Raw genomic sequence first — 113,407 nt, 5'->3', positions numbered from 1 at the left:
GGGCCTTGAGCTGCATCAGCGCTTGATCTTTGCCAGGATGCGATCCGCCTCGATGCGCCAATCGGCGCTGCGGGCGAACTCCCTCGTGCCCTTCGTTCCGAACAGGCCTTCATCGGCGAGATCGGCCACCCACGCCTGCCGCTCGGCGGTGCCCTGCGCCGACCACGGCGTCAGCCCCGCCTCGCGCACGGTCTCGGCAACCTCACGCACCTCCTCGGCACGCCGGCGGCCGTGCTCGATCACACGCTGGAAGAAATAGGCACCCTGCTTCTCCCAGTCGATCGCGGGAAACGTCTCCGTAAGCGAGGCCAGCACCGCATCCTCGACGCCATAGGCGCGCGCGGTGGTGAAGCTCTCGATCACCATGGCCTCCAGGCCCTTGATCATGATGCTGCGGCACATCTTGACCGCCGAGGACACGCCGAGCTTGTCGCTCGCGACCTTCGCGGCGAAGCCGATCGCGTTCAGCAGCGGCTCCAGCTCCTTCGCGCCCGGACCGCCGAGCAGCAGCGGCACCTTGATGCGATAAGGCGGCACCGAGGTCATCACCGCACCTTCGACATAGCGCCCGGCGGCGCCGTCGATCAGCGCGGCGGCGCGCTGCTTGGCGCCGGGCGAAGCCGAATTGAAATCGAGGAACCAGGTGCCCTGATTGATCGCGGCCGCGCAGGCTTTTGCTACTGGTACGGCCTGACTCGCCGTGACCGCGGAGATGATGAAATCGGATTTCGCAGTCAGCTCGGCGTGAGACGCCGCAAGCACAACGCCGAACTTCGCCGCATGCTCCTTCAGCGCAGCGCCCTGCTCGCCATCGAGCTTGATGTCATAGGCAGCGACCCTGATGTCCTGCTGGCGCAAATCCTCGGCCAAAATCCTGCCGACCTCGCCGTAGCCAACCAACCCGATCTGCCATCGCCGCGGATTCGACATCAGTTCAGTCCCCGTGTCGTCTCGTCGAAGAGCTCCTCGACCGCATAGCGGCGCGGGATCAGCGCCTGCTGGAATGCGTAGTCGACGATCAGCTCCAACGGTTTTCTGTTGGCCTCGATCCCGAACGGCACGAGGTCGGGCGTAGCCACGTGCCCGATCTGCTCTTTGTTCCGCTTGAGGAGATCATAGACGCCGGAAACCACGTCAGGGCGCGATTTCGCCAGTTGCTCGGTCACGACCACGAGATGATTGACCGGGACGACGCCGCGCCGCGCATACCATTTGCCCGCTTCCGCGGCGGGATCAGGGAATAGCGGCTTCAGCCCGGGATCGTTTGAGGTCTCGCCGAGGACGGCGTCGAGCTCGCCGTCGAGCAGCATCTGCAGGACCTTCTTGTCTTTGGGTGCGCGCTCAGTGGTATCGACATATTCGGCGACGTGCGGATCCTCGAACGTCACCCATTTGATCTTGTCGAGATCGACACCGTAATCGTTGGCGAGGATGCCCCTGATCCAGGCGCCCGTCGTCGTTGTGAAGGACCGGATACCGACGCGCTTGCCCTCGAGATCGGACGGCCCCAGCGTTCCACGCGCGGGATTGTACAGCGCATAGGAATGCTGGAAGCGACCGAGCATGGTCGCAGGCAGCAGCACCAGCGGCTTGCCGTGCGCCTTCGCCATCAGATAGGTGACGATCGCCATCTCGCAGACGTCAAAGGCCTGCTCGCGCACCATGGGCTTGAACGCGGTGTTGGTCGGCGTGTACTCGATGAAGTCGAGGTCGAAGCGGTCGGAGCGCAGCTCGCCGCTCTTCACCGCCTGGACATGGGGGTGACTGCCGAGTACGGCCTTCAGCTTCAGACGATCCATCCACTCGCTCCGCTGATTGCTTCAGACGTCCTCGGGATTGTCGACGTAGACGAGCCCGGCCTTCGCCAGCGCCTCGCGCATGCTGTACATGTCGAGGCCGAGCTCGCCCGAAGCCAGCCGCTTGCGCTTGCCGCCCTCGTCCGCGTTGCGTTTCTTCGCCTTCTCGGCGACCTCGGCCGCATAGCGCTTCGGCACCACCACGACGCCGTCGTCATCGGCGACGATGATGTCGCCGGGATCGACATTGACGCCGGCACAGACCACGGGGACGTTGACCGAGCCGAGCGTGGCCTTGACCGTGCCCTTGGCCGAGACGGCGCGCGACCACACCGGAAAATTCATCTCGTGCAGCGCTTTGACGTCGCGGCAGCCGGCATCGATGATCAGCCCCTGCACGCCGCGCGCCTGCAGCGAGGTCGCGAGCAGCTCGCCGAACATGCCGTCGGTGTTGTCAGTGGTGCAGCCGACGACGAGGATGTCGCCCTTCCTGCACTGCTCGACCGCGACATGGATCATCCAGTTATCGCCGGGCTGCGCCAGCACGGTGACGGCGGGGCCGGCAATCGAAGCCCCCGCCCAAACCGGGCGCAGATACGGCTTCATCAGGCCGATGCGCCCGTAGGCCTCATGCACGGTCGAGACGCCGTAGTCAGCCATCCCGGCGGGATCGGCACGCTTGATGTTGCGAACGACGACCGGCTTCATGCCAGCTCCTCCGCAACCGTCGGGAACAGGCGCTGATAGGCCTCGCCATAAGTCATGGGCACACCGGTGTTGCGGCTGCCCTGGATGCCGCGGTTGAGCGCAACGCGCTCGTAATAGCCCCAAAGATGCTTCTGCGCGGCCAGGATCTGGAACGCCTCGTACTTCTCCTTCCAAACCTCGTCGATCTTCAGGAGGAGGTCCGGCTTGTAATTGCACTGCTCGGGCTGGTGCGGCTCGAACAGAAACACCGGGGGCGCCGAATATTTGTACTGCGCGCCGGGCTTGTGGCCCATGGCCTGTGCGACGACGCGGGTCTCCTGTGCGAAGTGCGCGGCGTTCGGATGGTCGAAATTATAGGGATCTTCCAGCGCATGCGTCAGCACGAAGCTCGGATTGAGCTCGCGGTAGATGTCGACCATGCGGTCGAAATGCGCCTCGGTCAGCTTCAGCGGATAATCGCCGCAATCGAAGAACTCGATCTCGGCTCCTAACAGCTTCGCCGCCCGCTCCGCCTCGTCCTTGCGGCCGGCCTTGACCGATTCCAGCGTCGCGCCCTTTTCCTTCCAGGCGAACTGGCTCTCGCCGCGCTCGCCAAAGGACATGCACACGATCTTCATGCGATAGCCCTTCTTCGCATGCAGCGCGATGGCGCCGCCGGCGCGCCAGACGAAATCGCCGGGATGGGCGGTGATCACGAGACCTGTTTTCATGGGACTACTCCCCTCTTTCGTTCGTCAACATCATAGGCCGCCGGCCTCACACCGGCAGCAATTTCATCAGGCGGCGGCCGCTTATTCCTCGCCGTCGAGCACGCGCTTCAAGCGCTCGCTATCGAGCGCGCCTTCCCATTTGGCAATCGCGATGGTCGCGACCGCGTTCCCGATCAGATTGGTCGGCGTCAGCCCCTGCGACATCAGGCGGTGAATGCCGAGCACCAGCGCGACGCTCGTCACCGGAATGGAGCCCGTGGCCGACAGCGTCGCCGCCAGCACGACGAAGGCAGCGCCCGCGATCCCGGCCGCGCCCTTGGAGGTCACGAGCAGGATCAGGAGCAGCTCGATCTGCTCGGCGAGCCCGAACGGCGTGTTGGTTGCCTGCGCCAAGAACACCGAGGCAGCCGCGAGATACAGACAGGTGCCGTCGAGATTGAAGGAATAGCCGGTCGGAATCACCAGCCCGACCACGCTCTTCTCGCAGCCCGCCTTCTCCAGCTTGGTCAGCATCCGCGGCAGCACCGTCTCGGACGACGTGGTGGCGATGCAGATCAGCAGCTCTTCCCAGATGTAGCGGATCAGCTTGAGCAGCGAGAAGCCGCAGAGCCGCGCCACCGGCCCCAGCGCTACGATGATGAAGATCAAGCAGGTCAGATAAAAGCCGCCGAGGAGCTTGCCGAGCGAAGCCAGCGAGCCCACGCCGAACTTGCCGACCGTAAAGGCGATCGCCCCGAACGCGCCGATCGGCGCCGCCCACATCACGAAGCCGACGACCGCGAACACCATCTTGGCGGCGATGTCGATCAGATGGACCAGCGGCGCGGCCCGTTCGCCGAGCTGCACCAGCGCAAAGCCGCACAGCACCGAGATGAACAGCACCTGGAGGATGTTGCCTTCCGCAAAGGCGCCGATGAAGGTCGCCGGCACGATGTTCATCAGGAACGGCACGAACCCGATGGCGCCGGTCTGCTTGACATAAGGCTCGATCGCGCTGGCATTGATGCTGGCGGGATCGATGTTCATGCCGACGCCGGGCTTGAGCAAATTCACCGCGATGAGACCGATGATCAGCGCGATCGTCGTCATGATCTCGAAATAGACGATCGCCTTGACGGCGACACGCCCGACGCGCGCCATGTCGGCCATGTGCGCGATACCGTGCACGACGGTGCAGAAGATGATCGGCGCGATCAGCATCCGGATCGCCTTGATGAAGGCGTCGCCGAGCGGCTGCATCTTGGCGCCCGCCTCGGGGCTGGCGATCCCAAGCGCGATGCCGGCCGCCATGGCGATGAGCACCTGGATCCAGAGCTCCTTCCACCAGGCCCGCCCGCGCGGCTTGTCGATCGCGAGCGACGTCATTCGTCAAATCCAAACAGGCGCGCGGGATTGTCGACCAGGATCTGCTGCTGGAACTCCGGCTCCGGCGCGAACAGCGGGATCAGATCGACGAGGTCGCCGTCGTTCGGCATCACCTTGACGTTGGGATGCGGCCAGTCGGTGCCCCAGATGACGCGGTCGGGCGCGGTCTCGACGATCTTTCGCGCGAACGGCACGGCGTCCGTGAACGGCGGGCCGCTCGAGGAGACCCGCTCCGAGCCACAGATCTTGACCCAGCACTTCTCGTCGCGCTGCATCAGCTCGATCAGGATCTTGAACGGCAACTGGTCGAGCCCTTCGGCTGCCTTCACCCGCCCCATATGGTCGATCGTATAGCTCAGCGGCAGCTTGGCCAGCATGTCGGCATATTCAGGCAGGTCGATCGCATCGAAATGCAGGTCGATGTGCCAGCCGAGCGGCGCCGCCATCGCGATGACGCGGTTGAACACGCTTTTGTCGGGGACGCCGCCAAGATGGCGGACGAAATTGAAACGGCAGCCGCGGAAACCGCCGTCATGCAGCACCTGGAGCCCGCGCTCGGTGATGGTGTCGTCGATATTGGCGACCGCGCGATAAGCACCGTTGCTCTGCGCAATGGCGTCGAGCGCCACCGTGTTATCGGTGCCGTGGACGCTGGCATTGACGATGACAGCGCGCTCCACGCCGAGCTTGGCATGCAGCACGCGGAAATCCTCCAGCGGCGCATCAGGCGGCGTGTAGGAACGGTCCGGCGCGTAGGGGTATTTCGCACCGGGCCCGAAGATGTGGCAATGCGCATCGCAGGACAGTTTTGGCAGCTTGAACTTCGGCGTGCGCGTGTTCGGATCGGGCGGCGGAATGGTGGGCGTGTACATCATATTCATCAGTTGAACTTGAACAGGCGTGCCGGATTGTCGACCAGCAGCTTCTGCCGGACTTTCTCATCCGGCGCGTAGAGGGGAATGAGGTCGACGAGATTGCCGTCATTCGGCATGATCTTGACGTTGGGATGCGGCCAGTCGGTGCCCCAGATGACGCGGTCAGGCGCATTGTCGATCAGCGCCTTCGCGAACGGCACGGCGTCGTGGAACGGCTTGCCCGCGCTGGAAGCGCGTTCGAGGCCGGTGATCTTCACCCAGCACTTCTCGTCCTTCTTCTGAAGATCGAGCAGCGCGGTGAAACCGGGATCGTCGAGCCCCTTCCCGGCCTGCACCGTGCCCATGTGATCGATCACGTAAGGCGTCGGCAGCGCAGCGAGGATCGGCGCGAATTCGGGGATCGTATCAGGCTCGAAATAGACGTCGATATGCCAGCCGAGCTCGGCGACCCGGTGCACGATGCGCTGGAACTTGGTCATGTCGCCGACGCCGCCGAGGCGCTTGAGGAAGGCGAAGCGGCAGCCGCAGATGCCGCCCTTGTCGAGTGCGGCAAGCTCTTTCTCGCTCATCTCGTCACTGACGTTGGCGATGCCCTTGTAGGCGCCTTCGCTCTGGGCGATGGCATCGGTGACGACGCGGTTGTCGGTGCCGTGCACGGTCGCATTCACGATCACGCAGCGCTCGACGCCGATCTTTTCATGCAGGCTGCGAAACGTCTCCAGCGGCGCGTCGGCCGTGTTGTAGGGGCGCTTTTCCGAAAACGGATAGCGGGACGCCGGCCCGAAGATGTGGGTATGGCTGTCGCAGGATTTCGGCGGCAGCTTGAACGATGGCACCTTCGGATTTGGGTCCGGCGGCGCGATCGTCGGAATCGCCTTCGGATCAGTGCCTTGCGCGCGCACCTCGCTCGTGAGCGCGGCACCGGCCAATCCGGTCAAGAGATGCAAGCACTCCCGCCTGTTCATTTCCTAAAGCACCCTGTCACATGGTCCGCTTGCGAGCGGAAGCGCGAGGCCGCGCCTTCACTCGGGCGGTTTCTTTCAAGTCTTGCTGCTGACGACAGTCCGCCGCCGTGCCGGTGCGGCCTGATCGAGCGCCGGCGCCTGGAACGCGGCCACGGTGGCTTGCACGAGTTGCTCGATGGCGCTGGCGGCATCGCTGCCGTCGGCCTCGCCGCGCGACAGGCGCGAGACGCGATCCGGGGTCACCAGCGAATAATAGAGTGCGCCGAGCAGGAAGTGGCTGCGCCAGACGATGTCGGTGCGCGGAATGTGCGGCAGGCTCTCGTGGATCGCATCGATGAAGGCATGGCTGGTGTCGTCAAAGGTCTGCGCGATGATTTTTCGCGCGACCTCGTTGCCCTCCGCGGACATCACGGCGCGCAGCCGCGTGAAGCGCGCTCCTCCACCGGCAAGATCGCTGCCCGAGGTAAAGGCCGGCACCACATAGGCGCGCACGACGGCTTCCAGGCGATCCTGGAGATCGCGCACGCGCCTGGCTGCGGCGAGCAGCTCGGAGCGGCGCAGATTCATCGGCCCGCAATGGCGCCGGTAGATCTCCAGCAGCAGGCCGTCCTTGGTCTTGAAATGATAGGTCACGCTGCCGGGATTGGCGCCGGCGGCTTGCGCGATATCGCGGACCGAGACGGCGTTGAAGCCGTTGGTGGCGAACAGCTCTTCGGCCGCGGCGAGGATCGCCTCGCGCATGTTCGGCTTGCGGGCCGTTTCCTTGCTGGTGGGCTTGCGTACCATGTGATTTGTACTATCGTACAAAAGATCAGGTCTCGTCAACAAAAACCATGGGCGGCGCCCCGGAACGGCCTGGAGACCGCCGGCAGGGACGCGAACGCCATCAAGGAGTGCTGGGAATGCTGGGTTTGAACAAGACAATCGGCGGTTTGCTGCTCGGTGCCGGTCTGCTGCTGGCGGGAGGCGCCGCGCAGGCTGCCGACAATTATCCGAGCAAGCCGGTTCACATCCTCGTGCCCTATGCCGCCGGCGGCGCAGTCGACGTGCTCGCGCGCACCCTGGGCCAGGCGCTGGCGAAGTCCTGGGGCCAGCAGCCCGTGATCGACAACCGTCCCGGCGCGGGCGGCATCGTCGCCTCGCAGGCACTGACGCAGGCCGCACCCGACGGCTACACGCTGATCCTGGTCGCGAGCGGCCATCCGCTCAACCAGTTCATCTATCCGAGCGTGCCCTACGACACGTTCAAGGATTTTACCGCAATCACCGAAGTCGCCTCCTCGCCGCTCGCGATCGTCGTGGCCAAGGACAGCCCGTACAAGACGCTCGGCGATCTCCTTGCGGCTGCCAAGAAGGACCCGGACAAGCTCTCCTACGGCATGTCCGGCAACGGCACCTCGGCACATCTCGCCGGCGAGCTGTTGAAGCACATGTCAGGCACCAAGATCGTCGCGATCCCCTACAAGGGCGGCGCACCGGCGCTGACCGCGGTGATCGCAGGCGAGATCCCGCTCAGCATCAATCCGCTCGCGGAGGCGATCGGCCAGCTCGAAGGCGGTCCGGTGCGCGCGCTCGCCGTGACCTCGGCCGAGCGCTCGAAGGCGCTGCCGAACGTTCCGACCGTCGCGGAATCAGGCGTCCCCGGCTACGACGTCTCGGTCTGGTGGGGCGTCCTCGGCCCGGCAAAAATGCCGCCGGAGATCGTCGCAAAGCTCGAAACCGATCTGAAGGCGGCGCTGCAGGATCCGAACGTGCTGTCGACGCTCGGGAAGATCGGGGCTGCTCCGCTCGGATCATCCTCCAAGGATTTCGACGCCTATATGCGCGCAGAAGCGACCAAATGGGAGCCGGTGCTGAAGGCCGCCGACATCCGCGCGCAGTGAGGCTCTCCACATGAGCACATCATCCGGACGCCTTACGCGCACCGCCCTGCTCGCGGCCGCGATCATCAGCCTGCTCGGTGCGCCTGCGCGTGCCGACGGCGAAGCAAAACTGCTGGCGCCGAGCGGCACGTTGCGCGTCGGCATCTATCCGGGCAGTCCGACCTCGATGGTGACAGATGCGGCCGGCAAGCCGCACGGCCTCGCCTATGATCTCGGCGGCGAACTCGCAAAACGGCTCGGCGTCGGCATTGACTATGTCCGGTTTCAGCGCGTCGCCGACATCGTCACCGCGATCCATGACGGCCAGGTCGATTTCACCGTGACCAACGCCACGCCGGCCCGCGCCAATGATGTGAGCTTCAGCCAGCCGGTGCTGGCGATCGAGCTCGGCTTCCTGGTGCCGGCGAACTCGCCGATCGGCAAGGTCGAGGATATCGACAAGGCGGGCATCAGGATCGGCGTCACCAAGGGCTCGACCTCCGAGCGCACGCTGCCGGCAAAATTCAGGAATGCGACCATCGTTCCCGCCGAAAGCGTCAAGGTCGTCATTGCGATGTTCGGCCGCGGCGAGATCGATCTCTACGCGACCAACAAGCCGACGCTGTTCGAGATGTCCGACCAGATGCCGGGCGCGAAGATCCTCGACGGCAATTGGGGCGCCGAGCACATGGCCATCGCGATCCCCAAGGGCCGCGAGGACGCCCTTCCCCTGCTCAACCGGTTCGTCACCGAGGAGCAGTCCTCCGGCGCGCTGGACACGATCCAGCAGCAGGCGGGCCTTCGCGGCGCGACCAAGGCGACGCGGGAATAGCGCACCTCGCGTGCGACGGCATCAATTGCGCGCGCTCGCCCTCATCTTCTCGGGCGCGGTGGATCGGTGCAGGAATTCGGTGTCGTCGCCGCCGCCCTGCGGGATCAGGATCGCGCGCTCGCGCGGCAGGGCTTCCGGCATCTCGTCGCGGATGAAGGCGATCAGCTTCTCCCGCATCTCGCAGCGCAGGTCCCATGATTGCGGCGCATTCCGCGCGCTGACCAACGCACGCAGCTCGATGGTGCGCGAATCCGCGTCGATCACCTGGAGATTGACCACCGCGCCGTCCCACAGCTTGGAGTCCTTCACCGCCCCCTCCAGCCAGCGCCGGATGCGCGGTACATCGGCGCGATAATCGACATGGAGCGCGATCACGCCGATCAGCGACGCGGTGTCGCGCGTCCAGTTCTGGAACGGCTTTTCGATGAAGTAGGACAGCGGCACCACCATGCGCCGCCAGTCCCAGAGCCGGATCACGACATAGGTCGCGGCGATGTCCTCGACCCAGCCCCACTCGTTCTCGATGATGACGGCATCCTCGATGCGGATCGGCTGCGTGATCGCGATCTGCACGCCGGCAATCAGATTGCTGAGCAGCGGCCGCGCGGCGAGACCGACGATGATACCGGCGGCTCCGGCTGAGGCGAACAGGCTGACGCCGTATTGCCTGACCGAGTCGAACGTCATCAGCGCGGTCGACACCGTGATGATGACGATGATGATGTCGGTGACGCGCTTGAACACGCGCACCTGCGTGACGTGTTTTCGCGCGACGAAGTTTTCCGTGACATCACGAAAGTTCTGCAGATAGCGCGCGGCGCTCATGTCGACGATCCGGATCGAGATCCAGCCGATCAGCGCGATGAAGGCCACGACGAACAGGCTTGTCAGGGGATTGCGAAACGCATTGTCCAGCGGAGCGAGCGGCAGGATCAGCGCGACAGCGGCGAGACACACCGCCAGCTGGGCCGGGCCGGATGTGCGCTCGATGAACACGCTCAGAAGTGGAAGCCGGGTTCCGAAGGCGCGGTTGAGCAGCCAGACCGCGAGCCGATAGAGCGACAACGCAATCAGGATCGCCCCGGCGACGAGGCCGAGACCGATGACCCATGACGGTATCCACCCGAACATCGTCTCGATGTCGGCCATGACGGCCTGCCAATTCATTGAAGTCCCCGCATTTAATTCACGTCTTCGCTCAACGCGTTCCCGTCAGCTTCGCTCCCTCACCCGGTGCAATGCAGCATTCCGCTGGTGCAACCGTCGCCGAATTGCGCTAATTTGAGTCACCGATGACTCGACGTACCGGCAGCGCTGATCTTCCTCTCCACACCGGACGGGTGCCGCCGTGGCTTGCGAGCCGCATGGCCTCGCTGGGCGCGATCGTCACGCAAGCGATCGTGCATCACTATGGGCGCGATGCGTTCATGCAGCGGCTGTCGCACCCGTTCTGGTTCCAGTCGTTCGGCGCCGTGATGGGGATGGACTGGCACTCCTCGGGGATCACGACCTCCGTGATCGGCGCGCTGAAGCGTGGGCTGGGCCCGCTGCAGGACGAGCTCGGCGTCTATGTCTGCGGCGGACGCGGACAGCATTCGCGCAAGACGCCGGACGAGCTGTTGCGGCTCGGCGACCGCGTCGGCTTCGACGGCGCAAAGCTCACCCGCGCCAGCCGCCTCGTGGCAAAGGTCGACAGCGCCGCGGTCCAGGACGGGTTTGACCTTTACTTGCACGGCTTCTTCGTCACGGCCGACGGCAAGTGGACGGTGGTGCAGCAGGGCATGAACGGCGACAAGCGGCAGGCCCGCCGCTATCACTGGCATTCGGAGGCGCTGAAGAGTTTTGTCGATACGCCGCACAGCGCGATCGACGGGCCGCAGCAGGGCGAGATCGTCAATCTCACCGACCATCGCGCCGATGTCTCGCGCACCGCGCAGCTCGAGCTGCTCTCCGATCTCGGCCCCGATCGCATCCTCACCGAATTCGAGCGGCTCATCGCCCCCGCGCCCGAGCCGGCGCAGGCCATGCTGCCGCACCTGATCATGCCCGCGCATCACGACGTCCGCCCCAAGGACGTGTTCGCACGCCGCCTGCACGGCACGCTGGCTGCCGCAGCCGAGCGCGGCCCGGTCGACTTCCCGGAGCTGCTGCTGACGCCAGGTGTCGGCGCCCGTACCGTGCGCTCGCTGGCGATGGTCGCCGAGGTCGTGCATGGCGCGCCCTATCGCTTCAACGACCCCGCGCGCTTCTCGCTCGCCCATGGCGGCAAGGACCGGCATCCCTACCCCGTCCCAATCAAGGTCTACGACGAGACCATCCGCGTTCTCAAGGGCGCGATTCAGAACGCAAAACTGGGACGCGAGGAAGAGATGCAGGCGATCAAGCGCCTCGACGACCAGGCGCGGCGCCTGGAGCGCACCGCGCGCGGGCCCTCGGTCGAGGCCTACATCGCCGGCGAGCGTGCCGCCTCACCCGATCTCGATGGCCGCTCCGTGTTCGGCTGGGAGCGCGATGTCGTCGCGTCGAGGAAGGCGACGGGCTCCTGAGCGCGGCTAATCTTCGGCCTCCTCATCGTCGGTGAGCCGGTTGGCCGAATGGTCCTGATATTGTTCGGTCTGGATGAATTTGCTGTCCATGCCGCGGATGTCGGAATGCTGTGCCTTGTCGCGGTTCGACAGGATCATGTTATCGCCGATCTTGTCCTTGGGAATGTCAGTCAACGCTCCGTTGCCGGCGCCCTTACCGTGCGCGCCTGAACCGATATGCGTCTTGCCTCCGTGGGGCATGGATTGCTCCATCATTTGTTGTCCACCTCTGGCCAACGCCGGCACCGCGGAATTTGTTTCGCAGTTGCATGACGGGAACGACGAGGTTCCTCAACTTGCGAGCAACTGCTCCGTCTCGCCTGACTGCCGTCTCTCACCGGCATCGGCAATCACGGGCAGTTTCGCGATCATGCGAATCCCCGGCCGCTTGCGCCAGTGAATCTCCGAAGCATCGACCGCAAGACCAAGCCTCGGCCAGCGCGTGAGCAGCGCCTGAAGCGCGCAAGTCGCCTCGATCCGCGCGAGCTGATGTCCGAGGCAGAAATGAATTCCCGTGCCGAAGGACATATGGCGGTTGGGCTTGCGCTCGAGATCAAGCTTCCCGGGCTGATCATGCACCGCCGGATCCATGTTCGCCGCCGCGAGCATGACCATGACACGATCGCCCTTCTTCAGCCGCACGCCGTCCAGCTCGACATCCCGCCGCACATAGCGCGGTTTTGAAAACTGCACCGGCGAGACGAAACGCAGGAATTCCTCCACCGCGAGCGAGGCGCGGCTCCAGTCCTCTTCCAGCCAGTCACGCAAGCCGGGATTTTTCAGCAGTTCGTAGACCGAGCCGCTGATCAGATGCGTCGTCGTCTCCGAACCCGCCGCCAGCAACAGGAACACCATCGCCACCATCTCGTCCGGCGTGATCTGCCCGCCCTCGCGCTCGACCTGGACCAGCTCGGCGATCAGGCCCTCGCCGCCCTGCTCGCGTGCGATCTGCAACTGGCCTTCCAGATAGCGCCGCATCTTGCGAAGCGCGAACAGCAGGCGAATGACGCTGAAGACATTCGTCAGCGAGGACATCGCATTGGCCCAGGCGATGAATCTCGGGCGATCGGCCATGGGCAGACCGAGAAGCTCCGAGATGACCGACAGCGGCAGGATGCGCGCATAGCGCTCGACGAGATCGGCCGGGCTTCCGCTCACGAATAGTTTTTCGGCGAGATCATCGGCAAGCGCGCGGATGCGCGGCTCCATCGCAACAATGGCGCGGCGGCGGAAGGCTTCGTCCACGATGCTGCGCAACCGCGTGTGATCCGGCTCGTCCATCGTCAGCATGTTGTTGGCGATGGTGGTGATGAGCTTTGGCATCCACCAGCGCAGACCCGCGACGTCGCCATCCTCCTTGCGCAGCGTGAAGGTCGCGCCGTCCTTCAGGACCTGCGCCGTGGCATCATGCGTCGTCGTGATCCAGACGTCGCCGACCAGCGGAAAACGCGTCGCGACCACCGGGCCTTGCGCGCGGAGCGCGGCGATGGCCTTGGGCGGATCGCGAAAGAAGGCCTCGCTGGTGAAATCGAGGCGCGATGTCATGGGATCACCGGAGTGGTTGGGGGCGCCTCAACCAGATGGGATACGGGGAGCGCCGCGCAAGGGGGCCGGAACCGCCTCCCTCGAAACGCCCCTATCCGCGTTCCGGCGAGCGGTGGCCGGTCTTCCGCTGTTGCTGGTTGGTATAGGAGTCCCAGTGGCTCCAGCTACCATTGCTAAGGCTTTGCATGTCGGTGCCGAGCGGACGACGCGTCCGCTTGTCGTGATCTGCGATCGTGCGCTCGGACTGCGCGATCTTGCGCTTGAGCTCTGCAACCACCTTCTGGGTCTCGCCGTTCCGCTTCGAGGAGGCGATCTCGCCCATCGTGAAGCGCGCGGTCTCGAGCGCCTTCAACTCGGCGCGGTTCTTCTTCAACTGAACCCGGTGCCAGGCGATGTTGCTGTCGCTGTCCGCAACCATGTGGGAACTCCGCTGATTCGTTCCCCCATAGTATCGCGCGCCGAATCGGCGCCGCAACGGGCGCCAGGCGGCGAAAATACGGTCTTATTGGGCAGGAATTCCGAACCTACCGCTCGGCAAAGGCCTTTTCGACCACGAATTGGGCCGGCTCGCCATGATTGCCCTCGATGAAGCCCCGCTCGCCAAGGAGCACGCGGGTGTCCGCGACCAGCGCGGGGCTGCCGCAGATCATGACGCGGTCATGGGCGGCTTCCAGCATCGGCAGGCCGATATCGGCGAACAGCTTGCCCGAGGTGATGAGGTCGGTGATGCGGCCGCGGTTGCGGAAGGGATCGCGCGTCACGGTCGGATAGTAGATCAGCTGGTTGCTGATGTACTCGCCGATCAGCTCGTCCTTCGGCAGCGTCTCGGTGATCATCTCGCCATAGGCGAGCTCCTTCACGTGCCGGCAGCCATGCAGCAGCACGACCTTCTCGAACCGCTCGTAGGTCTCGGGGTCCTTGATCACGCTCAGGAACGGCGCGAGACCGGTGCCGGTGCCGATGAGGTAGAGGTTGCGCCCCTCCTCCAGATTGTCGATCACCAGCGTGCCGGTGGCCTTGCGGCTGACGATGATCTCGTCGCCTTCCTTGAGGTGCTGGAGGCGCGAGGTCAGCGGACCGTCAGGCACCTTGATCGAGAAGAACTCCAGCGTCTCCTCGTAATTGGCGCTGGCGACGCTGTAGGCACGCAGCAGCGGCTTCTCGCCGACCTTGAGCCCGATCATGGTGAACTCGCCGTTGCGGAAGCGGAAGGTCGGGCTGCGGGTGGTCTTGAAAGAGAACAGCGTGTCGGTCCAGTGGTGGACGCTCAAAACGCTTTCCTGATTGAAATTGCTCATCTCACCTTCCCTGTCGCTTCCAATGCGGTTCCGAGGCGGGCAGCTATGCGTCGTTTGTACACGATCATTCGTATACTAATGAATAATCCTGCTTGATCCCGCGGTCAAGGCTGCCCAAGATCGAAAGCGTTGCAGTTAGGAATAAGGAGCCCCTTCCATGGCGCATGACGCCCCCCAGGCCACCGGACCCTCGAAGCTGGTGATCCGGAATATCGGCCTGATCCTGTCCGGCGCTCTGGAAAAGCCGATCCTGGACGGCGACACCATCGTCGCCGAGAACGGCAAGATCACCGGCATCGGCCGCTTCAAGGACCTCAACACCGAAGCCGCGACCACCATCGTCGAGGCCAACGGCACCACGGTCGCACCGGGCCTGATCGACAGCCATGTCCACCCCGTTGCGGGCGACTGGACGCCGCGGCAGAACCAGATCGGCTGGATCGACAGCAATCTGCATGGCGGCGTCACCACCATGATCTCCGCCGGCGAAGTTCACATGCCCGGCCGCCCGCGCGACGTCGTCGGGCTGAAGGCGATGGCGATCTTCGCCCAGCGCGCCTTCTGGAATCTGCGCCCGGGCGGCGTGAAGGTTCACGCCGGCGCGCCGGTGATCGAATGCGAGATGGTCGAGGAGGACTTCAAGGAATTGGCCGCGGCCGGCGTCAAGCTGCTCGGCGAGGTCGGCCTCGGTGGCGTCAAGGACGGCCCGACGGCACGCAAGATGGTCGGCTGGGCGCGCAAATACGGCATCCAGAGCACGATCCACACCGGCGGCCCCTCGATCCCCGGCTCCGGCCTGATCGACAAGGACGTGGTGCTGGAGGCCGACACCGACGTGGTCGGCCACATCAACGGCGGCCATACCGCGCTGCCCGACGACCAGATCCGCTGCATTTGCGAGGGCTGCAAGCGCGGCCTCGAGATCGTGCACAACGGCAATGAGCGCTCGGCCTTGTTCACGCTGCGCATTGCGCGCGAGATGAACGACCTGCACCGTGTCATCCTCGGCACCGACGCGCCCGCCGGCTCCGGCGTGCAGCCGCTCGGCATCCTGCGCATGGTCTCGATGCTATCCTCGCTCGGCGAGTTGCCGGCCGAGCTCGCGTTCTGCCTTGCCACCGGCAACACTGCGCGGATGCGGCAGCTCGACTGCGGCCTGATCGAGGTCGGCCGCTCCGCCGATTTCGTCATCATGGACAAGGCGCAGCACTCGCCCGGTAAGACCATCCTGGAGAGCGTCCAGCTCGGCGACCTCCCCGGGATCGGCATGACCATCATCGACGGCATCGTGCGCACCCAGCGCAGCCGCAACACCCCGCCGGCCGGCAGGGTGCCGGAAGTGGTGGCGAAGTGACGCGGCCGGAGCGGCTTGCCGCTCCGCATCGGCCCTCGACAGCATTGAACAAGTCTGCCGCCTGCTGCGTCTAACGCAGGCAGCCCTCGGCGGCGGCAGTTCATTGCTGGACCATCGAGGCAGACATGAAGAGTTCGCTGCGGATTGCCGCCGGGATTGCCGGCGCGGTGGCAGGCTTCATCGGCACGATCGGGCTGCTCGAGCTGACCGGCTTTGGCAATCGCGCGGACCCGATCACGACGGGCCTGCTTGCAGTGTTCGTCATCGCGCCCTGCGGCGCGATTGCCGGCCTGGTGCTCGCGACCAAGCTGACGACACGCAAGGACGCCAATGCCGGCAGCCTCACCCGCAATAGCCTGAAGTCGCTCGGCATCGTCGCCCTCCTCTGCGTCGCCGGCGCCGTCACTTACCTTCTCTACGCCTATGCGACGGCCACGCCCTGGCTCAACCGGAACGGCAGCAATCCCCTGCTCGTGTTCGAAGTCCGCTTTCCGGCAGGAGTAACGGTGCCAACGTCAGCACAGGGCATCACCATCGAATTGCAGACCGACCTCAACACCATGCCGGGCGAAGTCACGCCGGCCGGCTTCTATCGCGATGGCGACCAGCCAGTCATCGCAGGCGAGGTCGAATTGGCGTTCCGCACCTCGCACCGGCAACTCGCCGTCAACATCCAGGGGCAGCCGAGCCGGATCTACCCGATCGATTTGACGGCCTGGGCGCCGCATACCCCGGAGTTCGGAACGTGGCGGCGGCTCGCCGACGGCAGCGAAATCCGCTACCGCGCCAAATGGCCGGGAAAGACGTAAGCGCAGAAGATCAGCGCGACTTTGCGATCTCACAACGAACATAGGCCTGCCGCTTGGCCTGCCCGACCGGACCATTGTCCATGATAAGCTTGCCGTCCGCCGCGATAGACACCCGGGGATTGGAGCGAAACTTCTCGCCCTCGCCTTCGCAAGCCAGCCGCATTTTCCAGCCGAGCCTCCCGTCAGCGGCGATCTCGCTGGCGCGGCACCGCGTCTCGTACCAATAGAGGCGATTGCCGCCTTCGATGCTCATCCGGTTGGCGCTATCCTGGTCGCGGCAATCCTTTTTGGTCGACGCCCAGAAGCCTTCGTAAGGCTGCGCCGCCCAAGCGGGAGCGCATTCGCCCGCGAGCGCGGCACCAAGACTCAAAACCATCGCAACCCGCGGCGCCGCTTTCATGCCGCAAAACCTCGATGAAATCTTCATCGAAGTTAGTCGCCCGATACTGCAGCATGTTCAACAGGTCTCGTAGGGTGGGCAAAGCGAAGCGTGCCCACCATTGCCCCTGCGGGAGGGTCAACGACGGTGGGCGGGGCGCAAACGCGCCTTTGCCCACCCTACGGCACCAACTTCACCGCAGCTTGTTCAACAGCGCCATCAGCATCTCGCGCTCCCGGGGCTCGAGCGGCGCCAGCGTCTCGCGGGTGATTGCGAGCGCATTCGGCGCGACCTTTTCCGCAAGCTGCTGACCAGCGCGCGTGAGGCTCACCAGCAGCCGCCGCCCGTCCTCGGGATCCTGGCTGGTCTCGGTCAACCCGCGCGCAGTCAGGCGGTCGATGACGCCCTTGATGGTCGCGACATCCATCGCCGTCAGTCGCCCGAGCTGGTTCTGCGAGCACGGCCCGGTCTCTGCGAGCTTCGACAATGCCGCCCATTGGGTCGGCGTCAGGTTGGTGCCGATATCGCGCGAGAAAATCGAGCTGTGGCGTTGCCAGACCTGGCGCAGGATAAAGCCGACCTGCTCATCGAGCACGTAGGACGGCTTGTAAGACGATTTCGCCAGCTTGACGCTTTTCTTGGCCGCGACGCTTCTCGCCATCCGCTCCCCGCCCCTCACAACGACAGATGCGCGTCGCGGATGTCCGGACGCGCGTCGAGCTCGGCCATGGTTCCGCCGAAGCAGATGCGGCCGCGCTCGATGATATAGGCGCGATCGGAGATCAGCCGCGCAAAGTGCAAATTCTGCTCGGAGACGACGATGCTGACGCCTTCCTGCTTCATGGTCAGGATGGCATCGACCATCTGCTCCACGATTTTTGGCGACAGGCCTTCCGACGGTTCATCGAGCAAAACCAGCGACGGATTGCCCATCAGCGTGCGGGCGATCGTCAGCATCTGCTGCTCGCCGCCGCTCATGCGGCCGCCCGGACGATTTTTCATCTCGCCCAGGTTTGGAAACAGCGCAAACAGCTTGTCGCGCGTCCAGTATGGCGCGTTCGGACGCTTCGGCTGGCGGCCGACTTCGAGATTCTCTTCCACCGTCAGATCGGTGAAGATGCGGCGCTCCTCCGGCACATAGCCGAGGCCTTCGCGCACGATCTCGTGCGTCGGGCGCACCGAGACGTCCTTGCCCTCGAACGTGATGCGGCCGGTTCGCTGCGCGACCAAGCCGACGATCGAGCGGAACGTCGTCGACTTGCCCGCGCCGTTGCGCCCGAGCAGCGCCACCACCTCGCCCTCGCCGACCTCGAAACCGATGTCGAACAGGATATGCGCCGGGCCGTAATGGCTGTTGAGCCCCTCGACGGTCAACTTCATGGCGAGGCTCCCTCGCGGTGGCGGGAATCGTAGACGAGGCCCTCGCCAAGATAGACCGCCTGCACCTGCGGGTTGCCGCGCACCTCGGCGGGCGAGCCCTCGGCGATCAATGTCCCTCGATTCAGCACGATGATACGGTCGGCATGCTCGAACACCACGTCCATGTCGTGCTCGGTGAAGAGCACGCCGATCGATTTTTCGCGCGCGATCTGCGCCGTCAGCCGCATCAGATCGACGCGCTCGCGCGGTGCCATGCCGGCGGTCGGCTCGTCCATCAGCAGCAGCCTTGGCTGGTTGGCGAGCGCAACCGCAAGCTCGAGCCGCTTGAGGTCGCCATAGGCAAGCTCGCCGCAGGGACGATCCGCATAGCCGCCCATGCCGACCAGCTCGAGCAGCCGGCCGGCCTCGCCGCGGTCGAACTTCGGCGCCGAGCCGAAGAGATTGAACAGCTGCTTCCCGTGCGAGATCAGCGCGACCTGCACGTTCTCGCGCACGGTCATGGTGGCGAAGGTCGCGGTGATCTGGAAGGTGCGCCCGACGCCGAGCCGCCAGATCTCGCGCGGCTTCTTGCCAGTGGTCTCTTCGCCCAGCAGGCGAACATGACCGTAGTCGGGCTTGTTCTGGCCATTGAGCATGTCGAAGCAGGTGCTCTTGCCCGCGCCGTTCGGACCGATCAGCGCCAGAATTTCGCCGGCGCGTAGCGAGAACGAGACGCCGCGCACGGCATGGATGCCGCCATAGGATTTGGTCAGGCCTTCGACCGCGAGAAGTGGGGGTGCGACGCTCATTCGGCTGACTCGATCGGCTTGGCAAGCAAGGAGGATCCCGGCGGTGATGCCTTCCTGCGGCGCTGCGCCAGCATCTCCAGCGTGCCGACGATGCCCTTGGGGAAAACGACCACGATCAGAACGATGAAGCCGCCGAGCACGAGCTTCGACAGGTCGGTCTGGCTGACCAGCCAGATGTTCAAGGCCTTGTAGACGATGGCGCCGATCACCGCGCCCGACACCGTCTCGACGCCGCCGAGCAGCACCATCACCAGCGCATCGACCGAGAGCGAGATGCCGAGATTGTCGGGGAAGACGCTGCCCTTGAGGTAGGCGAACAGCGCGCCGCCGATACCGGCCGTCGTGCCTGCGATCACGAAGGCGGTCCACTGGATGCGCTTGGCATTGATGCCGACCGCCTCGCTGCGCAGAAGCGAATCGCGCGTGGCCCTGAGTGCATAGCCGAACGGCGAGAACACCATGGCCCGCAGCGCGATCGTGACGAGCGCCGCAACGCCGAGCGCCAGCCAGTAGAAATGCGACGGGCTCGCCGCCCAGCTTGAAGGCCAGACGCCGAGTATGCCGTTGTCGCCGCCTGTCACGCTCACCCACTGGAACGCGATCGACCAGACGATCTGCGCAAAGGCGAGCGTCAGCATCGCGAAATAGACGCCGGAGAGCTGCACCGCGAAGAAGCCGAACACGGCGGCGCCCATGCAGCCCAGCAGCGGCCCGAGCAGCAGGCACACGATCATCGGCAGCCCCGCCATCTTGGCGAGGAAGGCGACACCGTAGGCGCCGAGACCGAAATAGGCGGCATGCCCGAAGGACGCGAGCCCGCCGACGGACATCAGGAAATGCAGGCTGACGGCGAAGATCACGAAGATCGCGATCTCCGAACCGACCGTGAGAACGTAGTTGCCGGCGAACAGCGGCAGTGTCGCCGCGATGACGAGCGCCGCTAGCGCCGCCAGCCGCTCGTTCGACGTCAGCGGCCGCCAGGGATTGACGGAGAGACCCGGCGTCTTGCGCGCGGCCGCCTCCGGCTTGCCGAACAGGCCCCAGGGCCGGACAATCAACACCACCGCCATCACCAGGAAGACCAGGATGATGGAAATCTTCGGGAAGATCAGGATGCCGAAGGCGTTGAGCTCGGAGACCAGCACCGCCGCGACGAAGGCGCCGACGATGCTGCCGAGGCCGCCGATCACGACGACGACGAAGACCTCCACGATGATGCGCAGATCCATGGCGTGGTGCACGGCATCGCGCGGAATCTGGAGTGCGCCGCCGAGTGCGGCCAGGAAGACACCGACCGCAAACACGGATGTGAACAGCCATTTCTGGTTGACGCCGAGCGCTGCGACCATGTCGCGGTCCTGCGTCGCCGCGCGTACAAGCACGCCCCAGCGCGTGCGCTGGAACAGCAGCCAGAGGATGCCGAGCACGACCGGTCCGAGCACGATCAGGAACAGATCGTAGCTCGGAATGTTCTGGCCGAAGAAATCGATGGCGCCCTTGAAGCCCGGCGCGCGACGGCCGACGAGATCGTCGGGGCCCCAGATCAGCACGACGAGGTCCTCGACCATCAAGGTCAGGCCGAAGGTCGCAAGCAGCTGGAACAGCTCGGGCGCGTGATAGATGCGGCGGAGCAGCACCATCTCGACGATCACGCCGATCAACGCCACGGCAAACGCGGCCATGACGATCGCGCCCCAGAAGCCGAGCGCACCCGAGAGACGCTCGGTGAGCGTGAAGGCGATGTAGGCGCCGATCATGTAGAAGGCGCCATGCGCGAAATTCACGATCCGCGTCACGCCAAAGATGATCGACAGGCCCGACGCCACCAGGAACAGCGACGCTGCGCTGGCGAGACCGGTCAGAAACTGTACGACATAAAAGGCCATCGGCGGTCCGGGTTAAACGTAAGTCTCAGTACGTGGCTTCATCCTTCGAGACGGCGCTACGCGCCTCCTCAGGATGAGGTCCGGGACCCTCATGGTGAGGAGCGCGGCGACGCCGCGCATCTCGAACCATGCAGGCCCCGGTCTCTCGATGCATCAATCCTTCGGACGCAGCTTATCGACTTCGGCGTCGCTGGGCAGATAGTCCGAGCCCTTCTTGTAGGTGGAATCCACCATCACGCCCTTGCCGTCCTTCTGCGCGGTCTTGCCGACATAGGCACCGAGCGTCGACTGGTGGTCGATCTTGCGGAAGGTGATCTCACCGAACGGCGACGGCATCGACAGCCCCTCCGTGGCGGCAATCAGCTTCTCCGGATCGGTCGAGCCGGCCTTGGCGAGGATCGCGGCGGCCGCCTTGATGGTCTGGTAGCCGACGATCGAGCCCAGGCGCGGATAATCGTTGTACTTGGCCTGGTAGGCCTTCAGGAACGCGTCATGCTCGGGCGTCTTGATCGAGTACCAGGGGTAGCCGGTGACGATCCAGCCCTCGGGCGTCTCGTCCTTGAGCGGATCGAGATATTCCGGCTCGCCGGTCAGGAACGAGACCACCTCGCGTCCCTTGAACAGGCCACGGGTGTTGCCTTCACGCACGAGCTTCACGAGGTCGGCGCCGAAGGTGACGTTGAGGATCGCTTCGGGATTGGCGGCGGCAACCGCCTGCACCACCGGGCCCGCGTCGATCTTGCCCTGCGGCGGCCATTGCTCGTCGACCCACTGGATGTCGGGGCGCTTCTCCGACATCAGCTTCTTGAACACCGCGACCGCGGACTGGCCATATTCATAGTTCGGCGCGATGGTCGCCCAGCGCTTGGCCGGCAGCTTGCTGGCGGCTTCCACCAGCATCGCAGCCTGCATGTAGTTCGAAGGCCGCAGGCGGAACGTGTATTTGTTGCCCTTCGACCAGGTGATGGCGTCCGTCAGCGGCTCGGCCGCGAGGAAGAACACCTTCTTCTGGTTGGCGAAGTCGCTGACGGCAAGGCCAATGTTCGACAGGAACGTGCCCGTCAGCATCGCCACGCCCTCGCTCGACACCAGCTCGTTGGCCGCGGTCTGCGCATCCGCCGGCTTGCCGCCGTCGTCCTTGGAGATGACGACGAGCTTCTTGCCGTTGATGCCGCCGGCCGCGTTGATCTCCTCGACCGCGAGCTGCCAGCCCTTGCGATAGGGCTCGGTGAACGCCGGCAACAGCGAATAGCTGTTGATCTCGCCGATCTTGATGTCCTGCGCCATGGCCGAATGAGCCATGCCGCCCGCCAGAAGCGCGAAGGCCGCGCCGACGAAGTAACTTCTTGCTCGCATCCCAACCTCCAGTTTTGAACGTCTATGTCTCGACCATGATCCGGGAAGCCGTGCCCGCCTCCCCCGGATCATGCCTCATCTCAAACCGTCTTCGCCCTTCACTTCCGCAACCGTCAGCCCGCCGACGCGCGGCAAGGGGCGCCCGCTGTCGGTGACGGCGACCGCGACCATGATCTCGTTGGCGCGCGGCGCGTCGTTGATCTGCACTTCCATGCCGTCGAAATGACTGCGCACGAAGGCCGCGTCCTTGTGACCGAGCGGAATGTCCAGCGTCGTGCCGGGACCGCTGCGCTTCTTGGACGACGGAATCAGCGCCGCGCCCTTGCTCAGCACTTTGCGCACCGGCGCGCCCATCTTCGGGTGCAGGATCGCAGCCGCATGTTCCAGCTCGCCGTTCTCGCCGACGGCGGCAGCCTTGCCATAGCTCTGCGCTTTCGAACCGTCGATGCCGAGCGCGGCCACCGCGCGCTTCGACAAGAGCTCGCCGAGCTCCTCACCGATCGCGATCAGCGGCGACAGGTCCTCGACATATTGACCGGCAAAGGGATTTTCGATCACGGCGATCGCCGCCGCGCGCCGGGTCGGCGGCGAGACCTGGCGGCCCATCTCCATCTGCGTCTCTTCGACGACGGTGACGATCTTGCGGATGATCGCGCTCATGTTTCGCTTCCCTGTTCAGGCAACCGCGTTCTCCAGCACGAGCGGGCGCGACCGTTGCTCTTCTATATCCTTAGGTCCGATGACAAGCATATCACCACAAAGCCTGAGCATGGCACCCTCGATCAATCCGCGATCGAACAATTGCCGTGCACATTCCGCGCCAGATTCCAGCGCGGCGGCGATCTCGTTCTGCGACAATGCCCCGACGTCGCAAGTGACAAGGCGCGCGCCGAGATCGCTGTCGGGCTGAAGCTCGTTCGCGGGTTGCCGCGTGATGGCAGGATGCCCGGGCAGATCGACGGCATTGGCGATGACAGTCGCCGCCGCGTCGGCTTGCGATGCCGTCGCTGCCAGCACCGTCACTGCATCGGCGATGCCGAGCGAAAAGCTGCGGCCATGGCGACCGCTGGTCGCGATACCGCGTACCGGATCGCCCGAATCGACCCTCATCGCCCGCATCACACCGTGACGATCAGGGCGATCCATCAGACCGACCGAAAAGTGTTCGCCTTCTCCGAGATGGAGTGCGATGTCGCCGCCATTGTTGACATAGGCCTGATCAAGCGTCGCAGCGGCCAGCATGGCGCGAAGAATCTCCTCCGCCACACTGCCGGCAACCGCCGCCATCGGCGTGATGAAGCAATCAACCGCATAAGGCGCGACGGCGGCGTGCATCCGACGCGCCACCACGCCCTTCAGCGACGTTCGCGCCTTGGCGCCCGACCGCAACTCCGGCAGTTCCGCGCAGAGTTCGTCCAGCAACCCGGTGAACCGGCGTGCCGCAGCCTCATAGGCCGCACGCACCGCGCCCGTACGCCCCCTCGCCTCAACGATCAGATCAATCGGTCCATCCTGCAAATGCAGCCGCCGGCCATCAGACAGCAATGCGATTTGCGGGAGCCTTGTCATGCCCGCGGTCCCGGGATCGGGTTCTGCCAGGGCAACTGGCGAACGTCTTCGCCGTTCTGCACCTCGGAGAGCGGTTTGACGTAATCCATGTGGCCGCCGAGCGCGGCGTAGTCCGACAGCTTCATCGTGAACTCGATCGGCGCGACCAGCGCCGGGGTCGGAACATAGCCGAACGCGCCTGAAGGCATCTGCGTCACATCGACCATGTAGGTGATGCCGCCCCCCGGCCAGACATAGACCGGCGCACCGCCGCTGGTGACGCGCGTCAGCGCGTCCTTCACCGAGCGCGTCAGCCGCACCGGGTTGTCGGTGACACCCGCGCGCAGCGAGCCGCCGGCGCCAGCCATGAACAGCACCGTGCACAAGGCCGGCTCGCAATTCTCCTGGATGCGCTCGACCGAGAATTTCAGATCATCAGGCATCTCGGTCTCGACCGGCTTCAAGGCCTCGTCGAGCACATAGTAAGAGGAATGCTCGCCGGTCGTGGACACCATCAGCATCGACAGGCCCGCCTTGGCTTCCTTGGCGTCGAACGGCCCGAGGATCGACAGCGGATCGGAAATATTGGTGCCGCCCCAGCCGGTGCCGGGATCGGCGACCTGGAAATAGCGGCCCGGCGTCGAGCGGCGGCCCTTCATCTTGATGCCGGTGTCGGCGATGTCGAGCAGCTTGCCGGCCTGGTGCTCCGAGAGCACGCCGGTGATGTGGTCGTCGACGACGACGACCTCGTCGACCTTGCCGTGCCATTGCTTGGCGAACATGCCGATCGTCGCCGAGCCGCAGCCGACCCGCATGCGCTCTTCTTTCATGCCGTTGACGATCGGCGGCTGGCCGGCCTGCACCACCACGCTCGCGCCGCCGTCGATGGTGAGCTCCACCGCCTTGCAATTGGCGAGGTCCATCAGCGTGTCGCAGGTGACGCGCCCCTCCTTCTTGGAGCCGCCGGTGAGATGATGCACGCCGCCCAGCGACAGCATCTGCGAGCCATATTCGCTGGTCGTGACGTGCCCAACCGCCTCGCCTTGCGCGCGAACGGTCGCGGTCTCCGGTCCGAGATAGCGGTCGGTGTCGATCTTCACCTTGATGCCGCAATAGGAAAAGATGCCCTCGGTGACCACGGTCACCATGTCGACGCCATCGACCTCCGCGGAGACGATGAACGGCGCCGGCTTGTAGTCGGGATAGGTCGTGCCCGCGCCGATCGCGGTGACGAAGGTCGAGGGTTCGTGGACGATCTTGCCGTCCCAGTCTTCGGTGCGGCTGAACGGCACCAGCTGGCCGCCATGCGAGACGGTACGCTCCAGGATCACATGCGGGTCGACGCGAACGAGCTTGCCGTCGTGATTGGCGTAGCGATCGCACGCGCCCGCCGCGCCCGGCTTGATGTAGCACATCACCGGACAGGCATCGCAGCGGATCTTGTCGATGGCAGCGCTCGTTGTTTCCATCACCATGCCAGAGCCAGCGAGACCTGCGGTTATCATTCGTATACGAACGATGTTGCGCGCCGTCCGGAAGACTGTCAAGCGGCGGTGCGGCGCAAAAGATGCGGCTGCCGCATAAAACCTCATTTGCCTATCCGCTTTGTCCACAAAGAGGGCAGCCGCGCTGCAGTGCGGCATGCACGGCTTGCACGTTTGTGTACAAACGGTATCGTCGCGACGTAGAATTTCGCGTGGGGCTTGGAATTTTTACGCGGGCTTGGGAACGAGGATGACGCAGACACCGATCCGCCTCACCGTGAACGGCGGGATCCACGAGGTCACAGCGGCGCAACAGACGCCGCTGCTCTACGTGCTGCGCAACGATCTCGCGCTCAACGGTCCGAAATACGGCTGCGGCCTCGGCGAATGCGGCACCTGCACTGTCCTGATTGACGGCGCCGCCGCGCGCTCCTGCGTGATTCCGGTCGGCGGTTGCGCCGGGCGCGACATCGTGACGCTCGAAGGCCTAGGCACACGCGACAAGCCCGACGTGGTGCAGCAGGCCTTCATCGACGAGCAGGCCGCGCAATGCGGCTATTGCCTCAACGGCATGATCATGACGACCAAGGCGTTACTTGCGATCAACCCGCAGCCGACCGAGCAGGAAGCGCTGGCGGCGCTGCGCTACAATCTCTGCCGCTGCGGCACGCATGTCGAGATCCTGCGCGCGGTGATGCGCGCATCCGGCCAGCTCACCGAGGCCGCGGATTGATGGCCTCCCCTGCCTCGAACGGAGCTGAGCGGCCATCCGGTTCGCTTGTCGTCGTCCGCACCGTGGACGAGATCACATCCGAGACCTTTGTCCGCATCACCGCGGACGGCTCGGTCAGCGCCTATAACGGTCACGTCGATCTCGGCACCGGCATCCGCACGGCGCTCGGCCAGATCGTCGCCGAAGAGCTCGACGTGTCCTTTGCGCGGGTCGTTGTCGTGCTCGGCGACACCGCCTTGGTGCCGAACCAGGGCGCGACCATCGCCAGCGAAACCATCCAGATCACCGCCGTTCCCTTGCGCAAGGCCGCAGCGCAAGCGCGGCATTTTCTGATCGCGCGCGCGGCGGAGCGGTTGGAACTGCCCCCCTCGGAGCTGAAGATCGAGGACGGCCTCGTCCGCGGGCATAATCGCAGCGTCAGCTATGGCGAGCTGATCGGCGGCGAGATCATTCGCCTCGAGCTTGCCGACGATGTCGCGGTCAAGCCCGTCGGCGATTACGCCATCGTCGGCCAGTCGATGCCGCGCGTCGACCTCCCCGCCAAAGCCACGGGCGAGCTGACCTTCGTGCACGACGTCCGCGTCCCCGGCATGCTGCACGGCCGCGTGGTGCGCCCGCCCTATGCCGGCCTCGATGCCGGCCCGTTCGTCGGCACCAGCCTGATCGCGGTCGACGAGTCCTCGATACGTGACATTCCCGGCATCATGGCCGTCGTGCGGATCGGCGATTTCGTCGGCGTCGTTGCCGAACGCGAGGAGAACGCGATCCGCGCGGCCGAGCAGCTCACGGTGAGCTGGAAGCCGACGCCTGATCTGACCGATCTCGCCGACGTGGAGACCGCACTCCGCGCCAACCCGTCGACACCGCGCACGCTGATCGACAAGGGCGACGTCACCGCGGCGATATCAGGCGCCGCCAAGCCGATGCCGCGCACTTACGTCTGGCCGTATCAGTTGCACGCCTCGATCGGCCCGTCCTGCGCGGTCGCCGATGTCCAGGACGGCAACATCCGCGTCTGGTCCGGCACGCAGAATCCGCACATTCTGCGCAGCGACCTCGCGCTGCTGATCGAGCGGCCCGAGAGCGAGATCGAGGTGATCCGCCTCGAGGCCGCCGGCTGCTACGGCCGCAACTGCGCCGATGACGTGACCGCGGATGCGCTGCTGCTGTCGCGCGCGGTCGGCCGGCCCGTGCGCGTGCAGCTGACGCGCGAGCAGGAACACGCCTGGGAGCCCAAGGGCACCGCGCAGCTCATTGACGTCAATGGCGGTCTCGATGCCGACGGCGGCATCGCTGGTTACGATCTCGCCACGCGCTATCCGTCGAACGCCGCACCGACCCTGGCGCTGCTGCTGACGGGACGCATCTCGCCCGAGCCCGCCGTGCTCCAGATGGGCGACCGCACCGCGATCCCGCCTTACGACTATGACCACATGCGCGTCGTCGCCCACGACATGGCGCCGATCGTGCGCGCCTCCTGGTTCCGCGGCGTCTCGGCGCTGCCGAACACGTTTGCGCATGAATCCTATATCGACGAGGCCGCGACCGAGGCCGGTGTCGATCCCATCGAGTACCGCCTGCGCTATCTGAAGGACCAGCGCGCCGTCGATCTCGTCAACGCGGTGGCCGAGCGCGCGGGCTGGACGCCGCGGCCGGTGCGCGAGGAGAAGGACGGCGAGGTCGTGCACGGGCGCGGCTTTGCCTATGCGCTCTATGTCCACAGCAAATTTCCCGGCTATGGCGCCGCCTGGTCGGCCTGGGTCACCGACGTCGCCGTGAACAAGGCGACCGGTGATGTCAGCGTCACGCGCGTCGTTGCCGGGCAGGACTCCGGCCTGATGATCAATCCGGACGGCGTGCGCCACCAGATCCACGGCAACGTCATCCAGTCCACCAGCCGCGCGTTGATGGAAGAAGTGTCATTCGAACGCGGCGCGGTCGCAGCGCGCGAATGGGGCGCCTATCCGATCATCCCCTTCCCCGACGTGCCCAAAATCGACGTGCTGCTGTTGCCGCGACAGGACCAGCCGCCGCTCGGCGTGGGAGAGTCCGCCTCGGTGCCGAGCGCGGCGGCGATCGCGAACGCGATCTTCGATGCCACCGGCGTGCGCTTCCGCGAGCCGCCGTTCACGCCCGAGCGCATTCTGAAGGGGCTGCACGGCGAAACATCGCCTGTGCCGCAGGCCCTCCCCGCTCCTGCGACACCGCAGCCGTCGCGCATCTGGGAGAATCCCTTCGCCAAGCGCGTCGGCATCTTCGCAACGATCGCAGCGGTCTGCACCGCGGCGATCGGCATCGGCGCCGCGCTGCTGCCAGGACGCCCCATCGCGCCGATCGCGCGGCCCGATGCATCGGTCTATTCCGCCGCGACGATCGCGCGCGGCCAGCAACTCGCGGCACTCGGCAATTGCGCGGAGTGCCACACCACGATCGGGGGCGTGCCCAACGCCGGCGGCCGCGCGCTGGAAACGCCGTTCGGCACGATCTACAGCACCAACATCACACCCGACGTCGAGACCGGTATCGGCGCCTGGTCCTATCCGGCGTTCGAACGCGCGATGCGCGACGGGCTGCATCGCGATGGCCGGCAGCTCTATCCCGCCTTCCCCTATCCGCACTTTGCGAAGACTGGCGATGCCGACCTTCAGGCGCTCTATGCTTACCTGATGGCGCAGCCGGCAGTACATGCGAAGGCACCTGCGAACGCACTCGCCTTCCCCTTCAATTTTCGCCCGTTGCTTGCGGGATGGAACGCGCTGTTCCATCAGAGCAAAGAGTTCAAGCCCGATCCCGCCAAATCCGAGCAGTGGAATCGCGGCGCTTATCTCGTCGAGAGCCTCGGCCATTGCAGCGGCTGCCATTCGCCGCGCAACGCGCTCGGCGCGGAGCAACGCGAGGCCTATCTCGCGGGCGGATTTGCCGAAGGTTGGGAAGCGCCGGCGCTGACATCACTCTCACGCGCACCGATCCCATGGAGCGAGGACGAGCTGTTCGCCTATTTACGCACCGGCCATTCGCGCTATCACGGCGTGGCCGCCGGCCCGATGGCGCCTGTCGTCAGGGACCTGAAGGCCCTGCCCGACCCGGACATCCGCGCGATGGCGGTCTATCTCAACTCATTCAACGACACGGCCGCACCGACGCCGGATTCACTCGCCGCGAAGCTCGAAGCCGCGACCCAAGTCACCGTGGCCTCGTCCCCTGGCGCGCGGCTCTATCAGGGCGCCTGCGCCGTCTGCCACGAAGTCGGCGGCCTGCCGTTGTTCGGCAGCCGGCCCTCGCTCGCGCTCAACAGCAATCTGCACAGCGCGACCTCGGACAATCTCGTGCAGGTCGTCCTGCACGGCATCGCCGAGCCCGTCTCCAGCGACCTCGGCTACATGCCGGCGTTCAGGAACAGCATGAGCGATGCGCAGGTCGAAGAACTCGTCACCTTCCTGCGCAGTCAGTTCGCGCCGGACAAGCCGGCATGGACCGGCGTACGCGAGACGATCGCGCGGGTACGCACTTCAGCGCATTAGCCGTGCTTCTTCGCCTCCACCGGCGGCGTACCGTGGGTGTGGAAGGACTCGATCGTCTTCAGGCCCCACGCCTGGCCCTTCTTGCGCTCCTCCTCGGTCCACACGATCGGCTTCCAGTCGGGCGCGAGGATGAGGCGCGCGCCGGCATTGGCGACCTCGACGCGGTTGCCGCCAGGCTCGTAGACGTAGAGGAAGAAGGTCTGCTGGATCGCGTGCTTGTGCGGCCCGGTCTCGATGTGCACGCCGTTCTCCAGGAAGATGTCCGCGGCGCGAAGAATCTCCTCGCGGCTGTCGAGCGCGTAGGTGACGTGGTGGAAGCGGCCGGGCGTGCCGGAATGATCCAGCGAATAGGCGAAATCGTAGCTCTTGTTCGACATGGTCAGCCACATCGCGGCTTCCCGCCCGTCGTTGAGAACGATCTGCTCGGTGAGGCGGCAGCCAAGATAGTTCTCGAAGAACTCGCGGTTGGCCTTGATGTCGACGGCGAGGCAGTTGAGATGGTCGAGCCGGCGGACATTGACGCCGCGCGCGGGAAAGCGCTGCGCCTGGTTCTTCAGCGCGGGCTTCAGCTCCGGCGGCGCCTGATACCATTCGGTCTCGTAATAGAGCTCGACGATGTGCCCGTCAGGGTCGCGGCAGCGGAAGGTCGGCCCCTGCCCCATGTCGCCGTCGATCCAGCCGATGTCGAAGCCCGAGCCCTTCAGCGCGGCGACGCGGCGCTCCAGTGCCTGCTGGCTGCGCGCGCGCAGCGCCATGTGCTCCATGCCTGATGTCTTCGAGGCTGTAAGCTTGAGCGAATAGCGCTCGTAATCGTCCCAGCCGCGCAAATACACGGACTCGCCCTTCTGACCGCTCACGGTCATGCCCATGACGTCGACGAAGAATTTCAGGCTCTCGTCGGGCTTGGGCGTCAGCAGCTCCATGTGGCCGAGATGAGCAAGATCGAGGATCGGTTCGGGCTGCATGCTTTCCTCCAGGCGTGGCTGCGATTCGCCGGACCGGATCGCGCAATCGGACGCAAGGCTGCAAACGCGCTCAGGCGTCCGGGGGCGGCATCCAGGCCGCCGGTTCATTTGTACTAATGTACAAATGATTAGGTCCCGTCAACAAATCAAACACCCCCGCCCGATCGAACGCCGCACCATCCAAAATGACGACCTTCCACCCGAACGATGGAACCGACTGGTCGAATGGTAAAATCTTCCTTAAGTGCTTTCGGGCCCGCCAGCCCAGAAAAGCAGCATTTTCGGGCCGCCTTCGGCCAGAAGTATGCATTGGGGACAAACCTAGCATCCGAATTGTCGCGGATTTAACGAAGCGCCGGCGCCCGCCGTTTAACCGTTTGTGCAGCGACGGCCGCGCATAGTCCGGTGCAAACCCCTTGCTCTTGTCAGGTTCATTCATCGTGACATCCTTTGGACGCGTGATTTCGGTACGCGGGTCGCTCGCCCGGGTCGGCCTGCTGGCGGAAAGCCGGATGCCGGTCTCGGAAGTTCGGGCCACCGTCGGCCGTTTCGTCAGCATCCGCTGCGCCAGCTCGGTCATCGTCGCCATGATCACCGAGGTGTCCTGCGAGAACCTCTCGAGCCCCGACTACATCGCCATCGCGTCGGTCGACCTGCTCGGCGAAATTCTCAATGCCGCGGACAAGGCCAAGTTTCAGCGCGGCGTCACCAACTATCCGACCATCGGCGATGCGGTCGACCTGATCACCAGCCAGGAGCTGCGCACGATCTACGCGCCGACCGGCTCGGACCAGATCAATGTCGGCTTCCTCCAGCAGGACCGCTCGGTCGTCGCCTATGTCGACATCGAGGAAATGCTGTCCAAGCACTTCGCGGTGCTGGGATCGACCGGCGTCGGCAAATCGACCGGCGTGTCGCTGCTGCTCAACGAGATCCTGAAGGCGCGGCCGAACCTGCGCATCTTCCTGCTCGACGTCCACAACGAATATGGCCGCTGCTTCGGCGATCGCGCGCTGGTGCTCAACCCGCGGAACCTGAAGCTGCCGTTCTGGCTGTTCAACTTCGAAGAGATCGTCGACGTGCTGTTCGGCGGCCGCGCCGGCGTGCCCGAGGAGCTCGACATCCTCGCCGAGGTCATCCCGCTCGCCAAGGGCGTCTACACCCAGTACCAGAACGCCGATCGCATCGGTCTGAAGCGCATCGATCCCAAGCAGGTCGGCTACACCGTCGACACGCCGGTGCCGTACCGCCTCGTCGACCTGATGTCGCTGATCGACGAGCGCATGGGCAAGCTCGAGAACCGCTCCTCGCGCATCATCTATCACAAGCTGATCTCGCGCATCGAGGCCGTGCGCAACGACCCGCGCTACGCCTTCATGTTCGACAACGCCAATGTCGGCGGCGACACCATGGCCGAGGTGATCAGCCATCTGTTCCGCCTGCCGGCCAACGGCAAACCGATGACGGTGATGCAGCTCGCCGGCTTCCCGGCCGAAGTCATCGACTCCGTCGTGTCCGTTCTCTGCCGCATGGCCTTCGACTTCGGCCTGTGGAGCGACGGCGTCTCGCCGCTGCTGTTCGTCTGCGAAGAGGCGCATCGTTATGCCTCCGCCGACCGCAACATCGGCTTCGGGCCGACCCGCAAGGCGGTGTCGCGCATCGCCAAGGAAGGCCGCAAATACGGCGTCTATCTCGGCCTCATCACCCAGCGTCCCGCCGAGCTCGACGCCACCATCATTTCCCAGTGCAACACGCTGTTCACGATGCGTCTGGCCAACGAGCGCGACCAGGCATTGTTGCGCGCCGCGGTGTCGGACGCCGCCGCGAACCTCCTGTCCTTCGTGCCCTCGCTCGGCACCCGCGAGGTGCTGGCGTTCGGCGAAGGCGTCGCGCTGCCGACCCGTCTGCGTTTCAAGGAGGTGCCGCCGCACCAATTGCCGCGCGGTGAAGCCACCATCAGCAGCGTGCCGTCCGTCACCTCCGGCCACGACATGCATTTCGTCGGCGCCGTGCTCGAGCGCTGGCGCGGCGCCACCTCGCAGCGCGACGTGCCGAACGACCCCGTGTTCTCGCAGCCGCCTGCGAAGACGCTCACAACCGCCGAAGCCCCGATGCTGCAACCATCGATGGGTCTCGACCCAGACCGCTTCTCGCTGCTGAAGAAGCCGCTGCGGTAAAGACGGCGCGGCTGGGCGCACACACTGCTCCCATGCCCCCGGGGGGCTTATCCGGTAGGCCGCCGCTTGTCCGTCAACATCGCCGCCTCTGGAATTTCCCGAACAGCGGGCAGCCGCGAAAGACGGGCAATGCCCCGGATATCGCGGCTCAAGGCTGCGTCTAGCGGATAGCCCAAGGCCGCGTCTCGCGGATAGCCCAAGCCTTGTCCTTCGTGCTACCGTTGCCTTTGGAGCCGGTTTGAGGACGCGGGGCGCGAGATGTCCGTGGGCGGTGCCAATATTGCGGATCGTAACATCATAACGGTGCTCGCCGTCGACATGGTGGGTTCAACTCGCCACATCGCGGCTTGCGACCCCGATGAAGCTCAAGCGTTTTTGGACCAGTGGCTGGATCACATCCGCAATTCCGTGGAGCGTCTCGGGGGACAGATCGTCCACTATGCGGGAGACGGTGGCATTGCCATATTCGGCTGGCCAACCGCGTATGAGGATCATGCGGATCGCGCGTGCATCGCAGCCTGGGACATTCAGAGTCATAGCCGGTCGACCGGCCCCAAGGGAGATCCGGTCAATTTTCGCGTCGGACTTCACTCCGGCCTGGTCGGCTTACGCATAGGCGGCAAACATGCCATCGCCCGCTTCGACGTTGCCGGAGCGACCGTGCACGTTGCTGCCAAGCTCCAGCAGGAAGCGGCCGCAGGCGAGATCAGGGTTAGTGCCGAAACCGCAGAGCTGTGCCGATCGCCACTCGACCTTACGGCACACAAGACGACTTCGGGAATTGCCGATCGGGTCATCGAGGCCTACACGCTGAATGCCCGGCCGGACGACGTCGATCACAACGAAATCGCCAGCCGCTATCAAACGCCGATCGTGAATCGGGTCGACGAACTTGCAGCGCTTCGAGAACTGCTCCCGCGCCCGGGCGGCAAAAGCTGCTCCGTCGCCCTGCTAGGCGAACCAGGTATCGGCAAGAGCCGCCTTGCGACAGCCGTAATGACCGAGGCACTGACATCCGACGTGAGATGCTGCGTCTTTTATGGCGGCGTACAAAGACGTGCCACCGCATTCGCCGCCGCCCGCAGCTTGGTGGGCGACATGCTCGCTGCAAACAGCTCATCTTCGGATGAACATATTCGCGAGGCTCTCGCGGCACTGCACGTCGAGGCAGCCGATCGCAGAAAGCTCGAAGCTCTATTCATCGTTGGAAAAACGTCCGCTCGCCAACGATTGACCGACAATACGCAAACGCAAATTGCACACGCACTCGTCAATGCCTTCCTCGCATTGGCGCTCAATAGACCAACTCTCTTGCTGATCGAAGACCTCCAGTGGATCGATCCGGAAAGCCGCCATTTCCTGAAATTACTCGCGCGCGCAAGTACCCCGCAGCCGCTTTGCATATTGCTGACCGGACGTCCGGAATCATCAAACCAGTCCATGGAAATTGCGGACGAGCTCATTCATCTGCAACCGCTGTCGCGGGCCAACATGGAGGCTATGGGACGTCAATTGTGGCCGAAGTCTCGATCCCCGACCGTGTTTGCGAGAGCAATCGATCGCGCTGACGGCGTCCCCTTCGTATTGGAAGAGTTCTTGCGTTCGGCGGAGGCGACGAACGCAACGAGCGAACAATCGCTACCTCAGAGCGTCGAGTCCGTGATTCATGCGCGGCTGCAACGGCTGTCTCCGAAACTGAAGACATTCGCGCAGACGCTCAGCCTGCTGGGAGAGGAGGTAGAAATCCCATTGGCTACGACGGTGCTGGGCGTGGACGCAGGCGAGCTGCTGACTGCATTGTTCGAGCTCGCCCGATTTGCCTTTGTCCATCCGCTTGCGGGTAACTCCGTGCGTTTCCGGCATCAGATCATCGCCGAGGCCTGTGCAAACACGATACCGCGTGGCCGTCGTCTGGAGATCCACCAGGCCGCTGTCCAGGCGATCGTTCGGCGTTACCCGAATCTTGATGGACGTTACGAACAGCTGGCCTTTCATGCAGAGGAAGCCGGAGATGCTGATGCTGCACTTGGCTATCTCTGGGAGGCGGCCGTGGAAGCGCGCCGGAACGCCGCGGCCTCATCGCTCAGTTTGATATATGACCGGGCGCTCAAGCTCATCGAGCGTCTTGGGGAAGCCGCCGAAGAAAAATATGTCGACTTCGGTCGAATGAGCTTCGCTTCGATGCTGCAACTTGGCGAATTCAAAAAAGTAAATATGCATTTGCCGCGAACGTTGGAGCTGGCGCGGCGCCAAGGCAGGACTGCTCACGTGTGCAGCGTCCAGTCGCAACTCGGGATGGTCTACTGGTTTGAGGGCCGGTATGAAGAAGGACTGCAAATAACGAGCGATGGATTGAAAACGGCTCGAGCGCTGAAATCGACAGCACTGGTATTTTCAAATCAGACCATCATGGCAAATGTGCTGTACAGCATGGGCCACGTCGATCGCGCGATTGCGGCGATGGACGAACTGAATGAAATGCTCACGGGAGAACTCGAGACTGCCCGTCTCGGGACACCGGCCGGTCCGAAATGCACGGTTTTGGCATTCAGGAGCTGGTTCATGAATGCAACGGGTGAATATGCCGAGGCGCTCGGATTCGCATCGCGTGCATTGGAGATCGCAGTTCGTGAGCAGGATTCATATGGGCAAGTGCTCGCCCGCATTACGATGGGGCGAAATCTCCTCATGCTCCATCGAAATGACCAGGCTGTGGAATGCTTGTCGATTGCAAGGGAGATCGTCGAACGTAACGGCTACGATGCCAGCAAGGCCAACCTGACCGGAGCAATGGCGACAGCTCTGGCACGAACAGGCCAGGCACATCAGGCCGTCGACCTGATAGACGCCTGCATGGAGAGCGGCATGCATCTGCGGACAGGCCAGATCGAGCTCAGCCTTCTCTACGCGGGTTACGCCGAGGCTCTCGTTCGGGACGGGAAATCCGAACGCGGCCTGAGCGCCCTGGATGCTGCTCTTTCCATCGCCAGGACCGTCAGGAATCCGTGGCTGATTGTCGAATGTCTTGGCTTGAGGGCGCGACTGATCGCCGAGGCGAAGCCTGGTACCGCCCGCGTCGTCGAGGATCTCGCCGAGATGCACGCGATTTGCGATCAGTTTGGCATTGTTGCCTGGGACGGATCCCGGCTCGCGGTTTAGCAAGGCCGCTCGTGTCGCAACACACCAGCTCACGGGGGCCCGTGTCGCGGGCTCGCCGCGCTCAACGGACGTAGCATGCAATCCGGACCTCCGACTCAACGCAACGACCTTGACGGGACTTTGTCAAGAAGTACAATCTCGAACATCAGGCGGCTATTTCTGACAGCTCTCGTCGCTACCGGGCGAGCTGCATCGCCCGGCTGCGCGTATTTCACAGATTCTGGTTTCGAGAAAACAGGTGATTCAATTGTAGTTCATGGAGGGTCATGCGATGCGTCGTGTCGCTTTCCTCATTCGCGTTGCGCTGGTCGTCGCCGCAAGTTCGGGAATTGAGACCGCTCTCGCCGATCCAATATATGTCGACCAGGGCCAGAATTGGAAACCGGAAGACAGGGCTGACTACTACACGCGCGACCAAGGCTCCCGCTTAATCAACCTCACCTGGTTACGGGCATTGAAAACGAAGGACGGACAACCGTTCCTCTCGGATGGTCTGACCCGATACGGTTTTCTCCCAAATCCGGACAATAAGGCCAACCTCCCCGTCGGCCTCCACACCACGGGTCCCGCAGAGTCCCAGATGGTCGGGATAACATGCTCCGCATGTCACACGCGGCAGGTTGAAGTGGGAGGCAAGACGTACCGCATCGATGGCGGTCCGGCCTTTGTGGATTTCCAGGAGTTCCTGAGCGACCTGGACAAGGCGGTAGGAGATGTGACCGCCAGCGAACCGGCATTCGCTGAATTTGCTGCGGCCGTCTCCGAACCTGCTGCCGATGTTGCCAAACTGCGTCAGAGGGTCGATGCATGGCACCGGCGCTTTCATGCATTCGTGGCCGGTACATTGCCACCAGTTGGCTGGGGGCCTGGGCGGCTGGACGCCGTCGGGATCATCTTCAACCGTATATCCGGCACCGACATTGGGCCGCCGCCTGATTTGTTGATCAAGGAAAACATGAGGATTGCCGACGCTCCGGTGCGGTATCCTTTCCTGTGGAACTCACCGATGCAGAACCAAACCGATTGGGCCGGTTTTGTGTTGAATGGAAACCGCGTTTTCGCACTTGCCCGGAACACCGGGCAGGCTCTGGCGTTCGCCAACTTCGAACCAAAGCCTTCTTCCGGCTTATTCTTAGACTACTCCAACTCCATCAATTTCGATGGGCTGGAAAGACTCGAGAAATTGGTCTTGAAGATGGGGCCGCCAAAATGGCCACAGGAATGGGATCTCGACCAGAAACTGGCTGACGAAGGTCAAAAACTCTACCAAAGACACTGCAGTGACGGGTGTCATGAGAAGCAGGAGATACGCGTCCTGCGTGACTTGTTTGCTACAACGTGGGAGACGCCGCTCCAGAACGTCGGCACCGACACTCGTCAATTCGATGAGCTCGGTTGGAGAGTGAAGACTGGCGCGCTGAAGGGAGCAGGCACCCCGGGAGTCGCCAGGGATCTGGAGGAGGAGGATTACGCCGTCCACATGATGTTCAGCGCAGTCGCCGGTACGATTCTGAACTATAAGCTGTCTCGGGGGAGCGAGCTCGGTGCCGGTGACGGCTTTGGCTCCTTGCCACGCAACGGGCAAGTGGCGCCCGCCGCGCCCAAGTCTCCGCTAGCGTCGCCGGCTCCGGCACGGGCCTCCATCGCACCGGCCAGCGCGCAACCATCGAGACCGCCGGACAGCCTGACGATCGAGCCGTGGACGTTCTTCAAGCGCACCCTCAAGAGAGGTGAATATGAAGCTCGCGTGCTGGAGGGAATTTGGGCCGCGGCGCCTTACTTGCACAACGGCTCGGTGCCGACATTGGCGGAATTGCTCGTCCCGCCCGCGAAGCGCATGTCACAATTCAAAGTTGGCGCGAGATACGACACCAAAAATGTTGGTCTTGACGTCACACAAGAGGGGCCAACCCGTCCAGCCACCGATTGCGATCACCTCAATTCAGGCAACAGCCGATGCGGGCATGACTATGGCACGCGCTTGAGCGACGACGAAAAGAAGGCACTCCTCGAATATTTGAAGACTCTTTGAGAGCCTCGCCTCTGTCTGCGCCGGCCAAGATGTAGCCGCGCATGCGCTTTGCGCGAACGACTGCGATCGACTATGTTCCGCGTTTCCCCGAGAGCCCGATCCGGAACATCGTCATGACCCCTCCTCCCTCACAACGCTTCCCCGCTCCCGCCATCGACACGCTTCCCGACGACATCCGCACACGCCTCCTCGGCGTTCAGGAAAAGAGCGGTTTCGTGCCGAACGTGTTTCTGACGCTGGCCTACCGCCCCGACGAGTTCCGCGCATTCTTCGCCTATCACGACGCGCTGATGGAGAAGGACAGCGGCCTCACCAAGGCCGAACGCGAGATGATCGTGGTCGCGACCTCGGCGGCCAACCAGTGCCAGTATTGCGTGATTGCGCACGGCGCGATCCTGCGCATCCGCGCCAAGAACCCCGTGATCGCCGACCAGGTCGCGGTGAACTACCGCAAGGCCGACATCACGCCGCGGCAGAAGGCCATGCTCGATTTCGCGATGAAGGTCTCGGCGGATGCGCAACGCATCTCCGAGGAGGATTTTGCGGCGCTCGCGCCGCACGGCTTCAGCGACGACGACATCTGGGACATCGCCGCGATCTCCGCCTTCTTCGCACTGTCGAACCGGCTGGCGAATTTCACCGGCATGCGGCCGAACGAGGAGTTCTACCTCATGGGACGCCTGCCGAAGACATAACTGAAGCGGCGACGCGACCGCCGCGATCTTTTTGAAATGGGCGAGTTCCATTTTATGACCAGCGCCTGAACCAGATGATGTCAGGCGCCGTCAACGTCGCGCATTAGGTCCTTGTCGGAGCGTGAACTTTTCGAACAGCGATGGCATCGCTCGTTCGGATAAGATGTCAACGATCACGCACCGGCATCCTCGCGGTGTAATCTCTGCGACGTACACGCGTCACATCCGCGTCGTCGGCTTCGCTCGATAATCGCTCCCCGTTCCGGACTACATCAGCGCGAAAAACTGCGCAGCGAGCTTGGGGGCATCGACATGAACAAGAAGATTCTTCTCTCCCTGATATCGGCAATGTCGCTCGCCACGTCGCTGGCCGGCGTGGCGCTTCTAGCCCGCGCCGACAACGACGATCGCGACCGCGGTTTCGGCAACTCCGGGGATCACGACCGCAATGGCGGCCATCATGGCCGCAAGTCGAAGGTCGTGCTGATCTCGCTCGACGGCGCCAAGCCCAATTTCATTCAGCAATTCATCGAGGAAGGCGTGTTGCCGCGTGACGGCGGCCTCGCGCGGCTGAGCCGCCGCGGCGCAGTGGCGCTGCAAAACGTGACCGCGTCGCCGTCGCTCACGGCCGTGTCGCACATCGAGATCGCCACCGGCTCGAACGCCGTCCACAACGACATCCCGTCGAACACCTTCGAGGCGATCGTCGCGCCGATCACATCGAGCATCAGCGGCTTCGCAGCCCCGATCGGCGGCTATCAGGAGAGCCCGCTCGGACCCTCGCCGCACCCGACTGCCGTGCCGTTGTGGGTGCAGCTTCGCCAGCAAGGCAAGAAGGTGGCCACAGCGACGTGGCCGGGCGGCGACGGCGCCGACATCTCCATCAACGGCACCGTGGTGCAGCCGGCTCAGCCGACCCGCATGACCAACTACACGGTGCCGTTTGGCGCGTTCGGCGGCCTTTCCGCCCAGGGCTTCGCGCTGACCCGGTCCGACTTCGCGTCCGATCCGGCCATCATCGCAGCGCTCCAGGCAAGCGGCCATTTCTCGTTCAGCCCGGTGCTGGTGACGACAACCCCAATCGAGACGTTCTCGTGCTCCTCGGCGCAGACCTCGACCTGCTCCAGCAATGCCGCAGCGTTCGACGTCAAATACGCGATCCGCGCAGCGGCGATCGACACCACCAACGACAACAAGGTGAACTATGACACCCTGGTGTTCTTCGACGCGTCGCAAGGCATCAAGCCGGGACCGTTCCACGCGCCGTCGACGGGACCCGCCTATGCCAGGTTCGGCGGCGAGAACGCACCGTTCTTCTTCGAAGGCAGCGGCGCCAAGGTCGGCGCCGCCTATTTCGTCTCGCAGCTTTCGCCCGACCTCTCGGTCGTGCGCTTCGCCCGCTATGGCGGCAACTTCATCCCGCGCAACACACCGGTGCTGGCCGACGTCGACGACATCAACAACAACATCGGCTTCTGGCGTCCACAGGCGGATTTCCGCATTCCGGAGCGCCTGAGCCCCGGCTTCACTGGTTTCCCCGACGTCGAGATCGAGGCGATGTTCGAGGACATGGTCAAGACCTTCGTGCGCTACCAGGCCGACATCGCCGAGCGCGCGATCCAGAACCATCCCGACGCCGATCTCGTCATGGTCTATATCGAGCAGCCCGACGGCTCCGAGCACCAATTCCTGCTCACCGATCGCCGCCAGGGCACCAGCCCGAAGGACCCGAACTCGATCGGCGCCAATCAGGATCCGGACAAGGTCGCGCGCTACGCATCGTATATCCGCTTCGCCTATCAGACCGCCGACAAGGCGGTGAAGCAGATCGCCGATGCGGCAGGCTCCGACAGCAACGTCATCGTGGTGTCCGATCACGGCTTCGCGCCGTTCCACACCTCGGTCAGCATGACCAATGTCCTGAAGAACGCCGGCATCGACACCGGCAAGCTGGCGATCCGCACCTCGGGTCCGGCGGTCAACATCTACGTCAACCTCCAGAACCGCGAATCCGGCGGCACCGTCGATCCCGCCACCTACAAGGCGCTGGTCGCGCAGATCACCGACGTGGTGAAAAACGCGGTCGATCCGAACCCGAAGTTCAACTTCTCGCTCGATAGCGGGCGTCTCTTCACCGTGGTCGAGACCCGGCCCGTGCAATGCAACGCCGGGACAGGATTGTGCACCAGCAAGACCATCGGCCAGGATTTCGGCGACGTGTTCGCGCTGATGGCGCCGGGCTACAATTTCGACGGCATCCAGAGCCCCGGCGTCGCCCGCCTCGGCGATGCTCCGTTCAACGCGACGACGACCACGCTATCGATGCCGAACTTCTACGGAGCCCATGGCCACGATCCCGAACTGCCGGTGATGAGCGCGACCTTCATCGCCGCCGGACCCGACATCCGGAAGACGACGATCCGGCGCATGCGCAATCTCGACGTGGCGCCGACCATCATGCAGATCCTCGGCGTCAGGCCGCACCAAGTCGACGGCGAGGTGCTGCGCGAGATCCTGCGCTGAAGCAGGCCGCATCGCCTGCGAACCGAGCCGATGGGCGCCGCGCGGCACTCATCGGCATTTTTCTTGATGCGGTATGCTCACGTCTTCCGCCGCAGGCTCCAGAGCGTTCCAGCGCCGAGGACGGCGGTCACGAGCAGGATGGCGACGAAGGTCTGGATGATGGTGAAGTTGAGCGCATCGCGCGCGACGAACAGCGCGGTGATGGCGCCGGCCGCGAGAAAGAAAATGCGAAAAATCAAGCTCATGGCGACGCCTCCAGGTTGGCATGACCTGGAGCCCGCGCCCTGGACATCGCGGCGCAGCACGCCGTAGGCGATCATGCGAGGCGAACTTTAGCGGTCCGCCGTCGCGCAGATTTGCGGCAGATCAAGCCTGCCCCGAAGCGTTATGCCGCTACTGCTTCGCCATCAATTCGAGTGCGGGCGCAAAGCGCTCGGCAAACGTCAACGACTTGGCGTGGTGGACCGCGGCGAACGACGCCGAGATTCCCGCTGAAGCAACCGCGAGCAAGGCAATTACCAGAACCAGACGGCGCATGTTCGCCTCCTGTGTGAGCTCGACGACCCCAAAGTGGGGCCGCTCTGTTTCAGGACGGCTTCATCGCTCCGGAAAATGATTTCGCTCAAGCGGCTGTGATGAGGTCCGGCTTATCGGGCCTGCGTGCCATAACCAACTGACAAGTATCGCTGTTGTCTTGCAGTGAGCGCGAGCTTGGTCGGGAATTTTGCGCCCGCCACCACGATCGTGAACTGCATGAGCGCCGCGACAAGCGGCACCTGCTCAACACGGAGATATCGAGGACTATTCAAATGAACGTCGTCATCCGGAAGCTCAATGGTCTGTGGCACCTTGTCGTCGGGTCGTGCCAGATCCGAACGCCGTTCCTGGACACCCAGGACCGCGCGCTGGTCGTGACTTACGCCCGGCGCGTCTACCCCGGCGCCAAGATTTTTCAGCGCGATTGATGCGGGTGCTCCACACCTAATCATCCTCCGCCGGCCCGCACCATCCGGGCAGATAGATCGCGTCCTTGCTCTTGGCCGAGAACAGCGCCTTCTCGAGTGCCTTGTCGAAATTGGCATCGACCGCCTTGCGCGACAGCTTTCGGCGCAGAAAATCAGCCCACAGGAATTCGGAGAACGGCGTGGTGTCCTTGGCGAAGCCGCCCATGCGGCGGAGTTCGCCGGCAAGACTGCGGAAGGGATCGTCCTTGAGATCGGCCACCGATTTCGGCAGATCGCGGAACGGCCGCCGCTCGCCCTTGGCGTCGTAGGGATAGACCCAGCGCTTGTTGTCCATCACGCCCCAGAACGCCTCGCGCTCGACCATGCGGAGGTCGCCGACCACGGTCACCAGCACTTCCTTGATGCCCTCGTCATGCAGCGCGCGGCCGAGATGATGATGGTCGATCACGTAGTAGCGCAGGTCGGGTCCGTACACGACCGGGATCATGTGGGTGCCGAGCAGCTCGGATTGCTTTTTCTTGCCGTGCTCGCGCCATCGCTTGCGCTTCTCCTTGACCTCGCGCATGCCGACCGTCATCTGCGTCGGGCGGAGCGACAGGATCGGCACCGGATGAACTCTCGGCTCGCGCGCGTTGGTGGTGGTCATGGTCGAGGGGCCCTCACATGGTTGCAACCGGTGGTCCGGTTCCCCCGATTATGCCATGGGCCCTGCGGCGGCAAAATGCGTTCGACCCGGACGCGGAGATCACAAGCCGATGTTCACGCGCGCCTGCGGTCGAAGCTCTAGGGTGTTATTGCAACGCAACCCGCGTTCCTGACATCGACCTGACGGCCGGCGCCGCGTTCATTGGCGAGCAGCCGGGGAAACGTGCCATGAAAGATAGTGCGGAAGCGCAATGCACGTGCGCGTTGAGAATATTTTCTGCAACGCATTCACCACGTATGCTATCTAAAAATCGCTGCTTCGGAGTGATCCCCGCACCATGAAAACTCAGCGGCCCATCAGCTCGGATGACGAGCACCGGGTGCTCCAGTTCAGGCCGCGCACCGCGCCTCCCCCGGCGGCCCACCGGGGCAGCGGCACCGTGCAGCCGCTCCGCGTTGCGCCCGAGCCGCTCGACCTGTCGCGCTACGAGCAGCCCCGCCGGGAACCGGACAATTTCCGCCACCGCATGCTCGCCAATATCGCGGCGCTCGCCTTTACGATCGCGCTGACCGCCATCGGGATCTGGCTCGCGGTGAGCATCGCCGACCTGCGCCGCACCCAGGACTGCGTGCTGATGGGTCGCCGCGACTGCGCCAGGATCACGACGCCCCATATCTAGGCACGCCGCCCGGCTGAAAGCCCCGCCCACGGCATCCCCAGCCCCTGTCGCCGGGGCCGTCCGGCTCCATTGAACTCAGGGCGGCGCTCCGATATACGGGCTTTCGACCCGGCCAGAGGGGGGTTTGAGGGCGTCATCGGGGCGCGATGCCCACCCACCACGCCACTCTGGAAAATCAGACAAATATCCGCAATATATCAAAGGCTTAGTGATGTCCTCCACATTCGATCAGGTCGCTACGATCATCGCTGAAACCTGCGACATCCCGCGCGACACGATCACGCCGGATAGCCACGCCATCGATGACCTCGGCATCGACAGCCTCGATTTCCTGGACATCGCGTTCGCGATCGACAAGCAGTTCGGTATCAAGCTGCCGCTGGAAAAGTGGACCCAGGAGGTCAACGACGGCAAGGCGACGACGGAACAGTACTTCGTGCTGAAGAATCTGTGCGCCCGCATCGACGAACTGGTTGCGGCCAAGGGCGCGAGCGCCTAAGCGCGCGGTCATGCAACTCGAATACTTCCACATGATCGATCGCGTCGTCGACCTCAACGTCGACGCGAAGACGATTGTCGTCGAGGCCCAGGTCCCGAAGGAAAGCACCATCTTCGAGGGGCACTTCCCGGGCTATCCCCTGATGCCCGGCGTGCTCCTGATCGAATCGATGGCGCAGGCCTCGGGCTGGCTTCAGCTCGGCGTGCTCAAATTCGAGCGCATGCCGATCCTGGCCGCCGTGAAGGAGGCCAAGGTCCGCGGCTCGGTCTTCCCCGGCGATCTCATGAGCATCGAGGCGACCCTGTCGCATCAGGGCTCGGGCTACGCGGTGACCGAGGCCAAGATCAAGGTCGGCGGCAAGCTGCGCGCGAATTCGACGCTCACCTTCACGCAAATCCCCTTCCCCAATGCGGATATGCGCGGCTTCATGGACGCGGTCGCAAAGCGCGTCGGCTTTCCGCAACAGGCCGTATCGCCATGACTGAGACTGCTTCGAAGCCCGGCCAGACGGAAGTGTGGATCACCGGCATCGGCCTTGCCACTTCGCTCGGCGAAGGCCTGGACGCCAACTGGGCCGCGCTTCAGGAGAAGCGCATCAATGTCGACGAGAAGGGCTTTGCGCCCTACATCGTGCATCCCCTGATGCCTGTTTCCTTCGACAGCCAGATCCCGAAGAAGGGCGACCAGCGCCAGATGGAAGCCTGGCAGCGCATCGGCACCTATGCCGCGGGCCTCGCGCTGGATTCGGCCGGGATCAAGGGCAACAAGGACATCCTGTCGAAGATCGACATGGTGGTGGCCGCCGGCGGCGGCGAGCGCGACCTCAACGTCGATACCGGCGTGCTCACGGCCGAGGCCAAGGGCGCCAATGCGCCGGGCTTCCTCAACGAACGGCTGATGAGCGATCTCAGGCCGACGCTGTTCCTGGCGCAGCTCTCGAACCTGCTCGCCGGCAACATCGCCATCGTGCACGGTCTCGGCGGCACCTCGCGCACCTTCATGGGCGAAGAGGTCGCGGGCGCCGATGCGGCGCGCATCGCGCTGGCACGCATCGCCTCGGGCGAGAGCGACATTGCCCTGATCGGCGGCTCGCACAATGGCGAGCGCAAGGACCTGATGGTCCTCTACGAATTCGGCGACTTCAACCTGAAGGACAAGTTCGCTCCCGTCTGGGCCCGCAAGGACCACGCCGGCTTCGCGCTGGGATCTGCCGGCGCTTTCCTGGTGCTGGAATCCAAGGCGCATGCGGAGGCGCGCGGCGCAAAGCCGTACGCAAAGCTGTCGAGCGTCGTTGCCGACCTCGCCCGGCGCAAGCAGCCCGGTGACATGGCCGCGACGCTGGAGAAGCTCTGGGCCAAGCTGCCCAAGCGCGAGGGCAAGGGCGCGATCATCTCGGGCGCGACCGGCGCGGAGCCCGCGACGTCAGAGGAGCGCGGCTTCCTGCAGGGCCATGCCGACTTCCCGGTCCGCTCGACCGGCACGATGTTCGGCCACACCATGGAAACGCAATTCCCGCTCGGCATCGCGCTCGCGGCGCTCTCGATCTCGCGCGGTGCACTGTTCCCGCCGAACGATTCGACCGGAACCGAGATTGAAATGCAGGGGGCACCCACCCAGATTGTGGTGGTGGGAGCCGGACACTGGCGCGGCGAAGGCATGGCGCTGGTCGAGGCCGTGAGCTGAAGCGCAGTCGCGCTTGAGCCGGATGATGCTGTAGCGCTATCGGGGGATCGACATGACTGCACCACGCGACAAATTCGGGCGTCCCGTCGTCGTCGTCACCGGCATGGGCATCATGACCTCGCTCGGTAGCAGCAAGGCCGACAATTGGGCGAAGCTCGTCGCCGGCGAATCCGGCATCCGCACCATCACGCGCTTTCCGGTCGACGGCCTGAAGACGACGATGGCCGGCACGGTCGATTTCGTCAGCGTCGATCCGTTCTCCTCCACCGGCCTGTCCGAGCGGATGGCCGAGCTGGTGACGGAGGAAGCGCTCGAGCAGGCCGGCATCGGCGCCAAGGCGGATTTCCCCGGCCCGCTCTTCCTTGCGGTTGCACCGGTCGAAGTCGAGTGGCCGCAGCGCCGCGAGCTCGGCCGCGCCGTCGGCGCGCAGGATTTCACCTATGACGATCTGCTGCGCATCTCCGGCGGCGGCAAGTACAGCGCCTATCATCACCGCTTCATGTTCGGCTCGGTCGCTGCACACCTCGCCGAGACCTTCGGCACCAAGGGCTCGCCGATCTCGCTGTCGACGGCCTGCGCCTCGGGCGCGACCTCGATCCAGCTCGGCGTCGAGGCGATCCGCCGTGGCGAGACCGATGCCGCGCTGTGCGTCGCGACCGACGGCACCGTGAATCCAGAAGCGCTGGTGCGCTTCTCGCTGCTGTCGGCGCTGTCGACCCAGAACGATCCGCCGCAGGCGGCTTCCCGCCCCTTCTCCAAGAACCGCGACGGCTTTGTCATGGCCGAAGGCGCCGGCGCGCTCGTGCTCGAAAGCTATGAAGCGGCGACCGCGCGCGGCGCGAAAATCCTCGGCGTGATCGCCGGCTGCGGCGAGCTCACCGATTCCTTCCACCGCACCCGCTCCTCGCCCGACGGCAAGCCGATCATCGGCTGCATGAACAAGACGCTGGCCGATGCGGGCATGACGCCGGACCAGATCGACCACATCAACGCGCACGGCACCGCGACGCCCGAAAACGACAAGATGGAGTTCAACACGACGTCGGCCGTGTTCGGCGAACTCGCGCAGAAGATCCCGGTGACCTCCAACAAGTCGATGGTCGGCCACACCATCTCGGCCGCAGGCGCGGTCGAGGCGATCTTCTCCCTGCTCACGCTCGAGCATCAGCGCATCCCGCCGACGATCAACTACGACAATCCGGATCCCACGATCCTGTTCGACGTCGTCGGCAACAAGGCGCGGGACGCCCGCGTCACCGCGGTGATGTCGAACTCGTTCGGCTTCGGCGGCCAGAACGCCTCGCTGATCCTGACCCGCGAACCGGCCTGACCGGACGCATGGCGCTGATTTCTCTCGGCACGAAGATCCGCGCCCGCAATGCAGCCAAATCGATCGGCGGCGGCCTTATCGGCGCCGCCACCGTCGGCATGTTGCGCACCACGCGCCATTTCGATCCGGCCAAGACCTCGGATTTTTTCGCGCGCGTCGTCAAGCTGATCGGGCCGCGCCTGCGCGAGCACCGCATCGGCCGCGCCAACCTCGCCGCCGCCTTTCCCGAGAAGTCGCCGGAAGAGATCGAACGGATCCTGATGGGCGTGTGGGACAATCTCGGCCGCGTCGGCGCCGAATTCGCCCATATGGACCATGTCTGGGATTACGACCGCGAGCATCCGGAGAAGAGCAAGATCGAACTGCCCCAGCGCAGCGTCGAGCTGTTCGACCAGATCCGCGACGACGGCAAGCCGGCGCTGATCTTCGCCTCGCATCTGGCCAACTGGGAATTGCCGGCGCTCGCCGCTGTCGCGCACGGGCTCGACGCCGCAATCCTCTACCGCCGGCCGAACATCGCCTCTGCCGACCGCATCATCCAGGAGATGCGCCAGGTCAACATGGGCACGCTGATCCCTGCCGGCCGCGACGCTCCGCTGCGGCTCGCGCAGGCGCTGAAGGACGGCAAGCACGTCGCCATGCTGATCGACCAGTATCTGACCGGCGGCGTCGAGGTCACCTTCTTCGGCCGCAAGACCCGCGCCAATCCGATGCTGGCCCGCCTGCTCCGCCAGGTCGACTGCCCGATCCACGGCGTCCGCGTCATCCGCAAGCCCGGCAACCGCTTCGCCGCCGAGCTCACCGAAGAGATTCAGCCGGTGCGCGATGCCGACGGCAAGATCGACATCCAGGGCACCACGCAGGCGATCACGAGCGTGGTGGAGGGCTGGGTGCGCGAGCATCCCGAGCAGTGGCTCTGGCTGCATCGCAGGTGGCGGTAGCCGCCTTCACTGCTCCGGCAGACCTGCATCCACCATGGACTGGACGACGCGAGCGGACGCCTCGAGAAACGCCGGACTCGTATTCCCCTTCGGCGGCGAGACGTTGAGCCTGGTCGTGCCGGGCCGCAGCCTCAGACCCTCCTCGATCGCCGCCGTGGCCTCCTCCTTCCGGCCTGCCCTATAAAGGGCCGCCGCAAGCAGCATGTGCGAGCGGCCGGACGCCGACGTGATCGCGATCGAACGCTGCAACCAGGGCAACGCTTCCTCGCCCTGCCCCTTCAAGAGCGTCGCCCAGCCCGCGCCAAGCAGCCAGGTCCAGCGGGAGGACGGCGGCGTGTCGTAGCGATCGGCCTGGCGGAACGTCGCGATCGCGTCGTCGAAGCGGCCGAGATGGATCTGCCCGAGGCCGATCAGATAGAGCGCAGGTCCGTTCCACGGATCGAAGCTCAGCGCCTTGGCGCAGGTGACGAGACTTTCGACGAAATGATTGGTCGCGCTGAGGAAGCGGCAATAGGCTTCGAGCACCGGGATCGAATTCGGCTTCGACCGCAATGCCTGCTGGAGCGTCGCGTTGGCGTTGGCCTCGACCGCGACAGCCTCATCGGGGCTGAACCAGGCCATCTGGATGCCGCGCAGTTGCAGCGAAGACAGCGCAACGGCGATGTCGAGATTGTCGGGCTCGTCAGCGAGCGCCTTTTGCAGCATGCTCTGTGCCATGCCGAAGCGCTCGCGCGTGGTCTGGTTGATCGACGCGATGGCCTGCTCGATCGCGACTTTGTCGCCTCCGGCCGACGCCCCGCGCGCGCGTGCGGACGGCGCGTTCGACTCCAGCACGTCGTTGAGGCGCCGCGCCAGCACATGACCGACCCCGGCGACGAGACGCGACTGTTGCAGCTGCGCATCCGCTTCGTGCGCGTTGACAGATGCGGCGACGACCGACTGAACCTCGCCGGTGCCCGCCTTGATGATGCGCGCGCGCAGCGTCCAGGACTGATCGGTTTGCTGCAACTCGCCGCGAACTTCGTAGTCCGGTGACGTCACGGACGCACTGGCCTTGTCGGCCCCCGCCACCGCCGACGGGCGCGGCGCCACGACGCTGATGTTCTGGATCTTCGCAAAACCGTCCGTGAGACGGCCGGTGACCTCCGCCGCCATCATCGCGCCGCGCGGGTCGTTGCTGGCGTCAACGATCGGCATCACGGCGAGACGCGGCGGCGCCCGCCTGGACAGCAGCTCCGGCTTCCACACCGGCACGGCCGCCGCAATTGCGAGGATGATGGCGCAGAGCCCCGTCGCGGCAACGACCGCAGCACGCCGGGGGAATCCCAGGATGAAACGTTCCGGCGCCGCAGTTGCGGCCGCAGCCTCGGCCGGCAGCACTGGGGCGCTTTGCACCAGCCCGGCCAAGGGAAGCTGCTCGACCTCGGCGGGGATGGAAACCGGTTCGGCCAGAACCTCCGCCGTCAGCGAATAGCCGCCGCCCGAGGCGAGCTTGATGAGCTGCCGCCGTTCGTCGCCAAGCGCGGTGCGAAGCTCCCGGATGCATTGAAACAGGCTGTCCTCGCCGACATGGACGTTCGGCCAGACCGCCTCCATCAGCTTCTGCTTGGTCAGGACCCGGCCGCCGCTGGTCGCGAACACGCGCAGCATCTCGAAGGTCTTGGGCCGGAGCTTGATCGCAACGCCATCGGCCCCACGCAGCTCTGCGCGCTGCTGATCCAGCTCGAAACCGGCGAAGCGAAGCAACTTGTCCCCCAAAACGTCTCTCCCGGCCGCTCATATAGGTGAAGTTTGTCGAGATTGACCGAAAAGCGGGCCTGAAACGGAAATATCAGAAATCTTCAGAAAGCTCCTGCCCCCTTATCAGGACGCCAGCCCGGACCCAATGCGATGAATCGGGACGCGGACTCGCGACCGCGCGGACTGGGGGAAATGGTGAGGACGGGGAAAGATTGTTTCGGGGCGACCCGCCACCTGCGGGCCGCGCTGCTGTCGTCGTCGGCACTGGCCTTGGCCTGGACCCTGCCGGCCGGCTCCGCCCGCGCGCAGGATGCGACATGGCTCGCCTCACCGGCGTCGAATATCTACAACACCGGCAGCAACTGGAGCACCGGCTCGGTGCCGACAGGCACTGCGTATTTCGGCACATCGAGCCAGACGAACCTGACGTTGGCGACCGCCGTCTCCGTCGGCAAGTGGTATTTCAACGTAGGTGCTTCGTCCTATACCTTCAACATCCCCAACGGGAGTGGGCTAAGCTTCACCGACGGCGGCATGGCCCTCTGGGGAGGCAGCTCCACCATCAATAACAGCGGCGGCTTGAATTTCTATAACTCCAGCTCCAGCGGCGGCACCATCAATAACGACGGTTTCCTGACTTTCAGAGATATGAGCGCGGCGGGCCATGGCACCATCACCAACAACTACATCCTGTCGTTCGTCGGCAACAGTTTCAGCGGCGGCACGACCATCATCAACAACCACGCCATGGCGTACCAGGAGACCAGCTTTGCCGGCTACGGCACCTCCCTCACCAACAATTCCTATCTGGAATTCCGCAACACGGCCCGCGCCGGCAACGGATCCTCCATCACCAACAGCGCGGGCGCCGACCTGTACTTCAAAGCCAGCAGTCGGGCCGACGGAGGTTCCACCATCGCCAACTCCGGCAACCTGTACTTCTCCGAGGGCAGCACTGCCGGCAATGCATCCATAACCAATAACAGCCAGCTGTACTTCAGCGACGCCAGCAAGGCCGGAAGCGCCACCATCACCAACAGCGCCGGCGCTGTCGTGAATTTCAGCAACACCAGTACGGCCGATAACGCCGCTATCACCAACGACGGCATCATCGATTTCTCGCCAAGCGCTGGCGTGAACAACGACCACAAGCTCAGCGCCGGCTCGATTGCCGGTGCTGGCCAGTATTTCCTCGGCTCCAACGAGTTGACCGTCGGCTCCAACAACCTGTCGACCACGGTCACCGGCGTGATCGCAGATGGCGGTTCTGCCGGCGGCACCGGCGGCTCGCTGGTCAAGGTCGGGACCGGCGTGCTGGCACTGGCAGGAACCAACACCTATACCGGCGGCACGACGATCAACGGCGGCACACTGAGCGTCAGCGGCGACGCCAATCTCGGCGATGCAGCCGGCGCGCTGACCTTCAACGGCGGCACGTTGCAGATCACTGGAACGTCTTTCCATTCGACCGCGCGCGCCATCAATTGGGGCGCGGGGGGCGGCGGCTTCGACATCGCCGATTCCGCCAACACGTTCACGGTGAGCCAGTCGCTCGGCGGCGCCGGCGGCCTCACCAAGCTGGGCGCTGGAACGCTGGTGCTGTCAGGCACCAACACCTATGGCGGCGGCACCACGATCGCGGCCGGCACTTTGCAGATCGGCAATGGCGGGACGACCGGCTGGATCGTCGGCAATGTCGTCAACGACAGCGTGCTCGCCTTCAACCGCAGCGACACGATCACCTTCGCCGGCGAGATTTCCGGCAGCGGCGCCGTGCAGAAACTCGGCTCGAACACCGCGATCCTGACCGGAAACAACAGCTACACGGGCACCACCACGGTCGCGGCCGGCACCTTGCAGATCGGCAATGGCGGGACGACCGGCTCGATCGCCGGCAATGTCGTCAACGACGGCGTTCTCACCATCGACCGCAGTGACGCGGTCACCCTGCCCGGCGATATTTCCGGCAGCGGTTCCTTGCGGCAGGTCGGTTCGGGCACCACGATCCTGACCGGCAGCAACAGCTACACGGGCGGCACCACGATCGCGGCCGGCACCTTGCAGATCGGCAATGGCGGGACGACCGGCTCGATCGTCGGCGATGTCGCCAACGACGGCGTGCTCGCCTTCAACCGCAGCAACACGCTCACCCTGGCCGTCAATATTTCCGGCAGCGGTTCCGTGCAGCAGGTCGGTTCGGGTACCACGATCCTGACCGGCACGAACACCTATAGCGGCGATACGATCGTCTCCGGCGGCCGGCTGCAGTTCGGCGACGGCAGCGCAAGCGGCAGCACCAATCTGGCCGGCAACATCAACGTTACAGGCGGAACGCTGGCGATCCAGGCGCCGGCGCCCCTGAACGTCGCGCAGACGGTGACGTTCGGCAACAACACCGCACTCTCCATCGTCGCGGGAACGAACAGCCCCGCGCTGTCCGCCGACGGCGTCGCGATCGGCAACGGCGTTGCCTTCAACGTCAGCGGCATCACCGATGCGAGCCAGCTCGACAAGGTGCTGATCGACACGCGATCGGGCATCAGCGGCGACTTCGCCAACGTCACCATCGGCGGTTTCAGCGGCACGGTGGATTACCTCACGATGTCCGTCCACAAGTCGGCCGACAGCCTGCAATACCTCGCCAGCTATGGTCTGAGCTGGACGGCAGGCAACTCCCTCGCGCACGGCACCTTCACGCTGACCAACGCCAACGACAGTTTCACGGTGGGGGCAGCACTGACGGATCAGGCGGCGAACCCCGCGACAGGCTGGGACGGCAAATCGCTCACCAAGGCTGGCGCCGGCACGCTCATCCTGACCGGACAGAACACCTATAGCGGCGGCACGACGGTGTCGGGCGGCACGCTCCAGATCGGCAGTGGTGGTGCGACCGGCTCTATTGTGGGTACAGTCACCGTCAACAGTGGGGCCACCTTCGAGGTCGTCAATGCCGACACGAGCGGCATCACCAACCTCGCGAACGGCGGGCTCACAAACTTTCGCAACAGCTCCAACGCCGGCAACGCCAACGTCGCCAATACCGGCCAGTTGAATTTCCATGACACGAGCACCGGCGGCACCGCCACCATCACCAACGACGGCAACCTGACGTTCAATAATTCGAGCAACGCAGGCAGCGCCGCGATCACCAACAACTCCAATCTCTATTTCTGGCACAGCGCATCGGCCGGCAGCGCTCTGATCGACAATCTGGGTACGACAAACTTCAACGACACCAGTTCGGCCGGCACCGCGACGATCAACAACACTTCCGGGGCCACCCTGGCCTTCAATGGTTCAAGCACAGCCAGCGGCGCCAACATATCCAACCGCGCCAATCTGAACTTCAACAATTCGGCCTCGGCCGGCAGTGCGGCCATCACCAATGCAGGCACGCTCGAATTCAAGGACGTCGCCACGGCAGCCAATGCTCAGATCACCACGACTGGCCTGACGAATTTCAGAAACACCAGCTCGGCCGGCAACGCAACACTCACCGTCAACGGCAGTTACTATAGCTACGTCAACTTCTACGACACGAGCACGGCCGGCAGCGCCACGATCAACGTCGACATCGCTAACCTCTATTTCCGGGATACGAGCACGGCCGGCAGCGCCACCATTGTCAATAACGGCGGCCTCATCACCTGGAACAGCGCTACGCTCGGCAACGCCACCATCACCAATAACCAGGGCCTCTTTCTGGAAGACAGCAGCTCGGCCGGCAACGCGACGATCACCAATAACGACCGGATCTACTTCTATTACAGTTCGACGGCTGGAACCGCCACGATCGCCAACAATCACAGCCTGAATTTCTGGGGCGACTCCAGCGCCGGTAGCGCACGCATCACCAACGCCGCCGCGGGCACGCTCGAGATCGTCAACAGCAGCACACTGGCCAACGCTACGGTCATCAATAGCGGTCAGATGAGTTTCTGGGGCGGCAATTTCGGCGACGTCCCCACGGCCGGTAACGCGACCATCACCAACAATGCCAGCGGCACGATCGAATTCCGCAACAGCGGCACCGCCGGCAGTGCGACCATCACGAACAACGGTCAGATGCGGTTTACCAGTGCCTCCACGGCCGGAAGCGCCACCATCATCAACAACAGCCAGCTAAGCTTCGATACCAATACCACGGCTGGCAGTGCCGCCATCGTCAACAGCGGCAACGTGCTGTTCGACGGAAACTCGACGCCCGGCAATGCGCAGCTCGTCAACGCCGCGCCCGGCGCGGTCTTCGATCTCTCGATGACAACAGGCCCGAACGGCGACAACAGGCTCACCGCCGGCTCGCTCGCCGGCAGCGGGACCTTCCAGCTCGGCGGCAAGGAGCTGACAGTCGGCAGCAACAATCTGTCGACCACCGTCACCGGCGTGCTCACCGACGGCGGATCCGGCGGTTACACCGGTGCCTCGCTAGTAAAGGTCGGCACCGGCAGGCTGACCCTGTCGGGCGTCAACACCTATACCGGCGCAACGACGGTCGACGGCGGTACGCTGGCGGTGAACGGCGATATCACGGCATCGAGCGGCGTGACCGTGAACGCGGGCGGTTTTCTCGGCGGCACCGGCATCGTCGGCAACACGACGATTGCGAGCGGCGGCGCGCTGGCGCCCGGCAATTCCGTGGGCACCCTCACCGTCAGCGGCAACCTCACCTTCAGTGCCGGCAGCTCGTACACGGTCGAGATCTCGACGAACGGGGCCGACCGCACCAACGTCACGGGCACCGCGACGCTCACCGGAGCCACGGTACAGGCGGTCGCCATCCCCGGCAGCTTCCGCGGCCACCTTCACGCTCCTCAATGCGGCCGGCGGCTTCGGCGGAACGCAGTTCGCCGGGCTGAGCATTGCCGGCACGTTCAGCCCTGCCCGCAATCCGCGTCTTACCTACGACCTCAACAACGTCTATCTCGTGCTCGATCCCGGCACGATCATGTTGCCGCCGGGCACGAGCGGCAACCAAACCAACGTTGCCGGCGGCATCAACAATGCGGTCAATAGCGGTGCGACACCGCCCGCCGGCTTCGATACGTTGCTCAACATGAGCGGCGCGCAGTTGAACCGCGCGCTGAGCGAGGTCTCGGGCCAGCCCGGCGCCGCCAGCACCCAGGCCGCGTTCAACGCCATGCAGCAGTTTTTGGGCATGCTCGATCCGCTCAATGGCGGCATGGACGGCGGACGCAGCCCTGATGGTGCCGGCGGCGGAGCGCTGGGCTATGCCTCGAACGACGCCCAAATCCACGACGCCCAAAGTCACGACTCCGGAGTCCGCGAGGCCTATGCCGCGGTGACACCGCGTGAGGCGAGCGACGATGTCATCGATCGCCGCTGGGGGGTGTGGGCCTCCGGCTATGGCGGCGCCAGCAATTTGAACGGCAATGCCGCGGCCGGTTCGAGCTCCACCACCAGCCGCATCTACGGCACGGCTGTGGGCGCCGATTATCGCCTCTCGCCGGATACGCTGGTCGGCTTCGCGCTCGGCGGCGCCGGCTTCAACTTCGCGGTAGCGGATGCGCTCGGCAGCGGCCGCGCCGATGTCTTCCAGGCCGGCCTCTATGCACGTCACAATTTTGGCCCCGCTTACGTGTCGGCGGCGCTTGCCTATGGCTGGCAGGACGTCACCACCGATCGCACCGTGACGGTATCAGGCACAGACAAGCTCACCGCGAACTTCAAGGCGAGCACCTTCGCCGGCCGCCTGGAAATCGGCTGGCGCTTCGTGCCCGTCCCTGCCTTCGGCGTGACGCCCTATGCGGCGGTGCAGGCCACTTCCTTCCACCTCCCGGGCTACGGCGAGACCGCGCTTGTCGGCAGCAACCAGTTCGCGTTGTCCTACAGCGCGCAGGACACCACCAACGTCCGCACCGAGCTCGGCGCACGCACCGACCAGCGTTTCTTCGTCAGCGACGGCCTCCTCACCCTGCGCGGCCGGCTCGCCTGGGCGCACGACACCAACACCAACCGTTTCGTGAACGCCGCCTTCCAGACGCTCCCCGGCGCCGCCTTCACGGTTGGCGGCGCGCAACCGGCGGCCGACTCCGCGCTGGTCGGCGGCCGCGCCGAGATGAAATGGCGGAACGGCTTCTCGCTCGCAGGCACCGTCGAGGGTGAGTTCTCCCGCAGCACGCAGACGTACACGGGCAAGGGCACGGTGCGCTATGAGTGGTAAGGCCCGGAGCGCGCTTTCGTCATAGTCAGCTGTCATCGCCCGGCTCGACCGGGCGAGCATGACAGCGAGGGTTAGGAAGCGGCTTGCGCTCCTGACGCACGCTTCGCACCGAGAGCGGCATTGGACCCGATGGCGACGATGCCGTTCTGCCAGTGTTTTGCCCGACGAGTCAAAGGACCTGAACCTGACGGAAATTCAGCCTCGTCCAACTGTCCTGAGGGTTCACTTTTCGCGGCGCGCTAAGTGCCTCAAACGTTTTTGCGCCGCCGGAGCGATTCAACCAAACCGCATCGCGACTTAAACCCCGCCACCACCATCCCGACGCCGGTCACTTTTCTACTGTGCATGGGGTTGTTTTGCAGAAAATGAGTTGCGGGGGTGATCCGAGGCGCGATCGCGGTCCCTCACCTACCCGTCTTCACCTTGGTCCAGAGCCGATTGATGACCCGCTGCGTCGCCGGCTCGCGCGCCGTGATGACGAACAGCTTTGCGAGCGTCGCCTCGTCCGGATAGATGTTCTTGTCATCAATGATTTTTGGATCGACCAGCTTCTGGCTGGCGAGGTTGCCGTTGGCGTATGACAAAAAGTCCGAGTTCTTGGCGGCAACGTCCGGGCGGTAGAGATAGTTGATCAACTCGTAGGCTTCCTTGACGTGCTTGGCATCGGCGGGGATCGCGAGATTGTCGAAGAACATCTGCGCCCCCTCCTTCGGGATGGTGTAGCCGATCTCGACGCCGCTCTTGGCTTCCGCCGCGCGGGCGCGGGCCTGCATGATGTCGCCGGACCAGCCGACCACGAAACAGATCTCGCCGGTCGCGAGCGCGCTGAGATATTCGGACGAGTGAAACTTGCGCACCGACGGACGAACCTTCGCCACGGTGTCAGCGGCCTTCTCGAGGTCCGCCTGCTTGGTCGAGTTCGGATCGAGCCCGAGATAGCTCAGCGCCGCCGGAAAGATGTCGTCGGCGGAGTCGAGCATGTGCACGCCGCAGTCTTTGAATTTTGCCAGGTTCTCCGGCTTGAAGACGATGTCCCAGCTGTCGATCTTGGCGTCGGCCCCAAGGATCTGCTTCACCTTGGCGACGTTGTAGCCGATGCCCGTCGTGCCCCACATGTAGTTGGCGGCGTAGACGTTGCCGGGATCGTAGATGCCGAGGCGCTGCGTCACCACCGGCCAGGCATTGCCAAGGTTCGGCAGCTTCGCCTTGTCGAGCTTCTGGAAGATGTTCGCCTTGATCTGGCGCTGGAGGAAGTACGCTGTCGGCACCACGACGTCGTAGCCGGACTTGCCGGCCATCAGGCGCGTCTCCAGCGTCTCGTTGGCATCAAAGGTGTCGTAGACCACCTTGATGCCGGTCTCCTTGGTGAAGGCCTCAAGGACATCCGGCGCCATGTAGTTGGACCAGTTGTAGAAGTTGACGACCCGCTCCTCGGCCCCTGCAGGGGCGGAGAGCAACGTCAGCACCGCGGCGAGTGCAACACCAAGGCGAAGCGAGGCGCGGCTGACGTTCGTCATCTCAGATCTACCTCTTGCGCCCGCGCACCGCGTCCGACAGCCGCTCCAGCGCGGTGTCGAGGGTCTCGTCCTTCTTGGCGAAGCAGAAGCGCACCACCGAGGTGACAGGGTCCTGCTCGTAGAAGGCCGAGACCGGGATCGCCGCGACCTTGTAGTCCTTCACGATCCGCCAGCAGAACTCGGTGTCGCTCTCGTTGAGCCCGAGCGGCGACAGGTCGACGGTGAGGAAGTAGGTGCCTTGCGACTTCAGCACGGGGAAGCCGAGGCTTTCGAGGCCCTTGGTCAGGCGGTCCCTGCTCCGCGTCAGGTCCTTGCGCATCGACAGGAAGTAGTCGTCGGACTTGCCGAGGCCGTAGGCGACGGCGGCCTGCAGGTTCGGCGCAGTGGTGAAGGTCAGGAACTGGTGCACCTTGGCGGCGACACGCAGCAGCGGCGGCGCGGCGCAGACGAAGCCGATCTTCCAGCCCGTCAGCGAGAAGATCTTGCCGGCCGAGCCGACCTTGATGGTGCGGTCGCGCATGCCGGGGATGGTGATCAGCGGGATGTGCTTGTGCTCGTCGAAGGTGACGTGCTCCCAGACCTCGTCGCAGATCGCGATGACGTCGAACTCCTGGCAGTAGCGCGCCAGCAGCTCGAGGTCCTCGCGCGGATAGACCACCGCGGACGGATTCAGGGGATTGTTGAAGAGCACCGCCTTGGTCTTTGAATTGAAGACGCTTTTCAGCATGTCCTCATTCAGCCGCCAGTGCGGCGGCTCGAGGCGGACGAGGCGCGGAATGCCGCCGGCCTGCCGGATGATCGGCAAGTAAGAATCATAGACCGGCTGGAAGCAGACCACCTCGTCGCCGGGCTGGACCACCGCGAGGATCGCCGAGGTCAGTGCCTCGGTGCCGCCGGAGGTCACCATCACCTCGCTCATCGGATCGAGCTTGAGGCCGTGCCAGTGGCCGTAATGGGTCGCGATCGCCTGGCGCAGCTCCGGCAGGCCCATCATCGACGGATACTGGTTGTAGCCGTTCAGCGAGGCGTCGGCCGCGGCGCGGCGGATGTCCTCCGGGCCCGGATCGTCGGGAAAGCCCTGGCCGAGATTGATGGCGGCATTGTCGCGCGCGGCCTGCGACATCGCCTCGAAGATGGTGACGGGAAGGTCGGCGAAGACGTTGTTCAGCGAGGAGCTCTTGGTCGTCATCGCGCGGTCAGCCACCGACCTTGCTGGGAAGACCCGCCGCCTTCCAGCCGAGCATGCCGCCGGCCAGATGCTTGTCGTAAGGCAGACCCGCCGCCTGCGCCGCGAGCGAGGCCGTCACCGAGCGCTTGCCCGAGCGGCAGGCGAACACGACCTCCTTGCCGGCGGGATCGGGGATCGCCTTGGGATCGAAGGTCGAGAGCGGCACCACGACGCCGTAAGGGTAAGCCTCGGCCTCGACCTCGTTCGGCTCGCGCACGTCGACGAGCAGATAACGCCCTTCTGCGACGCCCTTGGAGACCTCGTCCGGGGTCAGATCCTGTACTTGATGTGCCACATCATCCTCCAACGTCGCGAGCAGCTTGCCGGGGCGATCCCGGCGGGCGGCAACCTCGCCTCTCAGGCACCAAAAATCAAGCGCTACAAAGGCTTGAGCTGCCTCGCGCAAGTTAAAGCTAAATCGCAGCGACTTGAAGTGTGCTTTGAATCCTAGGCCGGGATGGCCGGCCTAGATCGTCACCTGGGTGCCGACCTCGACCACGCGGCCAGAGGGGATCTGGAAATAGTCGGTGGCGTCGTTGGCGGAGCGGCTCAGCGAGATGAACAGCCGGTCCTGCCAGCGCGGCATGCCGGAATGGGCGGCTGGCTTGAGCGCCCTGCGCGACAGGAAGAACGAGGTCGACATGATGTCGAACTGCCAGCCGAGCTTGCGGGCGATCGCCAGCGCCTTCGGCACGTTGGGCGATTCCATGAAGCCGAACTTCAGTGTCACCTTGGAGAAGGTCGGTGAGATCTGCTCCAGCCTGACGCGCTCGGCCGGATCGATGCGTGGGGTCTGCGCGGTCTCGATGGTGAGAATGACGTTCTTCTCATGCAGCACTTTGTAGTGCTTCAGACTGTGCATCAGCGCGGTCGGCGCGCTGAGCGGGTCCGAGGTCAGGAACACCGCGGTGCCGGGCACGCGCTGCGGTGGCCGCTTCTCCAGCATCGCCACGAGATCGGCGAGCGGGAACTCGAGCTTGCGCGACTTCTCGAACAACAGCCGGCTGCCGCGCCGCCACGTGTACATCAGGATGATCATCAGCGCGCCGAGCGCCAGCGGCACCCAGCCGCCCTCGAACACCTTGAGCAGGTTCGCGGCGAGGAAGGTCAGATCGAGGCACAGGAACGGCACGATCAGGGCGGCGGCCGCGAACGGCGACCACTTCCAGACCCTCCAGATCACGACGAAACCCATCATCGCCGTAACCACCATGGTCCCGGTGACCGAGATGCCATAGGCCGACGCCAGCGCGCTGGAGGAGCGGAACAGGAGCACCAGCAGCACCACCGCGACCAGCAGCAGCTGGTTGATGCGCGGGATGAAGATCTGGCCGGAATGGGCTTCGGACGTATGGCGAATTTCGAAGCGCGGCAGCAGGCCGAGCTGGATCGCCTGGCGCGTCAGCGAATAGGCGCCGGTGATGACGGCCTGGCTCGCGATCACGGTGGCGGCGGTGGCGAGAACGACCATGCAGCCGCGGAAAAAACCTTGCGGGAAGAGCTGGAAGAACGGGCTCACGATCGCGCCGGGATCGCCGAGCACGAGCGCGCCCTGCCCCAGATAGTTCAGCGCCAGCGACGGCAGCACGATGAACAGCCAGGCGGTCTGGATCGGCCGCTTGCCGAAATGGCCGAGGTCGGCATAGAGCGCCTCGGCGCCGGTGACCGCCAGGAACACGGCGCCCAGCGTGACGAAGCCGATGATGCCGTGGTGGAACATGAAGGACACGGCGTAGAGCGGGTTCAGCGCGAACAGCACCTGCGGCTGCTCGATGATCGGATGGATCGCCGCCACCGCGATCACCGCGAACCAGACGCACATGATCGGGCCGAAGAACGCCGCGACGCGGGCGGTGCCCCGCGACTGCACGGCGAACAGGCCGACCAGGATGATCACGGTCAGCGGCACGATATAGGGCTCGAACCGCAGCGTGACGTCCTTCATGCCTTCGATCGCCGACAGCACCGAGAGTGCCGGTGTGATCACGGCATCGCCGTAGAACAGGGCGCCCGAGATGATGCCGAGCAGGACGATGGTCGCCCCGCCGGTGCCGACCGCACGCTGGGCCAGTGCCATCAGCGCCAGGGTTCCGCCCTCGCCATTGTTGTCGGCGCGGAGCAGGATCACGACGTATTTGAGCGTCACTACGACAATGAGCGCCCACAGGATCAGCGAGAGCACACCAAGCACGGCCGCCGGCGTCGGCAACCCCTCGGCGCCCGAGGCGGCCATCACCGCCTCGCGGAACGCGTAGAGCGGGCTGGTGCCGATATCGCCGTAGACGACGCCGATGCTGCCGAGCGTCAGGGCACCGAAACGGGCGGTGGTGTGGGCATCGCCATGCCCATTGGCCGCCGCCGTTTCCGGGGCGGAAATCGCTACGTCACTTGTCATGGGAGAGCCCAGTGGCCTCTAAAATGCTTCACTGCACAACGGCGGAAGAGCGCGCGGCTTATAGTCCTGCGCTGCCGGCATAGCCTAGCCCGATTTCGGGCCCTTGCCATGCGAAATTCGCATGGGTTAGCCAGTTGCGTTCAAATAGTCACCTGGGTTCCGACTTCAACCACCCGCCCGGTGGGAATCTGGAAATAGTCGGTGGCGTCATTGGCGGACCGGCTCAGCGCGATGAAGAGATGGTCCTGCCACAGCGGCATGCCCGACTGGGCCGAGGCCTTCAGCGACCTGCGCGACACGAAGAACGAGGTCGACATGATGTCGAACTGCCAGCCCTGCTTGCGCGCGATGGCGAGCGCCTTGGGCACGTTGGGCTGCTCCATGTAGCCGAAGCGCAGCCGGACTTTTGAGAACTTCTCGCTGATCTTCTCCATCCTGAACCGTTCGGACAGGTCGACCCGCGGCGTATGCGCGGTCTCGATGGTCAGGATCACGTTGTGCTCGTGCAGCACCTTGTTGTGCTTGAGATTGTGCAGCAGCGCGGTCGGCACGAAGGCGGGATCGCTGGTCAGGAACACCGCGGTGCCCTTGACGATGTGCGGCGGGCGCTTCTCCAGGCTCCGGATCAGATCGTCGAGCGGCACCTCGATCCGACGCGTCTTCTGGATCAGGATTCCCGAGCCCCGCCGCCAGGTCCAGATCGTCCCGGCCATGGCCACACCGAACAGCAACGGCACCCAGGCGCCCTCGAGCAGCTTGAGCAGGTTGGCGCTGAAGAAGCTTATGTCGACGACGACGAACGGCACGATCACCGCGGCAGCCGTCGCGGCCCGCCAGTTCCACAATTTCCAGATCACGACGAAGCCCATGACGCCGTCGGCGACCATGGTGGTGGAGACCGCGATACCGTAGGCCGAAGCCAGATTGCTGGGGGTGTGGAACAGCAGCACCAGCAGCATCACGCCGATCAGCAGCAGCCGGTTCACGCGCGGCAGATAGATCTGGCCGGCATGGGTCTCGGAGGTGTAGCGCACCTCGAAGCGCGGCAGCAGGCCAAGCTGCACCGCCTGATAGACCAGCGAATAGGCGCCGGTGATCACGGCCTGGCTCGCGATCACGGTCGCCGCGGTCGCAAGTCCAACCAGCGGCAGCACCAGGCTCTCGGGCACCATGCGATAGAACGAATGCTCGATCGCGCTGGGATCGGACAGCACCAGCGCGCCTTGTCCGAAATAGTTGATCAGGAGCGCGGGCAGCACGAAGAACATCCAGGCCGACTGGATCGGCTTGCGGCCGAAATGGCCGAGATCGGCATAGAGCGCCTCGCCGCCGGTGACCGCCAGGAACACGGCGCCCAGCGTCACCAGACCGATCGTGCCGTGCGACAGCAGGAATTGCAGCGCGTAATAGGGATTGATTGCCGCAAGCACCGACGGATCATCGGCGATATGCACGGCGCCCATCACCGCAAGAACGGTGAACCAGACCACCATCACCGGCCCGAAGGCCGAGGCCACCAGCGCCGTCCCCTTGCTCTGGACCGCAAAGAGCAGCGCCAGGATGATGACGGTGAGCGGCACGACATAGTGCTCGAACGCGGGCGTGGCGAGCTTGAGGCCCTCGACCGCGGACAGCACCGAGATCGCCGGCGTGATCATGGAATCGCCGATGAACATGGAGGCGCCGACCACGCCGAGCGCCATCAGGAACCAGCTTCGACGCCCGAGCGCGCGCTGGCCGAGCGCCATCAGCGAGAGCGTGCCGCCCTCCCCGTTGTTGTCGGCGCGCAGCAGCAGCAGAACGTATTTGGCGGTGACGACGATGAAGAGCGCCCACAGGATCAGCGAGAGCACGCCGAGCACCATGACCCGCGAGACCGGCTCGCCATGGGCCGCGCCCCTGACCGCCTCGTGGAATGCGTAGAGCGGCGAGGTGCCGATATCGCCGAAGACAACGCCGATGCTTCCGAGCGTCAGGCCCCAGAAACCCGAGGTGACCGGCCCGTCCTGAGCTTCGGTCGATGTGATGCTCGCCGTCATGGAGACTAGAAACGCTTCTTCCCGAGAATTGATCCGGCGCCTTTTGACGTTTCCGGCGCGCCTGTCAATCGGCACGTCACCATAGCAGGCGCCGGGACAGATGCTGTGACGGCGCAGCAACTGCGGTCACAGCGCGACGACATGCCTCAGGTAAGATGGTAGCGCAAGTGCCTATTGCCCTACGGCTTCAAATTCGGCGGCAGCGGCGGATCCTCGCGCATCAGCGTGATCGTCACCCGACGGTTGGCCGCGAGCGAGGGATCATCCGGAAATAGCGGCTGGGTGTCCGCCTTGCCGGCGACGGCGAAGATGTGCGAGGCCGGCAAGCCCTCGCGTTCGAGGATCTGGCGCACGGCATTGGCGCGGTCGGCCGACAGGTCGAAGGCGCCGTAGTCGCTGCGGGTCGGCACGAATCCGGCTGCGGTATGGCCGGCGATGGAGACGCGAAGCGGCGTGGCCTTGAGCGGAATGGCGAGCTTCTCGATCAGACGGCGGGTGCGATCATAGGGCACCTTCGAGCCGTCGGCGAACATCGAGCGGCCGTCCTGGTCGACGATCTCCAGATTGAGGCCCTGCTTGGTCTCCTCGAACATGATGTGCTTGGACATTTCGGTCAGTTCCGGCATGTCCTGCAACGCCTGGCGCAGCGAGGCTGCGGCGAGCGCGAAATTGCGATCGACCTTGATCTTCGCGCCCGATGTACGGTCGCGGTCCTCCTGGTCCGGTGTCGGCGTGTTGGAGGCATCCTCTGGCTGGATGTGGTCGACGTTCTTCAGCCGCGGACGGGTCGGCAGGCCATCGGACTCGACGATACCGGCGTAACGCGCTTCGCTCTGCACGCCGAAGGCGTCGCGCATGGAGCCGGCGACGATCTTCAGCTTGTTGGCGTCTTGCGTCGAGAATGCGACGAGCATCACGAAGAAGCTCATCATCAGGCCCATCAGGTCGGCGAAGGTCACGAACCAGCCGTGACCGCCACCGTGAGCATCGCCGCGCTTCTTCTTGGCCATCTCTCAAAATCCCGGCGGGCGGCCTTACGCCGGCACCGGCTCGCCCTCGGCGTGACGATGCTTCTCCGGCAAATAGGCCAGCAGCATTTCGCGCACGAGCGTCGGGCTCTTGGAGTCGCGGATCATCAGGATGCCGTCGATGATCAGCGTGCGGTTGGTTTCCTCGTCGAGCAGCTTGCCGTGCAGCTTGTCGGCGATCGGAAGGCAGAACAGGTTCGCGACGAGCGCGCCGTAGAGGGTGGCGAGCAGCGCGGTCGCCATGAACGGGCCGAGCTTGGACGGATCGGTCATGTTGGCGAACATCTGCACCATGCCGATCAGCGTGCCGATCATGCCGAAGGCCGGGGCGCAGTCGCCGATGGCGCGGTAGATCTTGCTGCCTTCGTCGAGGTGCATGAGGAAGTTGTCGCGGTCGCGCTCGAGATTGTCGCGGATGAAATCGAGGTCGTAACCGTCGGCGACGTAGCGGATGCCCTTGGCCAGGAACGGCTCGTCGGTCTCGACCTTTTCGAGGCCGACCGGGCCCTGCTTGCGGGCGATTTCGGCGATACGGGCGAGCTCGTCGACGAGGTCGTGCGCCGACAGGCGGCTCATGGTGAAAGCGAACTTGGCGCCGAGTGGAAGGCCGTGCAGGAGCGCTGAGAGCGGAAAGCGGATCATGGTGGCGGAGATCGAGCCGCCGAAGATGATGATCATGGCATGTTCGGAGATGAACATGTGGAGGTCGCCGCCCATGAAGATCATCGCCGTAATGACGATGATGCCCGCAATGAGCCCGACGCTCGTCATGATATCCATGGGACACTCCAACGCGAACGCAACAACGGCCGTCCTGGCCGCTGGCGCGGCCCAACCCCGAACCGCATCGGAAACCCTAGAGCGCCGCCCTTAAAGGCGCGTAAAGGTTAAGTTGAGCCGGCGCGCCAGACTGGCGTAGCGCGCTGAAAGGACGCCGGCTTTGCCGGCCGCCGGCAGGAATCTCAACACTTTGCTAACCATAATTGCGGCGGGCGAGGACGAGAGCTTCGTGACCGTCTTGCCATTCATCTCCATGATGCGCCCTCCGGCTGCGGCCCTGCGCCACATCCGCGGCGAGAAAGCCTGGGATATTCTATGGCCACACGGCATGCGCCATCGCGGGAGCCGTTTTGCAATGTTGACGCTGTTCAGTCTTCTCACCGCGCTGCCGGCGGTGCTGGCGCTCCACCTGCTGGAGCCGGAACTCGTCCTGCCGGCGTTCAGCGTGCTGCTGTTTGTCGAGGCCGGCTTCGCCGTGATCGCGGCGCGCTTGATCCACGTCGCTGATAGTGCGGACGACATCACCCTCTGGGATGTCGCCGGCGGCTTCACCCTGATCGGGTGTGCAGCCGCGGTCTTCGGCGAGCCGGATCAGGCCGCCCTGTTTCTGGAACAAGGCGGCCCGCGGCCGGCGTCAAAGCCCTAGGTCGCTCGATCCCGCTAGTGGATCTCGGCCGAGCGCTTCAGCGCGGCTTTCAGCTTCTCCAGCGAGAAGTCGGGGCTGCGCGCGATCTCCAGGATCGGCGTCTCGCGGCGGCCGCAGAGCTCGGCAGCCTCGGGCAGTTTCGCGGCGATGTCGTGCGGGATCACGATGGCGCCGTGCTGGTCGGCATGGATCAGGTCGTCGGACTTCACGGTCATGCCGGCAACGCGCACTTCGCCGCCGAAGCTCTCCGCATGCACCCAGGCATGCGATGGGCCGATCGAGCCGGCCAGCGCCTGGAAGCCCGGTGCCCATTGCGGGATGTCACGGATCGAGCCGTCGGTGATGACGCCGAGGCAACCGAGCGCCTTGTGCACGTTGCTCTGCACCTCGCCCCAGAACGCGCCATAGCCGACATCGGGACCGTCGATGTCCTGGATCACCGAGATGCGCGGACCATGGCCGGTGCCGACATACTCGTAATATTCGATGCGGCGCTTCGACTGCTCTTCGGCCGGCAGCGAGGATTTCAGCACCGAGCGGATCGCGACCGTGCGGGCATAGCCGACGATCGGCGGCAGGTCGGGGAACGGGCAGACCAGTTGCTTGGTGGTGTAGCCGATCAGGCGGCGCTCGGGCGCCACGATCTCCATGGCATTGCAGATCGTCGGGGTGTCGTAGCGGCCCAGCGCTTCGAGGACGGAAGCGGGCAGCGGCCCGGTCGCTTTATTCGTCACGGCGTTCTCTCCCAGATTGGCGGCCGCTGTTGGCGCGGTGCCGCCGGCACAGGGCGATATAGCCGAGATCGGGCCTCAACCCAACTCGGACGCCTTCATGGCAGATATCCGCCGATCACGTTCAGTGCAGCCGTCCGGGTCGGTCGTCGTCCTGTGGCGGCTCCGACAGATTTGCCAGCGTCGGCGCCGAAGGCGGCGACGGGACCTCGCCTCCCGACGGCACGGTGGCTCCCATCGCGCGCGCCTGGTCGCGATAGGATTTGTAGCCGAGCGGCAGAGCGAGGAGATACAGCACCGTGCCGATCGAGAGCACGTGCCAGGGATAGGCGATCAGGATCGCGATGAAGACGATCACCGCGACGAACGCCGGCAGCACCAGCTCGGGCGCCACGCGCATGCGCTTCGTCTTGCCGGAGAACACCGGCAGGCGCGAGACCATCAGGAAGGCGATCAGCAGCGTGTAGGCCGCCGTCACCGCCGCGGGCAGCCGGCCGAGATCGAGAAAGGCGATATAGATCGGCAGCAGCACGGTGATCGCGCCGGCCGGCGCCGGCACGCCGGTGAAGAAATTGGCGGCGAAGGCCGGCTTGTTGGGATCGTCCATGGTGGCGTTGAAGCGCGCGAGGCGCAGACCGCCGGAGATCGCGAACACCATGGCAGCGATCCAGCCCGCATTGCCGAGCTCGTGCAGCTGCCAGAAATACAGCATCAGGCCGGGCGCGACGCCGAAATTGACGAAGTCGGCGAGGCTGTCGAGCTCGGCGCCGAACTTGGACTGGCCCTTGAGAATGCGCGCGACGCGGCCGTCGATGCCGTCGAGCGCGGCGGCGAACACGATGGCATAGACCGCGAGCGACATCCGCCCCTCGATCGACAGCCGGATCGACGTCAAGCCGGCGCAGATCGCCAGCAGCGTGATGACGTTGGGCACCAGCATGCGAACCGGGATCGGGCGGAACCGCCGGCGGCGCACGTCGGGATCTCTCAAATCATAGGGCGTCTGCATGGCTCGTCCTTACCTCGACCGAGATATAGCAAGCCGCGTTCCCCTCCGCCATTGCGGCGGAAGGCCCCCATGGACCGGCTTTTGGTTAATTGGCGCGGTATGCGCGGCTCGGGTCGTCCCCCGCGAGATCGGCCAAAATCGTCTCGCCGGCGATGGCGGTCTGCCCTTCCGACACCAGCGCCTTGGTGCCAACAGGCAGGTAGACGTCGAGCCGCGAGCCGAAGCGGATCAGGCCGAAACGCTCGCCGGCCCCGATCGCCTGCCCTTCCTTGACGAAGCAGACGATGCGCTTGGCAACGAGGCCAGCGATCTGGACCACGCCGATCCGCGCCGTCGGCGTCGTGATCACCAGCGAGTTGCGCTCATTGTCCTCGCTCGCCTTGTCGAGCTCGGCGTTGATGAACAGGCCGGGCCGGTAGGCGATGCGGTCCACCCTGCCCGCGATCGGGCTGCGGTTCACGTGGCAGTTGAACACGCTCATGAACACCGAGATACGCGGCAGCGGCCGGTCGCCGAGCCCGAGCTCGGCCGGCGGCAGCGCCATGGTGATCATCGAGACGCGGCCGTCGGCCGGTGACACCACGAGCCCCTCGCGCACCGGCGTCACGCGTACGGGGTCGCGGAAGAACAGCGCGCACCACACGGTCAGGATCGTGCCGATCCATCCCAGAGGCGACCACAGCCAGAACAGGATGAGGCTTGCCAGCGCAAAGCCGCCAATGAAGGGATAGCCCTCCTTGTGGATCGGCGGGATCTGACGCTGGATCGAATCGAGAATGGACATCGCTATCTGCCGCCTAGGAGTTGATGGCGCGCGGGTCGTCCCCGTGCGGTGGAGTTGTTTAGGCCAGAGTTGGGACCGGAGACAAGGTCACTCCGCGGCCGCTGACGTCGTCAGGGCGTCGTCGACCGGCGGCGGCTCCCGGTTGGGCGCCTCGCTGCTGTCGGCCATCCTGGCCAGTTTCTCGCGTGCCGCCTCGGCCTCGCGCTGCCTGTTCCACATGCTGGCATAGAGCCCGCCCTGCGCGAGCAGTTTGGCATGGGTGCCGCGTTCGGAGATGCGGCCCTGGTCCAGCACGATGATCTCGTCGGCGCCGACAATGGTGGAAAGCCGGTGCGCGATCACCAGCGAGGTGCGGTTCTTGGCCACGCGGTCGAGCGCGCCCTGGATCTCGTGCTCGGTGTGGGTGTCGAGCGCCGAGGTCGCCTCGTCCAACACCAGGATCGGCGGCGCCTTGAGCACGGTGCGCGCGATCGCGACGCGCTGCTTCTCGCCGCCGGACAGTTTCAAGCCGCGCTCGCCGACCTGGGTCTCGTAGCCCATCGGCGCCATGCGGATGAAATGATCGATCTGCGCCAGCCGCGCCGCCTCCTCGACCTCGGCATCGGTCGCGTCCCAGCGGCCATAGCGGATGTTGTAGCGGATGGTGTCGTTGAACAGCACCGTGTCCTGCGGCACCATGCCGATGGAGGCGCGCAAGCTGGCCTGCGTGACCTCGCGGATGTCCTGGCCGTCGATCAGAATCTTGCCGCCGGAGACGTCGTAGAGACGGAACAGCAGCCGCGAGATCGTCGACTTGCCCGCACCCGAAGGGCCGACGATCGCGACCGTCTTGCCGGCCGGCACCTCGAAGCTGATGCCTTTCAGGATGGGCCGCGCGGGCTCATAGGCAAAGCGCACGTCCTCGAAGCGCACCGTGCCGGCGGAGACCGCCAGCGGCGGCGCGCCGGGGACGTCCTTGATCTCGGCCTCGCGGCCGATCACGCCAAACATCTTCTCGATGTCGATGATCGCCTGCTTGATCTCGCGATAGACCATGCCCATGAAATTCAGCGGCTGGTAGAGCTGGATCATCATGGCGTTGACCAGCACGAAGTCGCCCACCGTGTTGGTGCCGTTGCGCACGCCGATCGCGCACATCAGCATGGTCGCGGTCAGGCCCAGCGTGAAGATCACGGCCTGTCCGGTATTGAGCACCGCGAGCGAGGTGTAGGTGTGGACGCTTGCCTCTTCGTAGCGCGCGACCGATTTGTCGTAGCGCTGCGCCTCGCGCGTCTCGGCGCTGAAATACTTCACGGTCTCGTAGTTGAGCAGCGAGTCGATCGCCTTGGTGTTCGCCTCGGTGTCGGAATCGTTCATCTTGCGGCGGATGCCGATCCGCCACTCGGTCGCGATGTAGGTGTAGTACATGTAGACGGTGACCGTGATCAGGGTCGCGACCACGTAGCGCCAGTCGAACTGCCAGAGCAGCACCGCCATCAGCAGCGTGACCTCGACGATGGTCGGGATCAGCTGCAGGATCACCATGCGCACGATGACCTCGATGCCCTCGCGGCCGCGCTCGAGCACGCGCGTCAGGCCGCCGGTCTTGCGCTCCAGATGAAAGCGCAACGACAGCTCGTGCATGTGAACGAAGGTGATGGTGGCAAGCTTGCGCACCGCATGCATGGCGACGCGGGCGAAGATGCCGTCACGCCATTGCGTCAGCACCGCCATCACGATGCGCATCACGCCGTAGCTTGCGGTGAGCAGCAGCGGCGAGGCGATCACCCAGAGGTGCCAGTTGTCGGCCGCGACCGGCGCGGTGTTGGCGCCGGTCAGCGCGTCGGTGGCCCATTTGAAGCTGAACGGGACCGTCAGCGTGATCAGCTTGGCCGCGAGCAGCAGCACCATCGACCAGACCACCCGCATCTTCAGATCGAAGCGGTCGCCGGGCCAGATATAGGGCCACAGATGTGCCAGCGTGCCCATCAGCGTGGCCCCGGCCTGCGCTCCCCCGGTGGGAGTATCGGGAACGTCGGCGCCGTCGAGCGATTGAGGTTGGTCCATCAAGAAGCCTGAAAGCCCGCCGGATGCGGGACGCGCTGCGATTAATCGTTTTCGCCCGTCATATAGAGCCTTCCCGATGCCAGCGCACCCCGCCAGATGGCGAATCTTTGATTGTTTGCCGCCATTTACCGGTAGATTTCCGGGTGGTTCGAATCACCGATTGGGCTTGACGGCCCTCCGCTGCAATGCATCATGGCACCAATGAGCACGATCAAAACCGTCTGTGTCTATTGCGGCTCCGGCCCCGGAACCAATCCCCACTTCACCGAAGGCGCCAAGGCGTTCGGCAAGGCGCTCGCCGAGAACAACATCCGCCTCGTCTATGGCGGCGGCTCGCTCGGCCTGATGGGCTCGGTCGCAACCTCCGTGCTCGATCACGGCGGTACCGTCACCGGCATCATTCCCGAATTCCTTCGGAAGCGCGAGAACGCGCTGACGCGCGTGCAGGAGATGATCGTCACCCCCGACATGCACGAGCGCAAGCGGCTGATGTTCGAACGCTCCGACGCCTTCGTGGCGCTGCCGGGCGGCGTCGGCACGCTCGAGGAGCTGGTCGAGCAACTGACCTGGAAGCAGCTCGGCCGTCACGCCAAGCCGGTGCTGCTCGCCAACTTCGACAATTTCTGGGAGCCGCTGTTCTCGCTGCTGTCGCATATGCGCCAGACCGAGTTCATCCGCGCCGGCCTTTCGGTCGACATCCTCAAGGCCGATCGCGTCGAGGAGATTCTGCCGAAGCTGAAGACCGCAGCAGCACAGATCGCCGAATCTGAAAAGCAGCTCGCCCCGGAAGTCGCGCGCAAGCTCTAGCGCCCTACTCCGCAGGAAACGTCACCGCCTCGATCCGGTTGCCATCGGGATCAGTCACGAAGGCCGCATAATAGCGCACGCGATCGTGCGGGCGGATACCCGGCGCGCCGTCGGAAGCGCCGCCGGCGGACAGCGCGGCGGCGTGAAACGCATCGATCTCGGCCGTGGTCTTCGCGCGCAGGCAGATGTGGACGCCGCTCTCCGGCGTCACGCGTGCCATGCCCTCGCGTAAGTTGATCCAGAATTCGGGATAGGCCTTGCCGAAACCGACCGTCCGCGGTCGCGTGACGAGGCGCGCGAGGCCGAGGGCGGCGAGCGTGGCCTCGTAGAATCTTGCGGCGCGATCGAGATCGCTGACGCCGACGGAGATGTGGTCGATCATGCCCTGCTCTCTCCTCAAATTCCGCCGTCATCGCCCGGCTTGACCGGGCGATCCAGTATTCCGAGACGACAGAGAGCTACCGAGAAGCCGCGGCGTACTGGATACCCCGCTTTCGCGGGTATGACAGTCGTCGTGGGACTTACGCCGGCGCCCCCGACTTCACGAGCTTGTAGATCACCGAATCCATCAGCGCCTGGAACGAGGCGTCGATGATGTTCGGGGACACGCCGACCGTGGTCCAGCGATCGCCGTTCTCGTCCTCGCTCTCGATCAGAACGCGCGTGACCGCGCCGGTGCCGCCGTTGAGGATACGGACGCGGTAGTCGATCAGCGTAAGGCCCTCGATGTACTTCTGGTACTTGCCGAGGTCCTTGCGCAGCGCGACGTCGAGCGCGTTGACGGGGCCGTTGCCTTCGGCGGCAGAGATCAGATGCTCGCCGGCGACGTCGACCTTCACCACGGCCAAGGCGACGGTGACGCGCTCGCCGTGCGAATTGTAGCGTTGCTCGACATTGACGTCGAACTGCTCGACCTCGAAATAATGCGGCACCTTGCCGAGTGTGCGCCGCGCCAGCAGATCGAACGAGGCATTGGCGGATTCATAGGCGTAGCCCGCTGCCTCGCGCTCCTTCAGCTCTTCGACCAGCCGCGTCAGCTTCGGATCGCTCTTCTCATAGGCGATGCCGGCACGGTCGAGCTCGGCGATGACGTTGGAGCGGCCGGCCTGGTCGGACACCAGCACCTTGCGGTGATTGCCGACCAGCTCCGGCAGCACGTGCTCATAGGTCTGCGGATCCTTCAGCACGGCGGAGGCATGGATGCCGGTCTTGGTGACGAAGGCGCTCTCGCCGACATAGGCCGCGTGCCGGTTCGGCACGCGGTTGAGCATGTCGTCGAGCGTGCGCGACACTTTCACCAGCGTCGCGAGCTTCTCCGGCGTGACGCCGATCTCAAAGGCGTCCGCAAATTCCTTCTTCAATTTCAAGGTCGGGATCAGCGAGCAGAGGTTGGCATTGCCGCAGCGCTCGCCGAGTCCGTTCAGCGTGCCCTGGATCTGCCGCACGCCCGCGCGCACCGCGGCGAGCGAATTCGCCACCGCCTGCTCGGTGTCGTTATGGGCGTGAATGCCGACGTGATCGCCGGGGATGTGCTTCGTCACCTCGGTGACGATGGCCTCGATCTCATCAGGCATGGTGCCGCCATTGGTGTCGCACAACACCACCCAGCGCGCGCCGGCCTCATAGGCGGCCTTGGCGCAGGCGAGCGCAAAACTGGCGTCCTCCTTGTAACCGTCGAAAAAATGCTCGCAGTCGAGCATGACCTCGCGGCCGGCAGCCTTTGCCGCGGCGACGCTGTCGCGGATCGAAGCGAGGTTTTCTTCCTTGGTCGTCTCCAGTGCGACGCGCACCTGATAGGCCGAGGACTTCGCCACGAAGCAGATCGCGTCGGCTTTCGCCTCCAGCAGCCCGGCGACGCCGGGATCGTTAGACACGGAGCGCCCTGCCCGTCGCGTCATGCCGAAGGCGGTGAAGCGCGCATGGGTGAGCTTCGGCCTGGAGGCGAAGAACTCGGTGTCGGTCGGATTGGCGCCGGGATAGCCGCCCTCGACATAGTCGATGCCGAGATCGTCGAGCATCGCGGCGATGACCCGCTTGTCGGTCAGCGTGAAATCGACGCCATTGGTCTGCGCGCCGTCGCGCAGCGTGGTGTCGAACAGATAAAGGCGCTCCTTGCTCATTGCGGCGCTCCGAGCGTCTTCTTCATGGTGGTGTTGGCGAGCCACTCGTCGTTGATGGTGACGCTGTTGCGCTGCTGGGCGGTGTAGCCGCGCTTGGCGAAGAAGGCCTGCGCGGTGTCGCTGGCATCGACCGAAAGGCTCGTCGCGCCGCGGCCGCCGGCAAGCTTCTCCAGCGCGTCGACCAACATGGTCGCGATGCCCTGCCTGGCCACGGCCGGATGCACATAGAGCATGCGGATATGATCGGCGCCGCGCAGCGAAGCGAAGCCGACCGGCGAGCCCTCGAGCGTCGCGATCAGCGTCAGGTCGGACGCGAGCCGCTTGCCGAACTCCTCGTCCTCCGCCGCCTCCATCCAGGCCTGCTGCTGCGCCTCGCTATAGTCGTCGCCGGTGAGCTCCTCGATGCTGGCGGCGAAGATCGCGGCGAGCACCGGCACGTCGGCTGACAGGAAAGGCCGCAAGCCAGGCATTGGGTGTGCTTGTGCCATCGTCTTCACCACATCCCATAGAGTTTCAGCGCCAGCGCCACGGCGGCGCCGAGCAGCAGGATTTTCAGCGCGATATAATAGAGCCAGTGCCGCGGGAAAGGCGTGTCGGGCCGCTTCATCGCGCGACCTCCCACGTCGTCCCGTCCTTGGAATCCTTGATCGCAACGCCCATCGCGGCGAGCAGATCGCGGATCCGGTCGGACTCCTTGAAATCCTTGCGGGCACGGGCGGCCGTCCGCTCCGAGAGCAGGCGCTCGACCTCCGCGGCATCGATGCCGCTCGCCTGCTGTTTGCGGCCTTCCCACTGCGCCGCGCTCTCGGAGAGGAATCCGAGCAGCCGCAACGAACCCGCGAGAGCGGGCACGTCGCTGCCGCGCAGGCCGTGCAGCGCCGTGATCGCCAGCGGCGTGTTGAGGTCGTCGAGCAGCGGCTCGACCACCGACGCGGCCGGCTTGCCGGGCTCGACATCGGCCGCGACGCGATACCAGTCGTCGAGCGTCCTGGCGCTCTCCTCGAGCGATTTCATGGTCCAGTCGATCGGCGAGCGGTAATGCGTCTTCAGCATGTTGAGACGCAGCACCTCGCCCGGCCAGTCCGCGAGCAGCTCGTGGATGGTGATGAAGTTGCCGAGACTTTTCGACATCTTCTCGCTCTCGACCTGGAGGAAGCCGTTGTGCATCCAGTAGTTCGCCATGCGCTCCTGGTGGAAGGCGCAGCAGGTCTGCGCGACCTCGTTCTCGTGATGCGGAAACACGAGATCGATACCGCCGCCATGGATGTCGAAGTGCTCGCCGAGATGCTTCCAGGCCATCGCCGAGCACTCGATGTGCCAGCCCGGACGACCCTCGGCCTTGATGCCGGCCGGCGACGGCCATGACGGCTCGCCCGGCTTGGACGGCTTCCACAGCACGAAGTCGGTGTTGCCCTTCTTATAGGGCGCGACATCGACGCGGGCGCCGGCGACCATCTCGTCCAGCGAGCGATTGGACAGCGCGCCGTAGCGCGGCAGGCCGGAATTGGCCGCGTTCATCGCCTGCGGCGAGAACAGCACGTGGTCCTCGGCGGCATAGGCAAAGCCGCCCTTGATCAGCCGTTCGATGATCTCGCGCATCTCGCCGATATGCTCGGTCGCGCGCGGCTCGACGCTCGGCCTGAGCGCACCGAGCGCGTCGACGTCGGCGTGAAACTGTCTTCCGGTCTGCTCGGTGACCTTGCGGATCGCCTCGTTCAGCGGCAGGCCGGGGAAATCCCGCGCGGCGCGATCGTTGATCTTGTCGTCGACGTCGGTGATGTTGCGGACATATTTGACATGCGCTTCGCCATAGAGATGGCGCAGCAGCCGAAACAGCACGTCGAACACGATCACCGGCCGCGCATTGCCGATATGGGCGAAGTCATAGACGGTCGGTCCGCAGACATACATGCGGACATCCTTCGCATCGAGCGGCACGAAGGTGCGCTTGTCCCGGCTCAGCGTATCGTAAAGGCGCAATTCCATATGGATACCCGTCGGCTGTTGGCCGGGCGTCCAGTGCTCTCAATGTTTTTGAGAAAAGACGGCTCCAGCCAGCGAATCGCTAGCTCGTAATCTCGCGGCAAATGGCGCAAATGGCGAGGAGACCGTTCATGCGGCCACATATGGGCTATGAGGCGGCCCCGCGTCAAGAGAGCCGCCAAAACGCCGCTTTATTTCCGCAATGCGCGGCCGCCCGGCCCTGATGGTTCATCATCCTTAACCATTTGAGCCCATTCTGGAACCGGCAGCTCCTCGTTTTGCCCCAAGGTGATTTTATGCGATCCCTGCTCGCGCTCATTTCCTGCGCCTCCCTCCTTGCGGCATCCAGCGCTTTCGCCGAGACCCGTGTCTTCATCATCGCCAACCAGGCGGACGGCTACGGTGTCGACCAGTGCCTCGCCAGGGGCGAGAAATGCGGTGCGCAGATCGCGCGCACTTATTGCCAGTCACGCGATTTTGCCCAGGCATCAAGCTATCGCCGGGTCGATCCCGACGAAATTACCGGCTCTGTCCCCAAAACCGGCGCAAACTGCTCCCATGGCCATTGCGACGAATATGTCGCAATCACCTGCCAGCGCTGAATTCACTCGGAACTGGCGGACCTTAGGCCCAATCTTTGGCCCCTGAAACGACGTGACGATGCCGCAGGAAGCGGCTATTGGAGGGCGCGCTTCGGCTGCCCAATGTCGCTTGCAATGTCGCATTGGGCCGTGACCTCGCTAGAATGGCGGATATGCCTGAATTTTTGTCTCTCTCCCGTGCTCGCTTCGTCTCTGCCTGCACCGTGCTTCTGAGCACGGTCGTGCTCGCCACCGGTGCTTTCGCACAGGCCGGCCCGCCCGGACCGCCGCCGCAGCCCGGCCAGAACGGGCTTGGGCCCAATCCGATGTGCGTGCGGCTGGAAGGCCAGCTCGCCGCGCTCGATCGAGGCGGCGGTGGTGGTGACCCCGCGCGCGAAGACCAGATCCGCCGCTATCAGGAATCCCAGACCCGTCAGCAGGCCGAGCTCGACCGCGTCACCATGCAGGCCAAGCGCATGGGCTGCGATTCCTCCGGCTTCTTCTCGCTGTTCAACGGCCAGTCGGCGCAATGCGGCCCGGTCAACACCCAGATCCAGCAGATGCGCGCCAATCTGGACCAGATCACCGGCAATCTCGAACGCCTGCGCAGCGGCGGTCCCGGCGGCTTCAGCCCCGAGCGCGACAACCAGCGCCGCTCAGTGCTGGTGGCGCTGGCGCAGAACAATTGCGGCCCGCAATATGCCAACGCCGCGCAGTCGCAAGGCGGCGGCAACTTCCTGAGCAATCTGTTCGGCGGCGGCAACAACCCCAATAATCCGCAAGGCGTGCCGCCCTCCGATCTCGGCCCGCAATCCGGCACCTATCGCACCGTGTGCGTGCGCACCTGTGACGGCGCCTATTTCCCGGTCTCGTTTGCCACCGTGCCGGCGCGCTTCCCCGACGACGAGAAGACCTGCAAGGCGCTGTGCCCGGCCGCGGAAGCCGTGCTCTACACCCATCGCAATCCCGGCGAGGACATGAACTCGGCGGTCTCCACCAGCGGCCAGCCCTACACGGCGCTGCCGACCGCGTTCAAATTCCGCAGCGAGTTTAACCCGTCCTGCTCCTGCAAGGCCGCGGGCCAGACCTGGGCGGACGCGCTCAAATCGGCCGACGACAAGGCCGCGGCCGAGCAGCAGGGTGACATCATCGTCACCGAGGAGAGCGCCAGGAGAATGCAGCAGCAGCGGCTGAACAAGGGCACGCCTGCCGTCAATGGCAAGAAGGGTGCAGCCCCCGCCCCGACGACAGCCGCCGCGCCGGCCACGACACCGCCGGCAGATACCGGCACGGCAAGCTCGTCGTCCGAGAACAAGCCGATCCGCTCGGTCGGACCGGCTTTCCTGCCGCAGCAGCAGAAGTAGGCCCTAACCCGTCATGCTCCAGGCGGTCGCCAGGCGCGGCCGTTTCGCGGTTAATGCTCCCCTTCGCGGCTCCACGGGAAGAGATTGGCCGGAAAGTCCGCTGCGTAGCGCTTTCCCTTCGGGGGCGGTGGCGGCTCGTCCGGTGGATTCGGATTCGGCTCGACCACCCGCCGATAGAGGTGCCAGGTGGCGTGACCGAGCACCGGCAGGACGACAGCGAGACCGACGAAGAGCGGCAGCGAGCCGATCACGAGCAGTGCCGCGACGATGAGGCCCCATCCGGCCATCGCAACCGGATTCGCCGCCACCGCTCGGAGCGACGTGCGGACTGCGTCGATCGCAGTCGCATGCCGGTCGAGCATCAACGGAAACGACACGACGCTGACGCACAAGGCCACAACCGCGAACAGGAAGCCGACACCGCAACCGACGATGATGAGCGACCAGCCTTCCGGTGTCGTCAGCACGCGCGTTGCGAAGTCGGGAATGCTCGCGGCCGCCGCGTGACCGAAGATCGTGACATAGATTGCGTTCGCGACGCCGATCCAGGCCCCGAACAGGACCAGCAGGAGCACGCCGAGCTCGGCCATGGCGCCGAACGACGGTGCGCGCAGCACCTTGATCGCATCCCATGCATCGACCTGCTCGTCGCGCTCGCGACGCCGGCTGAGCTCGTAGAGACCGATCGCGGCAAAAGGACCGATCAAGGCAAAGCCGGCAGCCAGCGGAAACAGTAGCGGCAGCACCGAATAGCCGAGAACCATCCTGAACAGGACGAGACCGAGCACGGGATAAATCACGCACACGACGATCGCGTGGCTCGGCATCGCCTGGAAATCCTCCCAACCCAGGCGCAGGGCCTCGGTCAGGTCGGACCAGCTGACTTTGCGAATGGGATAGGAGGCCGCTTCGCCGAATACGTGCCGCCTGATGACGTTGTGGGAGTACAGAGTGGCCATGAACGGACCCTCCCGTGCTGAAAATCGCGGTTTCGATCACACGCGCTCTTCAGCCACGCGTGTCCGCCTGTCGAGCAGGAAACGCGGTGGGTCGGGTACGGCAAGTCAGGTTCAGCGAAAAGAGCCTGGCCGGACGGAACCCGTCGCGACCTGCCTTGCGAGCTTAGCGCGCGCGGGGCACGGCTGCACTCACGGTTGGGTGAATTGGGCACCTGATTTGTGCGCTGCATCGCCCAGAACGCCGCCACCCAACATGCTCTATTGACGCCGGATTAGGCTCGGACCATCTTAGACCCAGACGCCCTTAGCTCCGATGAAAGTTGATGGTCGCGAGCGTTCGGTTGAATTTCGCGACCAGAGGAATGGGCGAGGCAAGAGGCCGGCGATGGCATGATGCCAGCCAAGAAAGGCCAGCCATCGCGACAGACATGAGCTCCGCCCTGGATTCGTATCCGTAGCCTTCGATGGCAAGGATGGATCAGGATGGCTGTCGCACTGATACTGCTTCTGGTCGCGATCGGCTCGGTGCTGTTTCACCTCTACAGCCCGTGGTGGTGGACGCCGATCGCCACGAACTGGGCCTATATCGACCACACCATCAACATCACGTTCTGGATCACGGGCTTTGTTTTCGTCGCGGTCATCGCCTTCATGGCCTATTGCGTCTTTCGCTTCCACCACAAGGAGGGAAGACGCGCCGACTACAATCCGGAAAACAAAAGACTCGAATGGTGGCTGACCGTCGGGACCGGCGTCGGAGTCGCAGCGATGCTGGCGCCTGGCCTCGTGGTCTGGCACCAGTTCGTGACGGTGCCTGCGGATGCCACCGAGGTCGAGGTCATGGGCCAGCAATGGCAATGGAGCTTCCGCCTTCCGGGCAAGGATGGGCGGTTGGGCACATCCGATGTCCGCAACATCGCTTCCGACAATCCGATGGGGCTTAATCGTGACGACCCGCGCGCGCAGGACGATGTTGTGATCGAGAACGGCGACCTGCACCTTCAAATGGGAAAGCCGGTGAAGGTTCTCCTCCGCTCGGTCGATGTCCTGCACGATTTCTACGTGCCCGAATTCCGCGCCAAGATGGACATGGTTCCTGGCATGGTGACCTATTTTTGGATAACGCCGATCCGAACCGGAACGTTCGATGTTCTATGTGCGGAGCTTTGTGGCGCGGCTCATTATCAGATGCGGGCCAAGGTCATCGTCGACGAAGAGCGTGAATATCACGCTTGGCTGGAGCAACAGAAGACGTTTGCCGAGTTGTCGCCGGCAAAAGCCGTCGTGAAAGCGACGTACCAATCCGGTGGCAAGTAGCAAGCTGCCGCTGCGAAGATAGATCGGGTGCACGAGGCCAACGCCCCACCCCCGATGGAAACGACCGAGGAGGTTTCTATGGTCGATATTCCATATGAAGGGATCGCAGGCATCCCGCCTGCCGAAGTACCTGAAGTCGAGCTCTATCATCCAAGGAGCTGGTGGACACGGTATGTCTTCTCGCAGGACGCCAAGGTGATCGCCATTCAGTATTCGCTGACGGCCTCTGCCATCGGGCTGGTGGCCCTGGCGCTGTCGTGGCTGATGCGACTGCAACTGGGATTCCCCGGCACCTTCTCTTTCATCGATGCCAACCAGTACCTCCAGTTCATCACCATGCACGGCATGATCATGGTGATCTATCTGCTCACCGCATTGTTCCTCGGCGGCTTCGGCAACTACCTGATCCCGCTGATGGTCGGCGCACGGGATATGGTCTTCCCTTATGTGAACATGCTGAGCTACTGGGTCTACCTGCTCGCAGTCCTGGTGCTGGCCTCGACATTCTTCGTGCCCGGCGGCCCCACCGGCGCCGGCTGGACGCTATACCCACCGCAAGCAATCCTCTCCGGAACGCCCGGGCAGGATTGGGGCATTATTCTGATGATGTCGTCCCTGATCCTGTTCATCATCGGCTTCACGATGGGCGGCTTGAATTATGTGGTCACGGTGCTGCAAGCGCGCACCCGCGGCATGACGCTGATGCGCCTGCCTCTGACGGTGTGGGGCATTTTCACGGCGACCGTCATGGCGCTGCTGGCATTCCCTGCTCTCTTCGTTGCCTCGGTCATGCTGCTGCTCGACCGTCTCCTGGGAACCAGCTTCTTCATGCCCTCCCTCGTCGAGATGGGCCAGCTGTCGAAATATGGCGGCGGCAGCCCGCTGCTCTTCCAGCACCTGTTCTGGTTCTTCGGCCACCCCGAGGTCTACATCGTCGCTTTGCCCGCCTTCGGCATCGTCTCCGATCTGATCAGCACCCATGCGCGAAAAAACATATTTGGTTATCGCATGATGGTATGGGCGATCGTGGGGATCGGCGCGCTCAGCTTCGTCGTGTGGGCGCACCACATGTATGTGAGCGGCATGTTCCCGCAGTTCGGGTACTTCTTCGCCACCACGACGCTCATCATCGCAATCCCCACCGCGATCAAGGTCTACAACTGGGTGCTGACCCTGTGGCGCGGCGACATTCATCTCAGGGTGCCGATGCTGTTCGCCCTCGGCTTCATCATCACCTTCGTGAATGGCGGGCTCACCGGCCTCTTCCTCGGCAACGTCGTCGTGGACGTGCCCCTCTCGGACACCATGTTCGTGGTCGCGCATTTCCACATGGTGATGGGCGTGGCACCGATCATGGTCGTGCTGGGCGCGATCTATCATTGGTACCCCAAGGTCACAGGGCGGATGCTGAACGACGTCCTCGGCAAGTTTCACTTCTGGGTCACCTTCCTCGGCGCCTACCTGATCTTCTTCCCCATGCACTATCTTGGACTGCTCGGGGTTCCGCGCCGGTATTTCGAACTCGGCGACACGGCGTTCATCCCGTCCTCGGCCCATTCACTGAACGCCTTCATCTCCGTGGTGGCCTTGACCGTCGGGTTCAGCCAGATGGTGTTCCTGTTCAATCTTGCCTGGAGCCTGTTCAAGGGTGAGGCCTCAGGTGGCAATCCGTGGCGGGCGACGACGCTGGAGTGGCAGACGCCGGAGACGCCCCCAGGGCACGGCAACTGGGGCAAGGAGCTGCCGGTCGTGTACCGCTGGGCCTATGACTACAGTGTGCCCGGCGCCGCGGAGGACTTCATTCCGCAGAACCAGCCGCCACGCGCGACGCAGCTCGTTCAGGGAGCTGCTTCGTGAGCGCCATCATCCTGTTCCTGGCTGTGCTTGCGGTGATCGCCGGATGGTGGCTGTCGCAGCAGCGGCTGACGGCCAAGCCCTGGCTGGAGGAAGGCTCGGTAGGTGACTTCCCCGGCGGCGATAGCATGACCTGGCCGGCAGCGAAGGTCGGACTTGGCGTATTTCTCGCCGTCGCGAGCGCATTGTTCGTCCTCTTCATCAGCGCCTACGCGATGCGCATGAGCGTAGTGGACTGGCGGCCGCTGCCGGTACCGCGGCTGCTGTGGGTCAACACGGGCGTCCTGGTCCTGAGCAGTGTCGCGCTGCAATGGTCGTACGTGGCTGCTGGGCGGCACGATACCGAGAGCGTCAAGATCGGTCTGCTCGCTGGCGGAGCATCTGCCGTGATCTTCCTCGCCGGACAGCTCCTGGCCTGGCAACGGCTCGGGGCTGCCGGATATTTCGTGGCGTCCAATCCGGCCAATTCCTTCTTCTACCTGCTGACCGCGGTGCACGGGCTGCATCTGACGGGTGGCCTGGTGGCCCTCGGGCGAACCTCGGCCAAGGTGTGGCGTGGCGCCGAGATCGCCGAGATGCGCTTGAGCGTGGAACTGTGCACCATCTACTGGCACTTCCTGCTGCTGGTCTGGCTTGTCCTGCTCGGTCTTCTCACGGGCTGGACCGACGATTTCGTCAACATCTGTCGCCAATTGCTGAGCTAGGGAGGCGAGACCAGATGGCTGAAACCGTGCTGACACATTCGGGCCAATCGCCTGCGCGGCTTGAAGGCTGGCGCGGCATCGCCGCCGACTGGGCGTCCGATCAGCGCGCCTTCAAGAACGTGTCCTGGGGCAAGGCCATGATGTGGATCTTCCTCCTCAGCGACACCTTCATCTTCAGTTGCTTCCTGCTCTCCTACATGACGGCGCGCATGTCGACGACCGTGCCGTGGCCGAATCCCAGCGAAGTCTTCGCCCTCAATATCGGGGGCAACCACATCCCCCTGATCCTGATCGCCATCATGACCTTTATCCTGATCAGCAGCAGCGGCACGATGGCGATGGCCGTCAATTTCGGCTACCGCCGCGATCGCGTCAGAACCGCGGCCTTGATGCTGGTCACGGCGGCCTTCGGCGCAACCTTCGTCGGAATGCAGGCCTTCGAATGGACCAAGCTGATCATGGAGGGCGTCCGGCCCTGGGGCAATCCATGGGGTGCACCGCAGTTTGGTGCAAGCTTCTTCATGATCACCGGCTTCCACGGCACCCACGTGACGATCGGCGTGATCTTCCTGATCGCCATTGCGCGGAAGGTCTTGCGCGGCGACTTCGACGTCGAGAGGCGCGGCTTCTTCACGAGCCGCAAGGGCTATTACGAGATCGTCGAGATCATGGGCCTGTACTGGCACTTCGTCGATCTCGTGTGGGTGTTCATCTTTGCATTGTTCTATCTTTGGTGAGGTCGGCGCATGACAAACGCGGCGGTACACATGGAAGGCCAGCTCCACGCTCCGGCGCACGGCGCAGTCGCAACAGCAGCCGTGCACGCCAAGGGGCAACAGCACCCGATCAAGCTCTACCTCGTGGTCTGGGGCTGGCTGTTTGTCCTCAGCACGTGCTCCTACCTCGTCGACTACTTTGGCCTGCACGGCTACCTCAGGTGGTCGCTGATCCTGCTGTTCATGGTGTTGAAGGCCGGCCTGATCGTCGCCGTCTTCATGCACATGGCCTGGGAGCGGCTGGCCCTCACCTATGCCATCCTGCTGCCACCGATCGCGGTCATGGTGTTTGTGACAATCATGGTGCTCGAATCCGAATACACGCACTTCCTGCGGGTGCTGTTCTTCGCAACCCCATCGTAGCGGTACAGGAGTTCGCTCCTCACTCCACTGTCATGCCCCGCCACCGGGTCTCGCCTTCGGCGAGCCCGATGACAGGCTCCGGCGGGCATCCACGACTCTGCGGCACCAGTTGGCTTCCACAACGCCCGCCGCGGAGTACTGGATCATCCGCCTTCGCGGATGATGACAGCGGATGAGTGACCGGCAGACAGCTTACGCAAGCCCGCCGCGAAGCCTCCGGTCAATTGAGCGCAGCAGTTCACCTACCCGCCCGCCGCCGGGCGGTGCTGCCGGATAGCGCCGCAGGACCTCGACGAGCCTTGGCGTCGCGCGACGGACGGCGCGCTCGACATAATCGGCGCCGCCCCCGGGATCCCCAGCCGTTGCAAGTTCGACGGCCCGGGCCGCGTGGGCCGGCGCGCCGAGGATGTGCCTGACCTGGGTCGACCGCGCCAGGGGATGAAGATAGGCCGCAGATGAGGCGCTCATCGCCGCTCGCGCAGCCTGGCTCGCTGCCGCATCTTCGGCTTCCTTTGCTGCCTTCAGCGCTGCCCAAGCTGCATCGCGCAGGGCCTTTACCCGCTTGCCTCCCTGCGCGAACGTCCGCGCGGCTTCGACTGCGTCACGTGGACGAAAATCCGCGGGATACGATCGCTCGAATATCTCCAGCACGTCCGCGGCATTTTCCGCCGCATAGGCTGCAACCGCTCGGAGGTCCTCCATGTCCAAAGAGATTTCGTCTGCCATACTGCGTCCGCTCGCCACCAGTTCGGGCGCATGCCTATGAATGCTCTATGGCCGAATTCGGCCGCTCAAGCACAGGCCGCAGCTGGCCGGATCATGCGCGTTCGCGCACGATGACGGCGGAATGTGCTGTGACAGCGCGACCATCACCCCTCGAACGCGTCGATCGACGCCTGGCTGCCGCGCGAGACCAGCGTCTCGTCATGCGCCGGCAGCTTCTCTCCCCTGTCGCGAAACCGGTTGGTGATCGGATAACGCCGGTCGCGGCCGAAATTCCTGGGTGTCACCTTCACGCCCGGCGCGGCCTGGCGGCGCTTGTATTCGGCGACGTTGAGCAGATGGTCGATGCGCGTGACAATGTCGCGGTCGAAGCCGGCGGCGATGATCTTGTCGAGCGGCTCCTCGCGCTCGATGAGGCGCTCCAGGATGGCATCGAGCACGTCGTAAGGCGGCAGCGAATCCTGGTCGGTCTGGTTCTCGCGCAACTCCGCGGTCGGCGGGCGCGTGATGATGTCGGGCGGTATCACTTCGCCCGCCGGACCGAGCGCGCCCTCGGGCTTCCAGCCGTTGCGCAAGCTCGCCAGCCGAAACACCTGCGTCTTGTAGATGTCCTTGATCGGATTGAAGCCGCCGTTCATGTCGCCATAGAGCGTGGCGTAGCCGACCGACATTTCCGACTTGTTTCCCGTCGTCACCACCATCAGCCCGGTCTTGTTGGAGATCGCCATCAGCAACGTGCCGCGGGTGCGGGCCTGAAGATTCTCCTCGGTGATATCGGGCGGCAGGTTCTTGAAGATGCCGGACAGGATGGTCTCGAACCCGTTCACGGCTTCCGCGATCGGCAGCACCTCGTAACGGATTCCGAGATGGCCGGCGAGCTCGCCGGCGTCCGCGATCGAGTGGGCTGCGGTGTAGCGATAAGGCAGCATCACGCCGTGCACCTGGTCGGCACCGAGCGCATCGACCGCGATCGCCGCGCAGAGAGCAGAATCGATGCCGCCGGAAATGCCGAGCAGCACGCCGGGGAATCCGTTCTTGGCGACATAGTCGCGCAGGCCCAGCACACAGGCCGCGTAGTCGGCGTGGTCGCCCTCGGGCTGCCCGGCAATCGGCCCCGCGCAGCGCCAGTCGTCGCCGTTCCTGGTGAAGCGCAGTGTGGTGACGCTCTCCTCGAACGCCGGCAATTGCGCGGCGAGCGAGAGGTCGCCGTTGAGCGCGAAGGAAGCGCCGTCGAACACCAGCTCGTCCTGGCCGCAGACCTGGTTGAGATAGACCAGCGGCAGCCCGCTCTCGGTGACGCGCGCGACGGCGACCGACAGGCGCACGTCGCTCTTGTCGCGGGCGTAGGGCGAGCCGTTCGGGACCAGGATGATCTCGGCGCCGGTCTCGGCGAGAGTCTCGACCACGTTCTCGTAGTCCTCGGACTCCTCCAGCCAGATGTCCTCGCAGATCGGCACGCCGATGCGCACGCCGCGCACCGTGACCGGGCCGGCAGCAGGGCCGCACGAAAACAGCCGCTTCTCGTCGAACACGCCGTAATTCGGCAGATTGCACTTGAAGCGAAGTGCGGCGATGCGGCCGCCATCGAGCAGCGCGCAGGCATTGTAGAGCCTGCCCTCCTCTACCCAGGGCGTGCCGACCAACATGGCAGGGCCGCCATCGGCGGTCTCGCGCGCAAGCGCCTCGATCGCGGCGCGGCACGCGGCCTGGAAGGCCGGCTTCTGTACCAGATCTTCCGGCGGGTAGCCGGCGATGAACAATTCCGGAAACAGCACGAGATCGGCGCCGTCGGCGATCGCCTGCGCGCGCGCGGCCCGCGCTTTGGCCGCATTGCCCTCGATGTCGCCCATGGTCGGATTGAGCTGGGCGAGCGTCACCGCGAATGCATTGAGACGTTCGGTCATGGCCGCCGCACTCCGATCATTCTCTGGCAACAACCCAAAGCGCGATCAGCGCTTCAGAGGAATCCCAATCGCTCGATGATGGCGATGATCCAGAACGCACCGGCCATCAAGAGCGCAACGCCGACCGCGGCCGAGCCCATGTCCTTGACCCGCCCGATCTGCTTGTCGTGATCCATGGTCAGGCGGTCCGCGAGCTTCTCGATCGCCGTGTTGAGCAGCTCGACCGTCAGCACGAACGCAACCGAGCAGACCAGCTCGACCGCCCGCATCGCGGTCGCGCCGATGAACCAGGCCAGCGGCAGCGACAGCAGGAGCGCAAAAATCTCCTCGCGGACGGCCTGCTCCGAACGGAATGCAAAGGCCAGACCGTTACGGGAATTGATCGTGGCCTTCCAGATTCGCAGCAAGATCCTAGAGCCCCGCTGCGACCGGCATCGGCGTTGCCTTGCCGGCGCGCTCCTGCTTGAGGAGCTCCGCGATCAGGAAAGCCATGTCGATCGATTGCTCGGCATTGAGGCGGGGATCGCAGACCGTGTGGTAGCGGTCGTTGAGATCCTCGTCCGTGATCGCGCGGGCGCCGCCGATGCACTCGGTGACGTCCTGGCCGGTCATCTCGAGATGCACGCCGCCGGCGTGGGTGCCTTCCGCCGCGTGGATCGTGAAGAACGACTTCACTTCCGACAGGACGCGATCGAACGGGCGCGTCTTGTAGCCGGACGTGGAGGTGATGGTGTTGCCGTGCATGGGATCGCACGACCAGACCACCGCCCTGCCCTCGCGCTTCACGGCGCGGATCAGTCCCGGCAGATGATCGGCGACCTTGTCGGAGCCGAAGCGGTTGATCAGCGTCAGCCGGCCCGGCTCGTTGTCGGGGTTGAGCACGTCGATCAGCTTCAACAGCTCGTCGGGCTTGAGCGAGGGGCCGCACTTCAGGCCGATCGGGTTCTTGATGCCGCGGAAATATTCGACATGGCCGTGGTCGAGCTGGCGGGTGCGGTCGCCGATCCAGATCATGTGGCCTGAGGTCGCGTACCAGTCGCCCGTCGTGGAATCGACGCGGGTCATGGCCTGCTCGTAGCCGAGCAGCAGTGCCTCATGGCTGGTGTAGAAATCGGTGGCGCGCAGCTCCGGATGGGCCTCGAGATCGAGGCCGCAGGCGCGCATGAAGTTGAGCGCGTCCGAGATGCGGTCAGCCAGCTCCTTGTAGCGGCGGGACTGCGGCGAGTCCTTGAGGAAGCCGAGCATCCACTCGTGCACGCTGCCGAGATTGGCGTAGCCGCCGGTGGCGAAGGCGCGGAGCAGGTTCAGCGTCGCAGCCGACTGGCGATAGGCCATCAGCTGGCGCTGCGGGTCCGGCACGCGCGCTTCCTTGGTGAAGGCGATGTCGTTGACGATGTCGCCGCGATAGCTCGGCAGCTCGACGCCGTTCATCTTCTCGGTCGGCGAGGAGCGCGGCTTTGCGAACTGGCCGGCAATGCGCCCGACTTTCACCACCGGGACGGCGCCGGCATAGGTCAACACCACCGCCATCTGGAGCAGCACGCGGAAGAAATCGCGGATGTTGTTGGCGCCGTGCTCGGCAAAGCTCTCGGCGCAGTCGCCGCCCTGGAGCAGGAAGGCCTCGCCGGCCGCGACGCGGGCCAGCGACTTCTTCAGATTGCGCGCCTCGCCCGCGAACACCAGCGGCGGAAAGGTCGCAAGCTGCGCCTCGACGTCGGCCAAAGCCTTGGCGTCGGGATAATCGGGCACCTGTAGCACCGGCTTGCTGCGCCAGGACTCGGGCGTCCACCGCTCGGACATCGCAATCTCTCCGTGAAGCAAAAAAGTGCAACCTGATCTGGGGGTTGCGAGGGCCGCCTTATACACAGGCTCATCCCCGACCGCCAGTTGTAAATCCATTCCGCACTGCAAACCCTTGCGGGGAAAGCCGAATTCGCATTTGCTAGGGACCGCAGAAGAAACGGGCAAAACACCTTCCCCTCATGGACGCCGCACCGGACGACGTTTTCATCGACGAGATCAGCTTCCCGGCGACTGACGGGTATGGGCTGACCGGCACCCTGTTCCTGCCGCGCGGCACCAAGCGGCACGCCGTTCTGATCAACTCCGCCACCGCCGTTCCGCGAAAAATCTATCGTGGCTTCGCCTCCTATCTCGCCCATCGCGGCTGCGCGGTCATGACCTACGACTATCGCGGCATCGGCGACTCCCGGCAGCCGGCGATGGTCGGCTACAACCAGCCGAAATCGCTGGTCGGGTTCAAGGCCTCGATGTCGGACTGGGCCGCGCAAGACGTCACTGCGGCGGTGCGCTGGATGCGTGAGCGTTACAACACCCTGCCGCTCGCCTATGTCGGCCACTCCTTCGGCGGCCAGGCGCTCGGGCTGATCGCCAACAACAGTGAAATTTCGCGCGCCGCCTTCGTGGCCTCGCAGGCCGCGACATGGCGGCTGATGACATCGCCGGAAAAATACCGCGTCTTCGCCTTCATGAACCTCATTGGGGTGCCGCTCGTCCACGCGCTCGGCTACGCGCCGGGCTGGGCCGGCATCGGCGAGGACCTGCCCAAGGGCGTCTTCCTGCAATGGGCCGACTGGGTCTCCAGCCCGCGCTATCTGTTCGATTCAAAACTGCCGGCGCTGGAGAATTTTGCGAAGTTCAAAGGCGAGCTGCGTGCACTGTGCTTCTCCGACGATCCCTGGGCGACCCGCCCCGCCGTCGAGCTGCTCACGGGCGGATTCACCGCGATCAAGCCGGAGGTGCTGACGGTCAAACCGTCCGAGGTCGGCGCCAAGGCCATCGGCCATTTCGGCTTCTTCCGCCCCGAGCACCGCGACACGCTGTGGCGCGGCGTGGCGGAATGGATCCAGGGGGAGTGAGCCCGCGTTAGCGGATGATCGTCGTCAGCGACGAGTAACGCTTGTTCGTCCTGGTCTCGCTCGCCGAGAACTGCGCAAAGGCGTCGCTGACGCGAACGGCCGGCGGCGTATCGCCGGCGAAGCGGAATTCCTTCGGCCGCGGCGCGTAGAAGCTGGCGCGGTAATAGGCGTCGTCGAAGCGCGGCTCGCCGACGCCAAACAATGCGTCGCAGACGACCAGGAGCGCGTAGACTCCCGCCACCGCCGCAACGATCTCCCTGAAAACTGACATGCTGAAGCCCCACCCTTTTGCAGGCAGGATGCGGACTGGTTCCAAAGCCCAGGTTTAAGGCGGCAGCCTTCTTCTCCGCAGGGTTTGCCGCCGCTGAGCGGATTGCAGACAATTTTATCGATTTTGAAAAGAGAGCCCGCCTGATCGGATCAGGCGGGCTCCAGGCTTGGCCGATCGGGAGGGTTATCAGACGGCCAGGTTCATCCACACCGCCTTGGGCTCGGTGAAATTGTCGATCGCCGCGGTGCCGTGCTCGCGGCCGAGGCCGGAGTCGCGCTCGCCGCCCCACGGCAGCCGCACGTCGGTGTAGCCATAGGTGTTCATCCAGACCGTGCCGGCGCGCGCCCGCTTGGCAAAGCGCTGGAGTTTTCCGATGTCACGGCTCCAGACGCCGGCAGCGAGGCTATAGGCCGTGCCGTTGGCGATCCGCAAAGCGTCGGCCTCGTCCTTGAACTTGATGACGCTGAGGACGGGCCCAAAAATCTCCTCCTGCGAGATCCGCATCTCGTGGGCCACATTCGCAAACACGGTCGGGCTGATGAAGTAGCCGCGGTCGCCGACGCGCTCGCCGCCGGTGACGAGGGTCGCGCCCTCCTTCCGGCCGATGTCGACATAGTCGAGGATCGACTTCATCTGCTTCTCGGAGATGACAGGGCCGAGCGCCGTCTTGCGGTCGAGCGGATCGCCGATCTTGAGCGATTTTGCCCGCGCCGCGATCCGCTCGACAACCTCGTCATAGATCTTCTCCTGCACCAGCACGCGAGAGCCGGCCGAGCAGACCTGGCCGGCATTGAAGAAGATTCCGGAAGCCGCAGCCTTGCTTGCCGCTTCGAGATCGGCGTCGTCGAAAATGACGTTGGCCGACTTGCCGCCGAGTTCGAGCGAGACGCGCTTGAAGTTGCCGGCCGCACCCTTCATGATTCCACGACCCACGCCGGGCGAACCGGTGAAGGTGACCTTGTCGACGTCGGGATGATTGACCAGCGCGTCGCCGACGACGCGGCCCGGACCGGTGACGACATTGAACACGCCCTTCGGCAGGCCCGCCTCGAGCGCGAGCTCGGCGATGCGCAGCGCCGACAGCGAGGTCAGCTCGGCCGGCTTCATCACGACGGTGCAGCCGCAGGCCAGCGCCGGTGCGAGCTTCCACATGCCGATCATCAGCGGGAAATTCCACGGCACGATCGCCGCGACCACGCCGACCGGCTCACGCATTGTATAGGTCAGGGCATCGTCGCGCACCGGCACGACGTCGCCGCTGATCTTGTCGGCCCAGCCGGCGTAGTAGATCAGCGTGTCGACCGCGGCCGGAAAGTCCTGGCGCATCGTCGCGGAAATCGGCTTGCCCGCATCGATCGACTCGAGTTCGACGACTTCTTCGGCGTGCTGCTTGAGCAACTCCGCCCAGCGCATCAGGATCTGGCCGCGCTCGGAGGCGCGCATCGTGCGCCACGGGCCTTCGAAGGCCCGGCGCGCGGCGGCCACGGCGAGCTCGACATCGGCCTCGCCGCCTTCGGCGACGACAGCGATGACCTGCCCGGTGGCGGGATTGAGGGATTTGAAGGTACGGCCAGAGCTGGCGGGGACGCGGCGGCCGTCGATCAAGAGATGCTGCGGCCGGGCCATAAACTCGCTGGCGGGCGAATGCGCAAAGTCATATGCAACAGACATCATATTTCCTCCGTTTCTGGTATACCAGACTAAGCGGCTATTGGCTGGAGTAAATATGATATGATTTGCCAATGGGCGCCCCACATATGAAGTCTAGTTCATAAGGAGGCCCAATGCTTCAAATCGAGATCGAGGCCGTCTGGCGGTTTCGTCGGGAGGGCAGCCCGCGCACCGCCGTCATCATGCTGGGCGTGCTCAACGAGATCAGAAAGACCGGAAAGATCACGAGTGCGGCAAGCGATGCCCACCTCTCCTACCGGCACGTCTGGAATCTGATCGAGCAGTGGTCGGAGTTCTTCGGCACGCCGCTGGTCGAAACCCAGCGCGGCAAGGGTTCGAAACTCACGCCGTTCGGCGAGCGGCTGGTGTGGGCCGGCGAGCGCATGCAGGCGCGGCTCGGGCCGCAGCTCGAAAACCTGGCGCAGGAGCTCGCCAGCGAGATCAAGCCGTTCCTGGAGCAGCGCCCGTCCGTGATCCGCGTCCATGCCAGCCACGGCTTTGCGGTCGCAAAGCTGCGCGAATTCCTCGACCGCGAGCCCGGCATCGGCGTCGACCTGCGCTATGTCAGCAACCAGCATTCGCTGGTCGCGCTGGCGCAGGGCGCCTGCGACCTCTCCGGCCTGCATCTGCCGCACGGCGCGTTGCGCGCGCAAGGCGTCAAGGCGGCGCGCGAATGGCTCGATCCGCGCGAGGACCGCATCATCAGCTTCGTCACGCGCGAGATGGGCCTGATGGTCGCGCGCGGCAATCCGCTGCGCATTGCCGCGCTCAACGACCTCACCGGCCCAAAAGTCCGCTTCGTCAACCGCGACCATGATTCCGGCACGCGACTCTTGTTCGACCAGTTGCTCGCCGCAAGCGGCATCGACGAGAGCAGGATCAACGGCGCGCAGCAGATCGAGTTCACCCATGCCGCCGTCGCGGCCTATGTCGCCAGCGGCATGGCGGATGCGAGCTTCGGCGTCGAAGCGGCGGCCCGGCATTTCGGCCTCGATTTCATCCGCCTCCTCACCGAGGACTACTTCTTCGTCTGCAAGCGCGCCTTCCTTGATACCGGACCGATGCAGCGCATCCTCGAGATCATGCGCAGCGCCGATTTCCGCGCCGCCGTCGCCACCCTGCCCGGCTACGTGCCGTCGGATACGGGCGCGGTGACCGGCGTGAAGGCGTTTCTGGAGATGCACGCCGTGCGATGATGCCGTATGCAGGGCATGCATGCGGCGCAATCCGCCGGTCCAGCCGTCTGGACGAAGGCCGGCTTCCGTTATATCAACACGAATATAGCGAACGCCAGACGGCGCCGCGGAACAGGGTTTTGTGAATGTTTCAACGCCGCCGGTCTGCCGTCGCGCTCCGTCACGTCGCCTTCGAGGATCTCGGCCTGCTCGCGCCGATCATGGAACGCGAAGGCTGGAACGTGTCGTTCTGCGAGGCGCCGGTCGACGATCTCAGCCATTCCTCGATCCGGGATGCGGACTTGCTGATCGTGCTCGGCGGCCCGATCGGGGTCTACGAGACCGACAGCTATCCTTTCCTCACCAGGGAAATCGACCTGCTGGAGCGGCGTCTCGCCCATGGCCTGCCGACACTCGGCGTCTGTCTCGGCGCGCAGCTCATGGCGAAGGCGCTCGGTGCCCGCGTCTACGCCGGCGGTGTGAAGGAGATCGGCTGGGGATCGGTGACGCTGTCGGATGCCGGACGCGCATCCAGCCTGAGCCCGCTGGCCGAAGGCTCACCCGTCCTGCACTGGCATGGCGACACCTTCGATCTTCCCGATGGCGCCGCACGGCTGGCCTCCAACGAAAATTACGAGAATCAGGCATTCGCGTTCGGAAGCAATGCACTGGCGCTGCAGTTTCATCTCGAGGCCGATCCGCGGCAGCTCGAGGAATGGTATGTCGGCCACGCCGTCGAGCTCGCAGCCGCCAGGATTACGGCGCAGGAGCTTCGGGCGAAAACGGCCAAGGTCTCGAAGATCGTCGCGCGCCAGGCCGACCGCGTGTTCACGAACTGGCTCGGTCAGCTCCGGCATAGCGACGCTGCAAGCAAAACCGCACACGCAGGGTAGAAAACAATGGCGGAATATCCCCTCATCGAACTCTACATCGACGGACAATGGAAGCGCGCGAGCGGCCAGCCGATCATCAATCCTGCCGACGAGAGCGTGCTGGGCACCGTTCCCACCGCCACAAAAGCCGATCTCGACGACGCACTCGCGGCTGCCGAGAAGGGCTTTGCGATCTGGCGCAGCACGGCGCCCGCCAGGCGCGCGCAGATCATCCTGAAGGCGGCAGCGATCATCCGCGAGCGCGTCGATGTGATGGCGTCAGCGATGACGCTCGAACAGGGCAAGCCGATCGAGCAGGCACGGCTCGAAATCCTGCGCGGCTGCGACATCATCGAGTGGGACGCGACCGAAGGCCTGCGGCTCTACGGCCGCGTGATCCCGAGCGAGCCGGGCATGCGCCACACCGTGCTACGCCAGCCGATCGGCCCGGTCGCGGCGTTCTCGCCGTGGAATTTCCCGATGAGTTCGCCGGCCCGAAAAGTGGCCGGCGCCCTCTCCGCCGGCTGCTCGATCATCCTGAAAGCCTCGGAGGAAACGCCGGCCGGTGCCTTCCAACTGGTTCGCGCCTTCCACGACGCGGGCCTGCCGGCCGGCGTGCTCAATCTCGTGTTCGGCAATCCCGCCGAGATCTCGGACTATCTCATCCCGCAGTCGCGCATCCGCCTCGTCACCTTCACCGGCTCCATTCCGGTCGGCAAGCATCTCGCGGAGATGGCCGGTCGCCACATGAAGCCCGCAATCATGGAGCTCGGCGGCCACGCGCCTGTCATCGTGTGCGACGACGTCGATCCGGTCGCGACCGGGGCCGCCTCGGCCATCGGCAAATCGCGCAACGCAGGCCAGGTCTGTGTCGCACCGACGCGCTTCTTCGTGCAGGAAAAGATCTACGAGCAATTCGCACAATCCTTTGCCGAACGGGCCAGCCAGCTGAAGGTCGGAAACGGTCTCGATCCCTCGACCCAGCTCGGACCGCTCGCCAATGCGCGCCGCATCGATGCGATGGAAACGCTGGTCGCCGACGCCAAGGCCAAGGGCGCCCGCGTGCTCGCCGGCGGGCAGCGCATCGGCAATCGCGGTTACTTCTTCCCGCTCACCGTGCTTGCCGACCTGCCCGACAATGCCCGCGCCATGAACGAGGAGCCGTTCGGCCCGCTCGCCCTGGTCAACCCCGTGAAGACGCTGGACGAGGCGATCGAGAAAGCCAACGCCCTGCCTTACGGTCTTGCCGCCTACGCCTTCACGCGCTCGGCGAGCAATGCCGAGCGCCTCGCCGAGAGCGTCGAGGTCGGCAACCTCTCGATCAACCATTTCGTCGCATCGCTCGCGGAGACGCCGTTCGGCGGGGTGAAGGACAGCGGCTACGGGCGCGAGGGCGGCACCGAGGGCTTGCAAGGCTATACCGTGGTGAAGAACGTGTCACACAAGACGCTGTAGGACACATGATGCAAGGCAACGCGCTACAAGACAATTCACCGCGTCACCGGGACGGCAGCGCCGGCGACGCCAATTACGGCACCATCGGCAAGGGCTACGCGAACTTCCGCCGGCCGGACCCGCGCATCGCCGAGCTGATCGACGCCGCACTTTGCGAAGCCCGCACCATCCTCAATGTCGGCGCGGGCGCCGGCTCCTATGAGCCGGCCGGCCGCACCGTGACGCCGGTCGAGCCGTCGCAATCGATGCGGGCGCAGCGGCCGGCGCATCTTCCCGCCGCGATCGACGCTGTCGCGGAAAAGCTGCCCTTCGAGGACGCCGCGTTCGGCGCTGCGATGTCGACCTTTTCGGTGCACCAATGGAAGAACCTGAACGCAGGCCTCTCCGAGATGCGGCGGGTGACGCGCGGCCCGATCGCGATCATGACCTGCGATCCCCAGGAGCTCGATCGCTTCTGGCTCCACGCCTATTGCCCGGAGGTGATCGCAGTCGAGGCCGTCCGGTATCCCGCAATCCGGGATATCGCCGAAGGGCTCGGGGGCACGACGGACGTCCTGCCCGTCCCGATCCCGCTCGACTGCACCGATGGTTTCAACGAGGCCTATTACGGTCGGCCGGAAATGCTACTCGATCCGGCCGCGCGGCTCGCCTGCTCGGCCTGGAGCTTTGTTCCCGATGAAGTGGTCCGACGTTTCGAGGACCGGCTCGGCAACGATCTCGCCTCCGGCCGCTGGGATGAAGGGCACGGGCACTATCGGCAGCGCCCGACGTTTGTCGGTTCGCTCAAGCTGATCGTCAACCATATCTGAGCCGGCGGAAGCGCGCCGAAGCGAAAGACGCATGCTGGATATCCGGCGTCTTCGCCTTGTCCGTCGCGGGCAAGAGTGGCAATCTCGCGGGCGAACAGGCCAAGAGCTGCCAAGAGACTGCCAAGAGACCTCATCATGTCGCGCGCGAGCGCCAAATCGCTTCCCCAATTGAGCCTTCGCATCGACCTCGACGGCGAGGACCGGATCGGACCCGGCAAAATCGAGCTGTTGGAGCAGATCCGCGAGCACGGCTCGATCTCGGCGGCAGGCCGCGCCATGGACATGTCCTACAAGCGCGCCTGGGATCTCGTCGACGAGATCAACCGCATCTGCGGACATGCCGCGGTCGAGCCACAGGCCGGCGGCAAGAACGGCGGCGGAGCGATGCTGACGCCCTTCGGCGAAAAGCTTGTCGCGCGCTACCGCAAGATCGAGCGCGACGCCGCGCGTGCCGTGCACAAGGATTTGGAAGCGCTGAGGAGCGACATCGCCCGCTCGCGGAAATCGTGAACGGCGATCAGTTCGGTCGCACCGACATCTCCGGGATCGGCTGGGTCAGCGCCTCGCCGAGCAGCCCCTGCTCCGCCTTGGGGATCGAGAAGCGAACCTTGAAACCGTCCTCGGTCTGGAGCGTGATGATGCGCTGGGTCGTGTCGGTCGACTGCTCGATCGCCCAGGACGCCAGCGGATAGGCGTAGCGCAGGCTCTGGTCGCCGTAGCGGGCCTTCAGCGCCGCCTCCAGCAACCCGGGCAGCGTCATGATCAGCGCACCGACCTGGTTGAGCGAAACGCTGACCGCGGCAGGATTGCCGGACACATCCTCGAAGCCCAGCGAGATCGCACCGCCGTCGGCCGCTACCTCGCAGGTCGTGAGCTGCCTCACCTTGATTTCCATCGCCCGTCCCGGAACGCAGTTCGCTATATCCATCACGATATATCGATATGTCTACCTCCGTCCAGCCTGCTTTTCTGGAATTGATCGAACCGGCTGCCATGGCCGGTCCGGCGGCATCGTGATATATAGTTCGATATAACGAGGCCCGAATGGCCTGTTTCTGCAAGGGAGCGCAAAGCCTATGAGTGACTTCAATCTTCTCATCGACGGCAAGATGGTGCCCGGCGACCTGACCATGCCGGTTCTCAATCCCGCGACCGAAGAGGTGGTGGCGCAATGCCCGCGCGCCTCGAAATCGCAGCTCGACACGGCCGTCGCCGCGGCAAAGGCCGCCTTTCCGGCCTGGGCCGCGACACCGATGGAAGACCGCCGCAAGGTCGTGATCAAGATGGCCGATGTGATCGAGGCCAATTCGGGCGAGCTCGCGCGTCTGCTCACCTCCGAGCAAGGCAAGCCGCTGGCGGACGCGACCGGCGAAGTGCTCGGCATGGCCGGCTTCTTCCGCTATCTCGGCTCGCTCGAACTGCCGATGAGGGTGATCGAGAACTCCGGCGACCGCAAGGTCGAGGCCTATCGCCGCCCGCTCGGCGTCGTCGGTGCCATCATCCCCTGGAACTACCCGCTCCTGATCCTCGCCTTCAAGCTTCCCTCCGCGCTGCTCGCCGGCAACACGCTGGTGGTCAAGCCCGCCCCGACCACGCCGCTCGCGACGTTGCGCTTTGCCGAGCTGATCAAGGATGTCGTGCCGAAAGGCGTGCTCAACTTCATCACCGACGCCAACGATCTCGGCGGCGAGATGACCAAGCACCCCGACATCCGCAAGATCTCCTTCACCGGCTCCACGGCCACGGGGCAGAAGGTGATGGCGAGCGCGGCGCAGACACTCAAGCGCATCACGCTGGAGCTCGGCGGCAACGATGCCGGCATCGTGCTCGACGACGTCGATCCGAAAAAGGTCGCGCCCGGCATCTTCGAGGGCGCGTTCCAGAATTCCGGCCAGGTCTGCCTCGCCATCAAGCGGCTCTATGTGCACGAGTCCGTCTATGACGAGCTCTGCAACGAGCTGGTCGCGATCGCCAAGAACACGGTGGTCGACGACGGCTCCAAGCAGGGCACCAAGCTCGGGCCGCTTCAGAACAAGATGCAGTACGAGAAGGTGAAGGCGTTCCTCGAGGACGCGCACAAGAACGGCAAGGTGGTGGCCGGCGGCGCGGCGATGGACCGTCCCGGTTATTTCATCGAGCCGACCATCGTGCGCGACATCCAGGAGGGCTCAAAGCTGGTCGACGAGGAGCAGTTCGGTCCCGTGCTGCCGCTGATCAAATATTCCGACAAGGATGACGTGATCCGCCGCGCCAATGCCACCACCTACGGCCTCGGCGCTTCGGTGTGGTCGTCCGACATCAAACGTGCGCACGAAGTCGCGACGCAGCTCGAGTCCGGCACGGTCTGGATCAACAAGCACCTCGACATGGCCCCGCACATCCCGTTCGGCGGCGCCAAGCAGTCGGGCATCGGCACCGAATTCGCCGAGGAAGGCCTCGCCGAATTCACCCAGCTCCAGATCATCAACGGTCCGCCGGCGGCCTGATCCGACACCCGGGGCCGCGGCGAAACCGCCGCGGCCCCATTTATTTTCAGAGCAACGGAGGCGGACCATGTTCGATGCGCAATGCGACCTCGCCGCCCTCGTCTACGAGCCGCATCAGGATCCAGATGCGGTCCTGCGCAACTTTGCGGCGGATCTGAATGCGCGCGGCGTTCGCGTGGTCGGCCTGGTTCAGGCGGGCCAATGCGCGGATTCCAGCCTGTCGGCGGTGCTGCTCCACAGCGGAGAGAAACTGTTACTGGCGCAGGATTTCGATCCGGCCGCGCAAGGCTGCCGGCTCGATCTCGCACGGCTGCAAAATGCCGGCGAGCGCGTCGCGGACGCGCTCTCGCGCGGCGCCGATCTCGTCATCATCAACCGCTTCGGCAAGCGCGAGCGCGACGGCAAGGGCCTGGGCTATCTGATCGAGCGTGCACTGAGCGCCGACATTCCCGTCGTGATCGCGGTTGCGAGCGACCGTTTCTCCGACTGGATCACATTCGTCGGCGGCATGAGCGTCCGGCTCGGCTGCGAGCGCGATGCGCTGGAGGCGTGGTGGAACAACATCTCCACAAGCAACGCGCAGCTTGACCTGACATCACATCCTACGGTGTGCGAAATCCTCAAATAGGCCACGGTCGGCCAACGCCGCAGCCTGTGGCCGGGCGGGCGCAATCGACCTGATGCATGAACGCGCGGCGCACGGTTATGCCTGCCCCGCGCCTTCTGCATACGCCTTCATACGCGCGATTCTCCACGGCTCGCGATCGCTCGGGCAGTACTTTCCCGGAATAGGATCGATACTCGGCCGTCTGATACTTTCTGCGGGGTCAACCCGCTCCCCCCGACATGTCCTGGGATCCCGAAATGCCGGTCCGTCGGCTAAAGCCATCGCGAGTCCTCGGCGTCGAACGCTTCTCGGACTTCAGCGAGTTTCGCGCCAACGAGGTGCTTGGTCTCGGCACCAGCACGCCGCTGCGTCCGCGGGAATTCTCGCTGTCTCGTGCCATCCTCCCTCACCGGGACGGACTCTTCGTGCTCCAGCGCTCCTTTGCACGGCGGTATGAGGCCGAGATCGGCACCGACAACGGCGTCGGCCTTGTCGTTCCCCTCACCTTTCACTCCATCGCCAATGGCCATGAGGTCGACAGTTCGACGATCGCAGTCATGCGCGGCAAGGCTGCGGTCGAGGCGATCGAGGATCGTCCCAACACCTATCTGATGCTGCGCTTCAACTCGGACATGCGCCATCGCGGCTGGGCGGACTTCGATACCAGCCTTGCCTATGTGCGCGCGCAGGACGATCCGATGGTGCGCCTGCGCGCGGCCATCCTGGAGATGTTCTCGCTGGCCTCGGCCTGCAACGAGCCCGGGGAGTTCGAGGCCCTTCACCGCCCGATCCAGGAAACCCTGCTCGCCGGCCTCGATGCCACCCTGCTGCCGGCAGGCGCCCGCGCCGTCCGCCCCGGTTCATACGACAGGCACCGCAAGCTGGTCGCGCATCTCGACGAGGTCGTCGCGCTGTTCGGCTTCAAGCCACTCTACAGTGACGACCTCGCCGCCGCGCTCGGCGTGTCCGTGCGCACGCTCCAGGTCGCGACGCACGCAGTGCACGGCGTGAGCCTGCACCGCTATCTGCGCCTCAAGCGGTTGTGGTCCGTTCGCGTCCAGCTGATGACCGGCGGCGACGGATTGACCGTGAAGGCCGCCGCGCTCGGCAACGGCTTCTGGCACATGGGCGACTTCTCGAAGAGCTACAAACTGGCCTTCGGCGAAACGCCGTCCGAGACATTGGCGCACGGACGGCGCCCGTTTCATCCGGCCATCTGCGCCTGAGAGGGCGGCCTCGCCTTCAACCATGACCGGCCTGCTTGCGGTGGCCGCTCTCGCTGAGGCGGTCGACCCAGGCGATGCCGATGGCGGAGATGATGAAGGTCAGGTGGATCAGCACCTGCCACATCACGCCGCTCTCGGTGAAATTGCTGCGCGTCGTGCCGAGATTGCCAGCCTCGATGAAGGTCCGGAGCAGCGAGATCGAGGAGATGCCGATGATCGCCATCGCCAGCTTGATCTTGAGCACGCTGGCATTGACGTGGCTGAGCCACTCCGGCTCGTCCGGATGGCCGCTCAAGTTCAGGCGGGAGACGAAGGTCTCGTAGCCGCCGACGATCACCATCACCAGCAGGTTCGAGATCATGACGACGTCGATCAGCCCGAGCACGACCAGCATGATCTGCTGCTCGCTGGCGTCGAACGAATGCACGACCAGGTGCCAGAGCTCCTTCAGGAACAGCAGCACATAGACGCCCTGCGCGATGATCAGGCCGACATACAGCGGCACTTGCAGCCAGCGCGAGCCGAAGATGAGCTGGGCGAACGGGCCGATCTGCGATCGCGGCGCGGCGTGCACCGAAGGTGCTTTGGGTTCGGGCGTCATTGGTCACTCCGGATTGCGGACGGAATTGTCGCCTCAGAGACTCGCAATGACAGGCGCGAGCTCGAGCGAGCCCCGATAGATCATCTCGAAGGCGACGTAAACGATGATGGCGAGACCGACATACGCGATCCAGCGCTGCTTCTGCAACACCCGGCCGAGCAGGTCGGCGGCGACGCCCATCATCGCGACCGACAGCAACAGTCCGAACGCGAGGATGTAGGGATGCTCGCGCGCGGCACCCGCGACCGCGAGCACGTTGTCGAGCGACATCGAGACGTCGGCGGCGACGATTTGCAACGCCGCCTGCCGGAAGGTTTTCTGCGGTACCGGAGCGGCATTTGCGCCGTTGCCATGGCTGAACGCGAGCTGGCTGGAATGCGCCGACTGCTCACGCAGCTCGCGCCACATCTTCCAGCAGACCCACAGCAACAGCACGCCGCCGGCGAGCAGCAGGCCGATCACCTGCAAGAGCTGGGTCGCGACGCCGGCAAAGACGATACGCAGCGCAGTGGCGGCGACGATGCCGACGATGATGGCGCGGCGGCGCTGCTCGGCCGGCAGGCCGGCGGCGGCAAGGCCGATGACGACGGCGTTGTCGCCGGCGAGCACGAGGTCGATCAGGATGACCTGGAGCAGCGCGGACAGCGCGTCGGCGGTGATGAATTCAGTCATGATTGATCATTTTTGGCTGCGGAGGGATCGAGCCATTGCGGCTTTTTTCGCTCGACCCAGTCCAGGACCTTGGAACGCTGGGAGCGCAGTGCGGGCACGTCTTCTGCAAGTAGGGCGAGGCCGAGCGGCAGCATCCAGACGCCGAGCACCGGCAGGAAGGACAGCACGCCGCCCACCACGAGCAGCGCGCCGGAGGGGATCCTCACCCAGCGGCTGGACGGTTTGAGCAGATAGGTGACGGTGTCGCCCATGCGCGGCGGCAGGCGGCGGACGAGCTTGTCGAGACGCGGGTCGCCACCGGCCATCTGGCCGGTGGTGCCCCCGTTTCCTACCGTACGCTCGTCCGATGTTGCACTCATGCTCACTCCTGTGCGGCGGCCCGCTGTTCAGCACCTGCGCTGCCCGGCGCGACCGGCTTGGCGCGGGGCAGCACCAGCGTCAGCAGGCGCAATAGCTTGATCGCCTGCACTTCATGCGGATGCACGTCCTCGTCCGCAGCCGCGACGCGCTCCGACAGTTCCATCAAATGGGCCGACAGCGGCAGGTCCGAGACCGGACGCAGCGTGTCGATCACCACATTGGCAAAGTCGGGGTCCTCGAGCCGTTCCGCCAGCTCGTCGAATATCGCAAACAGCCGGTCGTCGCTCATGTGCGGCGCCAGTCCGCGATCCCTGATGAAGCGGATCACCTCATCGCGCTCGACCGGCGAAACCCGCCGGTCGGCGACGGCGACGAGCGCGCCGGCAATGACCAGCGCCACCGCGGCCTGCTCGTTCAGGCTGGACGGTTCGGTGATCTCGATTTCGATGGGGTTTGAAGTGACGGCGTCAGACATCGTTGCTCCCTTATCTCGCGAAATGACCGCGCGGAGCTGCGATGGGGACGATTGGGTCGGAGGGAACTCAAGAAGGCCCGACGATCGGCCGATCCATCGCATTCGCGCGGGACAGGTCATCCGACATCGCGAGGTTCGCCGACTTCGTCGGCATCCTCGCCAGAGGGGCCCGGATTCTTGTTCGCTCCAGAAATAAAGATGGGTCCGCCGGAATCAAGCCGACAAGACTGCGACCAGCCGCCGCATCGGTTCCAAGTCACCCGGTTTGGTTAAGCAAGCGTGACGCGCTGTGGGTTGCGTAGCCCGGATGGGCGCAGCGATATCCGGGACATTGGCCCCGCATGTCGCTTCGCTCATGCGGGCTACGCCCGCTCCACCAGATGCGCCCGCGACGGCGCCGGATCGAACCTCTCGCCGAAATATTGCGTCTCGTGCGCCACCAGCCCTTCGCGGAATTCCATGATGCTGACCACGTAGGACGGCACATCGTCATAGGTCAGCACGAACTCGCTCACCCAGAGATCGCCGCCGCCGACGATGCGCCGGACCGTAAAGCGCTTCTTGTTGGGCTGCACGAAACGGCTTTCCTGAATCTTCCTGCGGCCATGAATGCGCTCGCCGGACTGCGGATAGTCGAGCACTGCGTCCTCGCGATAGATATCATGCTCGGCCTCGAAATCATTCGCGTCCGAAGCCTGCCAATGGCGCTGGAGTGCCGCCAGCTTCACCTGATCATCCATCGCGATCTCCCGTCTTGCGGTTTCTGCTGTTCAGATTGGAGCACGAACCACCAGCGGCAAGGCCGTCTCGCAACGTCTAACAACGACTAACGCGCCAAATGTCCAGCCTGGATGCAGATTGCAGTGCACCGATCCGGAATTAGCCGGGTCGCGCGGTCATGCTGGGGAACGCCCATGGCACGTTTGCTGTCCGTCAATGTCGGCCTGCCGCGCGACATCGCCTGGCAAGGCAGGACCGTCCACACCGGTATCTGGAAGGCTCCCGTCAATGGTCCGCGCAGGGTGCGCCGGCTCAATATTGACGGCGACGGCCAAGGCGATACCGCGGGTCACGGCGGCGAGCAGCGCGCCGTGTTCGTCTACCAGGAGGATTCCTATCGGTACTGGCAGGAGCATCTCCGGCGATCGACCCTCGTCCACGGTCAATTCGGCGAGAATTTTACCGTCGAGGGCCTCGCCGACACGGAGGTCTGCATCGGAGACCGTTACAAGATCGGGTCTGCCCTGTTCGAGGTGACACAGCCGCGCGTCACCTGCTACCGGCTCGGCATCCGCATGGAGGAGCCGGACATGGCCGCGCTGCTCGTCAGGCACGGCCGGCCCGGCTTCTATTTTCGTGTGATCGAGGAAGGCGACGTCGAGGCCGGCGACGAGATCACGCAGATCGCCAGCGGGCCCGAGCGCATGAGCATCTTCGAGATCAATGCGCTGCTCTACTTGCCGCCTCACCCGCGCGATGGGCTGGAGCGCGCCCTGCGGATTCCCGCGCTGAGCCACGGCTGGCGTCACTCCTTCGAAGCGCTGCTTGAGCAGCAGCGCACGAAGAGTACGGCACAGGGAAACGCCGGGCTCGGCCCGGCGTCGAGCCCGGCTCCGGCCTGGCGCGGCTTCCGGCCGTTTCGCGTCTCGCGCAAGATCGCCGAAAGCAGCAGCGTGACCTCGCTGATCCTCGAACCTGCGGACGGACATCCGGTGCCCGCCGCCCTGCCCGGTCAGTTCGTCGCCGTGCGGCTCGGATCTTCCGACAAGCCCGCGATGACGCGCAGCTATTCGCTGTCGAGCTTCTCCGATGCCGCGTCATGGCGCATCAGCATCAAGCGGGAAGCGCACGGCGCGGCGAGCAACTATGTTGCCGACAATCTCCTGGGGGGCGACATCGTTCAGATCGGCGCACCGCGCGGGAGCTTTGTGCTGCGGCAAGGTGCGCGGCCCGTCGTGTTGCTGAGCGCGGGGATCGGCGTGACGCCGGTGCTCGCGATGCTCTACGCGCTCACTGCGGGGCAATCGACGCAAGAGGTCTGGTGGCTGCACGGCACCCGCAATGGCCGCGAACATGCGTTCGCCGCTGAGGTGCGCGGCCTGTTGGCCGGGCTGGCTCACCATCACAGCCATGTCTGCTACAGCGCGCCCGACGCGGGTGATCGTCCCGAGGTGGATTTCGATACCATCGGGCATCTGGACGCGCGCCTGCTCCAGAGTCTGAACGTGCCGCGCGACGGCGATTTCTATCTGTGCGGACCGGCAAATTTCATGAGCGACCTCACGCGCGGGCTTGCCGCACTCGGCGTCGCGCCGGATCGCATCCACACCGAGCTGTTCGGCGCCGGACCATCCCTGACACCCGGCATAGCCTCATCCCCGCCAAAGCGGGCGCACTTGCCGGCCGGGGCCTCCGGTCCGGGCCCATTGGTTTCGTTCGCCCGCAGCGGCCTCAACGTCTGCTGGGGTCCGTCATACGGCAGCCTGCTCGAACTGGCCGAAGCGTGCGACGTTCCCGTGCGCTGGTCGTGCCGGACGGGGGTGTGCCACAACTGCGAGAGCGGGCTGGTATCAGGCGCAGTCAGCTATGCGCCGGATCCGCTCGACGCACCGGCGGACGGCAACGTGCTGATCTGCTGCTCGCGGCCGCAAGGCGACATCGTGATCGATCTGTGAGATCAGACACTCACGCCAGACTCGGCACTCAGATATGGGAGAGTTCAATGCGACCTGACATCATGCCGGGAGTAACCTTCCCGGATTACGAGCTCAGCGACCACACCGGCAAGCACCGCAAGCTCTCCGAGCTGCAGGCAGGCGATCCGATGGTGCTCGTTCTCGGCCGTGGCGGCTTCTGTCCGAAGGATCGCCGTCAGGCCGAAGGCCTGCTGCAACTCCATCGCGAGATGGAGGTCGGCTATTGCCGGATGGTGACGATCACCACCGACAACATCACCCAGACCAGCGAATACCGCAGCGGCGTCGGGGCGCACTGGCCCTTCCTGTCCGATTCACGGCGCGTCGTTCAGAAGGATCTCGACATCGCCGAATACACCGATCCCGTCCACAATCCGATGATCCCCCACGTCGTCGTGCTGGAGCCCCGGCTCGTCGTCTATAAGATCTACAATGGCTACTGGTTCTTCGGGCGCCCGACCGTCGAAGAGCTTCGCCACGACCTCCGCGCGGTCAGCATGAAGTGCCGGCCGGATTGGGACATCACCGCGCCCGGCTTCAAGGCATTCTGGGACCAGGGCCGCAAGGAATATTTTCACCCCTACGGCAAGGCCTACGTCGAAACTCTCGGCGGGCAGGATTAGAAACACATTCCGGTTCGGACGAGCGCCGGCCCAGGAATGTGGATGATCCAGATGCAGACCAATCCCGCCCCCCGCGCCGGCCGCCCGGGCGCGCGCCAGATCTACGAAGCCTTGAGGGATCAGATTTTGGCGCGGGTGTACGGGATCGACGGCTTGCTGCCGTCGTCGCGAGCGCTTGCCGGCGAGATGGGCGTGGCGCGCTCGACCGTGACCGTCGCCTATGAACAGCTCGCCGCCGAAGGTTTTATCGAGACACGCCACGGCGCCCGGCCGCGCGTTGCCCGCGCCGTCGTCGAGCGCGGACGCGCGCGCGTCGCATCGCGGCCGTCGGCGCGCAAGGTGCGGCTGTCGGCCTTCGGCGAGCAGCTGCGGTCGGACCCGCCGCGCTGGACCGAACCGCCGCGCGGGCTCGTCGCGAATTTCCGCTACGGCGAGCTCGCCCCGTCGGACTTCCCGGTGCTGGCGTGGAAGAAGGCCGTGACGGCCGCGATGGCGCGCAAGCCCGAGCGGCTGGCCTATGACGATCCCTGCGGTGCGTTGCGGCTGCGGACCGCACTTCAGGGCTATCTGTGGCGATCGAGGAGCGTCCGCTGCGAGGTCGACCAGATCATCGTCGTGAACGGCTCGCAGCAAGGTCTCGACATCTGCGCGCGCCTCCTGCTCGATGCCGGCGACCGCTTCGTCATGGAAGATCCCGGCTACCAGATGGCGCGGCATACCTTTGCGGTGACGGGCGCAGAAACGGTGCCAATCCCGGTGGACGCGGACGGGCTGGAGACGGCGCGGCTCGACGGCGTCGAAGCCCGCCTCGCCTATGTCACGCCGTCGCATCAATATCCGCTCGGCGGCGTCATGCCGATCGGCCGCCGCCACCAATTGCTCGCCTGGGCGCGGAAGAACGACGCCTATGTGATCGAGGACGACTACGACAGCGAGTATCGCTACGACACCAAGCCGATCCCGCCGCTGCATGCGCTGGAAGGCAGCGACAACGTGATCTATCTCGGCACCGTCTCCAAGACACTCTCGCCGACCTTGCGGATCGGCTACCTGGTCGTGCCCGCCCCGCTGCGATCCCTGTTCGCCGCCGCCAAGCAGATCATGGACCGCCACACGCCGCTGATCGAACAGCATGCCCTTGCCGCCATGCTGGAGAGCGGCGCCTATGACAGCCACGTCAGGCGCGTGCGCCGGCGCAACGCCGAGCGCCAGCAGGCGCTGCTCGACGCGCTTCGCCGCCGGTTCGGAGATCGCGTCCGGATCGAGGGCACGGCCGCCGGCCTGCATGTGGTGGCCTGGTTCGATCACCTGCCGCAGAAGCGTGAAGACGCCTTGATCGAGGCGGCCCGCGCGAGGGGCGTCGGCATCTATCCCGTCTCCGCGCTGCTCGCCGGATCTCGCCGAACGCGGAGGACAGTCGGCCTCGTCATGGGCTATTCCGCGCTTGAGGTCGCGCAGATCGAAAACGGCTGCAGGCTTCTCGCGCAGGCCGTCGACAAACTGGACTGATCAAATAGGCAATAACTGGCCGTTTGTAGAAGTCCAGATTCGCGTTATCTCCGCACTGACGCTGGAGATAAGCCATGTACATCCCGCCCGCCTTCAAAGACGACGACATCGAGAGCATCCGGACGACCATCCGCAGTGCCCGCCTCGCCAGCCTGGTAACGGCCACCGCCGAAGGTCCGATCGCCACCCCCCTGCCGCTCTTCCTCGACCAGAGTGAAGGCGAGCACGGCGTGTTGTACGGGCATATCGCGAAGGCCAACCCGCAATGGAAACTGCCGCCGATCGGCGACGCGCTGGCGATCTTCAACGGTCCCGACGCCTATGTGACGCCGTCCTGGTACGCGACCAAGCAAGAGACGGAAAAGGTCGTGCCCACCTGGAATTATGTCGCCGTGCACGCCTACGGCCCCGTCGAATTCTTTCAGGATCCGGAGCGCCTGCTCGACGCCGTGACGCGGCTGACGAACAGGCACGAGGGAGCGCGCGCGAAACCCTGGGCCGTCACCGATGCTCCCGCAGACTTCATCGCCGCGCAATTGCGCGGCATCGTGGGCGTACGCATTCCGGTGGTACGGTTCGAGGGCAAGCGCAAGATGAGCCAGAACCGCCCCGAAGCCGATCGCATCGGCGTCGCAGCAGGTCTCGCCGCGAGCGAGAATGCGCAGGACCGCGAGGTCGCGCCCCTGATCCCGCTTCCGGTCTAATCTCCGATCTCCCTGCGCCGGCGCTGGGCGTATTCCGCGCCCCAACCAAGGCCGAGCGTCACGGAGATCAACGAACCGAACAGCACGCCGAGCTTGGCTGCATCCAGCAGCCTGTCGTCGGTGAAGGCGAGCATGGCGATGAAGATCGACATGGTGAAGCCGATGCCGGCCAAGAGCCCGATGAGGCAGATGCCGCCCCATGACACGCCGGGCGCCAGACGGCACCAGCCTGTGCGCACCGCGAGCCACGTTGCACCGATCACACCGATCGGCTTCCCGACACATAGCGCCAGCGCGACGCCAAGCGTCACGAATTGTGCCCCACCGGCGAGGTCCATGCCTTTGAAGCTGACGCCCGCATTCGCCAGCGCGAAGATCGGCATGATTCCGTAGGCGACCCAGGGATGCAGCGCCGTCTCCACGCGGATGACGGGCGGCACGATCTCGGGATCTGCCGATCGCACCGGTGTGATCAGGCCGAGCACGACGCCTGCCAGCGTCGGATGGACCCCCGCCATGAGGAAGCCCGCCCAGACGATGAACGCCGGCACGACATAGGCATAGGCGGATGCGAAACCGCATCGCTGAAAGCCGAACGCCATGAGAACGCCGAAGGCTGCAACGGCAAAGCCGCCGGGATCGAGGCCGCCGGCATAGAACAGTGCGATGATGAGCACCGCGATGATGTCGTCGATGATCGCCAGCGCCAGCAGGAAGACCCTGATGTTGCCGGGAATTGATTTTCCGAGCAGCGCGAGCACGCCGACGGCGAACGCGATGTCGGTCGCGGTCGGTATGGCCCAGCCCTGGTCGCGCCCCGCCGCGGCGTTGAAGCTCAGATAGATCAGCGCAGGAACGACCACGCCGCCGCACGCCGCCAGCACGGGCAGAATGGCCTGATCGAACCTGCTAAGTGCGCCCTCGTGACTCTCGCGGCGGATCTCCAAGCCGACGACGAGAAAGAACACCGTCATCAGCGCGTCGTTGATCCAGAAATGCAGCGATCTAACAAAGACGAAATCGCCGAGGCGCAGAGGGACCGGCAGGTTCCAGAGATCGTGATAGGAATGGGCAAAAGGCGAGTTGGCCCACAGCAAGGCGGCGGCCGCGGCGACCAACAGCACGACACCGCTGACGGCCTCGACATGCAGAAACTGCTGGAGCGTGGTGAGCGCTCGCGCAATGAGAGGTTTGGTTCTGGACAGGTCCCTGCCGGGCAGCTGATCGTTCATGGGCGCACGCCATCCGCGTGGCGGCCCGACCATCGCTTGACCTGACGCTGCCCTGTGCAGCGAGCACCCGAACGCCGTTCTACACCGCGATGGGATGAAGGCAACCCTGCTCCGCGCGCATCTGCTTCCACCGAGCGGCTGGAACTCCGAGGCGTCGAGGATTGTTGGTGGACCTCACGACACTTTGCCGCACGGGAACCTCATGTGCCGCTGGATCGCATACCGGGGCGAGACCACCTCGTTCGAACCTTATGTCACCGAGCCCGAGCATTCGCTGATCGCGCAGAGCATCCGCTCGCTTCAGTCGACGGCCGGCTCGAATGGCGACGGCTTTGGTCTTGGCTGGTATGGCGAGCACCCGGAGCCCGGCCTCTATCGCGAAACGCGGCCGGCCTGGTCGGACGAGAACCTGCGCTACCTCTGCCGCCATCTGCGCTCGCATCTGTTCTTCGCCCACGTGCGCGCAGCCACCGGCACGGCGGTGACGCGGCAGAATTGTCATCCCTTCGCCTGCGGCCAGTGGATGTTCATGCACAACGGCTTCGTCGGTAGCTGGAATCGGCTGCGGCGCAAGGTCGAGGCGCTGATCCCCGACGCTTATTATCCCTCGCGGCTGGGCACGACCGATTCGGAGGCCGTGTTCCTCGCCATGATGGGTGCAGGGCTCGACAGCGATCCGCTTCGAGCAACGCAAGCCGTGCTGCAATCGCTGGTCGGCCTCGTCAACGAGGGCGAGCTTCGCGAGCGGCTGCGCTTCACCAGCGCGGTCGCAAACGGCAGGGATCTCTATGCGTTTCGCGTCGCGGTCAACGATGCCGCCAACACGCTCTATTATCGCGAGGCCGGCGGCGGCCAGGTCGTCGTCGTGTCCGAGCCGTTCGACAAGGAAACGGACTGGACGGAAGTGCCGCCGAATCACGCCCTGGTCGCGCGGGCGTCCGAAAACGTGAAGATTGTTCCTTTTGACCTTGCAATTTCCGGGTCCGAGGCGGAACCCGCCCCCGTCAGACGGATTATTGCCCGCAGGTAATACCACTGCCGGGTGGCCCCATGACGTTTGCCTCAGAGACATTCGCTTCAGACGTCTTGAAACTGCTGCGCCTCGATTCCTCCGGTGACAAGCAGCACCTCGTCATTCGCTCTGCCGGTGGACGCGGCAAGGCGGCCGACTATTCCTTCGGCATCGAGGAGGAATACTTCCTCGCCGATCGCCGCAGCTTCGAGGTCGCCATCGAAACGCCCAATGCGCTGTTCGAGTCGGTGAACTGGTCCACCGGCGGCCAGGCGATGCGGGAGATGCTGCAATCCCAGCTCGAGGTCGCCACCAACGTTCACGTCGATGTCAATGACGCGCGGGAAGAGCTGCGGTTCCTCCGCCGCGAGGTCGCCAACGTCGCCGCGCAATACGGCTACGTCATCATGGCCTGCGGCACGCACCCGACCGCCGTCTGGCGCATGTCGCAGCCGAGCCCGAAGCCGCGCTACGAGGAGATGATCGAGGATCTGCGCAGCATCGGCCACCGCAACATGATGTGCGGCATGCATGTGCACGTCCAGCTGCCCGATCCCGGGAAGCGCGTGGAGGTGATGCGGGTGATGCTGCCGCATCTGCCGCTGTTCATCGCACTGTCGGCCTCCTCCCCGTTCTGGAATTCCCACAAGACGGGCCTGAAGGGCTACCGGCTTGCCGCCTATTCCGAGCTGCCGCGCACCGGCTTGCCCGAACTGTTCGAAAGCAGGTACGACTACGACGAATATGTCGGCGCGCTGCAACGCTCCGGCGTGATTCCCGATGAAAGCCATATCTGGTGGGCGATGCGGCCGTCCATGAAGCACCCGACCCTCGAGCTTCGCGCGCCCGACACCTGCACCTTCGTCGACGACGCCGTTGCGATCGCATCCCTCTATCGCTGCCTGACACGGCATCTCTATCAGCGGCCGCATCTGTCGAAGCAGGTCACGGTCGTCGAACGCGCGATTGCGGTCGAGAACAAATGGCGCGCGCAGCGCTACGGCACCGATTGCATTTTTGCCTCCCGGGACGGGCCAGTTACGATCTCGGAGCTGCTCACCCGTGTGATCGACGATGTCGCCGAGGACGCGGCTGCCCTGAATTGCGCCGCCGAGGTCGAGCACTGCCGCACGATCGTGGAGCGCGGCAGCTCCGCCGAATTCCAGCTTCGCGCCTACCGCGAAAACGGCAGCGACATCGCATCCGTGTCACGATGGATCGCTACATCGACGATATCCGGAACCAGCGCTCCGATCGGGCGCAGTGCTTCTGCACCGACATAGCGTCCACACAAGCTTTGGGAACGATAAGTGCGTTCCCAAACTTGCTGAGGCGCTGAGGAAAAGCATGACCAACACCACCTGTTGCACCGGCTGCGGCCATGGCTTGGTCCCCATCCTGACCAGGAAGGGTTCGACAGAGCTCAGCTGCCTCTGGTGCGAGAGCATCGACGCCCGGACGGTGGACATGGCGAAGTGGGCGGACAGCCCCTCCGGCAAGCCCGAGCGCACCACGCTTCGGTCGTTTGACTGAACTTCGGCGAAGCCCGATGCGTTCCGCGGTCCCGGCGGTGCGACGGGCTGCACCGCGACGCCGGGACTTGCCGCCAAATTAGACAAGACACGTCTCGTCACCGCAGCTGCCGGCTGCGCGAAGACGCCAGGCAAGCAGGTGAAACGGCTCATCTAACCTCAGGCGGAGCCTCGATTATTTTCCCGTCGCGGAGAGCCGGGCGCTCATGCGCCGGCGCCGTGTTCCAACTGGCCCAGAATTCGCAAGACAGGCTCAGGCCTGATTCCCTGCCCTCTCACCAAGTGGAGCAGCAAGACGCGTGCGCCCGGCTCCGGGATGACCGGCCTCAAAATCGGAGGATGCCATGAACGTGCATGCTGCGGGCGATCTCAAATTCACCGGCCTCACCCGCCCGAACGGCGCGCCCCTTCGCCTCAATGATCAGGATTTCGTCGCGATCGATCGCGACAGGAATGCGAAGTTCGAGGCGACATACCGGCCGCAAGCCCTTTACAACCGCGCGAGCGAAGGCTTCCACGCCAACAACGAGACCTTCCTCCTGCACGAAGTCGCGACCAACCTTCCGATCTACCGTCCGGACACGGGCCCGACCGACTTCCATCTGCATCTGCCGCCGGGCGGCTTTCAGCTCGTGCTGGTCACCTCGGGCGCGTTCACTTTCGACTACGACGGACGCTTCTACAATGTCGGCCCCGGCGCGGTGATGCTGCAAAGCGCGATCGTCCATCGCCAGCTGTTCTACACCTGGTCGGGCCTGTCGACCGAAGAGAACCTGAAGACGCCGCAGACGGTCGTCCCCGATCCGATCTCCATGGGCTATTCGGGCAAATTCCTCGAAGCCTTTGTCACCGATCCCACCACGTTTCCGAACCCGACCATCGTTGGCCCGGACCAGATCAACGAAGCCGAGACGCCGCGCGTGGCCTGGAGCCATCCGCTGCACGACCGCCCGGCCGATGCCGGCTTCTGGCTGCAGGATCCCTTGGCGCTGGATGCACTGTTCAGGCCGCTCGCCGACAGTCCGGTCAAATCGGCCATGCCGGTCTACGTGCGCGATATCGGCATCGAGATTCCGAGCGGTCACCTCGTCACCGGCCACATCATCGCAACCGACCCGCGTGGCCAGTCACTGCTGCCGAAGAGCACGTCGGCAGCCGCGGACGCCGCCTGCTTGGCCAAGGGCGAGGTCGCGATCTACCGCGTCATTCGCGGCACGGCTGAATTCAAGAAAACAACCGGCGAGACCTTTGAGCTCGCGGCTGGTGACGTCGTGACGGCAGGCAAGAACGCGATCAGCCTCACCGGCATCGGTGAGAACACGCAAGTGCTCCGGCTCGGCCTGCTGAAGGGCATGAACGATCTGCGCAGCTGGACGCCGACACAGCGCGACGAGATCGACGGCCTCGCCGGTCAGATCATCACGCACAAGGACGTCCGTCCCCTGCGCACCGAAGGCAAGCCGGTTGGATATCTGTACGGCTAAACGCTACTCCGCCGCCTGACGCACGTGGCGCGCGGTTGGGGTGCGCATGGTGACGAGCTCTTCGGCTGCGGTTGGATGCAGCGCGATGGTGGCGTCGAAATCCGCCTTGGTCGCCTTCATCTTCACCGCGATCGCGACCACCTGGGTGACCTCGGCGGCGCAATCGCCGACGATGTGGCAGCCCAGCACGCGGTCGGTCGAGCCGTCGACGACCAGCTTCATCAGCACGCGGGTGTCGCGGCCGGACATCGTCGCCTTGATCGGGCGGAACGTCGTCTTGTAGATGTCGACGTGGCTGAATTGCGCGCGCGCCTCGGTTTCCGTCAAACCAACCGTGCCGACCTCCGGCTGCGAGAACACCGCGGTCGGAATGTAGGAATGATCGACCTGCACCTCGCGCTTGCCGAACACGGTGTCGGCGAAGGCATGGCCCTCGCGGATCGCGACCGGGGTCAGGTTGAAGCGATGGGTGACGTCGCCGATCGCATAGATGCTGTCGACCGAGCTCTTCGAGAAATGGTCGACCGCAATGCCGCCATTCTTCGGATTGATGGCGACGCCGGCCTTCTCCAGGCCGAGATTGGCGACGGACGGGTGGCGGCCGATCGCGAACATCACCTGGTCGGACGCGAGGCTCGAGCCGTTCGACAGATGCGTGGTGAATTCCTCGCCGTGGCGATCGACCTTGGCCACCGTGCAGCCGGTGAGGATGGTGATGCCCTGCTTCTCCATCTCGCTGCGGACATGGGCGCGGACGTCCTCGTCGAACCCGCGCAGGATGTTGTCGCCGCGATAGACCACGGTGACGTCGGAGCCGAACCCGGCGAAGATGCCGGCGAATTCCAGCGCGATATAGCCGCCGCCCTGGATCACGATCCGCTTCGGCAGCTTCTTCAGGTGAAACGCCTCGTTGGACGAGATGACGTGCTCGATGCCGGGGATCGAGGCGCCGTGATTGGGCGCGCCGCCGGTCGCGATCAGGATGTATTTGGCAGTGATCTTCCGGTCGTTTTCGAGCAGGCGGACGGTGTGCTTGTCCTCGATCACCGCGCGGCTCTTGACGATCTGCGCGCCTGATTTCTCGACATTGGCCGTGTAGGCCGCCTCCAGCCGGGCGATCTCCTTGTCCTTGTTGGCGATCAGCGTCGGCCAGTCGAAGCTGGCGGGCGGAACGGACCAGCCGAAGCCGGCGGCGTCCTCGAGCTCGTGACGGAAATGCGATCCGATCACGAACAGCTTCTTCGGCACGCAGCCGCGGATCACGCAGGTGCCGCCCATGCGGTACTCTTCCGCGATCATCACGCGGGCGCCGTACCCGGCCGCGATGCGGGCGGCACGCACGCCGCCCGAACCGCCACCGATGACAAAGAGGTCGACGTCGAATTCAGCCATTGTCCACTCCGA

General features: G+C 64.7%; 105 protein-coding genes and 1 pseudogene (1 of these 106 cut by a window edge). 48 read left to right on the top strand and 58 right to left on the bottom strand.

Annotated features, from left to right (window positions below):
- On the top strand, positions 1–26 hold the 3' end of the coding sequence (locus NLM25_RS19710; protein WP_254138045.1) for a hypothetical protein. The gene continues 304 nt to the left of window position 1, outside the view; only the last 26 of its 330 coding nucleotides appear in the window; the start codon falls outside the window, past its left edge; its stop codon occupies positions 24–26.
- Here NLM25_RS19710 and NLM25_RS19705 read toward each other — a convergent pair.
- The 8 genes from NLM25_RS19705 to NLM25_RS19670 all read right to left on the bottom strand — a co-directional run bounded on the left by NLM25_RS19705 (position 16) and on the right by NLM25_RS19670 (position 7,205).
- Complete coding sequence (locus tag NLM25_RS19705; RefSeq protein ID WP_375167837.1) at positions 16–930, bottom strand: DUF1932 domain-containing protein; 915 nt, start codon at positions 928–930, stop codon at positions 16–18. The genes NLM25_RS19710 and NLM25_RS19705 overlap by 11 nt on opposite strands.
- Complete coding sequence (locus NLM25_RS19700; protein WP_254138044.1) at positions 930–1,799, bottom strand: ABC transporter substrate-binding protein; 870 nt, start codon at positions 1,797–1,799, stop codon at positions 930–932. Before NLM25_RS19700 ends, NLM25_RS19705 begins: the two co-directional genes overlap by 1 nt.
- A gap of 21 nt (positions 1,800–1,820) precedes the next feature.
- Positions 1,821–2,504, bottom strand: coding sequence for a 4-carboxy-4-hydroxy-2-oxoadipate aldolase/oxaloacetate decarboxylase (locus tag NLM25_RS19695; protein ID WP_254118496.1), 684 nt, complete (start codon positions 2,502–2,504; stop codon positions 1,821–1,823).
- On the bottom strand, positions 2,501–3,214 hold the full coding sequence (locus NLM25_RS19690; RefSeq protein WP_027517331.1) for a PIG-L deacetylase family protein: 714 nt from the start codon (positions 3,212–3,214) through the stop codon (positions 2,501–2,503). Before NLM25_RS19690 ends, NLM25_RS19695 begins: the two co-directional genes overlap by 4 nt.
- 81 nt (positions 3,215–3,295) lie before the next feature.
- Complete coding sequence (gene dctA / locus NLM25_RS19685; RefSeq protein ID WP_254138043.1) at positions 3,296–4,579, bottom strand: C4-dicarboxylate transporter DctA; 1,284 nt, start codon at positions 4,577–4,579, stop codon at positions 3,296–3,298.
- The gene (locus tag NLM25_RS19680) at positions 4,576–5,460 is read right to left on the bottom strand and encodes an amidohydrolase (RefSeq protein ID WP_254138042.1); all 885 of its coding nucleotides are present in this window, start codon (positions 5,458–5,460) and stop codon (positions 4,576–4,578) included. Before NLM25_RS19680 ends, dctA begins: the two co-directional genes overlap by 4 nt.
- Entirely contained in the window at positions 5,460–6,419 is a 960-nt protein-coding gene (locus tag NLM25_RS19675) for an amidohydrolase (protein ID WP_254138041.1), read from the bottom strand. Before NLM25_RS19675 ends, NLM25_RS19680 begins: the two co-directional genes overlap by 1 nt.
- A gap of 75 nt (positions 6,420–6,494) precedes the next feature.
- The gene (locus NLM25_RS19670; protein WP_254138040.1) at positions 6,495–7,205 is read right to left on the bottom strand and encodes a TetR/AcrR family transcriptional regulator; all 711 of its coding nucleotides are present in this window, start codon (positions 7,203–7,205) and stop codon (positions 6,495–6,497) included.
- A 116-nt stretch (positions 7,206–7,321) separates the two neighbouring features.
- Between NLM25_RS19670 and NLM25_RS19665 the strand changes: the two genes are divergently transcribed.
- Positions 7,322–8,302: a tripartite tricarboxylate transporter substrate binding protein gene (locus tag NLM25_RS19665; protein ID WP_254138039.1), complete on the top strand. Its 981-nt coding sequence runs from the start codon at positions 7,322–7,324 to the stop codon at positions 8,300–8,302.
- Between the two features lie 10 nt (positions 8,303–8,312).
- Entirely contained in the window at positions 8,313–9,113 is an 801-nt protein-coding gene (locus NLM25_RS19660; protein ID WP_254138038.1) for an ABC transporter substrate-binding protein, read from the top strand.
- 21 nt (positions 9,114–9,134) lie between these two features.
- Here NLM25_RS19660 and NLM25_RS19655 read toward each other — a convergent pair whose 3' ends face one another.
- Positions 9,135–10,280 carry a mechanosensitive ion channel family protein gene (locus tag NLM25_RS19655; RefSeq protein WP_254138037.1) on the bottom strand — a complete coding sequence of 382 codons (1,146 nt, stop codon included), beginning with the start codon at positions 10,278–10,280 and terminating at the stop codon, positions 9,135–9,137.
- Between the two features lie 125 nt (positions 10,281–10,405).
- Between NLM25_RS19655 and NLM25_RS19650 the strand changes: the two genes are divergently transcribed.
- Positions 10,406–11,659, top strand: a complete 1,254-nt coding sequence (locus tag NLM25_RS19650; RefSeq protein WP_254138036.1) for a DUF763 domain-containing protein — start codon at positions 10,406–10,408, stop codon at positions 11,657–11,659.
- 6 nt (positions 11,660–11,665) lie between these two features.
- Here the strand turns inward: NLM25_RS19650 and NLM25_RS19645 are convergent, their stop codons facing one another.
- The 4 genes from NLM25_RS19645 to NLM25_RS19630 all read right to left on the bottom strand — a co-directional run bounded on the left by NLM25_RS19645 (position 11,666) and on the right by NLM25_RS19630 (position 14,541).
- Positions 11,666–11,899, bottom strand: a complete 234-nt coding sequence (locus NLM25_RS19645; protein WP_254124285.1) for a hypothetical protein — start codon at positions 11,897–11,899, stop codon at positions 11,666–11,668.
- A gap of 90 nt (positions 11,900–11,989) precedes the next feature.
- Entirely contained in the window at positions 11,990–13,243 is a 1,254-nt protein-coding gene (locus tag NLM25_RS19640; RefSeq protein WP_254138035.1) for a cytochrome P450, read from the bottom strand.
- Positions 13,244–13,334: 91 nt separating this feature from the next.
- A complete protein-coding gene (locus NLM25_RS19635) occupies positions 13,335–13,661 on the bottom strand; it encodes a hypothetical protein (RefSeq protein WP_254138034.1) in 327 nt (108 codons plus the stop codon).
- Positions 13,662–13,767: 106 nt separating this feature from the next.
- On the bottom strand, positions 13,768–14,541 hold the full coding sequence (locus NLM25_RS19630; RefSeq protein ID WP_254118485.1) for a ferredoxin--NADP reductase: 774 nt from the start codon (positions 14,539–14,541) through the stop codon (positions 13,768–13,770).
- Positions 14,542–14,698: 157 nt separating this feature from the next.
- Between NLM25_RS19630 and NLM25_RS19625 the strand changes: the two genes are divergently transcribed.
- Positions 14,699–15,895, top strand: coding sequence for an amidohydrolase family protein (locus NLM25_RS19625; RefSeq protein WP_254138033.1), 1,197 nt, complete (start codon positions 14,699–14,701; stop codon positions 15,893–15,895).
- A 125-nt stretch (positions 15,896–16,020) separates the two neighbouring features.
- Positions 16,021–16,704, top strand: coding sequence for a hypothetical protein (locus tag NLM25_RS19620; RefSeq protein WP_254138032.1), 684 nt, complete (start codon positions 16,021–16,023; stop codon positions 16,702–16,704).
- A 10-nt stretch (positions 16,705–16,714) separates the two neighbouring features.
- On the opposite strand, the gene NLM25_RS19615 is transcribed toward NLM25_RS19620, so the two are convergent.
- From NLM25_RS19615 to NLM25_RS19575, 9 genes are all read right to left on the bottom strand, one after another.
- Positions 16,715–17,104, bottom strand: coding sequence for a hypothetical protein (locus NLM25_RS19615; protein WP_254138031.1), 390 nt, complete (start codon positions 17,102–17,104; stop codon positions 16,715–16,717).
- Positions 17,105–17,276: 172 nt separating this feature from the next.
- Positions 17,277–17,744 (bottom strand): MarR family winged helix-turn-helix transcriptional regulator, encoded by a 468-nt coding sequence (locus NLM25_RS19610; RefSeq protein ID WP_254118481.1) that lies wholly within the window; start codon positions 17,742–17,744, stop codon positions 17,277–17,279.
- 14 nt (positions 17,745–17,758) lie between these two features.
- Complete coding sequence (locus tag NLM25_RS19605) at positions 17,759–18,463, bottom strand: ABC transporter ATP-binding protein (RefSeq protein WP_254138030.1); 705 nt, start codon at positions 18,461–18,463, stop codon at positions 17,759–17,761.
- Positions 18,460–19,251 carry an ABC transporter ATP-binding protein gene (locus NLM25_RS19600; RefSeq protein ID WP_254138029.1) on the bottom strand — a complete coding sequence of 264 codons (792 nt, stop codon included), beginning with the start codon at positions 19,249–19,251 and terminating at the stop codon, positions 18,460–18,462. Before NLM25_RS19600 ends, NLM25_RS19605 begins: the two co-directional genes overlap by 4 nt.
- Positions 19,248–21,137: an ABC transporter permease gene (locus tag NLM25_RS19595; protein WP_254118478.1), complete on the bottom strand. Its 1,890-nt coding sequence runs from the start codon at positions 21,135–21,137 to the stop codon at positions 19,248–19,250. Before NLM25_RS19595 ends, NLM25_RS19600 begins: the two co-directional genes overlap by 4 nt.
- 153 nt (positions 21,138–21,290) lie before the next feature.
- On the bottom strand, positions 21,291–22,493 hold the full coding sequence (locus NLM25_RS19590; protein ID WP_254138028.1) for an ABC transporter substrate-binding protein: 1,203 nt from the start codon (positions 22,491–22,493) through the stop codon (positions 21,291–21,293).
- Positions 22,494–22,568: 75 nt separating this feature from the next.
- Entirely contained in the window at positions 22,569–23,153 is a 585-nt protein-coding gene (locus tag NLM25_RS19585; protein WP_254118476.1) for an amino acid synthesis family protein, read from the bottom strand.
- A gap of 15 nt (positions 23,154–23,168) precedes the next feature.
- Positions 23,169–24,062: a UPF0280 family protein gene (locus NLM25_RS19580; RefSeq protein WP_254138027.1), complete on the bottom strand. Its 894-nt coding sequence runs from the start codon at positions 24,060–24,062 to the stop codon at positions 23,169–23,171.
- Positions 24,059–25,516: a 6-hydroxynicotinate reductase gene (locus NLM25_RS19575; protein WP_254138026.1), complete on the bottom strand. Its 1,458-nt coding sequence runs from the start codon at positions 25,514–25,516 to the stop codon at positions 24,059–24,061. The genes NLM25_RS19580 and NLM25_RS19575 overlap by 4 nt, the downstream gene beginning before the upstream one ends.
- A 259-nt stretch (positions 25,517–25,775) precedes the next feature.
- Between NLM25_RS19575 and NLM25_RS19570 the strand changes: the two genes are divergently transcribed.
- Together NLM25_RS19570 and NLM25_RS19565 are read left to right on the top strand one after the other, a co-directional pair.
- Complete coding sequence (locus NLM25_RS19570) at positions 25,776–26,258, top strand: (2Fe-2S)-binding protein (protein WP_254138025.1); 483 nt, start codon at positions 25,776–25,778, stop codon at positions 26,256–26,258.
- The gene (locus NLM25_RS19565; RefSeq protein WP_254138024.1) at positions 26,258–29,779 is read left to right on the top strand and encodes a molybdopterin cofactor-binding domain-containing protein; all 3,522 of its coding nucleotides are present in this window, start codon (positions 26,258–26,260) and stop codon (positions 29,777–29,779) included. Before NLM25_RS19570 ends, NLM25_RS19565 begins: the two co-directional genes overlap by 1 nt.
- Here the strand turns inward: NLM25_RS19565 and NLM25_RS19560 are convergent.
- Both NLM25_RS19560 and NLM25_RS19555 read right to left on the bottom strand, forming a co-directional pair.
- Positions 29,776–30,744: a catechol 2,3-dioxygenase gene (locus NLM25_RS19560; protein ID WP_063684575.1), complete on the bottom strand. Its 969-nt coding sequence runs from the start codon at positions 30,742–30,744 to the stop codon at positions 29,776–29,778. The two genes, NLM25_RS19565 and NLM25_RS19560, sit on opposite strands and share 4 nt — an antisense overlap.
- Before the next feature lie 70 nt (positions 30,745–30,814).
- Positions 30,815–31,183: a hypothetical protein gene (locus NLM25_RS19555; RefSeq protein WP_254138023.1), complete on the bottom strand. Its 369-nt coding sequence runs from the start codon at positions 31,181–31,183 to the stop codon at positions 30,815–30,817.
- A gap of 1 nt (position 31,184) precedes the next feature.
- Here NLM25_RS19555 and NLM25_RS19550 point away from each other — a divergent pair, with 1 nt between their 5' ends.
- The 5 genes from NLM25_RS19550 to NLM25_RS19530 all read left to right on the top strand — a co-directional run bounded on the left by NLM25_RS19550 (position 31,185) and on the right by NLM25_RS19530 (position 41,330).
- Positions 31,185–32,921 carry an ATP-binding protein gene (locus tag NLM25_RS19550; protein WP_254118471.1) on the top strand — a complete coding sequence of 579 codons (1,737 nt, stop codon included), beginning with the start codon at positions 31,185–31,187 and terminating at the stop codon, positions 32,919–32,921.
- Positions 32,922–33,185: 264 nt separating this feature from the next.
- On the top strand, positions 33,186–36,080 hold the full coding sequence (locus tag NLM25_RS19545) for an AAA family ATPase (RefSeq protein WP_254138022.1): 2,895 nt from the start codon (positions 33,186–33,188) through the stop codon (positions 36,078–36,080).
- A gap of 271 nt (positions 36,081–36,351) precedes the next feature.
- Positions 36,352–38,112 (top strand): di-heme-cytochrome C peroxidase, encoded by a 1,761-nt coding sequence (locus NLM25_RS19540; protein ID WP_254118469.1) that lies wholly within the window; start codon positions 36,352–36,354, stop codon positions 38,110–38,112.
- A gap of 113 nt (positions 38,113–38,225) precedes the next feature.
- A complete protein-coding gene (locus NLM25_RS19535; protein ID WP_254118468.1) occupies positions 38,226–38,807 on the top strand; it encodes a peroxidase-related enzyme in 582 nt (193 codons plus the stop codon).
- 312 nt (positions 38,808–39,119) lie between these two features.
- Positions 39,120–41,330 carry an alkaline phosphatase family protein gene (locus NLM25_RS19530; protein WP_254138021.1) on the top strand — a complete coding sequence of 737 codons (2,211 nt, stop codon included), beginning with the start codon at positions 39,120–39,122 and terminating at the stop codon, positions 41,328–41,330.
- Positions 41,331–41,407: 77 nt separating this feature from the next.
- On the opposite strand, the gene NLM25_RS19525 is transcribed toward NLM25_RS19530, so the two are convergent.
- Both NLM25_RS19525 and NLM25_RS19520 read right to left on the bottom strand, forming a co-directional pair.
- Positions 41,408–41,575, bottom strand: a complete 168-nt coding sequence (locus NLM25_RS19525; protein WP_254138020.1) for a hypothetical protein — start codon at positions 41,573–41,575, stop codon at positions 41,408–41,410.
- Positions 41,576–41,723: 148 nt separating this feature from the next.
- Positions 41,724–41,867, bottom strand: a complete 144-nt coding sequence (locus tag NLM25_RS19520; protein WP_254118465.1) for a hypothetical protein — start codon at positions 41,865–41,867, stop codon at positions 41,724–41,726.
- A 272-nt stretch (positions 41,868–42,139) separates the two neighbouring features.
- On the opposite strand from NLM25_RS19520, the gene NLM25_RS19515 reads away from it, so the two are divergent.
- Positions 42,140–42,295, top strand: a complete 156-nt coding sequence (locus NLM25_RS19515; protein ID WP_254118464.1) for a hypothetical protein — start codon at positions 42,140–42,142, stop codon at positions 42,293–42,295.
- Positions 42,296–42,311: 16 nt separating this feature from the next.
- On the opposite strand, the gene NLM25_RS19510 is transcribed toward NLM25_RS19515, so the two are convergent.
- Positions 42,312–42,941: a ParB-like protein gene (locus NLM25_RS19510; RefSeq protein WP_254118463.1), complete on the bottom strand. Its 630-nt coding sequence runs from the start codon at positions 42,939–42,941 to the stop codon at positions 42,312–42,314.
- Between the two features lie 337 nt (positions 42,942–43,278).
- Here NLM25_RS19510 and NLM25_RS19505 point away from each other — a divergent pair, with 337 nt between their 5' ends.
- The 6 genes from NLM25_RS19505 to NLM25_RS19480 all read left to right on the top strand — a co-directional run bounded on the left by NLM25_RS19505 (position 43,279) and on the right by NLM25_RS19480 (position 48,073).
- Positions 43,279–43,620: a hypothetical protein gene (locus tag NLM25_RS19505; protein WP_254138019.1), complete on the top strand. Its 342-nt coding sequence runs from the start codon at positions 43,279–43,281 to the stop codon at positions 43,618–43,620.
- 211 nt (positions 43,621–43,831) lie between these two features.
- A complete protein-coding gene (locus NLM25_RS19500; protein WP_007592476.1) occupies positions 43,832–44,119 on the top strand; it encodes an acyl carrier protein in 288 nt (95 codons plus the stop codon).
- A 10-nt stretch (positions 44,120–44,129) separates the two neighbouring features.
- Positions 44,130–44,600, top strand: a complete 471-nt coding sequence (locus tag NLM25_RS19495; RefSeq protein WP_254118461.1) for a 3-hydroxyacyl-ACP dehydratase FabZ family protein — start codon at positions 44,130–44,132, stop codon at positions 44,598–44,600.
- On the top strand, positions 44,597–45,802 hold the full coding sequence (locus NLM25_RS19490) for a beta-ketoacyl-ACP synthase (protein ID WP_254138018.1): 1,206 nt from the start codon (positions 44,597–44,599) through the stop codon (positions 45,800–45,802). The genes NLM25_RS19495 and NLM25_RS19490 overlap by 4 nt, the downstream gene beginning before the upstream one ends.
- A gap of 52 nt (positions 45,803–45,854) precedes the next feature.
- Positions 45,855–47,132: a beta-ketoacyl-ACP synthase gene (locus NLM25_RS19485; protein WP_254138017.1), complete on the top strand. Its 1,278-nt coding sequence runs from the start codon at positions 45,855–45,857 to the stop codon at positions 47,130–47,132.
- An 8-nt stretch (positions 47,133–47,140) separates the two neighbouring features.
- Positions 47,141–48,073: a lipid A biosynthesis lauroyl acyltransferase gene (locus tag NLM25_RS19480; RefSeq protein WP_254138016.1), complete on the top strand. Its 933-nt coding sequence runs from the start codon at positions 47,141–47,143 to the stop codon at positions 48,071–48,073.
- Positions 48,074–48,079: 6 nt separating this feature from the next.
- Here the strand turns inward: NLM25_RS19480 and NLM25_RS19475 are convergent, their stop codons facing one another.
- Positions 48,080–49,831, bottom strand: a complete 1,752-nt coding sequence (locus NLM25_RS19475) for a winged helix-turn-helix domain-containing protein (protein WP_254138015.1) — start codon at positions 49,829–49,831, stop codon at positions 48,080–48,082.
- Between the two features lie 174 nt (positions 49,832–50,005).
- Here NLM25_RS19475 and NLM25_RS19470 point away from each other — a divergent pair, with 174 nt between their 5' ends.
- Entirely contained in the window at positions 50,006–54,826 is a 4,821-nt protein-coding gene (locus NLM25_RS19470; protein WP_254138014.1) for an autotransporter-associated beta strand repeat-containing protein, read from the top strand.
- Positions 54,738–55,994, top strand: a complete 1,257-nt coding sequence (locus NLM25_RS19465) for an autotransporter outer membrane beta-barrel domain-containing protein (protein ID WP_254138013.1) — start codon at positions 54,738–54,740, stop codon at positions 55,992–55,994. The genes NLM25_RS19470 and NLM25_RS19465 overlap by 89 nt, the downstream gene beginning before the upstream one ends.
- A 404-nt stretch (positions 55,995–56,398) precedes the next feature.
- On the opposite strand, the gene NLM25_RS19460 is transcribed toward NLM25_RS19465, so the two are convergent.
- The 7 genes from NLM25_RS19460 to NLM25_RS19430 all read right to left on the bottom strand — a co-directional run bounded on the left by NLM25_RS19460 (position 56,399) and on the right by NLM25_RS19430 (position 64,981).
- Positions 56,399–57,511: a polyamine ABC transporter substrate-binding protein gene (locus NLM25_RS19460; RefSeq protein ID WP_254138012.1), complete on the bottom strand. Its 1,113-nt coding sequence runs from the start codon at positions 57,509–57,511 to the stop codon at positions 56,399–56,401.
- Positions 57,512–57,518: 7 nt separating this feature from the next.
- Entirely contained in the window at positions 57,519–58,700 is a 1,182-nt protein-coding gene (locus tag NLM25_RS19455) for an aminotransferase (protein WP_254118454.1), read from the bottom strand.
- 7 nt (positions 58,701–58,707) lie between these two features.
- A complete protein-coding gene (locus tag NLM25_RS19450) occupies positions 58,708–59,034 on the bottom strand; it encodes a rhodanese-like domain-containing protein (protein WP_220007747.1) in 327 nt (108 codons plus the stop codon).
- Between the two features lie 171 nt (positions 59,035–59,205).
- On the bottom strand, positions 59,206–61,134 hold the full coding sequence (locus NLM25_RS19445; protein WP_254118453.1) for a potassium transporter Kup: 1,929 nt from the start codon (positions 61,132–61,134) through the stop codon (positions 59,206–59,208).
- Positions 61,135–61,274: 140 nt separating this feature from the next.
- Positions 61,275–63,173 carry a potassium transporter Kup gene (locus NLM25_RS19440; protein ID WP_254118452.1) on the bottom strand — a complete coding sequence of 633 codons (1,899 nt, stop codon included), beginning with the start codon at positions 63,171–63,173 and terminating at the stop codon, positions 61,275–61,277.
- Between the two features lie 179 nt (positions 63,174–63,352).
- On the bottom strand, positions 63,353–64,183 hold the full coding sequence (locus tag NLM25_RS19435) for a flagellar motor protein MotB (protein WP_071915125.1): 831 nt from the start codon (positions 64,181–64,183) through the stop codon (positions 63,353–63,355).
- A 24-nt stretch (positions 64,184–64,207) separates the two neighbouring features.
- Entirely contained in the window at positions 64,208–64,981 is a 774-nt protein-coding gene (locus tag NLM25_RS19430; protein WP_014496127.1) for a motility protein A, read from the bottom strand.
- Between the two features lie 160 nt (positions 64,982–65,141).
- Here NLM25_RS19430 and NLM25_RS19425 point away from each other — a divergent pair, with 160 nt between their 5' ends.
- Positions 65,142–65,627 (top strand): hypothetical protein, encoded by a 486-nt coding sequence (locus tag NLM25_RS19425; RefSeq protein WP_254138011.1) that lies wholly within the window; start codon positions 65,142–65,144, stop codon positions 65,625–65,627.
- A 14-nt stretch (positions 65,628–65,641) separates the two neighbouring features.
- Here the strand turns inward: NLM25_RS19425 and NLM25_RS19420 are convergent, their stop codons facing one another.
- The 4 genes and pseudogenes from NLM25_RS19420 to NLM25_RS19405 all read right to left on the bottom strand — a co-directional run bounded on the left by NLM25_RS19420 (position 65,642) and on the right by NLM25_RS19405 (position 70,197).
- Positions 65,642–66,361 carry an RraA family protein gene (locus NLM25_RS19420; protein ID WP_254138010.1) on the bottom strand — a complete coding sequence of 240 codons (720 nt, stop codon included), beginning with the start codon at positions 66,359–66,361 and terminating at the stop codon, positions 65,642–65,644.
- A 121-nt stretch (positions 66,362–66,482) separates the two neighbouring features.
- Entirely contained in the window at positions 66,483–67,367 is an 885-nt protein-coding gene (locus tag NLM25_RS19415) for a phosphatidylcholine/phosphatidylserine synthase (RefSeq protein WP_254118449.1), read from the bottom strand.
- An 85-nt stretch (positions 67,368–67,452) separates the two neighbouring features.
- Positions 67,453–68,172 (bottom strand): annotated as a pseudogene (locus NLM25_RS19410) (phosphatidylserine decarboxylase); the annotation flags it as partial.
- A 66-nt stretch (positions 68,173–68,238) separates the two neighbouring features.
- Positions 68,239–70,197, bottom strand: coding sequence for an ABC transporter ATP-binding protein/permease (locus NLM25_RS19405; RefSeq protein ID WP_254138009.1), 1,959 nt, complete (start codon positions 70,195–70,197; stop codon positions 68,239–68,241).
- Between the two features lie 201 nt (positions 70,198–70,398).
- Between NLM25_RS19405 and NLM25_RS19400 the strand changes: the two genes are divergently transcribed.
- Entirely contained in the window at positions 70,399–71,004 is a 606-nt protein-coding gene (locus NLM25_RS19400) for a TIGR00730 family Rossman fold protein (protein ID WP_254118446.1), read from the top strand.
- 4 nt (positions 71,005–71,008) lie between these two features.
- Here NLM25_RS19400 and NLM25_RS19395 read toward each other — a convergent pair whose 3' ends face one another.
- The 4 genes from NLM25_RS19395 to cysS all read right to left on the bottom strand — a co-directional run bounded on the left by NLM25_RS19395 (position 71,009) and on the right by cysS (position 75,110).
- Positions 71,009–71,386 carry a VOC family protein gene (locus NLM25_RS19395; protein WP_254138008.1) on the bottom strand — a complete coding sequence of 126 codons (378 nt, stop codon included), beginning with the start codon at positions 71,384–71,386 and terminating at the stop codon, positions 71,009–71,011.
- A gap of 139 nt (positions 71,387–71,525) precedes the next feature.
- The gene (cimA, locus tag NLM25_RS19390; protein ID WP_254138007.1) at positions 71,526–73,124 is read right to left on the bottom strand and encodes a citramalate synthase; all 1,599 of its coding nucleotides are present in this window, start codon (positions 73,122–73,124) and stop codon (positions 71,526–71,528) included.
- A complete protein-coding gene (locus NLM25_RS19385) occupies positions 73,121–73,612 on the bottom strand; it encodes a GNAT family N-acetyltransferase (RefSeq protein ID WP_254138006.1) in 492 nt (163 codons plus the stop codon). The genes cimA and NLM25_RS19385 overlap by 4 nt, the downstream gene beginning before the upstream one ends.
- 115 nt (positions 73,613–73,727) lie before the next feature.
- Positions 73,728–75,110, bottom strand: a complete 1,383-nt coding sequence (gene cysS / locus NLM25_RS19380) for a cysteine--tRNA ligase (RefSeq protein WP_254138005.1) — start codon at positions 75,108–75,110, stop codon at positions 73,728–73,730.
- Between the two features lie 293 nt (positions 75,111–75,403).
- On the opposite strand from cysS, the gene NLM25_RS19375 reads away from it, so the two are divergent.
- Positions 75,404–75,709, top strand: a complete 306-nt coding sequence (locus tag NLM25_RS19375; RefSeq protein WP_254141218.1) for a hypothetical protein — start codon at positions 75,404–75,406, stop codon at positions 75,707–75,709.
- A 143-nt stretch (positions 75,710–75,852) separates the two neighbouring features.
- Positions 75,853–77,052 carry a DUF2865 domain-containing protein gene (locus tag NLM25_RS19370; RefSeq protein ID WP_254138004.1) on the top strand — a complete coding sequence of 400 codons (1,200 nt, stop codon included), beginning with the start codon at positions 75,853–75,855 and terminating at the stop codon, positions 77,050–77,052.
- A gap of 50 nt (positions 77,053–77,102) precedes the next feature.
- On the opposite strand, the gene NLM25_RS19365 is transcribed toward NLM25_RS19370, so the two are convergent.
- Positions 77,103–78,011: a DUF2189 domain-containing protein gene (locus NLM25_RS19365; protein ID WP_254138003.1), complete on the bottom strand. Its 909-nt coding sequence runs from the start codon at positions 78,009–78,011 to the stop codon at positions 77,103–77,105.
- 483 nt (positions 78,012–78,494) lie between these two features.
- On the opposite strand from NLM25_RS19365, the gene NLM25_RS19360 reads away from it, so the two are divergent.
- From NLM25_RS19360 to NLM25_RS19340, 5 genes are all read left to right on the top strand, one after another.
- The gene (locus tag NLM25_RS19360) at positions 78,495–79,328 is read left to right on the top strand and encodes a cytochrome c oxidase subunit II (protein WP_254118438.1); all 834 of its coding nucleotides are present in this window, start codon (positions 78,495–78,497) and stop codon (positions 79,326–79,328) included.
- 78 nt (positions 79,329–79,406) lie between these two features.
- Positions 79,407–81,185, top strand: a complete 1,779-nt coding sequence (locus NLM25_RS19355; protein WP_254138002.1) for a cbb3-type cytochrome c oxidase subunit I — start codon at positions 79,407–79,409, stop codon at positions 81,183–81,185.
- Positions 81,182–81,886 carry a cytochrome c oxidase subunit 3 gene (locus NLM25_RS19350; RefSeq protein WP_254138001.1) on the top strand — a complete coding sequence of 235 codons (705 nt, stop codon included), beginning with the start codon at positions 81,182–81,184 and terminating at the stop codon, positions 81,884–81,886. The genes NLM25_RS19355 and NLM25_RS19350 overlap by 4 nt, the downstream gene beginning before the upstream one ends.
- A gap of 14 nt (positions 81,887–81,900) precedes the next feature.
- The gene (locus NLM25_RS19345; RefSeq protein ID WP_254118435.1) at positions 81,901–82,623 is read left to right on the top strand and encodes a heme-copper oxidase subunit III family protein; all 723 of its coding nucleotides are present in this window, start codon (positions 81,901–81,903) and stop codon (positions 82,621–82,623) included.
- Positions 82,624–82,632: 9 nt separating this feature from the next.
- On the top strand, positions 82,633–83,025 hold the full coding sequence (locus NLM25_RS19340; protein ID WP_254118434.1) for a cytochrome C oxidase subunit IV family protein: 393 nt from the start codon (positions 82,633–82,635) through the stop codon (positions 83,023–83,025).
- A 192-nt stretch (positions 83,026–83,217) separates the two neighbouring features.
- Here NLM25_RS19340 and NLM25_RS19335 read toward each other — a convergent pair whose 3' ends face one another.
- The 4 genes from NLM25_RS19335 to NLM25_RS19320 all read right to left on the bottom strand — a co-directional run bounded on the left by NLM25_RS19335 (position 83,218) and on the right by NLM25_RS19320 (position 87,452).
- Positions 83,218–83,727, bottom strand: coding sequence for a putative immunity protein (locus NLM25_RS19335; RefSeq protein ID WP_254138000.1), 510 nt, complete (start codon positions 83,725–83,727; stop codon positions 83,218–83,220).
- Positions 83,728–83,894: 167 nt separating this feature from the next.
- Complete coding sequence (locus NLM25_RS19330; RefSeq protein ID WP_254137999.1) at positions 83,895–85,652, bottom strand: NAD+ synthase; 1,758 nt, start codon at positions 85,650–85,652, stop codon at positions 83,895–83,897.
- Positions 85,653–85,705: 53 nt separating this feature from the next.
- Positions 85,706–86,059 (bottom strand): diacylglycerol kinase, encoded by a 354-nt coding sequence (locus NLM25_RS19325; RefSeq protein WP_254118431.1) that lies wholly within the window; start codon positions 86,057–86,059, stop codon positions 85,706–85,708.
- A gap of 4 nt (positions 86,060–86,063) precedes the next feature.
- The gene (locus tag NLM25_RS19320) at positions 86,064–87,452 is read right to left on the bottom strand and encodes a class II 3-deoxy-7-phosphoheptulonate synthase (protein ID WP_254118430.1); all 1,389 of its coding nucleotides are present in this window, start codon (positions 87,450–87,452) and stop codon (positions 86,064–86,066) included.
- 182 nt (positions 87,453–87,634) lie between these two features.
- Here NLM25_RS19320 and NLM25_RS19315 point away from each other — a divergent pair, with 182 nt between their 5' ends.
- Entirely contained in the window at positions 87,635–88,531 is an 897-nt protein-coding gene (locus NLM25_RS19315; protein ID WP_254137998.1) for an alpha/beta fold hydrolase, read from the top strand.
- A 7-nt stretch (positions 88,532–88,538) separates the two neighbouring features.
- On the opposite strand, the gene NLM25_RS19310 is transcribed toward NLM25_RS19315, so the two are convergent.
- Together NLM25_RS19310 and NLM25_RS19305 are read right to left on the bottom strand one after the other, a co-directional pair.
- Positions 88,539–88,802, bottom strand: a complete 264-nt coding sequence (locus tag NLM25_RS19310; protein WP_254137997.1) for a hypothetical protein — start codon at positions 88,800–88,802, stop codon at positions 88,539–88,541.
- Positions 88,803–88,988: 186 nt separating this feature from the next.
- Positions 88,989–90,473 (bottom strand): aldehyde dehydrogenase family protein, encoded by a 1,485-nt coding sequence (locus tag NLM25_RS19305; protein ID WP_254141217.1) that lies wholly within the window; start codon positions 90,471–90,473, stop codon positions 88,989–88,991.
- A gap of 113 nt (positions 90,474–90,586) precedes the next feature.
- Between NLM25_RS19305 and NLM25_RS19300 the strand changes: the two genes are divergently transcribed.
- From NLM25_RS19300 to NLM25_RS19280, 5 genes are all read left to right on the top strand, one after another.
- A complete protein-coding gene (locus NLM25_RS19300) occupies positions 90,587–91,669 on the top strand; it encodes a substrate-binding domain-containing protein (protein ID WP_254137996.1) in 1,083 nt (360 codons plus the stop codon).
- Positions 91,670–91,794: 125 nt separating this feature from the next.
- Positions 91,795–92,541, top strand: a complete 747-nt coding sequence (locus NLM25_RS19295) for a glutamine amidotransferase (protein WP_254137995.1) — start codon at positions 91,795–91,797, stop codon at positions 92,539–92,541.
- Positions 92,542–92,547: 6 nt separating this feature from the next.
- Positions 92,548–93,975, top strand: coding sequence for an NAD-dependent succinate-semialdehyde dehydrogenase (locus tag NLM25_RS19290; RefSeq protein ID WP_254137994.1), 1,428 nt, complete (start codon positions 92,548–92,550; stop codon positions 93,973–93,975).
- A gap of 5 nt (positions 93,976–93,980) precedes the next feature.
- Positions 93,981–94,784 carry a class I SAM-dependent methyltransferase gene (locus NLM25_RS19285; protein WP_254137993.1) on the top strand — a complete coding sequence of 268 codons (804 nt, stop codon included), beginning with the start codon at positions 93,981–93,983 and terminating at the stop codon, positions 94,782–94,784.
- A 135-nt stretch (positions 94,785–94,919) separates the two neighbouring features.
- A complete protein-coding gene (locus NLM25_RS19280) occupies positions 94,920–95,294 on the top strand; it encodes a winged helix-turn-helix domain-containing protein (RefSeq protein ID WP_254137992.1) in 375 nt (124 codons plus the stop codon).
- Between the two features lie 7 nt (positions 95,295–95,301).
- Here the strand turns inward: NLM25_RS19280 and NLM25_RS19275 are convergent, their stop codons facing one another.
- The gene (locus NLM25_RS19275; RefSeq protein ID WP_254137991.1) at positions 95,302–95,679 is read right to left on the bottom strand and encodes a hypothetical protein; all 378 of its coding nucleotides are present in this window, start codon (positions 95,677–95,679) and stop codon (positions 95,302–95,304) included.
- A 181-nt stretch (positions 95,680–95,860) separates the two neighbouring features.
- Here NLM25_RS19275 and NLM25_RS19270 point away from each other — a divergent pair, with 181 nt between their 5' ends.
- The 3 genes from NLM25_RS19270 to NLM25_RS19260 all read left to right on the top strand — a co-directional run bounded on the left by NLM25_RS19270 (position 95,861) and on the right by NLM25_RS19260 (position 99,103).
- A complete protein-coding gene (locus tag NLM25_RS19270; protein WP_254137990.1) occupies positions 95,861–97,270 on the top strand; it encodes an aldehyde dehydrogenase family protein in 1,410 nt (469 codons plus the stop codon).
- A gap of 67 nt (positions 97,271–97,337) precedes the next feature.
- Positions 97,338–97,898 (top strand): DUF2478 domain-containing protein, encoded by a 561-nt coding sequence (locus NLM25_RS19265; RefSeq protein ID WP_254137989.1) that lies wholly within the window; start codon positions 97,338–97,340, stop codon positions 97,896–97,898.
- A 236-nt stretch (positions 97,899–98,134) separates the two neighbouring features.
- Entirely contained in the window at positions 98,135–99,103 is a 969-nt protein-coding gene (locus NLM25_RS19260; RefSeq protein ID WP_254137988.1) for a helix-turn-helix domain-containing protein, read from the top strand.
- 16 nt (positions 99,104–99,119) lie between these two features.
- Here the strand turns inward: NLM25_RS19260 and NLM25_RS19255 are convergent, their stop codons facing one another.
- From NLM25_RS19255 to NLM25_RS19235, 5 genes are all read right to left on the bottom strand, one after another.
- Entirely contained in the window at positions 99,120–99,704 is a 585-nt protein-coding gene (locus tag NLM25_RS19255; protein WP_254137987.1) for a TIGR00645 family protein, read from the bottom strand.
- A 33-nt stretch (positions 99,705–99,737) separates the two neighbouring features.
- Positions 99,738–100,376 carry a TerC family protein gene (locus NLM25_RS19250; protein WP_254118419.1) on the bottom strand — a complete coding sequence of 213 codons (639 nt, stop codon included), beginning with the start codon at positions 100,374–100,376 and terminating at the stop codon, positions 99,738–99,740.
- Positions 100,373–100,735: a hypothetical protein gene (locus tag NLM25_RS19245; protein WP_254118418.1), complete on the bottom strand. Its 363-nt coding sequence runs from the start codon at positions 100,733–100,735 to the stop codon at positions 100,373–100,375. Before NLM25_RS19245 ends, NLM25_RS19250 begins: the two co-directional genes overlap by 4 nt.
- Before the next feature lie 2 nt (positions 100,736–100,737).
- Complete coding sequence (locus NLM25_RS19240; RefSeq protein WP_254137986.1) at positions 100,738–101,211, bottom strand: TerB family tellurite resistance protein; 474 nt, start codon at positions 101,209–101,211, stop codon at positions 100,738–100,740.
- 362 nt (positions 101,212–101,573) lie between these two features.
- A complete protein-coding gene (locus tag NLM25_RS19235; protein WP_254118416.1) occupies positions 101,574–101,951 on the bottom strand; it encodes a nuclear transport factor 2 family protein in 378 nt (125 codons plus the stop codon).
- A 174-nt stretch (positions 101,952–102,125) separates the two neighbouring features.
- Between NLM25_RS19235 and NLM25_RS19230 the strand changes: the two genes are divergently transcribed.
- From NLM25_RS19230 to NLM25_RS19215, 4 genes are all read left to right on the top strand, one after another.
- Entirely contained in the window at positions 102,126–103,886 is a 1,761-nt protein-coding gene (locus tag NLM25_RS19230) for an MOSC and FAD-binding oxidoreductase domain-containing protein (protein ID WP_254137985.1), read from the top strand.
- Positions 103,887–103,933: 47 nt separating this feature from the next.
- Positions 103,934–104,530: a redoxin domain-containing protein gene (locus NLM25_RS19225; protein ID WP_254137984.1), complete on the top strand. Its 597-nt coding sequence runs from the start codon at positions 103,934–103,936 to the stop codon at positions 104,528–104,530.
- 42 nt (positions 104,531–104,572) lie between these two features.
- Entirely contained in the window at positions 104,573–106,039 is a 1,467-nt protein-coding gene (locus NLM25_RS19220; protein WP_254137983.1) for a PLP-dependent aminotransferase family protein, read from the top strand.
- Between the two features lie 74 nt (positions 106,040–106,113).
- Positions 106,114–106,743: an FMN-binding negative transcriptional regulator gene (locus NLM25_RS19215; RefSeq protein WP_254137982.1), complete on the top strand. Its 630-nt coding sequence runs from the start codon at positions 106,114–106,116 to the stop codon at positions 106,741–106,743.
- Here NLM25_RS19215 and nhaA read toward each other — a convergent pair.
- Entirely contained in the window at positions 106,740–107,975 is a 1,236-nt protein-coding gene (gene nhaA / locus NLM25_RS19210; protein WP_254137981.1) for a Na+/H+ antiporter NhaA, read from the bottom strand. The two genes, NLM25_RS19215 and nhaA, sit on opposite strands and share 4 nt — an antisense overlap.
- Before the next feature lie 202 nt (positions 107,976–108,177).
- Between nhaA and NLM25_RS19205 the strand changes: the two genes are divergently transcribed.
- The 4 genes from NLM25_RS19205 to NLM25_RS19190 all read left to right on the top strand — a co-directional run bounded on the left by NLM25_RS19205 (position 108,178) and on the right by NLM25_RS19190 (position 112,003).
- On the top strand, positions 108,178–109,005 hold the full coding sequence (locus NLM25_RS19205) for a class II glutamine amidotransferase (protein ID WP_254137980.1): 828 nt from the start codon (positions 108,178–108,180) through the stop codon (positions 109,003–109,005).
- A gap of 20 nt (positions 109,006–109,025) precedes the next feature.
- The gene (locus NLM25_RS19200; RefSeq protein ID WP_254137979.1) at positions 109,026–110,270 is read left to right on the top strand and encodes a carboxylate-amine ligase; all 1,245 of its coding nucleotides are present in this window, start codon (positions 109,026–109,028) and stop codon (positions 110,268–110,270) included.
- A gap of 64 nt (positions 110,271–110,334) precedes the next feature.
- Entirely contained in the window at positions 110,335–110,520 is a 186-nt protein-coding gene (locus NLM25_RS19195) for a hypothetical protein (RefSeq protein ID WP_254118408.1), read from the top strand.
- Between the two features lie 343 nt (positions 110,521–110,863).
- Complete coding sequence (locus NLM25_RS19190) at positions 110,864–112,003, top strand: glucuronate isomerase (RefSeq protein ID WP_254137978.1); 1,140 nt, start codon at positions 110,864–110,866, stop codon at positions 112,001–112,003.
- Between the two features lie 3 nt (positions 112,004–112,006).
- On the opposite strand, the gene gor is transcribed toward NLM25_RS19190, so the two are convergent.
- On the bottom strand, positions 112,007–113,395 hold the full coding sequence (gor, locus tag NLM25_RS19185) for a glutathione-disulfide reductase (protein WP_254137977.1): 1,389 nt from the start codon (positions 113,393–113,395) through the stop codon (positions 112,007–112,009).
- Positions 113,396–113,407 lie beyond the last annotated feature (12 nt).

This window comes from Bradyrhizobium sp. CCGB01 (genome assembly GCF_024199795.1).
Classification (GTDB): Bacteria; Pseudomonadota; Alphaproteobacteria; order Rhizobiales; family Xanthobacteraceae; genus Bradyrhizobium.
This window is presented reverse-complemented; position numbering and strand designations above follow the sequence as displayed.

What these genes read in the sequence shown, in the direction of transcription:
- NLM25_RS19705 (WP_375167837.1), bottom strand. Translation starts at nt 930, where the DNA reads ATGTCGAATCCGCGGCGATGGCAGATCGGGTTGGTTGGCTACGGCGAG.
- NLM25_RS19700 (WP_254138044.1), bottom strand. Translation starts at nt 1,799, where the DNA reads ATGGATCGTCTGAAGCTGAAGGCCGTACTCGGCAGTCACCCCCATGTC.
- NLM25_RS19695 (WP_254118496.1), bottom strand. Translation starts at nt 2,504, where the DNA reads ATGAAGCCGGTCGTCGTTCGCAACATCAAGCGTGCCGATCCCGCCGGG.
- NLM25_RS19690 (WP_027517331.1), bottom strand. Translation starts at nt 3,214, where the DNA reads ATGAAAACAGGTCTCGTGATCACCGCCCATCCCGGCGATTTCGTCTGG.
- dctA (WP_254138043.1), bottom strand. Translation starts at nt 4,579, where the DNA reads ATGACGTCGCTCGCGATCGACAAGCCGCGCGGGCGGGCCTGGTGGAAG.
- NLM25_RS19680 (WP_254138042.1), bottom strand. Translation starts at nt 5,460, where the DNA reads ATGAATATGATGTACACGCCCACCATTCCGCCGCCCGATCCGAACACG.
- NLM25_RS19675 (WP_254138041.1), bottom strand. Translation starts at nt 6,419, where the DNA reads ATGAACAGGCGGGAGTGCTTGCATCTCTTGACCGGATTGGCCGGTGCC.
- NLM25_RS19670 (WP_254138040.1), bottom strand. Translation starts at nt 7,205, where the DNA reads ATGGTACGCAAGCCCACCAGCAAGGAAACGGCCCGCAAGCCGAACATG.
- NLM25_RS19665 (WP_254138039.1), top strand. Translation starts at nt 7,322, where the DNA reads ATGCTGGGTTTGAACAAGACAATCGGCGGTTTGCTGCTCGGTGCCGGT.
- NLM25_RS19660 (WP_254138038.1), top strand. Translation starts at nt 8,313, where the DNA reads ATGAGCACATCATCCGGACGCCTTACGCGCACCGCCCTGCTCGCGGCC.
- NLM25_RS19655 (WP_254138037.1), bottom strand. Translation starts at nt 10,280, where the DNA reads ATGAATTGGCAGGCCGTCATGGCCGACATCGAGACGATGTTCGGGTGG.
- NLM25_RS19650 (WP_254138036.1), top strand. Translation starts at nt 10,406, where the DNA reads ATGACTCGACGTACCGGCAGCGCTGATCTTCCTCTCCACACCGGACGG.
- NLM25_RS19645 (WP_254124285.1), bottom strand. Translation starts at nt 11,899, where the DNA reads ATGCCCCACGGAGGCAAGACGCATATCGGTTCAGGCGCGCACGGTAAG.
- NLM25_RS19640 (WP_254138035.1), bottom strand. Translation starts at nt 13,243, where the DNA reads ATGACATCGCGCCTCGATTTCACCAGCGAGGCCTTCTTTCGCGATCCG.
- NLM25_RS19635 (WP_254138034.1), bottom strand. Translation starts at nt 13,661, where the DNA reads ATGGTTGCGGACAGCGACAGCAACATCGCCTGGCACCGGGTTCAGTTG.
- NLM25_RS19630 (WP_254118485.1), bottom strand. Translation starts at nt 14,541, where the DNA reads ATGAGCAATTTCAATCAGGAAAGCGTTTTGAGCGTCCACCACTGGACC.
- NLM25_RS19625 (WP_254138033.1), top strand. Translation starts at nt 14,699, where the DNA reads ATGGCGCATGACGCCCCCCAGGCCACCGGACCCTCGAAGCTGGTGATC.
- NLM25_RS19620 (WP_254138032.1), top strand. Translation starts at nt 16,021, where the DNA reads ATGAAGAGTTCGCTGCGGATTGCCGCCGGGATTGCCGGCGCGGTGGCA.
- NLM25_RS19615 (WP_254138031.1), bottom strand. Translation starts at nt 17,104, where the DNA reads ATGAAAGCGGCGCCGCGGGTTGCGATGGTTTTGAGTCTTGGTGCCGCG.
- NLM25_RS19610 (WP_254118481.1), bottom strand. Translation starts at nt 17,744, where the DNA reads ATGGCGAGAAGCGTCGCGGCCAAGAAAAGCGTCAAGCTGGCGAAATCG.
- NLM25_RS19605 (WP_254138030.1), bottom strand. Translation starts at nt 18,463, where the DNA reads ATGAAGTTGACCGTCGAGGGGCTCAACAGCCATTACGGCCCGGCGCAT.
- NLM25_RS19600 (WP_254138029.1), bottom strand. Translation starts at nt 19,251, where the DNA reads ATGAGCGTCGCACCCCCACTTCTCGCGGTCGAAGGCCTGACCAAATCC.
- NLM25_RS19595 (WP_254118478.1), bottom strand. Translation starts at nt 21,137, where the DNA reads ATGGCCTTTTATGTCGTACAGTTTCTGACCGGTCTCGCCAGCGCAGCG.
- NLM25_RS19590 (WP_254138028.1), bottom strand. Translation starts at nt 22,493, where the DNA reads ATGCGAGCAAGAAGTTACTTCGTCGGCGCGGCCTTCGCGCTTCTGGCG.
- NLM25_RS19585 (WP_254118476.1), bottom strand. Translation starts at nt 23,153, where the DNA reads ATGAGCGCGATCATCCGCAAGATCGTCACCGTCGTCGAAGAGACGCAG.
- NLM25_RS19580 (WP_254138027.1), bottom strand. Translation starts at nt 24,062, where the DNA reads ATGACAAGGCTCCCGCAAATCGCATTGCTGTCTGATGGCCGGCGGCTG.
- NLM25_RS19575 (WP_254138026.1), bottom strand. Translation starts at nt 25,516, where the DNA reads ATGGTGATGGAAACAACGAGCGCTGCCATCGACAAGATCCGCTGCGAT.
- NLM25_RS19570 (WP_254138025.1), top strand. Translation starts at nt 25,776, where the DNA reads ATGACGCAGACACCGATCCGCCTCACCGTGAACGGCGGGATCCACGAG.
- NLM25_RS19565 (WP_254138024.1), top strand. Translation starts at nt 26,258, where the DNA reads ATGGCCTCCCCTGCCTCGAACGGAGCTGAGCGGCCATCCGGTTCGCTT.
- NLM25_RS19560 (WP_063684575.1), bottom strand. Translation starts at nt 30,744, where the DNA reads ATGCAGCCCGAACCGATCCTCGATCTTGCTCATCTCGGCCACATGGAG.
- NLM25_RS19555 (WP_254138023.1), bottom strand. Translation starts at nt 31,183, where the DNA reads ATGAATGAACCTGACAAGAGCAAGGGGTTTGCACCGGACTATGCGCGG.
- NLM25_RS19540 (WP_254118469.1), top strand. Translation starts at nt 36,352, where the DNA reads ATGCGTCGTGTCGCTTTCCTCATTCGCGTTGCGCTGGTCGTCGCCGCA.
- NLM25_RS19535 (WP_254118468.1), top strand. Translation starts at nt 38,226, where the DNA reads ATGACCCCTCCTCCCTCACAACGCTTCCCCGCTCCCGCCATCGACACG.
- NLM25_RS19530 (WP_254138021.1), top strand. Translation starts at nt 39,120, where the DNA reads ATGAACAAGAAGATTCTTCTCTCCCTGATATCGGCAATGTCGCTCGCC.
- NLM25_RS19525 (WP_254138020.1), bottom strand. Translation starts at nt 41,575, where the DNA reads ATGAGCTTGATTTTTCGCATTTTCTTTCTCGCGGCCGGCGCCATCACC.
- NLM25_RS19520 (WP_254118465.1), bottom strand. Translation starts at nt 41,867, where the DNA reads ATGCGCCGTCTGGTTCTGGTAATTGCCTTGCTCGCGGTTGCTTCAGCG.
- NLM25_RS19515 (WP_254118464.1), top strand. Translation starts at nt 42,140, where the DNA reads ATGAACGTCGTCATCCGGAAGCTCAATGGTCTGTGGCACCTTGTCGTC.
- NLM25_RS19510 (WP_254118463.1), bottom strand. Translation starts at nt 42,941, where the DNA reads ATGACCACCACCAACGCGCGCGAGCCGAGAGTTCATCCGGTGCCGATC.
- NLM25_RS19505 (WP_254138019.1), top strand. Translation starts at nt 43,279, where the DNA reads ATGAAAACTCAGCGGCCCATCAGCTCGGATGACGAGCACCGGGTGCTC.
- NLM25_RS19500 (WP_007592476.1), top strand. Translation starts at nt 43,832, where the DNA reads ATGTCCTCCACATTCGATCAGGTCGCTACGATCATCGCTGAAACCTGC.
- NLM25_RS19495 (WP_254118461.1), top strand. Translation starts at nt 44,130, where the DNA reads ATGCAACTCGAATACTTCCACATGATCGATCGCGTCGTCGACCTCAAC.
- NLM25_RS19490 (WP_254138018.1), top strand. Translation starts at nt 44,597, where the DNA reads ATGACTGAGACTGCTTCGAAGCCCGGCCAGACGGAAGTGTGGATCACC.
- NLM25_RS19485 (WP_254138017.1), top strand. Translation starts at nt 45,855, where the DNA reads ATGACTGCACCACGCGACAAATTCGGGCGTCCCGTCGTCGTCGTCACC.
- NLM25_RS19480 (WP_254138016.1), top strand. Translation starts at nt 47,141, where the DNA reads ATGGCGCTGATTTCTCTCGGCACGAAGATCCGCGCCCGCAATGCAGCC.
- NLM25_RS19470 (WP_254138014.1), top strand. Translation starts at nt 50,006, where the DNA reads ATGGTGAGGACGGGGAAAGATTGTTTCGGGGCGACCCGCCACCTGCGG.
- NLM25_RS19460 (WP_254138012.1), bottom strand. Translation starts at nt 57,511, where the DNA reads ATGACGAACGTCAGCCGCGCCTCGCTTCGCCTTGGTGTTGCACTCGCC.
- NLM25_RS19455 (WP_254118454.1), bottom strand. Translation starts at nt 58,700, where the DNA reads ATGACGACCAAGAGCTCCTCGCTGAACAACGTCTTCGCCGACCTTCCC.
- NLM25_RS19445 (WP_254118453.1), bottom strand. Translation starts at nt 61,134, where the DNA reads ATGACAAGTGACGTAGCGATTTCCGCCCCGGAAACGGCGGCGGCCAAT.
- NLM25_RS19440 (WP_254118452.1), bottom strand. Translation starts at nt 63,173, where the DNA reads ATGACGGCGAGCATCACATCGACCGAAGCTCAGGACGGGCCGGTCACC.
- NLM25_RS19435 (WP_071915125.1), bottom strand. Translation starts at nt 64,183, where the DNA reads ATGGCCAAGAAGAAGCGCGGCGATGCTCACGGTGGCGGTCACGGCTGG.
- NLM25_RS19430 (WP_014496127.1), bottom strand. Translation starts at nt 64,981, where the DNA reads ATGGATATCATGACGAGCGTCGGGCTCATTGCGGGCATCATCGTCATT.
- NLM25_RS19415 (WP_254118449.1), bottom strand. Translation starts at nt 67,367, where the DNA reads ATGCAGACGCCCTATGATTTGAGAGATCCCGACGTGCGCCGCCGGCGG.
- NLM25_RS19405 (WP_254138009.1), bottom strand. Translation starts at nt 70,197, where the DNA reads ATGGACCAACCTCAATCGCTCGACGGCGCCGACGTTCCCGATACTCCC.
- NLM25_RS19400 (WP_254118446.1), top strand. Translation starts at nt 70,399, where the DNA reads ATGAGCACGATCAAAACCGTCTGTGTCTATTGCGGCTCCGGCCCCGGA.
- NLM25_RS19395 (WP_254138008.1), bottom strand. Translation starts at nt 71,386, where the DNA reads ATGATCGACCACATCTCCGTCGGCGTCAGCGATCTCGATCGCGCCGCA.
- cimA (WP_254138007.1), bottom strand. Translation starts at nt 73,124, where the DNA reads ATGAGCAAGGAGCGCCTTTATCTGTTCGACACCACGCTGCGCGACGGC.
- NLM25_RS19385 (WP_254138006.1), bottom strand. Translation starts at nt 73,612, where the DNA reads ATGGCACAAGCACACCCAATGCCTGGCTTGCGGCCTTTCCTGTCAGCC.
- cysS (WP_254138005.1), bottom strand. Translation starts at nt 75,110, where the DNA reads ATGGAATTGCGCCTTTACGATACGCTGAGCCGGGACAAGCGCACCTTC.
- NLM25_RS19375 (WP_254141218.1), top strand. Translation starts at nt 75,404, where the DNA reads ATGCGATCCCTGCTCGCGCTCATTTCCTGCGCCTCCCTCCTTGCGGCA.
- NLM25_RS19370 (WP_254138004.1), top strand. Translation starts at nt 75,853, where the DNA reads ATGGCGGATATGCCTGAATTTTTGTCTCTCTCCCGTGCTCGCTTCGTC.
- NLM25_RS19365 (WP_254138003.1), bottom strand. Translation starts at nt 78,011, where the DNA reads ATGGCCACTCTGTACTCCCACAACGTCATCAGGCGGCACGTATTCGGC.
- NLM25_RS19360 (WP_254118438.1), top strand. Translation starts at nt 78,495, where the DNA reads ATGGCTGTCGCACTGATACTGCTTCTGGTCGCGATCGGCTCGGTGCTG.
- NLM25_RS19355 (WP_254138002.1), top strand. Translation starts at nt 79,407, where the DNA reads ATGGTCGATATTCCATATGAAGGGATCGCAGGCATCCCGCCTGCCGAA.
- NLM25_RS19345 (WP_254118435.1), top strand. Translation starts at nt 81,901, where the DNA reads ATGGCTGAAACCGTGCTGACACATTCGGGCCAATCGCCTGCGCGGCTT.
- NLM25_RS19340 (WP_254118434.1), top strand. Translation starts at nt 82,633, where the DNA reads ATGACAAACGCGGCGGTACACATGGAAGGCCAGCTCCACGCTCCGGCG.
- NLM25_RS19335 (WP_254138000.1), bottom strand. Translation starts at nt 83,727, where the DNA reads ATGGAGGACCTCCGAGCGGTTGCAGCCTATGCGGCGGAAAATGCCGCG.
- NLM25_RS19330 (WP_254137999.1), bottom strand. Translation starts at nt 85,652, where the DNA reads ATGACCGAACGTCTCAATGCATTCGCGGTGACGCTCGCCCAGCTCAAT.
- NLM25_RS19320 (WP_254118430.1), bottom strand. Translation starts at nt 87,452, where the DNA reads ATGTCCGAGCGGTGGACGCCCGAGTCCTGGCGCAGCAAGCCGGTGCTA.
- NLM25_RS19315 (WP_254137998.1), top strand. Translation starts at nt 87,635, where the DNA reads ATGGACGCCGCACCGGACGACGTTTTCATCGACGAGATCAGCTTCCCG.
- NLM25_RS19310 (WP_254137997.1), bottom strand. Translation starts at nt 88,802, where the DNA reads ATGTCAGTTTTCAGGGAGATCGTTGCGGCGGTGGCGGGAGTCTACGCG.
- NLM25_RS19305 (WP_254141217.1), bottom strand. Translation starts at nt 90,473, where the DNA reads ATGTCTGTTGCATATGACTTTGCGCATTCGCCCGCCAGCGAGTTTATG.
- NLM25_RS19300 (WP_254137996.1), top strand. Translation starts at nt 90,587, where the DNA reads ATGCTTCAAATCGAGATCGAGGCCGTCTGGCGGTTTCGTCGGGAGGGC.
- NLM25_RS19295 (WP_254137995.1), top strand. Translation starts at nt 91,795, where the DNA reads ATGTTTCAACGCCGCCGGTCTGCCGTCGCGCTCCGTCACGTCGCCTTC.
- NLM25_RS19290 (WP_254137994.1), top strand. Translation starts at nt 92,548, where the DNA reads ATGGCGGAATATCCCCTCATCGAACTCTACATCGACGGACAATGGAAG.
- NLM25_RS19285 (WP_254137993.1), top strand. Translation starts at nt 93,981, where the DNA reads ATGATGCAAGGCAACGCGCTACAAGACAATTCACCGCGTCACCGGGAC.
- NLM25_RS19280 (WP_254137992.1), top strand. Translation starts at nt 94,920, where the DNA reads ATGTCGCGCGCGAGCGCCAAATCGCTTCCCCAATTGAGCCTTCGCATC.
- NLM25_RS19275 (WP_254137991.1), bottom strand. Translation starts at nt 95,679, where the DNA reads ATGGAAATCAAGGTGAGGCAGCTCACGACCTGCGAGGTAGCGGCCGAC.
- NLM25_RS19270 (WP_254137990.1), top strand. Translation starts at nt 95,861, where the DNA reads ATGAGTGACTTCAATCTTCTCATCGACGGCAAGATGGTGCCCGGCGAC.
- NLM25_RS19265 (WP_254137989.1), top strand. Translation starts at nt 97,338, where the DNA reads ATGTTCGATGCGCAATGCGACCTCGCCGCCCTCGTCTACGAGCCGCAT.
- NLM25_RS19260 (WP_254137988.1), top strand. Translation starts at nt 98,135, where the DNA reads ATGCCGGTCCGTCGGCTAAAGCCATCGCGAGTCCTCGGCGTCGAACGC.
- NLM25_RS19255 (WP_254137987.1), bottom strand. Translation starts at nt 99,704, where the DNA reads ATGACGCCCGAACCCAAAGCACCTTCGGTGCACGCCGCGCCGCGATCG.
- NLM25_RS19250 (WP_254118419.1), bottom strand. Translation starts at nt 100,376, where the DNA reads ATGACTGAATTCATCACCGCCGACGCGCTGTCCGCGCTGCTCCAGGTC.
- NLM25_RS19245 (WP_254118418.1), bottom strand. Translation starts at nt 100,735, where the DNA reads ATGAGTGCAACATCGGACGAGCGTACGGTAGGAAACGGGGGCACCACC.
- NLM25_RS19240 (WP_254137986.1), bottom strand. Translation starts at nt 101,211, where the DNA reads ATGTCTGACGCCGTCACTTCAAACCCCATCGAAATCGAGATCACCGAA.
- NLM25_RS19235 (WP_254118416.1), bottom strand. Translation starts at nt 101,951, where the DNA reads ATGGATGATCAGGTGAAGCTGGCGGCACTCCAGCGCCATTGGCAGGCT.
- NLM25_RS19230 (WP_254137985.1), top strand. Translation starts at nt 102,126, where the DNA reads ATGGCACGTTTGCTGTCCGTCAATGTCGGCCTGCCGCGCGACATCGCC.
- NLM25_RS19225 (WP_254137984.1), top strand. Translation starts at nt 103,934, where the DNA reads ATGCGACCTGACATCATGCCGGGAGTAACCTTCCCGGATTACGAGCTC.
- NLM25_RS19220 (WP_254137983.1), top strand. Translation starts at nt 104,573, where the DNA reads ATGATCCAGATGCAGACCAATCCCGCCCCCCGCGCCGGCCGCCCGGGC.
- NLM25_RS19215 (WP_254137982.1), top strand. Translation starts at nt 106,114, where the DNA reads ATGTACATCCCGCCCGCCTTCAAAGACGACGACATCGAGAGCATCCGG.
- nhaA (WP_254137981.1), bottom strand. Translation starts at nt 107,975, where the DNA reads ATGAACGATCAGCTGCCCGGCAGGGACCTGTCCAGAACCAAACCTCTC.
- NLM25_RS19205 (WP_254137980.1), top strand. Translation starts at nt 108,178, where the DNA reads ATGTGCCGCTGGATCGCATACCGGGGCGAGACCACCTCGTTCGAACCT.
- NLM25_RS19200 (WP_254137979.1), top strand. Translation starts at nt 109,026, where the DNA reads ATGACGTTTGCCTCAGAGACATTCGCTTCAGACGTCTTGAAACTGCTG.
- NLM25_RS19195 (WP_254118408.1), top strand. Translation starts at nt 110,335, where the DNA reads ATGACCAACACCACCTGTTGCACCGGCTGCGGCCATGGCTTGGTCCCC.
- NLM25_RS19190 (WP_254137978.1), top strand. Translation starts at nt 110,864, where the DNA reads ATGAACGTGCATGCTGCGGGCGATCTCAAATTCACCGGCCTCACCCGC.
- gor (WP_254137977.1), bottom strand. Translation starts at nt 113,395, where the DNA reads ATGGCTGAATTCGACGTCGACCTCTTTGTCATCGGTGGCGGTTCGGGC.